This is a genomic window from uncultured Kriegella sp., assembly GCF_963975415.1.
In the GTDB taxonomy this organism is placed as follows: Bacteria; Bacteroidota; Bacteroidia; order Flavobacteriales; family Flavobacteriaceae; genus Kriegella.
Genome location: NZ_CAXBGN010000002.1, coordinates 634,387 through 731,166, shown reverse-complemented (window position 1 = coordinate 731,166; position 96,780 = coordinate 634,387). Strand labels below are relative to the sequence as shown.

76 protein-coding genes (1 of these 76 only partly in view) are annotated in these 96,780 nt (G+C 41.2%); 42 read left to right on the top strand and 34 right to left on the bottom strand.

What is annotated here, in order from left to right; translation table 11 throughout:
- Nucleotides 1-251 precede the first annotated feature (251 nt).
- Entirely contained in the window at nt 252-1,631 is a 1,380-nt protein-coding gene (locus AACZ88_RS06945; RefSeq protein WP_339708183.1) for a glycoside hydrolase family 140 protein, read from the top strand.
- A 315-nt stretch (nt 1,632-1,946) separates the two neighbouring features.
- Here the strand turns inward: AACZ88_RS06945 and AACZ88_RS06940 are convergent, their stop codons facing one another.
- The 5 genes from AACZ88_RS06940 to AACZ88_RS06920 all read right to left on the bottom strand — a co-directional run bounded on the left by AACZ88_RS06940 (nt 1,947) and on the right by AACZ88_RS06920 (nt 9,132).
- Complete coding sequence (locus tag AACZ88_RS06940) at nt 1,947-2,831, bottom strand: phytanoyl-CoA dioxygenase family protein (RefSeq protein ID WP_339708180.1); 885 nt, start codon at nt 2,829-2,831, stop codon at nt 1,947-1,949.
- A gap of 484 nt (nt 2,832-3,315) precedes the next feature.
- Nucleotides 3,316-4,188 (bottom strand): sugar phosphate isomerase/epimerase family protein, encoded by an 873-nt coding sequence (locus AACZ88_RS06935; RefSeq protein ID WP_339708177.1) that lies wholly within the window; start codon nt 4,186-4,188, stop codon nt 3,316-3,318.
- Nucleotides 4,189-4,221: 33 nt separating this feature from the next.
- Nucleotides 4,222-7,152 (bottom strand): PVC-type heme-binding CxxCH protein, encoded by a 2,931-nt coding sequence (locus AACZ88_RS06930; RefSeq protein ID WP_339708174.1) that lies wholly within the window; start codon nt 7,150-7,152, stop codon nt 4,222-4,224.
- A 109-nt stretch (nt 7,153-7,261) separates the two neighbouring features.
- A complete protein-coding gene (locus AACZ88_RS06925) occupies nt 7,262-8,107 on the bottom strand; it encodes an MBL fold metallo-hydrolase (protein ID WP_339708171.1) in 846 nt (281 codons plus the stop codon).
- On the bottom strand, nt 8,104-9,132 hold the full coding sequence (locus AACZ88_RS06920; RefSeq protein WP_339708168.1) for a cobalamin-independent methionine synthase II family protein: 1,029 nt from the start codon (nt 9,130-9,132) through the stop codon (nt 8,104-8,106). Before AACZ88_RS06920 ends, AACZ88_RS06925 begins: the two co-directional genes overlap by 4 nt.
- 143 nt (nt 9,133-9,275) lie before the next feature.
- Between AACZ88_RS06920 and AACZ88_RS06915 the strand changes: the two genes are divergently transcribed.
- Complete coding sequence (locus tag AACZ88_RS06915; protein WP_339708166.1) at nt 9,276-10,016, top strand: GntR family transcriptional regulator; 741 nt, start codon at nt 9,276-9,278, stop codon at nt 10,014-10,016.
- Here AACZ88_RS06915 and AACZ88_RS06910 read toward each other — a convergent pair.
- The 10 genes from AACZ88_RS06910 to AACZ88_RS06865 all read right to left on the bottom strand — a co-directional run bounded on the left by AACZ88_RS06910 (nt 10,004) and on the right by AACZ88_RS06865 (nt 21,518).
- Nucleotides 10,004-10,981: a hypothetical protein gene (locus tag AACZ88_RS06910; RefSeq protein ID WP_339708164.1), complete on the bottom strand. Its 978-nt coding sequence runs from the start codon at nt 10,979-10,981 to the stop codon at nt 10,004-10,006. The two genes, AACZ88_RS06915 and AACZ88_RS06910, sit on opposite strands and share 13 nt — an antisense overlap.
- Nucleotides 10,982-10,986: 5 nt before the next feature.
- Nucleotides 10,987-12,345 carry an FAD-dependent oxidoreductase gene (locus tag AACZ88_RS06905; RefSeq protein WP_339708162.1) on the bottom strand — a complete coding sequence of 453 codons (1,359 nt, stop codon included), beginning with the start codon at nt 12,343-12,345 and terminating at the stop codon, nt 10,987-10,989.
- Complete coding sequence (locus AACZ88_RS06900; RefSeq protein ID WP_339708160.1) at nt 12,335-13,135, bottom strand: SIS domain-containing protein; 801 nt, start codon at nt 13,133-13,135, stop codon at nt 12,335-12,337. Before AACZ88_RS06900 ends, AACZ88_RS06905 begins: the two co-directional genes overlap by 11 nt.
- A gap of 1 nt (nt 13,136) precedes the next feature.
- Nucleotides 13,137-14,048, bottom strand: coding sequence for an ROK family protein (locus AACZ88_RS06895; protein WP_339708158.1), 912 nt, complete (start codon nt 14,046-14,048; stop codon nt 13,137-13,139).
- Nucleotides 14,049-14,055: 7 nt separating this feature from the next.
- Nucleotides 14,056-14,841 (bottom strand): SDR family oxidoreductase, encoded by a 786-nt coding sequence (locus AACZ88_RS06890; RefSeq protein WP_339708156.1) that lies wholly within the window; start codon nt 14,839-14,841, stop codon nt 14,056-14,058.
- A gap of 83 nt (nt 14,842-14,924) precedes the next feature.
- Nucleotides 14,925-16,124 (bottom strand): Gfo/Idh/MocA family oxidoreductase, encoded by a 1,200-nt coding sequence (locus AACZ88_RS06885; protein ID WP_339708153.1) that lies wholly within the window; start codon nt 16,122-16,124, stop codon nt 14,925-14,927.
- 138 nt (nt 16,125-16,262) lie between these two features.
- Nucleotides 16,263-17,366 (bottom strand): serine hydrolase domain-containing protein, encoded by a 1,104-nt coding sequence (locus AACZ88_RS06880; RefSeq protein ID WP_339708150.1) that lies wholly within the window; start codon nt 17,364-17,366, stop codon nt 16,263-16,265.
- 330 nt (nt 17,367-17,696) lie between these two features.
- On the bottom strand, nt 17,697-18,968 hold the full coding sequence (locus tag AACZ88_RS06875; protein ID WP_339708147.1) for a kelch repeat-containing protein: 1,272 nt from the start codon (nt 18,966-18,968) through the stop codon (nt 17,697-17,699).
- A gap of 338 nt (nt 18,969-19,306) precedes the next feature.
- Nucleotides 19,307-20,695 carry an AGE family epimerase/isomerase gene (locus AACZ88_RS06870; RefSeq protein ID WP_339708144.1) on the bottom strand — a complete coding sequence of 463 codons (1,389 nt, stop codon included), beginning with the start codon at nt 20,693-20,695 and terminating at the stop codon, nt 19,307-19,309.
- A gap of 67 nt (nt 20,696-20,762) precedes the next feature.
- Nucleotides 20,763-21,518, bottom strand: coding sequence for a sulfite exporter TauE/SafE family protein (locus tag AACZ88_RS06865; RefSeq protein WP_339708141.1), 756 nt, complete (start codon nt 21,516-21,518; stop codon nt 20,763-20,765).
- Nucleotides 21,519-21,593: 75 nt separating this feature from the next.
- Between AACZ88_RS06865 and AACZ88_RS06860 the strand changes: the two genes are divergently transcribed.
- The 3 genes from AACZ88_RS06860 (at nt 21,594) to AACZ88_RS06850 (ending at nt 24,941) form a co-directional block, all read left to right on the top strand.
- A complete protein-coding gene (locus AACZ88_RS06860) occupies nt 21,594-23,405 on the top strand; it encodes a sodium:solute symporter family protein (RefSeq protein WP_339708138.1) in 1,812 nt (603 codons plus the stop codon).
- A gap of 14 nt (nt 23,406-23,419) precedes the next feature.
- Entirely contained in the window at nt 23,420-24,508 is a 1,089-nt protein-coding gene (locus AACZ88_RS06855) for a heparan-alpha-glucosaminide N-acetyltransferase (RefSeq protein WP_339708135.1), read from the top strand.
- A 67-nt stretch (nt 24,509-24,575) separates the two neighbouring features.
- Nucleotides 24,576-24,941, top strand: coding sequence for a DUF2237 domain-containing protein (locus AACZ88_RS06850; protein WP_339708132.1), 366 nt, complete (start codon nt 24,576-24,578; stop codon nt 24,939-24,941).
- Between the two features lie 267 nt (nt 24,942-25,208).
- Here AACZ88_RS06850 and AACZ88_RS06845 read toward each other — a convergent pair whose 3' ends face one another.
- A complete protein-coding gene (locus AACZ88_RS06845; protein WP_339708129.1) occupies nt 25,209-25,802 on the bottom strand; it encodes a riboflavin synthase in 594 nt (197 codons plus the stop codon).
- 58 nt (nt 25,803-25,860) lie between these two features.
- Here AACZ88_RS06845 and pdxA point away from each other — a divergent pair, with 58 nt between their 5' ends.
- The 7 genes from pdxA (at nt 25,861) to AACZ88_RS06810 (ending at nt 32,423) form a co-directional block, all read left to right on the top strand.
- On the top strand, nt 25,861-26,907 hold the full coding sequence (gene pdxA / locus AACZ88_RS06840) for a 4-hydroxythreonine-4-phosphate dehydrogenase PdxA (RefSeq protein ID WP_339708223.1): 1,047 nt from the start codon (nt 25,861-25,863) through the stop codon (nt 26,905-26,907).
- Nucleotides 26,908-27,047: 140 nt separating this feature from the next.
- Entirely contained in the window at nt 27,048-27,581 is a 534-nt protein-coding gene (locus AACZ88_RS06835; RefSeq protein WP_339708126.1) for a DUF177 domain-containing protein, read from the top strand.
- A 6-nt stretch (nt 27,582-27,587) separates the two neighbouring features.
- The gene (gene rpmF, locus AACZ88_RS06830) at nt 27,588-27,785 is read left to right on the top strand and encodes a 50S ribosomal protein L32 (RefSeq protein ID WP_339708123.1); all 198 of its coding nucleotides are present in this window, start codon (nt 27,588-27,590) and stop codon (nt 27,783-27,785) included.
- Between the two features lie 243 nt (nt 27,786-28,028).
- Complete coding sequence (locus AACZ88_RS06825; protein WP_339708121.1) at nt 28,029-29,024, top strand: beta-ketoacyl-ACP synthase III; 996 nt, start codon at nt 28,029-28,031, stop codon at nt 29,022-29,024.
- A 47-nt stretch (nt 29,025-29,071) separates the two neighbouring features.
- The gene (accB, locus tag AACZ88_RS06820; RefSeq protein WP_339708118.1) at nt 29,072-29,563 is read left to right on the top strand and encodes an acetyl-CoA carboxylase biotin carboxyl carrier protein; all 492 of its coding nucleotides are present in this window, start codon (nt 29,072-29,074) and stop codon (nt 29,561-29,563) included.
- A gap of 96 nt (nt 29,564-29,659) precedes the next feature.
- On the top strand, nt 29,660-31,012 hold the full coding sequence (accC, locus tag AACZ88_RS06815; protein ID WP_339708115.1) for an acetyl-CoA carboxylase biotin carboxylase subunit: 1,353 nt from the start codon (nt 29,660-29,662) through the stop codon (nt 31,010-31,012).
- A gap of 295 nt (nt 31,013-31,307) precedes the next feature.
- Nucleotides 31,308-32,423: an FAD-dependent oxidoreductase gene (locus tag AACZ88_RS06810; protein WP_339708112.1), complete on the top strand. Its 1,116-nt coding sequence runs from the start codon at nt 31,308-31,310 to the stop codon at nt 32,421-32,423.
- Between the two features lie 53 nt (nt 32,424-32,476).
- Here AACZ88_RS06810 and AACZ88_RS06805 read toward each other — a convergent pair whose 3' ends face one another.
- From AACZ88_RS06805 to AACZ88_RS06795, 3 genes are all read right to left on the bottom strand, one after another.
- Nucleotides 32,477-32,899: a hypothetical protein gene (locus AACZ88_RS06805; RefSeq protein ID WP_339708109.1), complete on the bottom strand. Its 423-nt coding sequence runs from the start codon at nt 32,897-32,899 to the stop codon at nt 32,477-32,479.
- A 29-nt stretch (nt 32,900-32,928) separates the two neighbouring features.
- Nucleotides 32,929-33,939, bottom strand: coding sequence for a hypothetical protein (locus tag AACZ88_RS06800; RefSeq protein ID WP_339708106.1), 1,011 nt, complete (start codon nt 33,937-33,939; stop codon nt 32,929-32,931).
- 151 nt (nt 33,940-34,090) lie between these two features.
- Nucleotides 34,091-35,251: a toll/interleukin-1 receptor domain-containing protein gene (locus AACZ88_RS06795; protein WP_339708103.1), complete on the bottom strand. Its 1,161-nt coding sequence runs from the start codon at nt 35,249-35,251 to the stop codon at nt 34,091-34,093.
- A 208-nt stretch (nt 35,252-35,459) separates the two neighbouring features.
- Between AACZ88_RS06795 and AACZ88_RS06790 the strand changes: the two genes are divergently transcribed.
- Nucleotides 35,460-37,184 (top strand): IlvD/Edd family dehydratase, encoded by a 1,725-nt coding sequence (locus tag AACZ88_RS06790; protein ID WP_339708100.1) that lies wholly within the window; start codon nt 35,460-35,462, stop codon nt 37,182-37,184.
- Nucleotides 37,185-37,634 (top strand): 3-oxoacyl-ACP synthase, encoded by a 450-nt coding sequence (locus AACZ88_RS06785; RefSeq protein ID WP_339708096.1) that lies wholly within the window; start codon nt 37,185-37,187, stop codon nt 37,632-37,634.
- Between the two features lie 63 nt (nt 37,635-37,697).
- Here the strand turns inward: AACZ88_RS06785 and AACZ88_RS06780 are convergent, their stop codons facing one another.
- Nucleotides 37,698-38,174, bottom strand: coding sequence for an Lrp/AsnC family transcriptional regulator (locus AACZ88_RS06780; protein ID WP_339708093.1), 477 nt, complete (start codon nt 38,172-38,174; stop codon nt 37,698-37,700).
- Nucleotides 38,175-38,380: 206 nt separating this feature from the next.
- Between AACZ88_RS06780 and eat the strand changes: the two genes are divergently transcribed.
- From eat to AACZ88_RS06735, 9 genes are all read left to right on the top strand, one after another.
- Nucleotides 38,381-39,694: an ethanolamine permease gene (eat, locus tag AACZ88_RS06775; protein WP_339708090.1), complete on the top strand. Its 1,314-nt coding sequence runs from the start codon at nt 38,381-38,383 to the stop codon at nt 39,692-39,694.
- A gap of 8 nt (nt 39,695-39,702) precedes the next feature.
- Complete coding sequence (locus tag AACZ88_RS06770; protein WP_339708086.1) at nt 39,703-41,058, top strand: glutamine synthetase family protein; 1,356 nt, start codon at nt 39,703-39,705, stop codon at nt 41,056-41,058.
- Nucleotides 41,059-41,106: 48 nt separating this feature from the next.
- Nucleotides 41,107-42,249: an iron-containing alcohol dehydrogenase gene (locus AACZ88_RS06765; protein ID WP_339708083.1), complete on the top strand. Its 1,143-nt coding sequence runs from the start codon at nt 41,107-41,109 to the stop codon at nt 42,247-42,249.
- Between the two features lie 9 nt (nt 42,250-42,258).
- Nucleotides 42,259-42,999 (top strand): gamma-glutamyl-gamma-aminobutyrate hydrolase family protein, encoded by a 741-nt coding sequence (locus tag AACZ88_RS06760; protein ID WP_339708080.1) that lies wholly within the window; start codon nt 42,259-42,261, stop codon nt 42,997-42,999.
- 27 nt (nt 43,000-43,026) lie between these two features.
- Entirely contained in the window at nt 43,027-44,394 is a 1,368-nt protein-coding gene (locus AACZ88_RS06755; RefSeq protein WP_339708077.1) for an aldehyde dehydrogenase family protein, read from the top strand.
- Between the two features lie 405 nt (nt 44,395-44,799).
- Nucleotides 44,800-47,994: a SusC/RagA family TonB-linked outer membrane protein gene (locus AACZ88_RS06750; RefSeq protein ID WP_339708074.1), complete on the top strand. Its 3,195-nt coding sequence runs from the start codon at nt 44,800-44,802 to the stop codon at nt 47,992-47,994.
- 10 nt (nt 47,995-48,004) lie between these two features.
- On the top strand, nt 48,005-49,513 hold the full coding sequence (locus AACZ88_RS06745) for a SusD/RagB family nutrient-binding outer membrane lipoprotein (RefSeq protein ID WP_339708071.1): 1,509 nt from the start codon (nt 48,005-48,007) through the stop codon (nt 49,511-49,513).
- 171 nt (nt 49,514-49,684) lie between these two features.
- Nucleotides 49,685-51,268, top strand: a complete 1,584-nt coding sequence (locus AACZ88_RS06740; protein ID WP_339708068.1) for a fibronectin type III domain-containing protein — start codon at nt 49,685-49,687, stop codon at nt 51,266-51,268.
- Nucleotides 51,265-52,356, top strand: a complete 1,092-nt coding sequence (locus AACZ88_RS06735; protein ID WP_339708065.1) for an alkaline phosphatase family protein — start codon at nt 51,265-51,267, stop codon at nt 52,354-52,356. Before AACZ88_RS06740 ends, AACZ88_RS06735 begins: the two co-directional genes overlap by 4 nt.
- A 20-nt stretch (nt 52,357-52,376) precedes the next feature.
- On the opposite strand, the gene AACZ88_RS06730 is transcribed toward AACZ88_RS06735, so the two are convergent.
- The 6 genes from AACZ88_RS06730 to AACZ88_RS06705 all read right to left on the bottom strand — a co-directional run bounded on the left by AACZ88_RS06730 (nt 52,377) and on the right by AACZ88_RS06705 (nt 58,643).
- A complete protein-coding gene (locus AACZ88_RS06730) occupies nt 52,377-53,303 on the bottom strand; it encodes a DUF5996 family protein (RefSeq protein ID WP_339708062.1) in 927 nt (308 codons plus the stop codon).
- A gap of 149 nt (nt 53,304-53,452) precedes the next feature.
- On the bottom strand, nt 53,453-54,169 hold the full coding sequence (locus AACZ88_RS06725; RefSeq protein ID WP_339708059.1) for a pirin family protein: 717 nt from the start codon (nt 54,167-54,169) through the stop codon (nt 53,453-53,455).
- 108 nt (nt 54,170-54,277) lie between these two features.
- Nucleotides 54,278-55,156: a pirin family protein gene (locus AACZ88_RS06720; protein WP_339708056.1), complete on the bottom strand. Its 879-nt coding sequence runs from the start codon at nt 55,154-55,156 to the stop codon at nt 54,278-54,280.
- An 81-nt stretch (nt 55,157-55,237) separates the two neighbouring features.
- Complete coding sequence (locus AACZ88_RS06715) at nt 55,238-55,831, bottom strand: Crp/Fnr family transcriptional regulator (protein WP_339708053.1); 594 nt, start codon at nt 55,829-55,831, stop codon at nt 55,238-55,240.
- A gap of 33 nt (nt 55,832-55,864) precedes the next feature.
- On the bottom strand, nt 55,865-57,217 hold the full coding sequence (locus AACZ88_RS06710; protein ID WP_339708050.1) for an ATP-binding protein: 1,353 nt from the start codon (nt 57,215-57,217) through the stop codon (nt 55,865-55,867).
- 64 nt (nt 57,218-57,281) lie between these two features.
- Nucleotides 57,282-58,643 (bottom strand): sigma-54 dependent transcriptional regulator, encoded by a 1,362-nt coding sequence (locus AACZ88_RS06705; RefSeq protein WP_339708047.1) that lies wholly within the window; start codon nt 58,641-58,643, stop codon nt 57,282-57,284.
- Nucleotides 58,644-58,936: 293 nt separating this feature from the next.
- Between AACZ88_RS06705 and AACZ88_RS06700 the strand changes: the two genes are divergently transcribed.
- The 11 genes from AACZ88_RS06700 to AACZ88_RS06650 all read left to right on the top strand — a co-directional run bounded on the left by AACZ88_RS06700 (nt 58,937) and on the right by AACZ88_RS06650 (nt 81,369).
- Entirely contained in the window at nt 58,937-60,280 is a 1,344-nt protein-coding gene (locus tag AACZ88_RS06700) for a TolC family protein (RefSeq protein ID WP_339708045.1), read from the top strand.
- 146 nt (nt 60,281-60,426) lie between these two features.
- On the top strand, nt 60,427-61,677 hold the full coding sequence (locus AACZ88_RS06695; protein ID WP_339708042.1) for an efflux RND transporter periplasmic adaptor subunit: 1,251 nt from the start codon (nt 60,427-60,429) through the stop codon (nt 61,675-61,677).
- A 152-nt stretch (nt 61,678-61,829) separates the two neighbouring features.
- Nucleotides 61,830-62,525, top strand: coding sequence for an ABC transporter ATP-binding protein (locus AACZ88_RS06690; protein WP_339708039.1), 696 nt, complete (start codon nt 61,830-61,832; stop codon nt 62,523-62,525).
- Nucleotides 62,526-62,555: 30 nt separating this feature from the next.
- Nucleotides 62,556-64,988, top strand: coding sequence for an ABC transporter permease (locus tag AACZ88_RS06685; protein ID WP_339708036.1), 2,433 nt, complete (start codon nt 62,556-62,558; stop codon nt 64,986-64,988).
- Between the two features lie 174 nt (nt 64,989-65,162).
- On the top strand, nt 65,163-67,595 hold the full coding sequence (locus AACZ88_RS06680) for an ABC transporter permease (protein WP_339708033.1): 2,433 nt from the start codon (nt 65,163-65,165) through the stop codon (nt 67,593-67,595).
- A gap of 173 nt (nt 67,596-67,768) precedes the next feature.
- Nucleotides 67,769-70,168, top strand: coding sequence for an ABC transporter permease (locus AACZ88_RS06675; RefSeq protein WP_339708030.1), 2,400 nt, complete (start codon nt 67,769-67,771; stop codon nt 70,166-70,168).
- 124 nt (nt 70,169-70,292) lie between these two features.
- A complete protein-coding gene (locus AACZ88_RS06670) occupies nt 70,293-72,776 on the top strand; it encodes an ABC transporter permease (protein WP_339708027.1) in 2,484 nt (827 codons plus the stop codon).
- Nucleotides 72,777-72,831: 55 nt separating this feature from the next.
- Nucleotides 72,832-75,249: an ABC transporter permease gene (locus tag AACZ88_RS06665; RefSeq protein WP_339708024.1), complete on the top strand. Its 2,418-nt coding sequence runs from the start codon at nt 72,832-72,834 to the stop codon at nt 75,247-75,249.
- Nucleotides 75,250-75,481: 232 nt separating this feature from the next.
- Nucleotides 75,482-77,899: an ABC transporter permease gene (locus AACZ88_RS06660; RefSeq protein ID WP_339708021.1), complete on the top strand. Its 2,418-nt coding sequence runs from the start codon at nt 75,482-75,484 to the stop codon at nt 77,897-77,899.
- Nucleotides 77,900-77,973: 74 nt separating this feature from the next.
- Entirely contained in the window at nt 77,974-80,340 is a 2,367-nt protein-coding gene (locus AACZ88_RS06655) for an ABC transporter permease (RefSeq protein WP_339708018.1), read from the top strand.
- 357 nt (nt 80,341-80,697) lie between these two features.
- Nucleotides 80,698-81,369, top strand: a complete 672-nt coding sequence (locus tag AACZ88_RS06650) for an ABC transporter ATP-binding protein (protein WP_339708015.1) — start codon at nt 80,698-80,700, stop codon at nt 81,367-81,369.
- 36 nt (nt 81,370-81,405) lie between these two features.
- On the opposite strand, the gene arfB is transcribed toward AACZ88_RS06650, so the two are convergent.
- Both arfB and AACZ88_RS06640 read right to left on the bottom strand, forming a co-directional pair.
- Nucleotides 81,406-81,810, bottom strand: coding sequence for an alternative ribosome rescue aminoacyl-tRNA hydrolase ArfB (arfB, locus tag AACZ88_RS06645; RefSeq protein ID WP_339708012.1), 405 nt, complete (start codon nt 81,808-81,810; stop codon nt 81,406-81,408).
- On the bottom strand, nt 81,807-82,781 hold the full coding sequence (locus AACZ88_RS06640) for an ABC transporter ATP-binding protein (RefSeq protein ID WP_339708009.1): 975 nt from the start codon (nt 82,779-82,781) through the stop codon (nt 81,807-81,809). Before AACZ88_RS06640 ends, arfB begins: the two co-directional genes overlap by 4 nt.
- Nucleotides 82,782-83,337: 556 nt before the next feature.
- On the opposite strand from AACZ88_RS06640, the gene AACZ88_RS06635 reads away from it, so the two are divergent.
- Nucleotides 83,338-83,922, top strand: coding sequence for a hypothetical protein (locus AACZ88_RS06635; protein WP_339708006.1), 585 nt, complete (start codon nt 83,338-83,340; stop codon nt 83,920-83,922).
- 87 nt (nt 83,923-84,009) lie between these two features.
- Here AACZ88_RS06635 and AACZ88_RS06630 read toward each other — a convergent pair whose 3' ends face one another.
- From AACZ88_RS06630 to AACZ88_RS06610, 5 genes are all read right to left on the bottom strand, one after another.
- Nucleotides 84,010-86,166, bottom strand: coding sequence for a prolyl oligopeptidase family serine peptidase (locus AACZ88_RS06630; protein WP_339708003.1), 2,157 nt, complete (start codon nt 86,164-86,166; stop codon nt 84,010-84,012).
- Between the two features lie 93 nt (nt 86,167-86,259).
- Nucleotides 86,260-87,249, bottom strand: a complete 990-nt coding sequence (locus tag AACZ88_RS06625) for an aspartate-semialdehyde dehydrogenase (protein ID WP_339708001.1) — start codon at nt 87,247-87,249, stop codon at nt 86,260-86,262.
- Between the two features lie 212 nt (nt 87,250-87,461).
- Nucleotides 87,462-87,872 (bottom strand): large conductance mechanosensitive channel protein MscL, encoded by a 411-nt coding sequence (mscL, locus tag AACZ88_RS06620; protein ID WP_339707999.1) that lies wholly within the window; start codon nt 87,870-87,872, stop codon nt 87,462-87,464.
- Between the two features lie 90 nt (nt 87,873-87,962).
- Nucleotides 87,963-89,072 (bottom strand): alanine racemase, encoded by a 1,110-nt coding sequence (gene alr / locus AACZ88_RS06615; RefSeq protein ID WP_339707996.1) that lies wholly within the window; start codon nt 89,070-89,072, stop codon nt 87,963-87,965.
- Nucleotides 89,059-89,709 carry a thymidine kinase gene (locus AACZ88_RS06610; protein ID WP_339707993.1) on the bottom strand — a complete coding sequence of 217 codons (651 nt, stop codon included), beginning with the start codon at nt 89,707-89,709 and terminating at the stop codon, nt 89,059-89,061. The genes alr and AACZ88_RS06610 overlap by 14 nt, the downstream gene beginning before the upstream one ends.
- A 102-nt stretch (nt 89,710-89,811) precedes the next feature.
- Here AACZ88_RS06610 and AACZ88_RS06605 point away from each other — a divergent pair, with 102 nt between their 5' ends.
- The 4 genes from AACZ88_RS06605 (at nt 89,812) to AACZ88_RS06590 (ending at nt 92,183) form a co-directional block, all read left to right on the top strand.
- On the top strand, nt 89,812-90,501 hold the full coding sequence (locus AACZ88_RS06605; protein ID WP_339707990.1) for a hypothetical protein: 690 nt from the start codon (nt 89,812-89,814) through the stop codon (nt 90,499-90,501).
- Nucleotides 90,502-90,577: 76 nt separating this feature from the next.
- On the top strand, nt 90,578-91,249 hold the full coding sequence (rsmI, locus tag AACZ88_RS06600) for a 16S rRNA (cytidine(1402)-2'-O)-methyltransferase (RefSeq protein WP_339707987.1): 672 nt from the start codon (nt 90,578-90,580) through the stop codon (nt 91,247-91,249).
- A gap of 5 nt (nt 91,250-91,254) precedes the next feature.
- Entirely contained in the window at nt 91,255-91,599 is a 345-nt protein-coding gene (locus AACZ88_RS06595) for a HopJ type III effector protein (RefSeq protein ID WP_339707985.1), read from the top strand.
- 8 nt (nt 91,600-91,607) lie between these two features.
- Nucleotides 91,608-92,183 carry a uracil-DNA glycosylase family protein gene (locus AACZ88_RS06590; RefSeq protein WP_339707982.1) on the top strand — a complete coding sequence of 192 codons (576 nt, stop codon included), beginning with the start codon at nt 91,608-91,610 and terminating at the stop codon, nt 92,181-92,183.
- Nucleotides 92,184-92,230: 47 nt separating this feature from the next.
- Here the strand turns inward: AACZ88_RS06590 and AACZ88_RS06585 are convergent, their stop codons facing one another.
- Complete coding sequence (locus tag AACZ88_RS06585; RefSeq protein WP_339707979.1) at nt 92,231-92,821, bottom strand: carboxymuconolactone decarboxylase family protein; 591 nt, start codon at nt 92,819-92,821, stop codon at nt 92,231-92,233.
- 154 nt (nt 92,822-92,975) lie between these two features.
- Between AACZ88_RS06585 and AACZ88_RS06580 the strand changes: the two genes are divergently transcribed.
- The 3 genes in view from AACZ88_RS06580 to recJ are tightly spaced (at most 12 nt apart) and all read left to right on the top strand, a layout consistent with a single transcriptional unit that may run on beyond the window.
- Nucleotides 92,976-93,404, top strand: coding sequence for an OsmC family protein (locus AACZ88_RS06580; protein ID WP_339707976.1), 429 nt, complete (start codon nt 92,976-92,978; stop codon nt 93,402-93,404).
- A gap of 12 nt (nt 93,405-93,416) precedes the next feature.
- Nucleotides 93,417-95,315, top strand: coding sequence for a peptide-N-glycosidase F-related protein (locus tag AACZ88_RS06575; protein ID WP_339707973.1), 1,899 nt, complete (start codon nt 93,417-93,419; stop codon nt 95,313-95,315).
- Nucleotides 95,316-95,320: 5 nt separating this feature from the next.
- Nucleotides 95,321-96,780, top strand: partial view of a single-stranded-DNA-specific exonuclease RecJ gene (gene recJ, locus AACZ88_RS06570; RefSeq protein WP_339707970.1) — the 5' portion only. It continues 235 nt past the right edge of the window; only the first 1,460 of its 1,695 coding nucleotides appear in the window; the start codon lies at nt 95,321-95,323; the stop codon falls past the right edge of the window.

The window sequence follows — 96,780 nt, the reverse complement described above, 5'->3', positions numbered from 1 at the left end:
CCCAGGACAACCGGGGCGGGGTGGCGTTGCAACAGGGCGACTATAGGGTCATCGCCCAAATGGGCATGGGCATGATGGCCCAACTGTACGCGGAAATAACATAGACAAAACAAATTCCTGGATTGAAATTCGTCTGGTTTATTATAGAGATAGCACCTCTTTGATGATATTTTAAACACTGACCAGTTCTATTTAGAGAAAGCCTAAATATGGTTATTACTAGGTATTTTTAAACAGATAAACACCATTCTATGAAAAAACTACTATTTTGTTTTAGTTTGTTATTTGTGCTATTACATTTCCCATCGATTTTAGCACAGTCTCTTCGAATAAGTGAAAATGGAAGATACATTGAAAAGGAAAATGGCACTCCCTTTTTCTACCTTGGGGATACCGCTTGGGAGATGTTCCATAGACTGGATAGTAAAGAGGCCGATCATTATCTTAAAAACCGGGCCGATAAGGGTTTTACTGTTGTTCAGTCAGTTATATTATCGGAATTGGAAGGTCTAAATGTCCCCAACGCCAATGGGGATTTGCCGCTATTCAATAAAGACCCTAAAAAACCGAACGAGGCCTATTTTAAACATGTAGACGTTATAGTGGATAAGGCCAGTTCTTTGGGGCTTACAATGGGCATACTTCCAACATGGGGTAATTATTGGAGCTCCTTACACGAAAAGGAGATTATTTTTACGCCCGAAAATGCAGAGGAATTTGGGCGGTTTTTGGGAAAAAGGTACAAGGATAAGCCTATTATATGGATTTTAGGTGGGGATCGCAATATTCGAACGAACAACGATCGGAAAATTGTGGAAGCCATGGCAAAGGGGATAAAACAGGGATGTAATGGCCAACAACTTATTACTTTTCATCCAAGGGGCCCTGGTATGTCATCTGATTATTTTCATGATGCCGAATGGTTGGACTTTAACATGTTTCAATCCTCGCATGGCCAACATGGGCACGACAATGGGCTTTATTCCGAGCACGACTATCATCTGGAACCCACAAAGCCGACCTTGGACGGAGAACCTAGATACGAAGGTATACAAGTAGGGTTTTATTTTAAAGGAACTGACCCTAGAGATCGCTTTGACGATTATGACGTGAGGCAGGCCGCTTATTGGTCTTTATTCGGTGGAGCCTGCGGACATACTTATGGCAACAATAATATTTGGCAGATGTACGCTCCGGATCGAAGTCCTATCATTAAAGCAAATATACCGTGGTATGATGCCCTGGACCATCCAGGGGCCTTTCAAATGAAACATCTGCGAACCCTTTTTGAGGCACGTTCCTTTTCTAAATTGAAACCTAATCCGGAAATTATCAAAAATAGTATGGAAGAATCGGGAGTTCCCATTAGGGCCGTAATGGCATCAGATGCGTCTTTTGCCATGATTTATTCCCCTAGTGGGATGCCGTTTACCTTAGATAAAGCCATGATTTCAGGTGCCAATAAAAAAGCCATTTGGTTCGATCCCAGATATGGTGTTTCCCATCACCTAAGCACCTCGGACACCGATGGGATTCAGACCTATAAGCCACCTACCTCGGGAAGAGGTCAGGATTGGATTTTAATTTTGGAAAATGCCGATCTTAATTTGCCCATGCCAGGCTTCCATTGAGAAGATGTAATGTATAATTAATGCGTGATTTTTGCGCAAGGCTACAAAAAGGGAAAGGCCACAGCGTTCAATTTCCTTTTTCTCTTCACGTTTTTCAAGGTTAATTTAAACTAACACGCCCTAAACTTGATATCTTGTTAAATAGAGTAAGTCAAGAATAGAAAAAGACTATTTATTCTTGCACGATTTAAGAGTACAACAGACAATTGCTTGAGACGACTGACAACACTGTAGACCTACCCCTTTTTTACTAGCAGGCGAGAAACACAAACATATTAGGACTGGATCTCATCATATATATTGAAACTCAATGAACTAAATTTCAGCATCAAAGAGTAGTGGAAAAAATTTACCCTCCATTTTGTTTCCTTTTGGAATCGGGGGGACACCGGCCAACAGCTCATCATCTGTGTTGCTAATAGTACCGTCTGCAAAAACATTGAGCACAAAGGCTCTTCTACTTCTATTGGATTCGTTTTTATAGGACCCATGCACCATTAATGGATGGTGAAAAGTGGCATACCCCTTTTTCAATTCAATGGGTACAGGCTTAAACGCTGCCTTTTGCTCCTCGGTTAAATAGGCCATTATTCCATTCATGTCCCCCGCAAGTTCCGGGGCATCGAGCAATCCCCATTTATGGCTTTTGGGAATGTAGTGAAGACATCCGTTTTCGACCGTTGCATCGTCAAGGCCTGTCCAACAGGTCAGGTGCTGCATGGCAATGGTTCGTGTCCAATACGAGTAATCTTGGTGCCAGGCCACCACTCCTCCGTGTTTGGCAGGTTTGCAGAATAACTGATCATGCCAAAAGCGAACCGGTTTGCTGTCCAATAATTGATGCGCGGCCATAACGAAAGCAGGGTTCCATAGTACGTCATGAAAGCCTTCGGTAATGCGCCAATGCCCGAGTGAATGGAACAGCACCGAATCCAGATCCGTCGATTCGTTACTGTGGAATTCATAAAATAGCTCGTGTGCCTGATGTTTTGGATCCAAAATCTCCTCAAGATCGTTCCGCAATACCGTTATTTGAGCCTCGTTCAACATTTTTATACCTGAAACGTAGCCCTCTTCATGAAAATGAGCGACTTGTTCATCGGTCAATCGATAAGGCTCCCATGCTTCTTTCGACTTAGGAAGCTTAAACATATCGGAAACCATCCTATGTTTTTCCGCTAAATCTTTTATTTCTGTCATTGTGAGATAGTTTATGCCGATTATTTCAACATCAATTCTATGAAATAGGGTCAAAATCATTATAAATATAAGGAAATGACTATAACATTGTGGAGATGAAACATCGGAGTACATTTTTTAATTTTTTTCTTGTACTTAGTTTTTTGCTCTTGTCTAAACAGGGGACAATTCCTCTAGTAGTGTGTAACATTTTTTCAATTAAATGGCAATTTTGGTATTGGTCAAGAATTTCAATTTGTTGTCATTAGTAATGGCAATAGACCAATTGAAACTCTCATTAACGGAATAGATGAGCTTTGAAACTTGTAATCTAAAAGGCCAAGGTGGGTTTAAGTGTTAACTTTAGAACCAATACTGTCTTTTGAATAACTACTGCATTATTGAAAATGAATTCATTCCAGACCGGAAAAAGGGACTGGGCTTTTCTAAAGATCAATGACTTGGTTAGGTTTCAAAATACCCCTCAAAGCCCACTATTTATGTCCTAATCTTTTAAAACAGATCGGAGATACACGTTGTTTAAGAGATAGCTCTCGAACATATCGGTGTTTTCGGGGACGGCACCCTCAATTTGTACCCAACCGTCGTATCCGATATCATCGATTGCTTTACGAACTTCTTGAAAATCGATTAAACCTTTACCCAGAAGGTATCCGTTCTCTTTTGCATGGAATTCGCAAATGTTTTCTCTGCCCAGCCAACGGATTTCATCATAAATATTATATCCCATTTTATTGGAATTGGCAACGTCATAATAGACCTTGACGTTTGGGGAATTAACAGCATCTAGAATTTCCATATGCTCTTCGGCACTTAACCAAGATTCAATACCCAACGTAATACCACGGTCCTCCGCTTTTGGGGCTACTTTTTCGAGTCTGCGAATAGTTTCTTTTGTGCCGCCCGGGTCATTTTTTAAATCACCATTGGAAAAGAATGCGAGCAAAACTACTTTTACTCCCATGATTTCGGCAACATCGATGCTATCGAAAACCCATTGCTCGGCCCTTGGATCCGACTTATAGGGAATATTGTTCATTTCTCCAATGGCAATACCACCGATAGACATGCCAAATTTTTCACAGGCGTCTTTGTATTGTTGCTGTATTTTCTTTTGCCTTAAGTGCATGTTATTGTTCAGGGTTCCCAAACTGATCTGTACCCCATCAAGACCTATTTTTTGCCCCACTTCGATGGCGTCGACCTTGGCGAGTTGTTTTATTGACCAGTCACATGCTCCGACCTTAAATCGGTTTAAAGAACTAGATGCAAAGACCTCATAAGCCCCCAAACAGCTCAGTCCTACTAATCCGATTGATGATTTCAAGACCTCCCTTCTGGTTAATTTTTCGTTCATTATTTCCCCATTTTCAATGAATTGCCTATAATATTATAGACTGCTGTTTTTTAATGTCAAGAGAAAGCTGGATAAGTTTGCCAAATCTTGTTCTTTTAAACCTAAGGCCGCTGCATTGGGCATGATTCCTGTTTTCATTACCTCTTTATGCTCAATATCGTCGGGGGCAATTACGATTTGTTTTCCCGTCATGTCCTTTAGTACCGTGGTTTCTCCTTCTGAAAGCAGAAAGCCATAAAATGCCTGTCCGCTTTTTGTTTTAATCATCATGGGTTCATAGCCAAACACAATGGATGCATTCGGATTGATGATCGCATCCAGTAGCGCCGCTTTATCGAACTTTTCACCAATGGAAGATAAATCAGGCCCAATATCGTTGCCGTTGGTTCCATTTTTATGGCATGCTGTACATTTGGAAGTAAAGACATTCTCACCTATGCTGCTATCTCCGTTCATAGCTAGGATCCTTGGAATGGAAAGCGGCTTTTTACTGGGTTTTGTGAAATATTCGCTCGCCAAAGTACGTATTTCCAATTCCGGATTTTTGAAAATTGCTTCGGAAATACCTTTTAATAGTGCTTCTGACAGTTTGTTATCGGCGGCCAGGTTTATTAAGAGACGTCCTCCAATCAATGAGCCTGCCATTTGGTTGCCTGCTTTAATCCTTTCGTTAAGGGGTTTAGAACCATCAACGAGAATTTTTTGCTGAACGGCTATTTTTTCCGGAATTTCGAAAGTTTCTCCCTCCTGTGAATTCCAATCCCAAAGGGCATACCAATCGTTGGTCATTCGAAAGTCGACCCACCAATCAGCTAATTCTTTTATGGCGGTTTGATTACTTTCCTTGCTTATCGCTATCATGGCAGCCACTGCATCCCTTTCATTGATAAAGGCTAAGGCATCAACTGCTTTTCTTCTTTGGTGTTCGTTTAAAGTTTTGGACATTGCTCTTTCCTGCAGAGCAACAATTGCTGATTTAGGGTGCAACCTCCAAATCAATGAAGTAAATGCTTCGGGCCAATCCACAGGGTTTTCAGGTTGTTCGGAAAGCAATTCGGCATAGGCCATTTCTTCTTTTCCTTCCATAGCCATTCCCAAAGCCTCAAGATACCAGGGGTCTTTTCCGTCATAGCCCTGAAATAATTTTTTAATCAGCTTTCCACTTTTATCCCATTCAACATCCCTGAGCGATAGTGCAACTTCTCTTCGAACTTCTGCAGCGGAATCGTCCGCTCCTATAGCAGCATATTTTAAAATGGCATCGTTAGTCTTGAGTGCCCTGTAAGCAACGACTCTCAACCTTGGGTCGGCTTCTCTCTTTAAAATGTTTTCAACGACTTCTAATCCTTGAGGTCCCAGTTGTGATAAAAGCCAAATTGCCCGGGCCTTATGTAAAGGATTTTCTGATTCTAGAATTTGGGCTACTTGGGGAACGACCTTTTCCCCTTGACTTCTCAACTTTTCAAAACCTAAATTCCGCACATTGATTGCTGGATTTAATAAAGCCGCAATTTGCCCTTCAGTTGAGGAAAGGGCTATTTTCGGGTTTTTCAGTTCCGATCCTTTGGGGGTAAGGCGGTAAATACGGCCATAGCCAACAGAATCCTTCATTTGATGCCCGCCTACGACGGGATCATACCAATCTGAAATATAAATGGCGCCATCTGTGCCCACTGCTACATCGCTAGGGCGAAACCATTTTCGTTTATCACCGTCAATTTCGTTCCAAATATAACCTTCGGTCGACTCCTGCATCGAAGTAATCAAGTCTCTTCTTTTAAGTTCGAAGCCCGCACCATTCTTTGAAGGTTGATAGGCAAAAATGACATTTCGGCCGGCATCGGCGCTTAAGACCATACCGCGATATTCCGGACCAAAAGCATCCCCTTCATATACAACGACCCCAGTTGGGGATCCGGCACCCGTATTATCCCCGGCCGGTATTACTCCGGGATCATCTTGATGCCAATGAGCCGTAAAAATATCTTGACCAGGTTTTTTATCTGCTTGCCATGTACGCTTACCATCAACGTTAAAATAGCCTGCATTGCCTCCTTCCATAAGCCATGTTACACGACAGGTTTCCACTTGGTCGTCGTTGTCGTTTTGCCACATATTGCCATACGAATCCAAAGCCACTTCATAGGAGTTTCTAAAATTATGACCCACAACGGTGAGGCCCGTGCCATCTTTTTCGACCCGTAGGGCTAGGCCTCCGACCCATATGCGCCCATCGTCACTGAGTTGTGCCGGCTCGTTCTTATCGTTGTAGGGTGTTCCGCCTGTATAGACGCTACCGGAGCGAAGTTTCCAACCGGCCTTGTCGGTTACTTCATGTGGGCCTGCGTTACCCGTATTAAAGTAATATCGGCCATCGGGTCCGGCAATGAGGGAATGAAGACTATGATCATGATCAAAACCTCCAAAACCCTTTAAAAAAACTTCTTTCTTATCCGGTACATCATCACCATTTTCATCGGTATAGACTATGAGCGAAGGGGCACAGGAAACAAAGACCTTATTGCCGAGAACGGCTATGCCCATGGGTGCCACCAAGTCTTTGTCTTGTACAAATACTTTTGATGAATCACTAATTCCATCCCCGTCGGAATCTTCCAAAATCATCACACGATCTCCTTTTTCGAAATGTAGGCGCTTTTCGGGATCATTATTAAAATCACGATAATTGACCGCTTCAGTGACCCAAATTCTTCCTTTGGCATCGACATCCATATTGGTCGGATTGTAAAGCGCTGGCGATTCTGCCCAAAGGGTAACTTCCCACCCCTTGGGAACAATAAATCCATTGTTTTCCGTAGTTTTAAAATCGAGTTGGGGAACACTGTAGTCCGACAATCTTTTGTCAACACAGGAAACAACGCTGATTAAAAGGACGGCGGTTAAAGCGACCAAAGTTATATACTGTTTAAGGCTTTTTAATTTCTGGCGCTCTTGAACTTTCATGATCGGTCAATTTGTAGTTTTGGTTGTGCCTGTCCGGGATAGTTTTGGTTGTTGCGTTTGCTTGATTGTAAAATCATTGGGTTTTACTGAAAGTTGTTTGCAAAAAAATCTAAGCAGAAAAACACTCGCCTCCCTTTAATACTTTATAGGCCTGAGCTTTTTCTTCGGTTTCCAAAATAAAATCATTAACATCTGCTGTATTAAAACTGAACATATCGTAGTGGCAAGGGATGATGTATTTTGCGCCGATAGACTTGCCCAATGCAACAGCTTCGTTACAATTTAAATTTCCTGCAACTTTACGTTCCGGTTTGTTGCCGTTAATGGGCAGTATCGCCACGTCGATATTAAAAGGGTTCAATATCCCGATCATTTCTTCGAACCACAAGGTGTCTCCACTGTGATATATGGCATATTTACCAAATTGAATGACAAAACCCATAAACTTGCAATTGCCATTTTCATCTCTGGCCACTTCATTATGTTTTGCGGGAATACCATTAAAAGTAAAGCCGTCAATGGAAATCGATTTACCATCGTTCATACCTATCGGGAATGCGCTGTCGCATTTTACCCTGTCGGCAACGAAACTGCGATTTGCCTCTGGAATGATAAATTTGATGTCGGGGTTATTCTTTAGAATCGGAACCAAGGTTTCAGCATCTAAATGATCGGTATGGTTGTGGCTTGAGGTGACTACGGAAATATTCCGCAACAGTTCAGGTCGTACCACCAATTCACTCATGCGAATATGTGGTTTTTCAGTTTCCGCATATTTTTTGGTCAGTGAATCAGAGAGGTAGGGGTCGATTAGCACCCGTTTACCCTTCCATTGCAGAAGGTAACCGCTTTGGCCCAGCCACCAAAGTCGAAAGCCTTCTTTTTGATGAAGAAACGAATCCATTTCTTCAATAAGGGCTTCATCCTTTTTCATTGCGGGAATCAAATTTTTCATAACGACTCCCTTACTTTTTTGGCCCCTGCGACCATATTAATAAGTTTTTGTCGTGAAGCCCAACGGGCCGTTTGACTAAGCCCGCAGTCGGGGGCTACGGAAAGCTTTTCCGCTGGCACATATTTCAGACAGCGGTTAATACGTTCGACCACATCGGCTACCGTTTCGATATAATAGTTTTTAACATCAATGATTCCGACGGCAACGTTCATTTTTTCGGCAAAAGGGGCCAAGAGTTCGATTTCCGCAAATTCGCGATTTGCCATTTCAACATGAATCTCATCTACATCCATATCTAAAAAATCGGGAAGCATTGGCTTTATACTGCGATATCCCACCGGTCTTCCCTTAAAGTTTCCGAAGCAAAGGTGCGTGCTGAGGTTGCATTTTCCCTTAATGGATTTTACGGTACGATTAAAAATATCGACAAAGCGTTTGGTGTCGGCCTTATAGGCATAACAGCTCATTGAAGGTTCATCAACGGTAATTTCGGTACAACCAGCTGCCACCAAGGCCTCAAGTTCATGGCTAATGATGGGCAGTAAAGCTTCGGTAATCTCATAACGATCTTTGTAGTTGTCGTTGGGCAATAACCTGCCTGATAATGTATACGGTCCGGGAATGCTAGCCTTGAGTACAGGACCGACCGGAGCCAACTTTTTAAGACGTTCGAATTCCTTTACGGCACCAAGGCCATTGGGAGCGGTCAAATCACCGACAATATTGTTTTTCCCCCGCTGATCGTGTGCGGCAGGGCCAAACTTTCTGGTATCTGAAGCATTATTTTCAATGCCGTTGATAAACCCGTAAAAGGATAAATTAAAATCTAGGCGTGTCTGTTCGCCATCAGTGATAACATCAAGGCCCGCGGTCGTTTGATCGTGTATAGCGGCAATAACGGCATCTTCGATGGCTTCCTCAATATCGGCGGCCCCGAATTTATCGAGATTTTGTGATGCGAATTCAAGCCATCCTGGAAAAGGATAGCTCCCTATGACGGTTGTTCTGATCGGAATTTTGCTCATAAATTAGTTTTAAGTGCATTCCACCCATGCGAGAATTTAGGTTATCCAAAATTTTCTGGATATTACCTATAGGCTAATGTAACCAAAACAACTTGTATGTACAAGTTATAATTCATACATTTCAATTCCTAATTTGGGTACCAATGTCTAACTTAGTGGCCGTGAAATCAGGAAAAATTAAAAACAGAAAATACCATACGATTCAAGACTATATCAGAAAACGTATACAAACGGGAAAGTATCCTGTCGGTAGCTACCTGCCTTCGGAAAATGAAATTTGCGGTCAATTTAGTACTACCAGGACCACGGTTAGAAAAGCTTTGGACGAATTGTTGAAGGAAGGGTTTATTGAGAAGGAACAGGGCAAGGGAAGCAAAGTTTTGGAACGACGAAAATCTTTGGGGCTTCTGACGGTCAAAGGTTTTTCGGGAGCTACTGACCATGAGGTAAAGACTGTTGTTACTGATGGACCAAAAGTCACCGATTGGGATCCAATTATCGCATTTGCACTAACGGAAGAAGAAAAAAAATCAAACTGTGTCTATTTTCAAAGAGTTCGGTATATCAATGATCGACCGGTAGTTTTGGAAAATAATTGGTATGCTAACAATGAATTGCCGCTAATCGATTCGGATGCTTTTATAGCGGGTTCCTTTTTCAAAACACTCAGCCAAAAGCATTTGATAGAGGTTATGGGTGCGGAGCAAGAATTGAAATCGATTCCGGCAAGTAAAGAGGTAGCCAAAAACCTCGAAATACAGGAGGGAAGTCCAATTTTGCATATATCGGTACGTTTTCGAACGAGCAAACCGGGTCTAAATCTTTACGGAGACCTGTATTGCAATACCACGGACTATCCTATTCGGAACAGCTATTTCCTATGACCCCCTGATGGCTTAAAAAAAGAATACAGCTTCTTCGGATTCTCATAAAACAACTTTTGATAGTATTCTTCCAATTCTTTTGATTTTAGAAAATCGGGAATCGTTTTAATCAAATAATTCAATCCCGGGTTGCCTCCATAGCTTTTCCAGTAGGCGTTTTTGGCCATGTCCATACCCAAAACGATTTGGTCCGGGTAATCGGGCAGCAGTTGCTCCAACAATTGCAACGAATAATTAGGCCCGTCTTTTTTCCAACGAAATATACTGTCATATTCTATACGAACACCTTCGTCCAATACATCGCGATTGTAATCAACATCTTTTGCCCTATCAACATGGGATAGCACTACATGTTCGAGTTTTGCGCCCAGCTTTTTAAAAAGGCGGGCTTGTTCGAGTGCCTGTTTGCCAAAATTCGTGTGGGTCAAAATGGGGGCACCTGTTTCTAGATGCGCATTGACCACAGCCCTGAAGATCAATTCTTGATGTTGGGTAAAAGGACCATCCCCCGTGGCCAATTTAATAAGTCCTGCTTTATGTCGGGTTCTTTTTACAAAGGTGCCCGAATAATCAAATTCATCTATTCCTTCTTCGATATCGGCAATAAACAAACGTGTCAATTCGTCTTCGGAGCTACTATATCGCCAATGGTTTTCCGGATAATAAATCTCCAAATGAATACCTGTTGGCACGATAATGTTCACACCACTACGTTGGCTTACCTCTGTGGATTTCAAAACGTTTCTGCCGCTATTGGCAGGCATGGTATCGACAACTGTTCTACCTCCGGCATTATAGAAATTCGTGAGTTCTTCGGAAATCTTATTTACATCGTTCAATAAAAACTCGGGGTGTTTGGCCGTTACATAGCTTTCATCAATGATGATATGCTCGTGTGAATAGGTAAGGCCCATTTCGGAGGTTGGTTTGTCGCCTAAAACGGTTCTAAAAAATTCTTGGGACATAGTTTTTAATTGTTTGTCCATCCGTTGCGGGAAATATCCGCAAGCTTATTGGGCAATTCTAAAATGACACCCAGACGAATAAGGGAATCCTGTAATTTTTTAATGTTGATATTTTTTGCGTCCATATCCGTATCCAACGATAGTACCGCAGCCACCCCGGCCGCTTGGCCCATGCTCATCGTCTGTGCCATGGAGCGGCAAGAGGCATGGGCATCATGGGTAGCCGAAAAACAACGCCCCACGACCCAGGTGTTCGTACTTTCTTTGGGAATAATGGTACCATAAGGAACCCCATAGACACCTCCATTCGGAACATATTCCCAAAAAGTTTCTGAATCGCCAGTGGCCCCTTTTCTATGGTCTTCTATGGGTGCTCCACAGAGAAATATTTGATTGTCAAAAGTCTTGGCAGACATACAATCTTCTCTGCTCAATCGATATTCCCCGAATACTCTACGGGTTTCGCGAACCCCAATTTGATGTGAGAGCCCAATGATTTTTGCATTTTGGTAGCCTGGTACTTCCGCTCGAAAGAAATTTTCAAATATAAAGGCTTGTCGGCGCCCTTCGATTTCTGCCTTTGTAATATCCTCAACATCCAAGGGGTCGAGATCTACGACTTTTACAGCGACCGTAGAGATGCATTTTGGTTGGCACATTTCGTGGGCCGAACCTTCTTTTCTTGGCAATGGATGCGAACCTTTTTCGTAGGCTTGGGTCATTTTTTCTTTTAACATTTTTTTTCCTCCGGCCGCATCGTATTCCTTATGTTCAACGTTCGACATTCGAAAGGTTGTAGTCATACTCTGGACTGCATCTTTTTCACCGGCCTTTTCATAGGGGATATCCGCCCAATGGCAATAATCGGCATCACCGGATGCATCGATGATGCGTTTTGCCACAATCGAGAAAAACCCCACGCCTTTATTGAAAAATATACAATTGGAAGTTTCGCCGACACTTTCCACACCGACCAACGTTGAATGATAAAACAGCTCGACGCCACTTTGAAGCAATAATTTGTCCCAGACCTGTTTCAACTTTTCAGGGTTGTAATTCACCCCGGTTCCTGCCCCATAAGTGTTCGGCCGAAGAAAAATATCCCCAGATTTATTGAGCTCATTGACTATTCGATCCGGAATTCCCCCGACTATTTTCTTAGGGCTTTCTGAAGGCGTAAAAAACCCATAAAAAGTGTCCAACATCTGCGTTGAGGTGCCGCCGGGAAATCCGTAGCGTTCTACAAGCGTTACTTTGTGTTTTCCTTGGGATGCGGCAATCGCTGCCGTGGAACCCGCACTGCCACTACCTATGATCAGGATATCGGTCTGGTACGTTTTTGCTATGGCAGAACTAAAGGTCATCAATGTTTATTTTCGGACCAACATTTTCATAGAGCTTTGCCATTAAATGTGCATGTTCGTCGTAGGCCGATTCAAACAAATCAACGGCACGTTGTTCCCCAACAATTTTGCCGCTGCTCAAGACTTTCGGTGATTTTCCATTCTTATGGAGAATATTGGCCACTTCCGCTTTTATGGAATTAATAATTAAAACCCCGCCCAAGGTCGAACCCGGGGCCACAGGAGAATCGAGTCCGTCGATATAAAGCATGGCATCGCCCAAGGGGGCTCCGGTATCCAAAACATAGTCGGCAAAATCAATGAGCTTTTTACCGTCGGCTTTTTTAGAGGTGCTTCCTTCCAGGTGTAAACTACTGACAAGTGCCACTACTTTCACATTACGTTTTTGAAATTCCTCGGCCATTTCGATAGGCACTACGTTACAGCCACTAGAGGAGATAATAAGCGCCGTGTCTTGCGGACTCGTATCAAAATTTCTAAGGATACGATTGGCAAGTCCGGGTACGTTTTCCAAGAACATTGCCTGCCGTTGTCCGTTGGCGCCAACCACCAAATTATGAAAAGAAAGCGATAGTTCTACAATCGGGTTAAAACCGGGAAACGATCCGTAACGTGGCCACATTTCTTCGACCATCATACGGCTGTGACCCGACCCGAAAAGGTGTACCATACGACCGCTTAGGATTGATTTGGCGAATAGTTTCGCAACTTCCTGAATAGTTGCCTCCTGTTTTTCTATGGTAGAAATAATATCCTTTCCCTTTGATAAATACTGCTGCGTTAAGCTCATTTTAGTGTGACTTGTTTTTGGCGAAGAATGCCGCGCCGATGGCCCCGGCGTATCCTCCTAGTTTTGCTTTTTTAATTTTTATTTGATAACCTCCTGGGCACCATTCGTAATCGGACATGAATTCTTTCAAGGGATCCATAAGAGAATTGCCTGCCCCGGCTGTAATACCTCCTCCCAAAATAATCAGTTCGGGAGAAAGAATATTTGTCAGTGAAGCCAAGGCCACCGCTAATTTTTGAACAGATTCCAGCCACCAAGTTTTGGCTTCTGGATTTTGGTTTTCGTAGGCATCGACCAATTCGCGAACGCTTTTGAACCGTCCGCCCGTTCGCTCGGAAACCGAAAAATTTCCTATGGCATGTTCCAAACTGCCCGGCATATTGGTCATGGTCTGGGAGCCTCGAAAATCAACGGTCATATGGCCAACATGCCCTGCTCGTTGCAGGGTACCCTGATATAATTTTCCGTCGATAATAATTCCACCGCCCACGCCCGTACCTAGGGTGAGCATCAACAGGTTTTGAACACCCTCGGCACTATAAAAGGACTCATATTCCGCCAAACAGGCCGAATGCCCGTCATTAATAACTCGAATATCTCTTTGGAGCGCCTCCGACCAATTAAAGTTTTCGATGCCCTGTAGCCTTTTGGGCATATGCAAGGTCATTTTGTTTTCTGCATCTACAAGACCGGGTGCCGAAATACCGCATTTTAAAGCTTCAGGGTTTGATTTGGCGTATTGTTCCGACTTCGCTTCAATTAGCGCAATCATTTTTTTCTTCCAAAGCTCTTTTCCCTTGGAAGTGTCTTCCGTTAACACTTCATTGCGTTCCAAGACCGTTCCCTTATCATCTAGAATGACCGTCTTTATTTTTGTGCCCCCGATGTCAATCCCCAAATAATGCTTTTTCATTTTGCGATTATTGATATTGCCCTTCGCTCAACGTCCATCCGCCGTCCACTGCTAAAACTTGGCCTGTGATGAATTTGGAATCGGGGTGCAAAAACATGAGCACGGCACTATTGATATCTTCCGATGCCCCGGGGCGACCCCCATCCAAAGGTTGTTTGGTCTTTAAAAAGGAAAGGATTTCTTCATCTTCGGCGGCCCGCTTGGCCATCGGCGTAATAAACAAACTTGGCGCGATTACATTTATACGGATGTTGTGCTCAGCATAATAGGAGGCAATGGATTTTGAAAAACCGATTATGGCAGATTTGGCCGCCGCATAGGCATGGGTCACAAAATATTTTGGTGAAGGGGAATAGCCCAATACGGATCCCATATTTAAAATGACCCCTTCTTTATTTTGTTTCAAAAAATAATTGATGATCGCTTGGTTCGAAAGCATCATGGAAGTAAGGTTGAGTTCCATGGTCTTGTTCCAGCCATCCAATGTCATTTTATCCAATGCGCCGTCGCCCCATTTTCGACCGCTTCCTCCCGCTACGTGAAACAATCCTGTGATAGTGCCAAATTTATTATGCGCCATTTGAATGGCCTTCTTGGCAGTTTCCGGGTCGGTGGCGTCTCCACTCAGGGAAATACTATTAGAACCCAGAATTTCCTCGGATTTTTTACAGCTTTCGAGATTTCTTCCCACCACGAGTACATTGGCACCTTGTTTTTTAAGAGCGATGGCTGCAGCGAGCCCCATTCCGGTGGTTCCGCCCATGATGATATACGAAGTGTTTTTAAAATCCATAGTCTTTAAGTTCGCAAGGAAGGTCTCCTTGGACGTACGAAGTGCAGAAATTGCATTTTCCGCAAATGTCCATTGTAATTCTTTTATTCTGCCTTTGTTATCTTTTGGGAAACTTCCCCAGATTTTTTATGCTTTAGGATGAGCGTACTATCCCCGTTGGGTAAAATTTCCTTTTTGATTAAATAATGATCCTCATCATAGGAATCCCATTGTTTTTGGTTGTCTTGGGGGTCATCACCCCGCCAATCTTCTAAAATAACGGGCTCCCAGGTTTTGGTTTCTGCAGATTTAAAAGCTGCATCCAAGATGGCATTGACCACATATCCATCATAAAAAGTTTCCAAGGGGTCTCGATTTTCCTCAATGGCGCTGAACATATCGGTAAACATATGAGGGTAGCCAAGTTCATGGGCTTCATCGCCAACAGGAAACAACCAGCCTGTGCTCGATTCCGCCTTTTCGGCTACATAGCCATCACTGCCTTTTCCCGTAGTGAACATTTCAAAACCGGTACGCAAAAAACTATTGACCCAGATGGTGCCTTCGGTACCCATAACCTCGTCGCGGAGGTCCATTCCCCCTCTGAATGTCCAGCTTACCTCGAACTGGCCAATGGCTCCATTGGCGTACTTTACAAGGCCAATGGCATGGTCTTCGGCATCAATTGGGTGTACTTGCGTATCTGCCCAACACATTACTTCGATGGGTTTTATATGCTTCCCGATAAAATTGCGACTGATTTCCACGCAGTGACAGCCCAAATCGATAATCGCTCCACCACCTGATTTTTCTTTGTCCCAAAACCAATCGCTATGCGGGCCAGGGTGCGTTTCGCGCGACTTTGCCCAGAGTACGCGACCGATATCGCCGCGTTTTACATTCTCCATCGATTTTAAAAATTTGGGCGTATAGCAGAGGTCTTCCAAATACCCTCCAAAGATTCCGGCCTGCTCTACCGCATCAAGCATGCGCTTTGCCTCGTCCGCTGTTCTTCCTAGGGGTTTTGTGCATATTACATGTTTTTTAGCCTTTGCACAGGCAAGTACAGCTGCTTCATGCAAATGATTGGGAAGTGAAATCAGGACTACTTCTACATCGGGGTGAGCAATGGCTTCTTCCATGGATGTGCTGTAATGGGGCAATCCGTAATCTGAGGCAAAGCGTTTGGCATTTTCCTTATTTCTTGAATAGACCATGACAACATGGTCTTTACGTCTTTGGGCGTGCAGCGATTCGGCGTAAAAGCGAGCGATAAAACCCGAGCCTAGCATGGCAATCTTCATACTCTATTATTTAATCTGTTTAAGAAAAAACTTGTTCTAGAGAAACTTTAATGTGATAAAGGTAGGAAATTCAACTTGTACGTACAAGTTGAATATGAAATCGCTTTTGATGTTAAAATCACTTCGTTCTAAGTCACTTCACCTTAGAGTCTTCATTAGTTCTGGGCACAAGCTCATCACCTCACTGGCCATTGCTCCTAAAGCCGTAATATTCGATAGAACAATAACACTATTTTTTTCTTCGGTATCCATTATCATTGAAGAGGTATACCCGCCAGTTCCGCCATTATGCCAATACCATTTGGCGCCCGATTCGGTCTTTATTACGCCCCAAGCTAAGCCGGTTGCAAAGTCATCGGTTGCCCTATGATGTGGAGTTCTAGTCAGTGCAAGGTCTTTATTGTTATCCTCAAAATGGGCAAGGGCAAACTTGGATAAATCCTCGGAGGTCGATAAAATTCCGCCAGCGCCCATTAACACCCCCATATCCCAGTTCGGTACCTCTTTACCATTTTCATTAAGTCCCATAACCAATTTATCCCTTATTTTGGATCGAATTGTAGTGGAACTAAGCATGCTATATTTTTCGAAAATTTTAGTCTGAATCAAGTCTTCATAGCTAGAATTATCGATTTTACCGAGAACAAAACCAAGCAATCCTGCTCCCAAATTTGAGTATTCGGATTTCTCTCCAGGATTTTGCAACATGACCAGCTTTTCGGTGAGATATCGTTTTAACTCTTGCTCTCCGAAATTTTTATAAGGGTTCTCTAAACTTAGGGAAGGAGAACTTAAACTTTCAGGTACCCGTGGAAGCCCTGAAGTATGCGTTGCAAGCTGTTTCAATGAGATTTTGATGTTATCCTTAATTTTAAAACCAATAAAATCGTTGATATTATCGTCAAGGCCAATTTTCCCGTTCACTACAAAGTTAGCCAAAAGGGTCGCGGTAAATACTTTTGTTATCGAGCCAATTTCGAATACTTTTTTATGATTTTCGATGGTCAGAATAGAATCGTTTTCCCGCTTTACCCCAAAATATTTGGCTTCCCCATCACTAACAATTGCTATTGCTATTTGCGTTTGATTCGGAAACATTTTAACCTTTTCGAATATCAGGTCCGATTGTTCCTTGGTCAAACCTTTCTTTTGTTCATCTTGGGCATTGATGGCTTCCCTTGTTTGACCTTTTCCTTTACAGGCTATTAAAAGAAGGGCAAGTATAAAAAGGTAGTTTTTCATTAGAAATTTTGATGTTCTTAGAAAGAATAAAACTGGAACAGCGCTACTCTAGGCAAATTTGGTAACCCCTTAATTTCGTGTTACTGTATACGTGATTATCACCTAAAAATACGGATAAAAAAGAATGAAAAAGAAATAGCCTTATTTTCTTTGTTAAAAGGTTGGCCCATTGGTTCCATCTTTGCATCATAGTATGAAATTTGCTAAAACATTGGATACGTCTTTTTGCTGATAATCAGTATTAAAAAAACCAAAGAGTATTTTTAATATACCCTTTGGTTTTTAAATAGAGGTCATGCCATGCCTTTCTTTGGCAATGCGTATACGATATTATTCTATAGTCCAAACATCATTTACCCTGTCCAATATGGCATTGCTTTGCTGTCCCCCAATGATCCATATTTTTGAATTAAAAACGACAGAAGTATGACTTTGTCTGGTTGAGAAAGGAGCAGAAGAAGTTGCTCTAGACCAAATATTGCCATCAGGACTTGACCAGATATCATTTTCGGTGGCTGTTGCCGACTTCCCACCGATTACCCAAATTTTATTATCATACACTACAGTGGTATGCTCTTGTCGTTTAGAAAAAGCGGCTGATGGCGAAGCCGTTGACCAGTAGACTCCATCTGAAGAGAACCACACATCGTTCATCAAACCATTACTTCCCGTCCCTGATTTTCTGCCTCCAATGACCCAAAGTTTATCATCATGTACGACTGTTGTGTGACCTGCTCTGGGCTCAAACGATGCACCTGCTGTAGCTTCGACCCAAGAAATTCCGTCTGTAGTATACCATACATCGTTGAGTTCTCCCCCAACAGCCGAATTTCCATGACCACCAATAACCCATATCTTATTATCATATACTGCCGCGGTATGATTGACACGTTTTGAAAACGGAGGGTCTGTTGCTCGGATCCAATTTATCCCATCATCACTATACCAAATATCGTTACTGTTTTCACCGCCAATGTACCCGCCAATAACCCACATTTTATTATCAAATACTACCGTGGCATGCCCTGACCGCCCGTAAAAAGGCGTCGATGTTGTAGCGGCCGACCAGCTAGCACCATTACTGCTATACCATACATCAGTTTCGTAATAGTGGCCTTCATACCCCGAAACTACCCAGAGCTTATTATCGAAAGCAATGGAGGTATGATTGGCTCTTTTTGAAAAAGCAGCATCGGAAGTTACCGAATTATAATGCAACGATCTAGTCGTGAAAGACCCAAGTTCGCTAATTTTTATGTTTCCTTGGCTATCCCTTGCCAACACCCACCAATTGTATTCGAGATTTGGCGATAATGCGGTTTGGATTCTATATTGGTTTTTGATTACTTCGCTTGCCACGGGAACTCTTGGATGTTTCTCTGTACCCAGATAAATTTCATAGGTTATTTCGCAAAAACCACAATCAAAGGCTTTTTCCCATTGTAAGGTTGGCGAAAGTGAAACTTCCAAAGAACCTTTGGAGACATCAACAAGTTTAAAGGGTGTCGATTCACTATCTTTTATAAAGGGATAATCACTGTATTTGTCGCAAGAAACTAGTATAAAAGCCAGTGTAATTAGAGTAAATTTTAATTTTTTCATGATATAGATTTTAGAGTTCATATCTCCTTTATACGATCTAATTTCAAAGGTTAACGCCATTACAGAAAGAATCTATAACATTTTAGTCAGAGGCTTTCGTCGTCCGTTCAATTATTAAAGATTAGGAAATAGGTGAAGAAACCCTAAGTAGCTTCACATGTAAACAGGAGAGCGGGTTGCTTATGAAGACAATGGTGATGGTTTATACTTAAACCTCAAACTTGGGCTTTCACCAACAAATGGAAGTCTGCCGTTTTCGGATTTTCCCGAAGTGAAATAAACAAATAGTAGTGCCATATTTAAACTTTTTAAAATAGTGGAATCTACAATAGCTTTAATCAGTGAAGGTTCTTGGTGAGCACAAAATCTCCACGAAGCATTTCTATTACATTGATTAGAGAGCGTATATTGTGATAATTAACTTTCCAGATTTGTGCTTTCACATCGTATTTCGCTTCAGGGTTCGAATCTAAACCCTCTCCGTACCAACCTTTATATTGATGATCAATCATATAGGTATTTATATAGTCCCATTGTTTTTTAAAAAGTTCAGCGTAATGTTTTTCTTTAGGGAATAGCTTTGACATTAGTAGGAGAGAATTCAAGCCCTCAGCCTCTGTCCACCATATTTTTGCCTTGTTTTCTATCGTACAAACATCAGGTTCATGATAGTATCCGCCATCGTAAAAACCTCCTTTTTCAGTATCCCAACCATTGGTCAAAGCGTGATCGACCATTTTTTTCGCTTTGCTAAGGGTTACGCTGTCATTTTTAAGTCCCAGCGCATGGGACGCTTCCAGCATAAGAAAAGCGGTTTCCACGTCATGACCAAATGAGACGTGGTCTAGCCCGAAATTTTGTTTTCTATAGGTTTCAGATGAATCTTTTAGCGAAACAGGACTCCAATCTCGTTCAAGATGAAGCGTGAGATATCCTTTTTCCGTGGTGATGGTATCACGTATTAATAGTAATAATTCCTCCAGACGTTCTTTGACCAGCTTGTCAGGCCAAACTTGATAGAGGGCTGTTAAACACTCTAAAAGATGAATTGATGAGTTTTGGTCTTTCCAGTCTTTTCGAATAAAATTAGCGTAATCGTTATCATTTTCAGAAACATCCAGTAATAATGATCCATCTTGATTCAAAACATCAAAATATCCTTTATGAGTCTTGTCATGGGCATGTTCTTCCAACCAATAGAAGGTTTTTTTTGCAAGATCAAGGGCCGATTGGTCTTTAGAAATGGAATAATAAGTAGCAAGGCCGTAGATGGCGAAGGCGTTGCCATAGGTACTTTTGCCAGTTGAAAGAACCTTTAGCGTACCGGTGTCGATACCCAAAAGAGTATTAAAGCCACCATTGATGGTATCCCACATATGGTTTTTTAAAAATTCGTATCCGTGCGCTGCAATTTTTTGATAGTGTGCATCCTTATAATAGTTGGTCAATATAGAAGTCGTCCAGATATGGCGCGCTTGGCTAACGAGCATTTTGTTCTGTTTTCCTTCTTTTTCCCATTTATAATTGAAATCAGACCAAAATCCACCGTTAATACTATCAATGGTTTTTGGATACCAGACCTTTACCAGGGCATTGAGCTCTTCTTCAAGTTGAGGTAAAACCTTAGTAGCAATTTCATCCTGCTTATTTTGTTTCGATTGGCAGGAAGGCAAAACGATTAAGAAAAGCAGGAACAAAAGCCAAGGGCTTTTTAAATATATTTTCATATGATTGTTCGTTAGACGGGGGAGACAATCATAAAGCTAAGAATAAATGGGATATATTTTTCGTCTTCTATCGGAATAGTATTAAGACGGCTCCCACTGCGGTCAAGACCAAAATCATTTTTCTGTAAAAGTCTTCTTTGATGATTTTTACCAAGCGAACCCCTAGAAAAACCCCAATTAGAATACCCGGAAGCAGTTTTAGGTCAATCAATAGTGTTTCTGGCGTAATGGTTTTCCATACCCATATGTGAAAAGGTAGCTTAAAGATATTAATGATCAAAAAGAGCCAAGCGGCAGTGCCGATAAACTCGTTTTTCGGTACGCGCATTGCCAAAAAATAAATATTGCTAAAAGCTCCGGCCAAATTTCCGATCATCGTCGTAATTCCTGCAATTATGCCAACAACTCCGGCAAAGGCCCAATGGGTGGGCACTGATTTTGATTTTCGCCTGTCCCACCAGTACATCATCACAACACTGATGACTATGATGACGGCCATACTTATTTTAAAGGTACTTTCATCGAGATCGTTTCCAATGAGTACACCTATAACGATACCTGCGAGAATCCAAGGTAAAAAGCGAATAATATAATGCCACTGGGCATGCCTATTATAATAAATAACGGCAAAAATGTCTGCAGCTACCAGTAGGGGTACTACAAGCCCTGTAGATTCTTTCGCACCAAAGGCCAACGCCATCAAGGTAACGTTGATAATAGCTATCCCTTTAATGCCTGCTTTTGAAAGTCCGATAACCATTGCTGCGGCTATCGCCATGCCCCATGACATGATCGAGATGTTAGATAAAGTTGATAATATCAAAATTGATGTTTAGTAATCAAAGGGCAAATGTATCTTAAAATATTTTATCTTTATCGATCAACCAAAAAGCATTTTATGGAGTTAAGTACGCTTGATTATAGTTTTATTATCGTTTTCTTTTCACTTGTTCTAGGAATAGGTGTTTATGTTTCCAAAAAATCGGGAAAAAACTCTTCCGAATTTTTTCTATCCGGTAGAACAATGCCTTGGTGGCTTTTAGGGCTTTCTATGGTGGCGACCACCTTTTCTACCGACACCCCAAATTTAGTTACTGATATCGTGCGTACAAATGGTGTTTCTGGCAACTGGGTGTGGTGGGCCTTTTTGATTACAGGATTATTAACGGTTTTTGTATATGCCAAGTTATGGCGTAAATCGAATGTAAATACAGATTTGGAGTTTTATGAAATGCGATATGGCGGGAAGCCTGCGGAGTTTTTAAGAAAATTCAGAGCGGTATATTTAGGGGTTATCTTCAACGTTATTACCATGTCGGCGGTTACTTTGGCCGCGATAAAAATAGGAGGTATTATGCTGGGGCTTGAACCTTGGCAAACGGTGATCAGCGCTGGGTTGATTACAGTTACATTTAGCGCTTTGGGTGGATTTAAAGGAGTGGTTTATACCGATTTCCTGTTGTTCTTTGTTGCCATGGGCGGTGCTATCGGGGCTGCCTATTATTTGGTCAACATTCCAGAAGTTGGAGGTATACAGGCGTTGATGGAGAATGAGAATGTAACTAGTAAACTTGATATTCTTCCTGATTTCAGTAATAAAAAAGCTTTGATAACCTTGTTCATTATTCCCTTAGCCGTTCAATGGTGGAGTTCTTGGTACCCAGGTGCTGAGCCAGGCGGTGGCGGTTATATTGCCCAAAGGATGCTTGCTGCGAAGGATGAAAACCACGCCATTGGTGCCACCTTCTTTTTCAATATTATGCATTATGCTTTGCGACCTTGGCCATGGATTTTGGTAGCGTTGGCCTCTTTGGTAGTGTATCCCGATATCGCAAGTATACACGAGGCATTTCCCAATGTGGCGGAAAGTAAATTGGGACATGATTTGGCTTATTCGGCGATGTTGACCAAGCTGCCCAGCGGACTTCTAGGATTGGTGTTGGCCTCTTTGATTGCGGCCTACATGAGTACTATTTCTACCCAATTGAACTGGGGGTCTTCCTATATCGTATTTGATTTTTACAAACAGCAGGTTAAACCGACTGCCACCGAGAAAGAATTGGTTGCTGTGGGTAGAATTTCCACCGTTGTATTGATGGTTTTAAGTGCTGGTTTGGCGTTGGCTTTACAGAATGCGCTGCAATTATTCGATGTTTTATTGGCTTTTGGTGCAGGTACCGGATTGATTTTTATTCTTCGATGGTTTTGGTGGCGCATCAACGCCTGGAGTGAAATCACGGCTATGTTTGCATCTGGTATTATATCTATTATTTTTAAGTTAACTCCCCTCGGGCCATATTTATTTGCTGCTGAAACAGGTGTATTCCCCGATTGGGCAGAATATCTCTTTATTGTATTGATTACTACGGCCATTTGGATGGCTGCTACGTTTATGACCCAACCCGAATCGAAAGGTGTACTTCGAGGTTTCTACAAAAAAATACAACCAGGCGGTCCGGGTTGGTCTAAGGTGGTCAAGGAAGCGGCAGCGGATAATGTCGAAATCATTAATACTAAGGAAAAATGGAGCGTGCCCTCCGGTATTACGGCGATGCTCCTTGGTTGTGTGCTTATTTATTCCATCATGTTTGCCACTGGATATTGGATCTATGGCCGTACGACTCAAGCCATGGTCTTGACGGTAGTCGCCGTTATTTCAGGCGTTCTCTTGATAAAGGCATGGAACCGAATGAAAGATCATATTCTGTAGTCAGGTTCAGTCATATGAAGGATCGCATATTAGCTGTAGACATTTTTAGGGGCATGACCATTGTTTTGATGATTCTGGTGAATACACCAGGTACTTGGTCAAGTGTTTATGCCCCATTCTTGCACGCCCCTTGGCACGGATACACGCCTACCGATCTTGTATTTCCTTTCTTTTTGTTTATCGTAGGTACTTCGATAGCCTTTGCGTACAGAAACAAGGCTGTTAATGCCGGCACCTATAAGAAAATTGTCATTCGTAGCTTGAAATTGATCGGTCTAGGGCTTTTTCTAGGGGCATTTACTATTTATTTTCCCTTTGTAAAAGATTTTTCTGATATTCGTTTTCCTGGGGTATTACAGCGTATCGGGGTGGTTTTTTTCTTTGCCGCTGTTCTTTTTCTCAATTTTAACTGGAAAGCTTTAATAGGTATTTCAGTTTTTCTTTTGATAGGATATTGGTTGTTAATGGGGTATATACCCGTAAATGGCATGGAGTCGACTTTTGAACGGGCACCAAACAACTTGGCAAATTATTTGGACGTACAGGTATTCGGTACGCATAGTTATAAAGACGATTATGACCCAGAAGGTTTGTTAAGTACAGTTCCCGCAATTGTGAGTTCGTTATTAGGTATTTTTACGGGATTGATATTGATGTCAAAACAACCTAAAAAAGCCACCATTTTAATGGGTATTGGAGGCTCGATGTTGATTGTTGGACATTTATGGGACTTAATCTTTCCTATAAATAAAGCACTCTGGACAAGCAGTTTTGTTCTTGTGACAGCCGGATGGGCCAATTTGGGTTTGGCGCTCATTTATTACCTTACGGATGTTAGGGGTATGAGTTTTGGAAGTATTTTTCGTTATGCAGGGGCCAACGCTATTATACTTTACTTTTTGTCAAGCTTTATAGGAAAAGTTTTGGGTCAAATAAAAGTGAATGATGGCATATCGATGCACGGTTGGCTTTTCCAGACCATTTATGTACACGACCAGGTGTCAATGCAACTTTCTTCACTGTTATACGCCTTAACAGTGGTTGCCTTTTATTTGATACTGGCATATATACTTTACAAAAAGAAGATTTTCATCAAGGTTTGATATTAGACGATGTTCGATATATGCATACGCCTTTGATTTTTTAGTATTGGTAAAATTAAATCCAACTATGGAAGAAATACCAAAAAACGTTTTAGGTACCGAATTACAGTCTTGCTGTTTTGCCCCCCTCACTGGTTTTTATCGTGACGGGTTCTGCCAAATAAGCGATGAGGATGTAGGCACCCATATCGTTTGTGCTGTCATGACCGATGAATTTTTGAAATTCTCCAAGTCAAAAGGCAATGATCTTTCTACCCCGATACCCGAATGGCATTTTCCAGGACTAAAAGCAGGAGATAGATGGTGTTTGTGCGTTTTGCGCTGGCTAGAGGCCGAAGAAGCGGGCATGGCTCCAAATATTGTATTGGAAGCAACCCATGAAAAAGTCTTGGAATATACAGATTTCGAAGTGTTGCTAGAGTTTAAATTTTAATTTTCCTACTTCCCAGCAAGCACCACTGAGCTAGGCTGTCTTATGGCTTTTGCATTACAACAGACCGCCTGGGTAAAACTCAAAAATAAATTCATGGCATACCCTGATATATGAACTAGCAGAACAGGAGTTTAAAAGTAAAGATAGCGTAAATTCAAGAAGTAAGGAGAACATGAAAAAGGCCTTTAAATAGATTTAACGGGATACGCATATTCTATATCGGGCAAGAATAGGCGTACTCAAGAAAGCACCTTACTCAAGAAAACGCTATAAATTTCTCTTTTCCATCATTTTGGCGACATACTTACCGATAACATCAAATTCTAAATTCACTTCTGTACCTATGTTATACGAGTTAAACCTTGTGTGTTCGTAAGTATAGGGAATAATGGCCACGCTAAAGCTATTGTGTTTAGAATTAACCACTGTTAAGCTTACCCCATCTATGGTAATTGAGCCCTTTTCAATGGTTATGTTGTTTTGCGCGGCATTATATTCAAAGGTAAAGATATGACTGCCATCTTTTTTCTCACTAGCCGTACAGATGCCGGTTTGGTCCACATGACCCTGCACAATATGTCCGTCCAGACGTGAGCCCAGAACCATGGCCAGCTCCAGATTGACCTTGTCACCAACTTGAAGCTTGTGCAAATTGGTTTTTAGCAAAGTTTCCTCAATGGCGGTGACGGTGTAGGTATCTTTGCCGAGTGAAACTACAGTTAGACAAACTCCATTGTGGGCGACGCTCTGGTCGATTTGTAACTCATTGACCAGTTCTGATTTTATGGTGATGTGAAGGTTGCTCCCATCCTTTTCGAGTTTGTTGACAAGGCCCAAAGTTTCAATTATTCCCGTAAACATTTTCCGTTTAAATTAAGTAATTTTGTGCATTCGATTAAGACACAAAGGTACGGCTATTATGGAGGAAAATCAGAAAATAAAACTAGGGATATCTATCGGGGACCTTAACGGTATCGGGTGCGAAGTGGCATTAAAAACTTTCGAAGATACCCGGATGCTCGATTTTTGTACCCCTGTCTTTTTTGCATCCAACAAAACCATTTCTTTTCAAAAGAACGAATTGAAATTAGATATTAAATACAATGGGGTACATGAGGCGTCTAAAGCGTTAGAGGGCAAAATAAATGTGGTCAATGTTTGGAAAGAAGTGCCTAAAGTACGATTTGGCGAGGCAACAAAAGAAAGTGGTGACTACGCAATAAAATCACTAAGAGCCGCTGTTGAAGCCTTGAAAAAAGGAGATATCGACGTGCTCGTCACCGCACCAATAAATAAGAATAATATTCAAGCAGAAGACTTTAAATTTCCAGGGCATACCGATTATCTTGCTCAAGAACTTGGAGGGGAGAGTTTGATGTTCATGGTGACCGACGATCTTAAAGTGGGGTTGTTAACGGATCATGTTGCCGTAAAAGATGCGCCATCTGCCATAAATGCTATTTTGATCCGTACTAAAGTGCGAACAATCGAGAAATCTTTACAGGTAGATTTTGGCATTCGACGACCGAAGGTGGCTCTGTTGGGTATAAATCCACATAGCGGGGATAATGGAATTATCGGAAAAGAAGATGAAGAAGTCTTGAAACCTGTGATAAGAGAGATGTATGATTCTGGCCACTTGGTTTTTGGTCCGTATGCCGCTGACAGTTTCTTTGGCTCCGATGCCTACAAAAACTTTGACGCCGTACTTGCCGCATATCACGACCAAGGGCTCATACCTTTCAAAACCTTGTCTTTTGGAAAGGGAGTCAATTTTACTGCCGGACTTCCAAAGGTACGCACATCTCCAGACCATGGTACGGCCTATGAGATTGCTGGAAAAGGACAAGCCGACCATAGCTCTTTCAAGGAGGCCGTTTTTATGGCAATCCAAATTTTTAGAAATAGACAGGAATACATGGAATTGACTGAAAACACGCTGCAAAAACAGAAAATAAGACGATAATCGCAGAAGAAGTCGATTCGTAATGCACATTCTTATAACTAGTAGTTATATATTTTGTTTTTCAAATTGGGTTTTACCAAAAAAATATTATCTTTGCCCCCGCCTTTGAAAGGGCGTACTTAACAATATAGCAGTGTTACATGATGAAGCAAAAGGAGTTTAGTATTCCTTTCTCTGGATTGAAGCAAGGAAAACACGAGTTTAAGTATAGTATTGACAAAAAGTTCTTTGAATCTTTTGAGTATGATGAGTTTAATGGTGCCGATATTGACTTAGCGGTCATTTTGAATAAAACGGGTACTATGTTAGAACTCGATATGAGGGCTTCGGGATTGGTAAATGTCGATTGTGACCTTACCAGAGAACCCTTCGACCAAGAAATAGAGGCTAAGCTCGAACTTGTGGTTAAATTTGGTGACGAATTCAATGACGAGGACGATGAGCTTTTGATTATTCCGCATGGGGAACATCAAGTGAACATAGCTCAGTATGTCTATGAGATGTTGGTGTTGGCCGTTCCCCAAAAAAGAATACATCCAGGGGTAGTAGACGGCACGCTTAAATCGGAAGCACTTGAGAAATTGGCGGCCCTGCAACCAAAAGAGACCAAGGAAAATAAAGATGAGAATGATCCCAGATGGGATACACTGAAAAAATTATTAACGGATAAATAAGTTAAAATGGCGCATCCTAAAAGAAAAATTTCAAAAACCAGAAGGGATAAAAGAAGAACGCATTATAAAGCCGTAGCTTCTACTTTGGCAACGGATCCTACTACTGGTGAAATACATTTATTCCACCGTGCACATTGGCATGAAGGTAAATTGTACTATAAGGGCCAGGTTTTGATTGACAAAACTGAAGAAGCAGAAGCCTAGAAACAAGGGCATTGAAATAAGAACTCTCACTCTTTCAAGATTGGGAGTTTTTTTGTTGACCAAAAGTAAGATTATTTTTTTCGAGTCCCCGCATTGCCATGTAGTTCGATTATATGGTAATTCTTGGATATTCATAGGAATTCTAAAAAATCCGGATTTTAATCAGAAAGTCGTAAAAAATCACTAATTTTCACAACTTTTGATATGTTTTTGAAGGTTTTCTGATACAAAAACAACTTTAGCATGAACAAATTTTCAGCAGCTATAACGGCTGTGGGGGCATATGTGCCTAACTTTGTATTGACCAATAAGATGTTGGAAGATATGGTAGAGACCAACGATGAGTGGATCACTACCCGAACGGGGATTAAGGAAAGAAGAATTTTAAAGCCCGAAGAAGGCGAAGGAACTTCCTATTTGGCCATAAAGGCTACGGAAGACCTCCTTCAAAAAAAAGCGATTGACCCCAAGGAAATCGATTTGATATTGGTGGCTACGGCTACCCCAGATATGTTTGTGGCTTCAACAGCGGCTTTATTGGCCTCTAGTATTGGGGCAACAAACGCTTTTTCATATGATTTGCATGCGGCATGCTCCAGTTTTTTGTATGGCATGTCAACGGCTGCAGCTTATATAGAATCTGGCCGATATAAAAAAGTATTATTGGTAGGAGCAGATAAAATGTCATCGATTGTAGATTATACGGATCGAACTACTTGCATTATTTTTGGCGATGGCGCAGGAGCCGTTCTCTTTGAACCCAATACAGAAGGTTTGGGGCTTCAAGACGAGTATTTGCGGTCAGATGGTGTGGGAAGAAACTTTTTGAAAATGGATGCTGGAGGTTCGTTGTTGCCCGCCTCGGAGGAAACGGTCAAGAATAGACAACATTTTATCTATCAAGATGGCAAAACCGTATTCAAGTTTGCAGTAACCAATATGGCCGATGCAGCGGCAAAAATAATGGAGCGCAACGACTTGGAAGGGGATGATGTAGCGTGGTTGGTACCTCATCAAGCTAATAAAAGAATTATTGATGCAACTTCTAATCGAATGGGTCTTGATAGTTCAAAGGTGATGATGAATATTCAACGCTATGGTAATACCACATCGGCCACTTTGCCACTGCTCTTAAATGATTATGAAGGCCAATTAAAGAAAGGAGACAAGCTCGTTTTTGCCGCGTTTGGCGGAGGGTTTACCTGGGGTTCCATTTATTTGAAATGGGCCTATAATTAGCGCTATTAAGTTCTTCAAAACCAAATTATAAAATAAAACCAAATTTCATGGATATAAAAGAGATTCAGAGCCTGATTAAGTTTGTAGCGAAATCAGGTGCGACCGAAGTAAAGCTAGAAACAGACGATATTAAGATTACCATTCGTACAGGTGATGGCAATTTTAAAGGTGCGACTACTATGGTACAACAGATTCCGGTAGGGCAACCTATTGCGCCTATGTCTCATGCCCAGCCCGAGGCGCCTGCAGCACAGCCTGTGGAAAGTACATCGAAAGATACCGTAAAAGACGATTCCAAATACATTACAATTAAGTCACCCATAATAGGTACTTTTTATAGAAAACCGTCTCCCGACAAACCTGTGTTTGTCGAAGTTGGTAGCGAAATAGCCAAGGGTGATGTACTTTGTGTGATTGAGGCCATGAAGTTGTTCAACGATATCGAGTCTGAAGTGTCGGGCAAGATAGTCAAGGTACTGGTAGAAGATTCCTCTCCAGTTGAGTTTGATCAACCCTTGTTCTTGGTAGATCCGTCGTAAAAATAAATCCCAATCCGATAGCAATCGGAACAATATTCAAACTCCGGTTCAAATGTTTAGAATTTGGAGGCTGTAATTTGAAATTTCAAAACGGTTATGTTTAAAAAAATATTGATTGCAAACAGGGGTGAGATTGCACTGCGAATTATTCGAACCTGTAAAGAAATGGGCATAAAGACCGTTGCCGTATATTCAAAGGCCGATGAAGAAAGTTTGCATGTAAGATTTGCAGATGAAGCGGTGTGTATAGGTCCGGCTCCGAGTAGTGAATCTTATCTGAAAATACCTAACATCATAGCAGCCGCAGAGATAACCAATGCCGATGCGATACATCCCGGTTATGGATTTCTATCCGAGAATTCAAAATTCTCGAAAATTTGTGCAGAGCATGAGATAAAGTTTATTGGTGCTTCAGGTGAGCATATTGACCGTATGGGCGATAAGGCTTCTGCCAAAGAGACCATGAAAAAGGCGGGAGTACCAACGATTCCTGGTTCGGAAGGACTTTTAAAAGATGTGGAGGATGCCAAAAAGATAGCCAAGAAAATGGGGTATCCGGTGATGATAAAAGCGACCGCCGGTGGTGGTGGTAAAGGAATGCGGGCCGTTTGGGCCGAAGAGGAAATGCAAGATCTTTTTGAGAGCGCGGTTCAAGAGGCCACAGCTGCTTTTGGAAATGGAGGCATGTACATGGAAAAGTTGATTGAAGATCCGCGCCATATTGAAATTCAGATAGTAGGAGACCAATATGGGAAGGCCTGTCACCTTTCAGAGCGGGATTGTTCTATTCAACGGCGCCATCAAAAATTGACCGAAGAGACTCCTTCCCCTTTTATGACTGATAAATTGAGGGATGCGATGGGTAAGGCAGCTGTAAAAGCATCTGAATTTATAAAATATGAAGGAGCGGGTACGATAGAGTTTTTGGTAGATAAGCACCGGAAATTTTATTTTATGGAGATGAATACGCGTATTCAAGTAGAGCACCCTATAACGGAGCAGGTAATTGATTATGACTTGATCAGGGAACAGATATTAGTGGCCGGTGGTGTCCCTATTTCCGGAAAGAACTATATTCCGAAATTACACTCCATAGAGTGCAGGATCAATGCTGAAGACCCTTACAATGGGTTTAGACCATCTCCTGGTAAGATTACCACTTTACACATTCCTGGGGGGCATGGCGTACGTATGGATACCCATGTGTATAGCGGCTATATGATTCCACCTAATTACGATTCGATGATTGCCAAACTTATTACTACGGCGCAGACCCGTGAAGAGGCAATCAACAAAATGAAACGGGCGCTTGATGAATTCGTAATTGAAGGAGTGAAGACAACGATACCTTTTCATAGGCAGTTGATGGATCACCCCGATTATTTGGCGGGGAATTATACCACTTCGTTTATGGAAAGCTTTAAAATGGACCCCAAGCCGGAAGAGTAGATAAAACTCTAGTAGAAAGAGCCGATTTAAAGCTTGTTCCTGGTCAAAATGCTCGGTGTTTCACTTGGGCGTACAAACCCAATGGTCGGTTTTTACTGATTGTCTGACTTTGATGCGCTTTGATTTGTTCTGTTTACCGATGAAATGTGTTTGAAAACGATAAATGAATACGAGACTTGCTTGTTTCTTTGAAATAAAACAGACCCTACGGTTTAAAAGGCTAGGAAAGCTTACCAGTGCCGAAAACTAGTGTACTAGCCGAAGACATAGGTCTTTCAGTAGTTATTTTATTGGTATGCGTTTGAGCTATTGGGAATACAAGACATGGCTGTCAGATATTGATTATACAATTGTCGGTAGCGGTATTGTAGGGCTTAATTGCGCGCTGCAATTGAGGAAACGTTTTTCGAAAGCCAAAATTCTAATACTGGAAAGAGGAACCCTTCCCCAAGGGGCAAGTACTAAAAATGCCGGATTTGCATGTTTTGGGAGCATTTCCGAGATTTTGGCAGACTTTCGAGAACATTCTAGGGAAGAGGTCTATGCATTGGTTGAGAAGCGATGGAAGGGCCTCGAACTACTCCGTAAAAATTTGCCCGACAAGACCATGGCCTTTCAACGGTATGGTGGCCACGAGCTTTTTTTAAAAACCCAACATGAACTGTTTGTCCAATGTTCGGAAAGAATTTTGGAAGTAAATGAAATACTACATCCCATTTTTAATGAGGATGTTTTTAAGCTGCAGGGAAACTCTTTCGGGTTCAAGAAGATCAAGCAAAACTATATTACCAATAATTTTGAAGCGCAGCTCGATACGGGTAAGATGATGGACTCTCTGCTGCAATTGGTGCAAAGCCAAGGAATTTATATTTTGAATTCAGTGGCAGTTTTGGAATTTTCTGAGCATGGCGTCGCGGTGTCGGTCAAAACCGATCAATTTGAATTTAAAACAAAAAAGTTGTTGATTGCTACAAATGGTTTTGCATCCCATTTATTAAAGAGGGAAAATGTAAAACCTGCGCGCGCACAGGTGTTGATTACCAAACCAATCGCAAATTTACATATCAAGGGAACTTTTCATTTAGATGAAGGGTATTACTATTTTAGGAATATAGATGGACGGATTTTGTTGGGAGGGGGTAGAAATCTAGACTTTAAAGGCGAGGAAACGGATGTTTTAGGAGAAACGGATCAAATACAATCTCAATTGGAAAAACTATTGGCAGAAGTGATTTTGCCAGAGACTCCCTTTAAAATTGAGCGAAGGTGGAGCGGCATAATGGGAGTGGGTAATGAAAAGATGCCTATAGTACAATCCATATCGCACAACGTATTTTGTGGTGTTCGTTTGGGGGGTATGGGTGTTGCAATAGGAAGCCTGGTTGGGAAGGAATTGGCCGATTTGGTATGATTCTTTTTCTTTCCCAATGGGCGTAGGTGCTGAAATACGATTTAACAATTGTATTAGCGTGACAAGACAACGTTTCCTTCAGAGGAATGTAATTCTATTTTGACAATGAAATGATTCGTTTCACTTATAGGAGTCATTTTGCCATTGTATGTTATCTTGTCACCATTTTCGCGCTCAATTGTAAATTCAATATCAAGACCGTTAAAATTACCTTTGAGGATATTGAAATGTCGGGGGTCATCATCATCCTCATGCTGCTCTTCACCTAAAATCGCACCTGATTGTACTGGACCATCGTCATATTTTGGGTCGTCAGGATACTGCAAATTCATAAAATAACCTTCTTCGCCATCGACCGGCCAAGTAGCTGTGAAGTCAGGAATAAATATTGTACCAGGCGGGTCAGAACCGCCACAACTTGTTATGACCGCCAATAGGCCAATCGCCATAATTTTAAATAAGCTAGATTTTTTCATAATTTAATATTTAGGTTCTACATATCAAATCAACCACTGATTTCAACTTGTAAATGGGAAAGAAATGGGTTTATCTTTCCATGCATGATATCGATTTGTCTTCCGAGGTCATCAGTCATTTCCTTGGTTTTTTTAAGTATGTCGCTTCGCATCTTTTTCTTTTCTTTTTTGCTTGCGGTACTTTTTCCATATTCTGCTATAGCCAAACGAATTTGCCGCAACCTAAGAATATAGGTAATATGGATATTGTCAAGAATGCCGCTCAAAATTGTCTCAAGTTCCCGACCTCTGGGCTCTTCCCAATGTTTTATAAAATCCAAGTGATACTTTGCTCTGTTGGCAGTAAGCTTTTCAAAAATATCGTTGTAAGCAAATATGGTAATACCCAGTTCTTCGAGATAATTTTGATCGTCAAAGGCGAAGCGTGCACTATCCTCAAACCGAGTTTGAACATCCCGCGCACGAACCATATAAGTCTTTAACACTTCCGAAATCAGTTCATATTGTTCTTTCTTTAAGGCTATATGTTCTTTTTCATGTACCCGGTTCACCAAATCTTTCATAAAGTTTTTTCGTGTTTGATTATCGGCAATCAGTCCCCGACCAATCAGTATGCTCCCTTTTCGCAGAATTATTTCATCTAGTCTTTGAAAGGTCACGGTAACTTCGTACACCCCGCTATTGATATCATCTTTAACCTCACCAAAAATAACTACCCCGGCTTTGTTCGCCTTAAGACTATCCTTTGATGCGGAGGGCAACGTTTGAATATTGGCTATTCTATTTTCCAGATTTCGATGTGATAGCACTCGATTATAATGCCTGCGCTCAAGCACAGTATAGAGACTGGAATTGATCAACTCGGTTTCAAAATCATCGGTAAGCATACTCCCAATTTCTTTGATCGAGGCATCACTCACCCTAAAGTCCCAAACGTATACAATCGAATCATTATTATTTGATTGATTCAAGGCGTTCACGTTCTTTGGTATAAGACATAAGAAGCAGATTATTAGCAGTGTGCGCGTAACAATTTTCATAAAATTGTCATATTGAGGGTTCATTATCAAGGTATTATAATTTTTGGTCGTATGCCATTGTCATTGTATGATTAGGCTTATTTTCTGTATAATTTGTTTTATTTCGAAGAAACAGACTGTTTCTAGAGTTGACAAAGAACTAGCTAGAATACTAGTCACACAATATGAGTTCTTCATTGTCTTTTGAAATCAACTTATCGGAAGAACAGCTAGTGGCTCCATCTTTAATTTCAAAATGGTAACTATCTTTCTTCTGTTCAACCCGAATCTTTATAAAGAGCAAATTTCTTTCTAGAACATTTGCTGGTTTACCATCTACAAAGACCGACCCATTTACCATAGTTGATGGCACAACAAGATCTACCGTATACATTGCTGCCGGTTCCGCGCTTGCTGTCTCTTCTTTTTGAATATTGGTGTTGAGAGTTGAATCTTTTTCGACAAGAACTACGGAATCATGGGGCGTGGAAGTGCCTGAGTCGACCTCTTCCGGAGCTGCATTTTCCGAGTTGATGCTAAATTGAGGAAGCACTAAAAATAAGGCTAAAACCCCAATAACGGCAGTTATTCCGAATTTGATGGCTCCGTTTTGATTTTTTCTAAAGAATTCTAGAAATGTAGTTGTTCCAAATATTTTTGTGCTGATTCGTACTAGAATGTTGGGGTTGCCACCAATGGGGTCTTCAATCGCTTTAGCGGTGTCGTCATTAAGCTTGACATCTTTGCTGCTGCTTATATCTTCATCGATTTTTTGACGAACAAGGCTATAGAGCTGCTCATAATCCGAGTTAATATGCCGATTGGTATTTAAAGTGTTGATGTCTTTGAGAATATTGGTCAACCGCGCAATATTATGGCGTATTTCGGTGTATAGGTTAAGGTCGTCGGTCACCCCTTGAATATTGGAAAGGTCTTTTAGCTCCCTGATTTTGATGTCTAGGTTTTCAGTTTCATCCTCCCAGTATTTTACAAGATCAATACGATCTGTCGCCTTGGCGATTTTAACATCATCCAACACCAATGGAAAAATTCGCTCGTAGAAGTTTTGGTTCTTAAAGATCTGCAGGAGTTCGAACATACAATTCTCAGACCGAAGGTATTTATTGCTAACAACCAGAATCACGCAATTGCCTTGACCTAGGCGCTCCATAAAATCTTTAATTCTTCCCTTATACTGCAAATCGTTTTTATCCCTAATAATGTGCACGTTCCGTTTTCCAAATGCTTTTTCAATAGCATCGACTATGGCATCGCTTTCAGGATTCCATGCATATGAAACATAAATAGAAGGTATTTCAAGACCTTTCTGCATAAACAGAAGTTTAAAATTTTAGGTATCAATGGGGGGGAACGATTCTAATATCAAATTACAAAAATTATTCGATTTCCCGTTCGGGGGTATTGAAATACCGAAGGGGTACGTTCTCGACATAAAATTGGTCCTTCCGAAATGTTTTAAATAAATCAGACTATAACTTATTATATTTGGAAGATAGCAACGGATTAAACAGCTTAGCAACATGGCAGAAAAGAAACATCTTCGCAGTAGTGAATGGTTCAAAAGTGATGACAAAAAAATGAACTTTACACACCGTTCATGGCTTAGAAATCAGGGCTATCCCGATGATTATTTTGAAGGAAAACCGGTCATCGGTATTTGCAATACATGGTCAGAACTTACGCCTTGTAATGGCCATCTTCGCGATGTTGCCGAGATTGTTAAACGCGGTATTTTAGAAGCAGGCGGAGTTCCATTGGAGTTTCCGGTAATGTCACTGGGTGAAACTCTTATTCGGCCGACAAGCATGCTTTTTCGAAATCTTGCCAGTATGGATACCGAAGAGTCGATTCGAGGCAATCCGTTAGATGGCATTGTACTGCTAACGGGTTGTGATAAAACCACGCCGTCGACGGTAATGGGGGCCTGTAGTGTGGATCTTCCGACCATTGTGGTTCCAGGCGGTCCCATGTTGAGTGGCCGTTTTCGAGGTGAAAAAATTGGTTCGGGGTCGATGAATTGGATGGTCAAGGAAAGACAGAAATTGGAGGGTTATACAGATGCTGATTTTATTGAAGCGGAGGTCTGCGTGGCTCGTAGCATTGGCCATTGTAACACTATGGGTACAGCGAGTACAATGGCTACAATGGTCGAAGCCTTAGGATTGACCTTACCCGGGTTTTCATCAATTCCTGCCGTTGATTCCCGTAAAAAACTTTTTGCCCAACTTTCCGGAAGACGTATCGTTGAAATGGTTAAGGAAGATTTAAAACTTTCCAAAATATTGACACGAAAAGCGTTTGAGAATGCCATTATAACAAATGCCGCCGTTGGGGGATCTACAAATTTGATTATTCATTTGACAGCTATTGCAGGCCGTATTGGGGTCGATTTAAAGTTGGAAGATTTTGATCGAATTGGTAGTAAAGTGCCGCTTTTGGTCAATCTTAAACCATCGGGCAAGCATTTGATGGAAGATTTTTTCTATGCAGGCGGACTTCCGGTGGTGCTAAAAGAATTAAAGGAACTGCTGCATTCAGACAGCGTTACCGTTAATGGCAAGGGCTTTTCGGAGAATTATGAGGATGCAGTTTGCTACGACACCGATGTGATATCTACTTTGAAAAAGCCTTTACAAACAGAGGCGGGTATTGCAGTGTTAAAAGGGAATCTTTGTGAGAATGGCGCGGTAATCAAACCATCCGCAGCATCGAAAGAATTGATGCAACACAAAGGCAAGGCAGTGGTTTTTGAGAGTATTGAAGATTATCACAACCGTATTGACGACCCACATCTTGATATTGATAAAGACAGTGTTATAGTACTAAAAGGAGTAGGCCCCAAAGGCTACCCGGGAATGGCAGAGGTTGGAAATGTAGATTTGCCCGAAAAATTGATACTTCAAGGTGTTAAAGATATCGTACGTATTTCCGATGGACGCATGAGTGGTACGGCAGCCGGAACGGTTATTCTCCATGTTTCACCAGAATCGACGGTTGGTGGTACCTTGGCCTTGGTGCAAAATGGTGACCTTATCGAACTTGATGTTCCCAATCGCAAACTACATCTAGATGTCTCCGATGCTGAACTGGCAAAGCGAAAGACGGCATGGAAAGCCCCTGAACCTTTGGCAAATAGAGGGTACGTGAAAATATATATCGACCATGTGGAACAAGCCGATAAGGGTGCCGATCTTGATTTTCTGGTCGGGGGCTCAGGTTCAAAAGTGGAAAGAGACTTGCATTAAATGACAACAAAACAAGAGCTCTATGATTTTTGTCGTGCGTTTGTTGACGATAGGATTATGCGAATTCAAAACAACATCAAAGGAATTCAGGAGTCTTTGACCTCGGAGACGAAAAGTAGTGCAGGCGATAAACATGAAACCGGTCGGGCGATGTTGCAACTGGAGCGTGAAAAGTTGGGGCATCAATTGGCCGAAGCCGAGAAGATGAAACAAACCCTGGTAAAGGTCGTGGTAAAGAATCATTTTGAGAAGGCGCAACTTGGGAGTTGGGTAAAAACCTCAAAAGCAGATTATTTTTTGGCAATTTCTGCTGGTGAGTATAAAACGAAGAGTCAAGCTGTATACTGCATATCTATTAAGACACCGATTGCACAACTCTTAATTGGTAAATCAAAGCATGATCGTGTGATGTTTAATGGTACCCAGATTGAGATTATCGATATCCTATAGGGCTTTCAGGGCCTGGTACGATGCCTAATTGCGTTTTTAATTTGGTAGGATCATAGTTGGTGTTTAGTGATTTTGATTGATAAACAAAGGCAGTCTGGTAGTGTTGATCACCTCTTTCATAACAAAATAACTTTCCATTTGACTGATGTTTTTTATAGTAGCCAGTTTTTTAAAATTAAATTCGTGGTAATGGTCGATGTCTTTAGTACACACCTTTAATTGAAAATCAAAAGCTCCGGTAACGTGAAGGCACTCCACCACTTCCGGAAATTTCTTTATTTCGTTCATGAAGGAAAGTGCCCCCTCTTCCGAATGTTTTTCAATTTTTACAGAAACCAGCACCATAACATTTAATCCCAGCTTTTTTCGGTTCAGTAAATACACCTTCTTCTTTAGTAATGAGAATGCAGTTAGTTTCTTGATGCGCTCGTAAACCGGTGTCAAAGTAAGGTTCGTCGCCAAGGCAATTTGTTTGTTGCTAATATTGGCATTCTCTTGCAGTAGGTCCAATATTTTGAGGTCTTTTCGATCGAGTTTCATTCTACAGTAGTTTTAGCCTAAAAAATGTTAGGAGGCACAGTATATTCCGAAGTATTTTACTGTATTTAAGATTAATTTATGCATAATTAACTAAAAATTAGTATAAATAGGTTTTTTGTTCTAAAAAAAATTAATTTCAGGTATTATTATACTGATTGATTATTGTGCTTTTCGCGTAATGTATATCAGTAATTAAATATCAAGGAATGAGCCAACCCAAACTAAAAAAAGTACTAAGTCCACTAATGTTATGGGGGCTAGGAGTGGGCTATGTTATTTCCGGAATGTATTTTGGTTGGAATTTAGGTTTGGCCGAAGGTGGTACCTATGGCTTGGCGATTGCGACATTCTTTATTATAATAATGTATGTTACCTTTACTTTTAGCTATACTGAAATGGCCTGTGCCATACCAAAGGCAGGAGGTGCTTTTGAATATGCCAATAGGGGTTTGGGAAAGCATTTGGGCTTTCTTGCCGGTATTACCCAGAATATTGAATTTGTTTTTGCTCCACCGGCTATTGCTGCCGCTATCGGAGCGTATTTGAATCTCATTTATCCCTCCATAGACCTGATGACATTTGCCATCGGTGCTTATATCATTTTTACCGGTATTAACATACTTGGGGTTAAAATTGCCGCCACTTTCGAATTGGTGATTACAGTTCTGGCCATAATCGAACTTCTGATTTTCTCGGGTGTAACCTTGCCTGAATTTGAATGGGCCAATATTCAATCAAACCCAATGCCCAATGGTTTTTCCGGTATATTCGCCGCTATACCTTTTGCCATTTGGTTTTTCTTGGCCATAGAGGGCGTGGCCAACGTTGCCGAAGAAGCAATTAACCCGCAACGTAGTATTTTAATTGGTTTTGGTTCGGCAATTCTAACTTTGGTTATCTTATGTGTGCTCACATTTGCTTCAGCGGTAGGGGTTGCCGGCTGGGAGGCTGTCGTATACCCAGAGGGAAGTACGGTCGCTTCCGATTCACCGCTACCGTTAGCCATATCCTATGTCGTTTCAAACAACCATTTTCTTTACAAACTTTTAGTAGGCATAGGCCTTTTGGGTCTTGTTGCTTCTTTTCACGGCATTATCCTTGCCGGGGGCAGGTCGACCTTTGAATTTGGTAGGGTGGGCTATGCCCCCAAGATTTTAGGGGCGATACATAGCAAGTATAGAACCCCGGCTAATTCGCTAATTGTAAATATGTTGGTGGGTATCGTTGCATTGTTCACGGGTAAAACGGGTGAAATAATTACAATAGCTTGTTTTGGGGCGCTTGGTCTGTACATTGTCTCAATGTTTTCCTTTTTTGCACTACGCAAGAAAGAGCCGTCACTAGAACGCCCTTTTAGAGTGCCCATGTTTCCATTATTTCCAATTACGGCCCTTGTTATAGCTATTGTTGCCTTTGTTTCAATGGCCTATTACAATTTTAATATAGCATTGGTTTTTATGGGAATAGTTGGTTTATCTTATATATATTTCTTACTGTTTTTAAATCATAAAATGGAATAAAAGTTATTATGGACAAAAAAGAGATAATATCAAGATTGAAAGAGAGTGGTCATGATAAGGTCAAATTGGCCATTGCCGATATCGATGGTGTGCTACGTGGAAAATTTATGCATATTGATAAGTTTATCGGCGCCTTAAAGGATGGGTTCGGTTTTTGTTCTGTTGTATTCGGATGGGATATGGACGACATGGCGTACGAAAAAGGAAAAGTTACGGGCTGGCATACAGGCTATGGTGACGAGAATGCTTATATCGATTTGGATACTTTTAGAACGATACCTTGGGAACGAGGTACTCCCTTTTTTCTCGCCGATTTTTCACAGGGTTCGAAGAGTTTTCCCGTTTGCCCGAGAAGCGTATTGAAAAAGGTGATTTCTGAAGGTGAAAGCATGGGTTTTTCGGCTATGTATTCCCAAGAGTTCGAATGGTTCAATTATAGGGAATCTTCAAGTTCGGTACACGAAAAGAATTTTTCGGGCCTGCAATCACTTACCTCGGGAATGTTCGGTTATTCAATGCTGAAGCTATCGGAAAATAGCGACTTTTTTCAAGATCTGTTCGATTTGTTGGCCGATTTTGGAGTGCCGCTAGAAGGGCTCCATACCGAAACAGGTCCGGGTGTAACCGAAGCCGCCATTCAATATAGCGGCATATTAGAGGCTGCAGATCGGGCAGTATTGTTCAAGACCGCCGTAAAGGAAATTGGCCATAAACATGGTATCGTACCAAGTTTTATGGCAAAACCTAGCAGTGAGCTTCCAGGGTGTAGCGGTCATGTACATCAGAGCCTTTGGAATTTAGAGCAAGACAAAAATCTTTTTTATGACGAGGGTCGGAAAGATAATATGAGTGCTGTTATGCGCAGTTTTCTAGCAGGCCAATTACTTTGTTTGCCTGAAATACTGCCAATGTTAGCCCCGACAATTAACAGCTATAAGCGTTTGGTAGAAGGCGCTTGGGCCCCGACCACCACAACATGGGGGCATGACAATAGAACTACCGCCTTACGTCCCTTGGTGGGCTCTGAGAAATCTACAAGGATCGAACATCGAGTAGTGGGTTCTGACACCAACCCGTACTTGGCCATGGCTGCATGTCTGGGAAGTGGGTTGTACGGAATAAAACATAAACTAGAACTGAATATTGAACCTACAGTAGGAAATGGTTACGAGGATTCTAAAAATGGGAAATTGCCATCCAATTTGTTGGAAGCTTCCAATAAAATGAGGGAATCTTCTTTAGCCAAGGAAATTTTCGGTGAAGAATTTGTGGATCATTTCACCTATACCCGTGAATGGGAATGGAAACAGTTTTCAGCGGCAGTTACCGATTGGGAAACCAAAAGATATTTCGAGATTATTTAGAAACAATCGCATATTTTTTTAAGCCTCTTAACCTAATTTGAAATAAAATTGAATCAGACCTATACTTTTAATTTTCCGACGCCCATACGTTTTGGGAGCGGTGTAATCGATGAGCTGGCCGATTATTTAAAGAGCCACAATTTAAAAAAACCTTTGTTCGTCACTGATCAAAATGTAGCCGAATTATCCTTTTTCAAGAAAATAAAAACTGATGTCGAGCGACAGGGGTTACAGGTGGAAGTGTTTACCGAGATGCACAAAAATCCCGTCAAATCTGATGTAATCAAGGGTGGGGAAGCATATCATAATTCGAAATGTGATTGTATTGTTGGAATCGGTGGAGGTGTCGCTTTAGATGTGGCTCGGGCTATTCTGTTGCGCGTAAACCACAAGCGAGACCTTTTTGATTATGATGATCTCATAGGCGGTGACAAATATGTAACTGAAGATGTGCCCCATTTTATAACCGTACCTACGACCTCGGGCACAGGCAGTGAGGTTGGGCGTAGTGCTATTATCTCAGAAGACGATACAAAAAAGAAAAGAATACTTTTCAGCCCTAAATTGTTGGCAAGAGTGGTATTTGCCGATCCACTTTTGACCATGGACCTTCCTCCATTTATCACGGCGGCAACGGGTATGGATGCCCTGACACACAATATGGAGGCCTATGTAGCGAAAGGGTTTCACCCCATGTGTGATGGTATTGCCCTTGAAGGCATGGCACTGATTGCCCAATCTTTGGAAAAGGCGACCAAAAACCCCGATGTTGAAGCACGATCAAAAATGTTGTTGGCTTCCTTGATGGGGGCGGTAGCTTTTCAAAAAGGGCTTGGGGTGGTACACAGTTTGGCGCATCCTTTATCGAGTATGTTCGATACCCACCACGGTCTGGCAAATGCTGTGAATCTACCTTATGGAATGGATTTCAATTACGAAGGATTTGAAGATCGATTCGATAAAATGGCTTTTGCCCTTGGGCTTGGGTCAAAAGAAGGAAATAAGGTAGTATCCCATCTTTTTGCGCTGAACGATAGCCTAGGGCTTCCCACAAAATTATCGGATTTGGGCGTTAAGGAAGAACACATCGACCAACTTTCGGTTTTGGCGGAAGCAGATTTTTGTCATCCCAATAACCCCAAGCCTGTTTCAATAGAAGATTTTAAAAAGTTGTATAAAAAAGCACTTTAATTACAACCCATGGTAAAAGTTGGAATCACTTCCTGTTTTATGTATCCCGATAAGGAACGTACGGTATTCGGGCCAAAGTCATTGAGTTATATAGAAAATGATATGGCACGGTATGTCGCCCAGGAAGGCGTTCTTCCCATATTGATTCCAGATGTCGAGACTATTTATTTGGAGGATATTCTGGCGGAAGTTGATGGTATCGTTCTTCAAGGAGGTAGTGATCTGGCGCCGGAAACCTATGGCGAAACCCCTATTGGTCGATGGAAAGGTGATGGGCATAGAGATCAATATGAATTAAGGATATTGGATTTTGCCATTAAAAATTCACTCCCCATCTTAGGCATTTGTCGGGGATTTCAATTGATGAATGCTTATTTCGGGGGGACGCTTTACCAAGATATCGGCACACAGCTCCCACAAGCTGATAGCCATAGGTCGGCAGAATTATACGATACTATAAAACACCCCATACAGTTTGTTCAAGACGCCTTTTTACATTCGCTGTATGGTGATATTAAAAATCCGCAGGTGAATACGGTACATCATCAGGCGGTAAAAGAATTGGGCCATGACCTAGAAGTCTATGCGAATTCCAATGACGGCTTGATAGAAGCGTTCGGATACACGAAAGAACCGCCAGGTAAGGTGATGGGGGTACAGTGGCATCCTGAATTTTCCAATACCCTGAAAGATGAACTGATTGATCCAAATATATTGTACGACGCCTTTTTGCAGCATGTAAATAGATGACAGCAGAAAATTAACTCAAATTCACAAATGAAAATAAAAAATCCGGCAACCAATACAGTAATAGCTGAACTAGCGGCTGATGATTCTTCGGAAATAAAATCTAAACTGAATATGCTCCGTACCGGACAAAAAGAATGGTCCCGCTTGTCGGTACATGACCGTTTAGATTGTATCATAAAGTTCGGTAAATTAATGCAGGCCAATAAAGAAGAGCTAGCCGCAACACTGACCAGTGAGACGGGGAAGCCCTTGCAACAGGCCTTGAACGAGATTGTCGGGGCTCAAAATCGAATCGACCATCTAAAAAATAATGCAGAAAAATGGTTGGCCGATGAGACCTTGGTAGATTCAGGTGCCACACACGAAAAAATCGTGTACGAACCTTTGGGAGTCATTGCTAATATCTCAGCATGGAATTTTCCTTATAACGTGGGATACAACGTTTTCCTTTATGCTTTGGTAGCCGGCAATTCTGTAATGTATAAACCTTCGGAATATGCGAGTCTCACAGGCAAACAATTTGAGAAGTATTTACATGAAGCCGGTGTTCCAAAAGACGTCTTCATGTGTGTTCTGGGCGATGGAAAACTAGGTCAAGCTATTCTTGAGCAGTCATTCGATGGTTATTTTTTCACCGGTTCTCACGCCACGGGACAAAAAATTGCCGGTACCGTAGCCTCTAAATTGGTTCCTGTACAATTAGAATTGGGCGGCAAAGACCCCTTGTTTGTTGCCGATGATGTACCCGATGTATCGGTAGCGGCAGTCAATGCGGCAGAAGGGGCATTTTATAATAATGGACAAAGTTGTTGTGCCGTAGAGCGGATTTATGTTTCAGAGGGAATTTATGAAGCCTTTGTCGATGCTTTTGTTAACGAGGTGGAATCGTATGTTCTAGGAGATCCCACCGACCTAGCCACTTTTATAGGTCCTCTGACACGAGAGCAGCAAATATCCATTCTTGAAAGTCAAGTGAGTGATGCAATCGCCAAAGGGGCGATATTGAAATCAGGAGGGCAGGCAATAGAAGGCGAAGGCTATTATTTTCAACCTACAGTGTTGATCGATTGTACCCATGATATGAAAGTGATGCAAGAAGAATCATTTGGCCCTATAATCGGGATTCAGAAAGTCAAAGATGATGAAGAAGCCGTAGCGCTGATGCAAGATACCGAATACGGACTAACGGCCGCCATTTTTTCATCAAACGAGGATAGAGCGATGAATGTACTTCGTGAGATGAATACGGGCACGGTCTATTGGAACTGCTGCGATCGTGTGAGTCCTAATATTCCATGGTCGGGAAGAAAGAATTCGGGTCTCGGGGCAACACTATCGGTGCAGGGCATTCGTGCGTTCGTCCAACCTAAATCTTACCATCTAAGACCAAAGTAAACCATACCGCCAAACCTTTTTTCAATGAAGAATTTTAGCTTAGACCACCTATTTTACTTAACTGTCTTAAAAATTAAACACTGCTATTTACCAGGCAGCACATAGTAGTTAGGAATAGGTACCGAATTAAATTCATAATGCACTCAGACAAACTTGTCGACCCCCTATTCATACATAGGGTGTAATTAAAGTTCCCCCCCTAGAAACATACACAGTTCACTGTTCTTGATATTCATACAATAAGTGTTTGGAGTGACCTAAATACTTGTTTAGAATTAATGTAATCATAAAATATGACGGAGTTACTTTAATGGTTTATTGGTTTTTTGTTAACCTAAAACAAACCTTTAAAGAAGTTTTTCAAGACAATTTTGCACCACGAATAATTAACCAAAATCAGTATCAATGAAAATGAAAAAAACGCTGTTAACACTGGTTCTTATCTTGTTCATAGGAACCTTAACGCACGCCCAGAAAATATTCTCGGGAAAAGTTTTAGATGAGAACAACACTCCTTTGCCAGGAGCTTCTGTTGTAATCAAGGGGAGCTCAACAGGGGTTGCCGCCAATTTTGATGGTAATTTTACAATTGAGGTATCAAACAACGATGAAGTGCTTCAAGTATCTTATATCGGATATGTTTCACAAGCGGTGAATATAGCTGGAAAATCATCGGCTACGATTGTATTGCAACCTGATTCACAGCAATTGGAGGAAGTTGTGGTAACTGCCTTGGGTATTACCCGAGCTGAAAAGAAATTGGGTTATGCTACCCAACAAATGGATGTAGCGACCATTGAAGAAGTAAAGGCCCCAAACGTAGGTAGTTTGTTTACGGGGCAAGTAGCTGGGCTTTCGGTTACGAACCCTACGGGACTTTTTCAATCACCTTCCTTTTCATTACGGGGTAAGAGTCCGTTGATTGTTATCGATGGTATTCCTGTAGAAACGAACTTTTTTGATTTATCCTCCAATGACATCGGTAATGTAAACGTATTGAAAGGTACTACGGCTTCGGCTTTGTACGGGTCAAGAGGTAGAAATGGGGCGATCTTGATTACCACTAAGAACGCTAAGACCGAGGGGCTCGAAGTTTCCATATCACATAACATGATGGTGACAGCGGGTTTTACGGTATTTCCTGAAACCCAAACGGAATACGGAAACGGCTCGAATGGCAAATATGAGTTTTGGGATGGAAAAGATGGTGGTGTATCCGATGGCGATATGATATGGGGCCCAAAGTTTGGTACCGGCCAGATGATAGCACAATGGAACAGTCCTATTCTTGATAATGTAAGCGGCGAGACCATTCCTTGGTGGGGTGATGTTGCAGGAACACTTTATGATGACAAATCACGATATTCACGGGTTCCAATTGCTTGGGAATACCATGATAACTTAAAAGACTTCCTTCAGACCGGATACATTTCAAACACCAATTTTGCTATTTCCCACAGAGGAGAAAAGGGATCTTTTCGGCTTTCAGGAACTTATGCCTACCAGAAAGACCGTGTGCCGAACTCAAGTTTGAATACTGGTGGATTGAATTTCAAGTCAACAAGCATACTATCCGATAAATTAACGTTGGACAGTAAACTATCCTATAATAAAGTCTACTCCCCTAACTACCCACGCCATGGGTATGGACCTAAAAACCATATGTATACGATTCTTATATGGATGGGAGACGATGTAAACGGAAAAGAACTTCGTGAGCACTTATATGTTCCCGGTCAAGAAGGCTATCGTCAGGCCAACTGGAACTATGCCTGGTACAACAACCCATATTTTGCTGCTCACGAGCTTAATCAGGTTTACGATGCCAACGTTATCAATAGCCAGTTAAAACTGAATTATAAAGTGACCGATGATTTTAATTTACAGGCAAGGGGATCTGCTGTTTTAAAGGATATATTCGAAGATCGTCAAAGTCCGAAAACATATTTGAACTATGGTGACCCTAGAGACGGCGATTATAAAACATGGAATCAAGACGTGCTTTTGGTCGATTATGACATTTTAGGAACGTACCAAAAAGAATTTAGCGAAAATTTTGGTTTTGATATTAATGCGGGGGCGTCTTCGCACTATAGAAAATATCAACAAGAATATAACGCCACCGATGGCCTTGTAGCACCCTTTGTTTATAGTTTGAATAACACTAGGGGTAATATTAAAGGCACCACGTATTATCAACAAAAGAGCATCAACAGTATCTATGCTACAATGGGAGTTGATATCTACAATGCATTGTTCTTAAACTTTTCGGCACGTAATGACTGGTCTTCTACTCTTCCGGAAGAGAACCGTTCGTATTTTTATCCGTCGGTATCGGCGAGTCTCGTTGTATCGAATCTTGTTACAATGCCAGAAGGAATTGATTACTTGAAAGTCTTTGGCTCTTGGGCAGAAGTTTCCAGTGACCTTTCGCCTTATCAGTTGTCTTCATTTTATAGCAATAGTGGGTTTTTTGGATCTAATCCGAGGTTGTCTTATCCTGGCGGCCTAGTCAATCCGCTAATAGAACCTCAAAAATCGGCATCCTTTGAAATGGGTACCAGCGCATCTTTCTTAAAAGGGAAATTTAAGTTGGACTTTACCTACTACAACACTGTCGACACCAACCAAATTATCAACCTACCCGTATCAGAGGCATCTGGTTTTACCGAAAGAAAGGTAAATGGCAACGAGTATACCACCAACGGGTTTGAGGTGGCATTAAACCTTACTCCGATTAGGAGTGACGACTTTAATTGGAACGTGAATCTTAACTGGACCAAATGGGTTAAGAAACTCACAGGCATTTATGACAATCAAGACCGTTATGGCAATTTAAGACTTGATGACCGCGCCGATAGTTATTATGGCACAGTATGGCAAAAGGCACCTGATGGCCAATTGATATTGAATAGCGACGGGCTTCCAGTACGAGATAATTTCAGTCAGTATCTGGGACATTTTGAACCAGATTGGCAACTGGGCTTCTTAAACAATTTTAAGTACAAGAACTGGGCTTTAGATGTGGGCATCGATGGTGTTTGGGGCGGTGTCTTCAATTCAACTACAGTTGAAAAAATGTGGTGGGGCGGTAAGCATCCTAACTCCACCGAATTCAGGGATGAAGAGTATGCTGCCGGTCAACCTGTTTATACACCGGTAGGGGTTAATGTCGTTAGTGGTGAATTGACTCAAGATACTGATGGAAACATTATTTCCGATAGTCGTGTTTTTCAACCCAATACCACAAAAGTTAACTGGCAGACATGGAGTCAGAACTATCCCTATAGAGCACGTGTTACCGAAGACGAAAATGAAAAATTCGCCAATGTTTTCGAACGTACTTTCTTTAAACTAAGAAGCGTTTCCTTAAAGTATGATTTTACCGATTTATTACGAATAAAAGGCCTAACGCATATCGACATGGCCTTGAGCGGATACAATCTTTTTATATGGAAAAAAGCACCTATTGTAGACCCCGACTTTGGTACGGGAAGGTCTGAGGGGGATCCAGAGCCGAGCACACATTTCGGAAATGAAAATAACTTGCAAGATCCATCATCCAGGTTTATTGGCTTGGGTATCAATATGAAATTTTAATCCCAAAGAAATGAAAACAGTAAAAATAACATCCGTTTTTGTATCGCTGATATTACTGACAATAACCTCTTGCAGTAAAGATTTGAGCGAAATCAACGAGAATCCAAATAACGTAAGTGAAACCCACCCACAATTGTTGCTTACCCAGGTTGCCTATAGCGCCTTCGGAGTGGAAGGCACGGGGCCTATGTATGCCGGCAGAATGTTAGTGCAGACCGATGGGGAAAACAACAGCCAGTATTATAACTGGGACCGGGCAGGTTTTGGTGATTATGGCAACCTTAGAAATGTGACCAAATTGTTGGAAGAGGCAGAGCGTATCGAAAGTGACACGTACATTGCCGTTGCCAAGTTTTTCAGAGCATATTATTTCTACAAGCTCACGCTAACTTTTGGAGACATACCTTATAGTGAGGCATTACAAGGTGAAGAATCAAATATTTATTTGCCAAGCTATGATACACAGAAGGAGGTTTTTCAAGGAATCTTGAAAGAATTGGATGAAGCGAACACCCTTTTGTCCAGTGGGGCCGAATTAATTGCTGGGGACATTATTTTTAACGGCGATCCCACCAAATGGAGAAAATTAATTAATTCGTACCGCCTAAAGGTTTTAATGACATTGTCAAAGCAAGAAAGTGATGGCGAGTTGAACATTGCCTCAGCGTTTGCTTCGATTTATAGTGGTCAGCCCATTATGACTTCCTTAGATGACAATGCCCAGTTAGAGTTCATCGACCAAGACGGAAGTCGCTACAGCCAGTTTAATAGTAGTAGTTACGGTTCTGGAATGTATATGGATTCTACGTTCATTAAAAAATTGCAAGACCATATGGATCCTCGTTTGTTTCTTTTTTGTAGTACAACAAAAAATGCAAAAGAAGCTGGCTTGCTTGACGATGACTTCAGTGCTTACGAAGGAGGTAACCCTATTGCCCCTTATGGGGAGGTAAACGACAAGGCAGCGGCGGGCGATGCTTCAAAAGTCAACGCCAGATATACCGACGATCCTGTAGCTGAGCCTCACAATGTTCTTGGTTATTGGGAAGTAGAGTTTATCTTGGCAGAAGCAGCAAGTAGGGGATGGATATCAGAAGATGCAAAAGAACATTACGAAAACGGTATTCGGGCATCTTTTGCATTCTATCAGGCCAATGCAAGAGATGCAACCGGTGTCAACGACTATGCATCTTTTGTTGACGAGAGCAAGGCAGACGCTTACCTTCTCGAAGACTTGGTTAATTGGGATAATGCTACGACACTCGAAGAACAATTGGAGCGTATTATCACTCAAAAATATTTCACCTCGTTTCATCAAACGGGTTGGCGTATGTATTTTGAACATTTGCGAACGGGGTATCCTGACTTTTTAATTCCTGATAGCGGTACTCCGCCAACACGATGGATTTATCCCCAGAGCGAATACAATCAGAATACCGAGAACGTATCCAAGGCTATAGAAAGCCAATTCGGATCGAATAACGATGGCATTCGTCAAGTGCCATGGTGGTTACAATAGAATCACAATCTGAATTTTAGGTTCGAACAAAAAAAGTAAAAGGCGTGCTTGGCCCCTATATTTCAAAATAGGGGCTAGCTGCTTTCACAAAAGCATGAAGCTTCAAGTAAAAAGATGATTTTTTTAATGGCTTTTGCTTTCTTGAATTTAATTAAACATAAACACATTAAAATGAAATTTAGCACAGTTTTTTTCTCATTATTTACCGGCATTTGCTTTCAAGCCGCTGCACAAGAATTGGAAATCAAACCCTATATACAAGATGTAGAACCCAATTCGGCGATTGTGATGTGGCAGACCTCGTCGGGAGAGGAAAGCATTGTGGAATGGGGTACTAGTCCGAAATTAGGGAAAAAGGCATCCGGCACCGCCGAAGCGATCAATTTTGATGCAGTTCAGGTGCATACCGTAAAAATTGAAGGATTGGAACGTTTTACCGAATACTATTATCGGGTGCGTACCGGAAAGATTCGTTCAGATATCTTTCAATTCAAGACGCCGCCCTTCTCTGATGATGGCGAAGATTTTAAGTTGGTCGCCATGAGTGATATGCAGTATGACAGTAATGAGCCTGATAAATTTAATGAAGTAGTAAATGCTGGGGTTATCGGCTACCTTGAAAAGGAGTTTGGTGGGTCGTTGCCAGATAATCTTGCAATGGTACTTATTCCTGGTGATTTGGTACAGAGCGGATCCAAATTTTATCAATGGAAAGACCATTTTTTTAACCCAGCGGAAAAATTGTTCGCTGAGGTACCCGTATATCCTGTTCCCGGTAATCATGAGCGCAATTCGGTCTATTACTTTAAATATTTTAGTCTGCCTGAAAATGGTACTCCCGCCTACGCCGAACATTGGTGGTATAAAGATTACGGTAATACGCGGGTCATTGGCTTAGACTCAAATGATGGCTACCGAAATCTTGGGGAGCAGTACGAGTGGTTAAAGCAGTTGCTTGTGGAAACCGAGAATGACGATAACATCGATTTTGTTTTTGCCCAATTGCATCATCCTTATAAATCAGAGCTTTGGATTCCAGGGGAAGAAGACTTTACCGGAAAAATAGTTAAAGAATTAGAGCAGTTCTCTACGAAAACGGGAAAACCTAGCATCCACTTTTTCGGACATACCCATGGGTATTCCCGAGGGCAATCAAAAGACCACAAACACCTTTGGATCAATGTAGCTTCCGCCGGGGGTGCGATAGATAACTGGGGCGAATTTGAAGGAAGGGATTATGACGAGTTTACCGTTACCCAAGATGAGTATGGTTTTGTTATGGTCTCTATTGACGGTAATCGCACTGATCCAAAATTTACCATAAAACGAATTAGCCGGGGCAATACAATTGATTATCGAGAAAATGAATTGAGAGACAGTATTACCGTATATCGAAAAGAACGCAAACCCATGACGCCCGAAGCCATTTCCCCTACAGGATTTGACGTTTCTATAACAGGAGCCGTTTTAAAAGCTGGTGCGTTTAAGAGTGCCCACTCGGGAACGTTTCATGCCGCTTCACATTGGCAGGTGTCAGAAACAGATAGTTTTGAAAAACCGGTATTTGATAGCTGGAAACAGTGTGAAAACTGGTACTATAAAGAAAATCGCCAAAAAGACGATGATTTGACCGATGAAAAAATGAAAAGATTAAAGCCCAATACTTCCTATAATTGGCGGGTGCGTTATCGCGATCAAAACCTAAATTGGAGCGATTGGTCAACGGTTAAAACTTTTAAAACCGGGGAAAAATGAAAATAAAAACAATACTAACTGTAATCATTGTCGTGCTTACCGTTACCCTTTCCGCACAACAGTCTAAGAACACCAAAGTGGTTTTGATTACTTTGGACGGATTGCGCTGGCAAGAACTTTTTACGGGAGCCGACCCACTTTTGGTGGCCAACGAGAAGTATGTAAAGGATTCTACGGAATTAAAAGAATTGTTTTGGAGAAAAACGGCAGAAGAAAGGCGGGAGGCACTACTCCCCTTTTTATGGTCAAAAGTGTCTGAAATGGGGCAGTTACACGGTAATCGCAGTTTGGGAAGCAAGGTCGACCTGACCAACAAAATGTGGTTCTCCTACCCGGGCTACAATGAAATACTGAGTGGCCGAGCTGATGATGATCGTATCGATAGTAATGATAAAATTGACAACCCCAATACTACGGTACTTGAAATCGCCAACAAAACCGACGAATATAAGGGTAAGGTTGCCGCATTCGGCAGTTGGGACGTTTTCCCTTATATCGTTAACGAAGAACGCTCGGGTGTTCCGGTAAATGCTGGTTTTGAACTCGCAAAGGGGAACAACCTGACAGACCGTGAAAAATTTCTGAATGAACTACAGCCCAAAGTGCCAAGCCCTTGGGGTACCGTTCGCTTGGACGCCTTTACACATTACTACGCTTTGGAGACCATGAAAAAAGACCGTCCTGAGCTGGTTTATATCGCCTATGGTGAAACCGACGATTTTGCACATGATGGTGACTATGAGGCTTATTTGAAATCAGCGAATGCCACAGATACCATGATTAAGGAGCTTTGGGAGTTTACACAACAAGATGGGTTCTATAAAGATAATACCACTTTTATCATTACCACCGACCACGGTCGGGGTACTGAGCCTTTGGATACCTGGCGAAGCCATGGCGGGGATATTAAAGGCGCCAATGGAGTTTGGATCGTAATGTTTGGCAAAGGCGTAACGCCCAAAGGTGAATTAAAAGCGGATGAGCAATTGTATACCAATCAGATTGCTCCGACCATCTTAAAATTTATGGACATAGATCAAGATTTCAATAAAATGCCCGCAAAACCATTGAAAATAGGTGGAAACTGATTGAAAGTTTAAATTTCACTTCATAGTTTATGTAAGGCCGGCACGTCTAATTTTTCAGTATCCCAATCGGCAAGTTCGGCACCGGCCCGATAGGCACTTTCCAAGAAATTCAGAACTTCTTGTCGGGGATCGGTTGCGTTCAGCAAATCATTATATCTCAAAATCGCCATGGGGCTACCATTACTGTCGATCCATTCAGCAGTCGAGGGTTGTAGCTCTTTTTCATTTATTCCTTCCGGGGCAGGGTAGGTATAGGAATAAAAAGCAGGTTCTTTCATGTTTTCATCGCCGGCCCAAAAACCAAAACTTATACATTCATGGGAATAGGCATCCTTATCGGAAAGTCGTGCTTCCTTTCCCATTGGTGGGGCGGAATTTCCGGAAAACCGGGTTACTGCAAGATCCATTGAATGCCAATACAAATGTACGGGGCATGTTTTGCCATAAAAGCGCCCTCCAAATTCTTTGAAAACCCCATCTACCCATAATAGAACTTGCCATAAATTTTTGGTGTAGGTTTCACTATAGTGATGATATTCGGTCAGTGCTCCAAAATGTTTGTCGATGTTCAAATCAAAAGGTTTAGTCACGATAGTGACGTGGATATCGAATTTTTTAAGAACTTCCATTAGCTGGTCGTAAAACCCGGCTACCGTAATATCGATCAGGGAAAAACTTGAAACTTCGTTTTTGCTGGTGATTACTTCCAGCCGATGCGTATGCACATTTATGGTAATGGTAAAAGTATCCAATCCCGAATGATAAGGTATAGGGCCAGTGGAGATGCCCTGTGTGCTTATGTATTCTGTAATGTACCACCAATGATTTTTACGTGGGGTCATCTTCAGTCGTATTTTTCCAACAATCTGCAATAACAGGTGTAATGTCAATTTATGGTTTACGTTTTCGGCATAAGGGAGTAATGGTAATTGAAGTATATTTTTCATTGGTCTAATATTTAATCACATTAATTTTTTAAGGCTTACGACGGGTATTGCCACGGTATTATCCTATTAACATTTTAGTGCTAAGGCCTGTCTTTACAATATGGGCAGGTTCTCAAAATGGGATTCCTATGCTGAATTTACGATTTACTTTAACCGATTTCCATAGGTACTTCCATAAGTAAAACCCGACTATCCTTAGTAGCTCTTAGGTCTATTTTGGAGGTTTCCCAAATTCCTAAACCGTCTCGTTTCCCCAATGTCTGACCTGCAATTTCGACCTCACCTTCAAGAACAAAAACATACGCGCCGTTTCCTTTTTTATTAAAGTTTTGGGAGGTCGATTTACCAGCTTCAAAATCTCCCATGTAAAACCATGCGTCTTGATGCAACCAAACCCCTTGATCCAATGCGTCTGGAGATAGGATTTGATATAGCTCGTTCTCTTTTTTTAAGTCCCCGGTCGCAATTTGATCATATCTAGGGGTTACATTTTGTTTATTCGGAAATACCCAAATTTGTAGGAATTTGACACCCTTATCGGCATTCTTGTTGTATTCACTATGGTAGATTCCGGTACCGGCGCTCATTACCTGAACATCGCCTTCCTTAATAACTGTAGTATTACCCATACTGTCTTTATGCTCTAAATCACCCTCTAATGGAATCGATATGATTTCCATATTCTTATGAGGGTGGGTGTCGAAACCTTTTCCCTCGGTAACGGTATCATCATTTAAGACCCGAAGAACGCCGAAATGCATTCTTTCAGGATTGTGGTAATTGGCAAAACTGAACGAATGGTATGAATTTAACCACCCGTGGTCGGCGTGACCTCTAGAGTCCGCACTATGATATACTGTTTTCATCTTTGTTTTATAAAATTAAAGTGAATACTTTTTTGCGGTGTTGAGTTTATGTAAACTGTTCACTGTTCACTGTTCACTGTCCACTGTTCACTGTCAACGGATTATTGTCTATTCCTCCAAATAGCCGAATTTGCCCATGCCATAGTCTTTCATGGCCTGCCGCAATTCTTCCTTTGTGTTCATTACAAACGGACCTTGGGCGGCGATCGGTTCATTGATCGGTTCTCCACTTAGAACTAAGACGACGGCATCTTCCGAAGCCTCGATTACAAAATCCTCACCGTTGTTTTCAAAAAGTAAAAAGTGATCTGTAGGCACCTTTTCGGAACCGTTCACATTTACTTGACCCTCAATTACCAATAAAGCTGTATTGTAATGCTCCGGAAAACTGAAATCGGCCTTGGCCCCAGCCTTAATTTTTGCGTTCAGCAGGTTGAGTGGCGTAAACGTAGCGGCTGAACCGTGAACATCTTTATAATGGCCTGCGATGACCTCGATGGTTCCTCGATCGTCTTCGAGCTCATATTTATTGATGTTTTCATTGGAAAACCCTTGATATTTTGGCTTCGACATTTTGTCTTTGGCCGGCAGGTTTACCCATAACTGAACCATTTGAAAATCACCACCTTTTTTGCTGAATTCTTCCTCATGGTATTCTTTGTGCAACACGCCCGATGCGGCTGTCATCCATTGAACACCGCCCTCTTCTATAATACCGCCGCCCCCGCTACTATCATGATGTTGTACCTTGCCCTTGTACGCAATGGTAACCGTTTCAAAACCACGGTGCGGATGTACGCCAACACCTTTGGGTTTTTCCGATGGGGGAAAATGGAATTTGGAGTTGTAATCCAATAGGATAAAAGGGCTCATCCGTTCCATGTCCAAACGAAATCCGCTAGGGATAAAATTATGTACCCGAAATCCGTCACCCACAAAGTGAGGTGCTTTTGGGGCTGCTACTAATTCTATTGTTTTTGTGCTCATTGTTTTAAATTTTATCCAAATGTAGTGAGCAAAACTTGTCCCGGCATTGATGTATGGTAAGAAGTGCTTTTTGAGGATGCGCTATTTTTTTCCAAAATTTTGGGTAGCCAAATCTCGTCGAACCCTACTTAAACTTTCGGGTGTTATTCCAAGATAGGAAGCCACCATCCACTGTGGTACCCTAAGCAAGACTTCGGGATGCAGTTTTATGAAATCAAGGTATCTGGTTTTGGCCGAAGCTCCCAAAAGTAGACTGACTCTTTTATTCAAATGACGAATATGGTTGTGCAATAACCGTTCGTTGTATTTTCTGAATAACGGACTTACTTCTGAAATACGATCGATAAAATCGGAATCGATAAGTACCACCGTCGAATTTTCAACGGCATCTATAAAATAATGTGAAGGCTCATTAAAATAGACACTACCGCGGTCGCTTACAAGCCAATTCTCAGGTGCAAATTGGAGTATATCAGACTTTCCGTTTTCATTTAAGGCATAAAACCGAAGCAGACCCTGTTCGACAAAAAAAGTCATTTTACAGACTTCGCCCTGACGCAGCAAAAATTCGTCTTTTTGAACACTTTGGGTTTTGATGCATTCGGTCAACTGTTCAACTTCTGTAGAAGTCAGTCCCCAATTGTTTTTTAGATATGCTTTGAAATTGTCGGGCATCGTATTGGCAATGGCTATGGTAAATATACATGATTAAAAGGCCAGTACAAAGGAAGTTTCCACAGCCGGAATCGAATGAACTTTTAGGGTACCGCCATGCAAATGCATAATTTGTTTTGAAAGGCTCAGACCGATACCTGTTCCTGTGTTTTTGGTAGTGAAAAAAGGAACAAAAATTTCGTCTAACAGTTCTTGGGGAATACCTGGGCCGTTGTCCCACACTTCAATATATTTATCGCCCTCTTTATTTTGACCTGCGGCTATTTTAATAACTCCGTTTTCTTGTTCGTGTAATGATTGAAGCGCATTTTTGCTGAGGTTGACCAATATTTGCGAGATTTGCTTTTCATCAACGAATAGTTCGAGTTCAGGTGGATAGACCGTGGTTTCAATCGCAATGACATTCTTTTTACTTCCTTGAAACTGCAATGCCTTTTTGACTCGATCCAGTACCATTTTTGCAGGAACCAAAGTCTTGTCCGGAGGAGGTATATTAAGAAGACTTCGGTATGATTGCACAAAAACCATCAAATCGCTGCCCTGTTCTTTTATTACCTCGAGACCTTTTACAGTATTTTGAATCTGATTTTTGTTAAGTTGCGCCAATGGAATCAGCTCGTCATGGGTTTTGTAATACTTTAAAACAGATTCAGAAATAGAGGTAATAGGTGTAATGGTGTTCATAATTTCATGGGTGAGCACACGGATCAGCCGCACCCATGAATCGGTTTCCTTTTCATCCAGCTCTTTGTGAATGTCTTGCACGACCACAAGCAAGAGGTCCTGTTTATCCAATGAAATTGAGGTAGATTTTAAGGCGAGTTGTTTTTTTTCACGTTCATTGGTAAGTTGAACCAATTTTCGCTCGAACGGCTGTAGTTTAGAAAAAAGATCATACAGGTTTTTATCTACCTGGGTTAATTGTTTGATATGGTTGAGCGGATGGTAATTGACCAATTGCTCTACCTTGGGGTTGGCATATAAGATATGACCTTTCTCGTTTATTGTCATAATACCAATGTCTGCCTGCTTTAATATTTCCTGATAGTACTGTTCTTGTATTTGTTTTTTAATATGGATGTCTTGAATCATGGTATTGAGCATATTCAAGCTGTGATTTAGCTCTTCCAACGATTTTACACTTAACTTTTCTGGGAAACGTAACGTAAAATCTTCATTCTTTATAGCGTCAAAAAAATAGGCGATTTTGCGATTCGTTTGGTTTACATAATGGATTAAAAAAGAAGTTTGAGCAATGAGCAACACGAATGAAACTGAGGCGAGTATATACTGGTCTTTGAAAAAGAAAAATGCGGAAACCAGGGCTGCGGCCGTAATGCCGATAATACGGAATATCATTTGCAGGTAAATATGTCTGCTGACCATTTCTTTATACGTTTAAATTTTCAGTATCAAGTTCAATAAAAAGATATAGGTACTTTTTCACTATTTAATGCCTTTTCTTCATTTTGTTGTACAAGGTCTGTCTTGAAATTCCTAATTGCTCCGCTGCGGCACTATAGTTTCCGTCGTGTTGGTTGAGGGCATTGGTGATCATAATGTGTTCCATTTCCTCTAAGGTAATTGATTCCGTATTCATGGGTATAGCTTCACTGGCATGTAGGAGAAAGTCATTGGGTTTTAAAACGTTTCCCTCGCAAAGTATTATGGCCCGTTCCATAGTATGCTGAAGTTCACGTACATTTCCAGGCCAAGTATGAGCCATCAGTTTTTCTTGTGCCAAGTTGTTGATGCGCAGTCCCGGTTTGTCATATTTAGATGCAAATTTTTTAAGGTAAAAATCTGCCAATATTAAAATATCGCCATCTCTATCACGCAATGGAGGAACTTCGATATGTATGGTATTGATGCGGTATAAAAGGTCTTCACGAAAAAGTCCGTCGGTGACCATTTTATCCAAATTACAATTGGTAGCGCAAACCAATCGAATATTCACTGCAATGGGTTTATTAGAACCTACGCGTACTACCACTTTGTTTTGAATGGCCGATAGCAGTTTCGCTTGTGTTTGAAGCGAAAGATTTCCGATTTCATCAAGGAATAGGGTTCCTCCATTGGCTGCTTCGAATTTGCCCGCCCTGTCTTCTTTAGAATCGGTGAAAGCACCTTTAACATGACCGAACAATTCGCTTTCGAAAAGTGTTTCGGAGATAGAACCCATGTCAACGTTGATAAAGACTTCATTGTTACGGGTCGACATGCGATGCAGTTCGCGGGCTATCAATTCTTTGCCCGTTCCGTTTTCTCCCGTAATCAATATGTTTACATCGGTTTTGGCCACTTTACGACTTAAATTCAACACTGCGGTCAACGCTTTTGAATTGCCTATGATGTAATTTTTATCTTGGTTGATAACCTGTTTGAGATTACTTTCGGTCAGTTTTAATTCATCAATCTTTTTTAAAGATTTTCGAAGTTCATAGGCAGATTTTACGGTTGCTACTAGTTTTTCGTTGTTCCAAGGCTTTAATATGAAATCGGTGGCACCTTCTTTCAGGGCCTTCACAGCTAAATCAATGGCACCGTAGGCCGTCATCATTATTACAGATATATGAGGGACTTTTTTTCGTATTTCACGAAGCCAGTATAAACCCTCATTGCCTGTATTTACACCAGCAGAAAAGTTCATGTCAAGCAATACAATATCAAATTCTTGTAAGTTAGGGAATGACGGAATTTGATTGGGATTACGAATCGTTTTTACAGTCTTAAAATCGAATTGCAATAGTATCTCAAGCGCACTCAATACGCTTTTGCTATCATCGATTACCAATATTTTTGCGTCCAACATATTGAAAAATATATTTATTCATACCATTACGAAGAGGGTCAAGCAATCTATTTGATCTAGTAGCCATTTTAAATTTATTGTTTCACTACCAAATCGTCCTTCAAAAGAAGATTCCTAAGCTACGATTTAGAAAGAATACTTTTGGCAAAGTGTCAAATAATTTTACACTTGGTGTATAACAATTTTACAATGAATGGTTGGTTTTTTCTTTTATTCGATTGTAATATACTGTTTAATAGATATTTATGTTCTTGGCACAACAATAGTTAACCTTATGGCATACCATTTTGAATATGATTTCTAGAGCTTTGATATTTGTGTTTCTATTTTTCTTTGTTACTGCACCATTGTTTTCCCAAGAAATATGGTCTTTGGATGACTGTATTGCGTACGCTGTCGAACACAATCTTACGGTAAACAATTTCAGGTATAATGAAGATTCTTCCAAAGAAAACCATCGGCAGAGCATTAGGAATCTATTGCCCGGTGTAAGTGGCTACTCCGATTATAATATTCGATATGGGCGGTCGACCGACCCGAATACAAACGATATTATCAATACTGATTTCTTTTCGAATAATTATTCTTTGGGCTCGTCAATAGACTTGTTCCAAGGATTTCAAAAAATAAATGCCATTAAGGCGACCAAGTTCTTGTACAAGGCGACCAAAGAAGAAGCTTTACAACAAAAATATTTGCTTGCCTTTAGGGTGATGTCAGCTTTTTACGATATCCGTTTTTATGAAGAACTATTGGTTGTCTCCAGGGAACAGGAGGCCGTTTCGCAGACCAATTATGATTTGGTGGCCAAACAGATTGAATTGGGCATGAAAGCAGGGTCTGACCTTTATGAGGCCGAATCCCTTTTGCTAACCGACAAATTGAGTGTTACACAAACGGAAAATCTTTTGGCTGCGGCAAAACTTGTCTTAATTCAAGAAATGAATCTCGAAGAAACGAATAACATTAATATAACCGACGATTTTGTAACAAAGACGGAAAAAAATGGTCACTTAGAAGTGAACTCCGACTCGATTTTCGAGGTGGCCAAAGATTTTGTTCCAGTTATAAAGGCGCAAGAACTGCGAACAAAAGCTGCTAGAAAAGAGGTTGCAGTGGCACGGGGAAACCTGTACCCTTCAATATCGTTCGCAGCCGGATATGGAACCGGATATTTTGAAACGAATGTCAACGACGATGGTATTATCCCGTTTTCTACCCAAATTAAAGACAACATGTCACGTTATGTGGGTTTTTCGATGAATATCCCTATTAGTGATCGGTGGTCGCGCAGATCAAGGGTGAAACAGCAAAAGATAGAATATTTAAGGGCGCAGAATGATTTAGATATCCAAGAACAGGAGCTCTACCAGCTGATTCAACAACTGGTACAAGCACATCAAGCACTGCAAGTAGAGAGTGAACAGAGTGGTAAAAAAGTGGAAGCCCAAGAATTGGCTTTTAACATTGCACAAAAGAAATATGAAAAGGGCCTGATAAATGCCTTGGATCTTTTTCAGGCAAAAACCTTGTTCGCCGCAGCGCAGAATGAAAATTTACAGGTGCGGTTCCGTGGTATGGTAAATGAAAGCACCTTAGATTTTTATAGAGGATTGCCAGTGTTCGAAATAGAATAAAAAATAAAATGATGACAACTTCTTTGCGAACAGAGTGAAGCAAACTTTTGAACGTATACATTAGGTTGAATAGATGGTCTCGTGTCACTTTAACAGGCTTCAGTGACCCCTAGCTATGAAGAGGTTGATAATAATAAAACATAAATATGGACATACAACTTGAAAAGAAAAAAGGATTGCGACCGAAACATTATGGGTACATCGCACTCGCACTATTATTATTGTTCGCGGGATACCAGTTGGTCTTTGGTAGTTCGGTTTCTACTTTTAGAACCGAAAAGGAAAAATTATCGATAGCCGAGGTCACGCAGGGAAAATTCGATGATTATATCACGATCAACGGTTATGTAGCTCCTATAACTACGATATACATGGATGCCTATGAAGGCGGCCGCGTCATGGAGAAACTAATTGAGGAGGGCGCTATGGTAAAAGAGGGCGATATCATCTTGAAATTGGAAAACACTAATCTATATGAGCAAATTTTGGCTAGCGAAAGCAACTTGGCCTTAAAACAAAATGATTTACGATCCACAAAATTAACCTTCGATTCTCGACAGGTCGAAGGTAAAAAGGCGCTTGCCACTTCCAAATATGATTTGCAACGTCTAAAACGAAATTATGAGCAGAACGAGGCATTGTATAAAGACGAATTGATTTCCAAGGAAGAATATCTATTGTCAAAAGAGAATTATGAACTTTCCCAGCAACAATACGAAATCGTAAAATTACAGACTGAGCAAGACGATGAATTGCGTAAGACTTCTTTAACAGGATTGGATACGGATTTGAACCGGATGGAAAAAACATTATCCATGGTCTACCAACGTTTAGACCATCTGAACGTTCGAGCTCCGGCAGACGGACAATTGGGGTTTTTAGATGCGGAAATCGGTCAAAATATATCCCAAGGTCAGCGTATAGGCGAAATTAACGTGCTCACCGATTATAAAATCGAGGCAGATATTGATGAGCACTATTTGGATCGCGTGAAAAGAGATCTTATTGCGGTGTTGGAACGCAACGGAAAAGAATTCCCGCTACGGTTGCGAAAGGTATATCCAACAGTTCGGAGCGGAAAATTCAAGGTAGAATTGGTCTTTACCGATGCAAAACCCGAAACTATACGTACGGGTCAGAGCTACAATATTAAACTGCAATTGGGCGAATCAAGTGATGCCTTACTGTTGCCTAAGGGAAGCTTCTTTCAAAGCACGGGAGGGCAGTGGATTTTTGCGGTGAACCCTGATGGGGGCGAGGCGTTACGGAGGAACATTCGAATCGGCAAACAGAATTCACGATATTATGAAGTATTGGAAGGCCTACAGGCTGGTGAAAAAGTGATAACGAGTAATTATGATTCGTTTGGTGAAGCGGAGAAAATAGTCTTAAAGTAGCTTCGACTACGCTCAGCTACCAATGTTATAAAAAAGAAACTTGGGCGAAGCAGGTAGCTTAGAATAAAGTAAAGCATAAAAATAAGAATAGAGCGGTCACGTCGATCGCAGTCGAAATGTTCTTAATATAAATTTATAAATCCAATCAAAAAATGATACAAATACAGAACTTAAAAAAGAGTTTTCGAACTGAGGAAGTAGAAACCTTGGCTTTGAACAACGTAAATATGAATATTGCAGAAGGAGAGTTCGCCGCTATCATGGGTCCCTCAGGATGTGGAAAATCGACCTTGTTGAACATCATCGGCATGTTAGATAACCCCACGGAAGGCAGCTACCAATTTGCAGGTCACGAAGTAGGCGGTTTAAAAGAACGTCAGCGCACACAGTTACGAAAGGGCAATCTAGGTTTTGTTTTTCAAAGCTTTAACCTGATTGATGAACTTACCGTTTATGAGAACGTAGAACTGCCTTTGATTTATCTGAAAATGAACAAGACGGAACGCAGGGAAAAAGTTAAATCCGTACTTGAGCGTATGAAGATTGCACATCGCGAGAAACATTTTCCGCAGCAATTATCAGGAGGACAGCAACAACGCGTTGCCATTTCACGGGCCGTGGTTACGAACCCCAAGTTGATATTGGCCGATGAGCCCACTGGAAATTTAGATTCTAAGAATGGAATCGAGGTTATGAACCTGTTGACAGAACTTAATCAAGAAGGTACAACGATAGTAATGGTGACCCACTCGGATCGTGATTCCCATTACGCACATCGGGTCATTAACTTATTCGATGGTCAAATAGTAACCGAAAGTCAAAATAGGGCCATGGGAGCAATGCTATAACAAAAGGAGTTTATTCATCAATCATCAATCATGTTCAAAAATCACCTAAAAATAGCCTGGAGAAGCCTAAAAAGGCAACCCTTTTTTACCTTCTTGAATACTTTCGGATTAGCTGTTGGTATGGCCGGGGGGCTTCTCATATCATTATACATCTATGATGAGTTCAGTTACGACAAAATGTTTGCCGACGCAGATCGCATTTACAGAATAAATGCGGACATAAAGTTCGGTGGATCCATAATGAAAGGCTCCGAAGTGGGTGCTCCGATGGCTGCTGCCATAAAGCGTGATTTTCCTCAAATTGAGTCCGTCACAAGAATCAGGGACCGAGGTGGTCTGCTCATAAGAAAACCGGAAGCTGAAGCCAATACCAAAGAATCGAATGTGGCTTTTGCCGATTCTACATTCTTCAAAATGTTCGGTATAGACTTGCTCGTAGGAGATGTAACTTCGGCATTGACCGAACCCAATACCTTGGTGCTTACCAAAACGGCGGCTGAAAAGCACTTTGGTATACAAAATGCCTTGGGTCAACAGCTGCTGTTGAACAATACCGATACGTATACCGTGGCAGGTGTAATTCCAGATTTTCCAAAAAACTCATTTCTTCGAGATCACGACGTGTTAATGGCCATGGCCGGGTTCAATGATGCGCAGCAAATGTTATGGACCAGCCATAACTACTTCACCTTTGTAAAATTGTTGCCAGAGGCGGATATCGCCGACTTTCAAGCTCCTTTACAATCGATGTTGGAAGCCTATATTTTACCGTATGTGCAGCAATTCTATCCGGGTATGACCGCGGAATCTTTTGCGGCATCCGGCAATTATTTAAAGTATAGTACCATTGCATTGACCGACATCCATTTGCATTCCAACAGGAGTAGCGAGCTAAGTGCCAATAGTAGTATTCAAAACGTCTATATTCTTTCCTTTATAGGCTTGTTTCTAATCCTCTTGGCCAGTATTAATTTTATGAATTTGTCAACGGCCCATTCCCTAAAAAGAGCCAAGGAAGTGGGCATTCGAAAAACTTTGGGTTCCAACAAGTCTGAACTGATACGGCAATTTTTGATCGAATCAGGCCTAATTTCCTTTATTTCATTACTGTTGGCCCTGACCATAGCTTTGATTGCCCTTCCTTTTTTCAATGACCTTTCAGGTAAATCCATTGCTATACCGTTCACCAATTTCTTTTTCTGGATGATTTTGTTGGTCGCCGTAGCTTTTCTAGGTCTTTTTTCCGGAAGTTACCCGGCATTTTTTATGTCTAGGTTCGTTGCTGCCACCGTGTTAAAAGGTGGGGGACAAAGTAGTGTAGGGGGTGGAAAGATTAGAAATTCCCTTGTCGTGTTTCAATTTGCCATCTCGGTATTTCTGATTATTGGCACCTTAGTGGTCTTTCAACAATTGAAATACATTCAAAGTAAAGATCTGGGCTTTGCCAAAGATCAGGTCTTGCTTATCGATGACACTTTTGCTGTAGGAAACAAACTGCTATCCATTAAGGAAGAGATACAACAATTAGGGCAAGTCTCAAGTGTGACCTTAACAGGTTATATGCCCACGCCCTCTTACCGTAATGATAATTCCTTTTTTAAGGAAGGTGCGACTGAGCAGGAAAACGCGCTGCAAATGCAGAATTGGGTGGTAGACCATGATTATCTGTCGACCTTGAATATGCAGCTTATTGCCGGTAGGAATTTTGATAAGCGGTATCCCACCGATTCTACGGCGACCATTCTTAACGAGTCGGCGGTCGCTCGATTGGGTATGGCGCCTGAAGATGTTTTGGGCATACGGATATCGGGAGATCTTGGTCAAGAAAGCCCAGTATTCTATACCGTCATAGGCGTGGTCAAGAACTTTCATTTCGCCTCGCTCCGAGAAGATATTGGTGCTTTAGGCCTTTTCTTGGGAAGTTCTAATGGGGCTTTGGCCATTAAATTGAAAGCCGGTAATTTTTCAAATGCGATTGGAAATATCGAGAATATCTGGAACAGAATGGCTCCAGGTCAATTATTCAACTATCGGTTTATGGAAGATTCCTTTAATACTACCTATCAGGCAGAGCAGAAATTAGGGCGCATTTTTGTGGTATTTACGGTGCTATCTATTTTGATTGCCTGTCTCGGCCTTTTTGGTTTAGCCGCCTTTAATGCTGAAAAACGCACTAAGGAAATCGGTATTCGGAAAGTGCTCGGCGCTAGTGTGGGCCAAATAACCTACCGTTTGACCACTGATTTCCTAAGGTTAGTAGGTATTGCGGTACTTATTTCTTTACCCCTAGGCTGGTATGCCATGAGCAAATGGCTCGAAGATTTTTCCTATAAAATAGAAATCGGTTGGTGGGTGTTGGCACTAGCCGCGTTTTTGGCCGGGGCCATAGCTATACTTACCGTAGGTTATCAGAGCATCAAAGCAGCCAGCATTAACCCGGTAAAGAGTTTACGTACAGAGTAATAGGTTAAGCTCCTCCCTTTAACCAAAGGGAGGTGGTCCTGACGTTTCAGTCAGGGTCGGAGGGTTTGAGAGCAACACAAACTGAGGTGGCCCCGACGGTATCGTCGGTACGGAGGGTTTGAAAATTAAGATTAAAAAGAGGAGAGCGAAAAACATAGACAAAAATCAAGCATCATGTTCAAGAACTATATAAAAACTGCCTGGAGAAGTCTTAAAAAGCAGCCGTTCTTCACTTCACTAAATATCTTTGGCCTAGCCATTGGTATGGCCGGGGGGCTTCTCATTGCTTTATATATCTATGATGAGTTTAGCTATGATAGCATGTTTGTAGATGCCGATCGCATCTATCGAATTAATGGAGATCTGAAATTCGGAGGAAATATTCGCAATTTTGCCGTGGTTACTGCCCCGATGGCCGATGCCGTTAAAAGTGATATTCCAGAAGTAGAGTTAACAACAAGGTTTCGCACTGTCGGAAGCATGCTTGTCAAAAAAACAGGATCCGTTGTCAATATAAAAGAATCCCAAGCAACTTATGTAGATTCCACTTTCTTTAACATGTTCGGAGTTGATTTGTTGGTGGGAGACCTAAAATCGGCTTTAAAACATCCGAATACCTTGGTATTGACAAAAACTGCGGCAAAAAAGCATTTCGATATCAATAATGCCTTGGGCCAGACTCTTGTTTTAAATAATGGCGACACCTATACAGTTACCGGAGTAATTGATGATTTCCCCAAAAATTCATTTTTAAGGGATTATGGAGTGTTCATGTCTATGGCAGGTTACCCTGATGCTTGGTCTGCAAATTGGAGTGGCAATAATTTTCAGACGTATATCAAATTAATCCCAGGTATAGAAGCTGATGACATACAAGAACGTTTACAGGCCATCGTTAGTAGGTATGTGGTACCGGGTATTCAAGAAATTTTTCCTGGAATTACTGAAGCGCAATTGATAGCATCAGGGAGTTATTTGAAGTTCAGTACTATAAGCCTTAGAGATATTCGACTCTACTCCGATAGATCTGCAGAAATTAGCTCAAATAATAACATTCAAAATATATACATACTATCTTTTATAGCTTTGTTTCTTATCGTTTTGGCGAGTGTCAATTTTATGAATTTGTCTACGGCAGGCTCCCTAAAAAGGGCAAAGGAAGTAGGTATTCGAAAAACCCTCGGGTCTAATAAGACCGGACTTTGGGTTCAATTTTTAACTGAATCAGGCTTAGTTGCATTAGGATCTATGATCATGGCCATCGTTATGACGTCGGTTGCCATGCCCATCTTCAATCAGTTGTCGGGTAAATCACTTACCATACCTTTTGCCGAACCTATGTTTTGGGTGGTTCTGCTTATGTCAACAGTTTTATTAGGTGTGCTTTCTGGGTGCTATCCGGCCTTTTTTATGTCCAAATTTATGCCGGTTATGGTGTTAAAGGGTCGCGGAGGAGGTAATGTAGGTGGAACTGGGGTGCGAAACTCTTTAGTAGTTTTTCAATTTGCCATCTCCGTTTTTCTAATCATAAGCACCTTGGTCGTGTACCAGCAATTACGATTTATTCAGAACAAAGACCTAGGTTTTTCAAAAGATCAAGTGCTACTCATCAATGATGCTTATGCTGCAGGTGAACAGGTACAGTCTTTTAAGCAGCAAGTAAAACAATTAGGGGCGGTACAAAATGCCAGTTTAAGCAGTTACTACCCAACACCTTCCAATAGAAGTGATAAAGCTTTTAACAGAGAAGGAGCGTTAGGAGGAGAACAGTCTATAAGTATGCAAGATTGGAGCGTAGATTACGATTATATTTCGGTCATGGGGCTAGAAATCATTGCAGGACGGGATTTTGATCCTGCCTTTGGCACCGATTCGACGGCCATTATCATCAATGAAACAGCACTTAAATTGTTTAGTGTGGAGCCAGAGGAGGCTTTAGGGATGAGAATTACTTCCTATGTGGGCGAAAAAAACATTTCATTTTCTACGGTTATAGGAGTTGTGAAAAACTTTCATTTTCGATCCCTCCGTGACAATATAGGAGCACTAGGCATGTCTTTGGGGGGGTATGCAAACGGAATGGCCGTTAAGCTGAGCGCGGGCGATTTTACGTCGTCGATTTCACAAATTGAGGATATCTGGAAACAAGTGGCTCCAGGACAACCATTCAGCTACAATTTTATGGATGATGCGTTTAATGAAACCTATCAATCTGAGCTTCGTTTGGGTAAGATTTTTGTTGTTTTTACCATTCTGTCACTACTTATTGCCTGTCTTGGCCTTTTTGGCCTAGCCATATTTAATGCCGAAAAGCGAACCAAAGAAATAGGAGTACGCAAAGTGTTGGGTGCCAGCGTGGGCCAGATTTCATATCGACTTACCATAGATTTTTTAAAACTGGTGGGTATCGCCATTGTTGTTTCGTTGCCCATAGGCTGGTATGCCATGAACAAATGGTTGGAAGATTTTACATACCGAATAGAAATTGGCTGGTGGGTCTATGGCCTTGCAGCTTTAATGGCGCTTACCGTTGCAATACTTACTGTAAGTTACCAAAGTATTAAGGCAGCGATTGCCAACCCGGTAAAGAGCTTACGAACCGAATAACTGTTGAGGCTCCTCCCTTTAGCTAAAGGGAGGTGGCCCTGACGTTTCAGTCAGGGTCGGATGGTTTGAAAACAACTCAAAAGGAGGTGGATTTCCGTCCTGTTTTGAGGGAAGACAGGGGGTTTGAAAATTAAAAAGAGGAGAGCTAAAAACATAGACAAAAATCGAGAACCATGTTTAAGAACTATTTAAAAATCGCGTGGCGAAACCTTTGGAAAAACAAAGGCTATACCGCTATTAATATCGGTGGACTTGCGCTGGGCATGGCCGTTACGTTGATTATCGGGCTGTGGATCCAAGATGAGCTTACCCATAACGCGTATTTTAAAAACAAAGGGAGTATAGCCCAAGTATTCCAGTCACAAACGTTCAACAGTGAAACAGGAACAGGTCCTGCTATACCCAGACCTTTGGAAAAAGCGTTTCGCGATGGTTATGCCGATAACTTTAAGCACCTGGTCATGTCTTCGTGGAATGTTTCGAGATACCTGAAGTACAAAGATAAGAGCCTGTCCAAAACCGGAAATTTTATGCAACGGGAAGCTCCTGAAATGTTGGACTTAAAAATTCTGAAGGGAGAGCAAGACGGCCTGCGCGAACTGAACTCTGTTATGTTATCGGAATCTGTAGCCATCGCACTCTTTGGTGACGAAGAACCTATTGGAAAGACCGTTGAGGTTAATAATCAATACGATGTAATGGTTTCAGCGGTTTATGAAGACATTCCCCTCAATAATTCATTTAATGATGCTGAGTTTCTTATGCCATGGGAGAAACTGGTCGCCACCCAGGAATGGATGAAAAATGCCATAGATCAATGGGGAAACAATTCATTTCAGATGTTCGTGCAAATTGCCGATAACACGACTATGGAAAAGGTCACGACAACCATAAAGGACGTTAAAAAGACCTTGAATGAAGATACCGCCGAGTTTAACCCGCAACTTTTCTTGTTTCCCATGAAAGATTGGTATTTACGAAACAATTTCGAAAACGGAAAGCAGGTAGGAGGGCGCATAAAGTATGTTTGGTTATTCGGCATTATCGGGGCGTTTGTGTTGCTTTTGGCGTGTATTAATTTTATGAACTTAAGTACCGCAAGATCTGAAAAACGGGCCAAGGAGGTAGGCATTCGTAAATCTATCGGTTCACAGAGAAATCAATTGATCAACCAATTTTTGAGCGAATCGTTCTTGGTGGTATTATTCGCCTTTTCGATTGCCGTTTTGATTGTTTTGTTGTCTATGAACGGATTTAACGATTTGTCTAAAAAAGAGATTTCATTCCCTTGGAATAGTAGTGTTTTTTGGTTGATATCGGTAGTATTTATTTTGTTTACGGCTCTATTATCAGGTAGTTATCCAGCGCTTTACCTGTCTTCTTTCAGACCGGTTGACGTATTAAAAGGAACCTTTAAATCTGGCAAACATGCCGGATTGCCCAGGAAGATTTTGGTTGTACTTCAGTTTACGGTTTCCGTTGCTTTTATCATCGGAACCGTAATTGTAATGCAACAGATCAATCATGCGAAAAACCGTCCCGTGGGTTACGATAAAGAGGGTTTGGTACAAATACCCACATTTAGCGAAGACTTCGCCGGTAAATATGATTTAATGCGCAGCGAATTTTTGGGTTCAGGTGCGATTGTCGAAATGTCGGCCTCTAGTAGTCCCACTACCCAAATATGGTCCAATCGCAGTGGTTTTGAATGGGAAGGTAAGCCAGATGGGTTTCAAGAAGATCTGGCTTGGACGGAGGTCACTCCCGAATATGCCAAATCACTCAACCTTAAAATCGTAGAGGGCAGGGACTTTTCACGTGAATTTGCTTCTGACTCCAATGCGGTGCTCATTAACCAAACGGCCTTAAAGTATATGGGGATTATAGATCCCATTGGTAAGTTTTTAAAAGACGATGATGAGGAAGACCCTGGTCCTCCTTTAAAAATTATCGGGGTCGTCGAGGATATGATTACGCAATCACCATACGAACCTGTAAAACAAGGCGTCTATGTTTTTGACAAACATGGCAATTCCAGTTTTTACAACATGCGTTTAAACCCAAATCAAAGTGCAAGTCATAATCTGGCTATTATAGAAGGGGTGTTCAAAGAACATTTTCCAAGCCTCCCCTTTCAGTATGATTTTGTAGATGATGAATATGGCGAAAAATTTGCCGCTGAAGAACGCATCGGTACCTTATCGGGAGTTTTCACGGCCTTGGCCATTTTGATAAGTTGTCTTGGACTATTCGGACTCACTTCTTTTGTTGCGGAACAGCGCACCAAAGAAATAGGAGTCCGCAAAGTGCTGGGAGCTACCGTATTCAATGTTTGGAATATGCTTTCCAAAGATTTTTTAAAATTGGTCGTCATTTCCTGTTTTATTGCCATTCCCATATCATATTATGTAATGAACGGGTGGCTTCAAGATTATCCATACCATGTAATATTAGAGTGGTGGATTTTTGCCTTGGCGGTTATCGGGGCCTTGGCGATTACAATATTGACGGTAAGCTTTCAGGCTTTAAAGGCTGCCAATGCGAACCCCGTAAAAAGTTTGCGAACGGAATAGACAGTGAACAGTGAGCAATAAACAATGAACAATTCTAAGAAATTATGGCTATTGGCAGCAAAATTTGCCTTTTGCTAATTGATCCGTTCAACAACCATTAACGAACAATGATAAACAAAGAGCCATGCTAAAAAATCATCTAAAAATTGCCTTACGATTCTTTTTAAGGAACAAACTTTTTACAGGCATCAATGTTTTAGGGCTTTCAATTGGGATAACGGCATTTATTCTATTGATAAGTTACATTGCATTTGAAAAAAGCTATGATAGTTTTATTCCCGAAGTCGATAACCTCTACAGGGTAACATTGACCACAAATCTTGGGGGTAATGGTTTTGCTACTTCTGCAACGAACCACCCAATGGCTGGCCCCGCAATGCTATCGGATTTTCCAGAAGTTGAGAGTTATACACGGATTGCCGATAAGCCAATGGGATTCTCTGGCACCATGAATATTTCATACACCAATTCTAACGGTGACGAAATAAAATCAGATGCAAATGATGACCATATTTATTTCGCTGATAACGCAATTATCGACCTGTTCGATATTCAATTCATTCAAGGTGATCCGGCAACGGCTCTTGAAGAACCTATTACTGTTATTCTGGCTGAAAAAATAGCTCATCGCTTTTTCGGAAATGAAGATCCTATTGACAAAATGATTGAAATCAATGACAATTTCAAACTCAAAGTAACCGGTGTTTTTAAGGATCGGCCAGAGAACACACATTTACCCATGGGTATGATTGTTTCGTATAATATTTTCGGACAAGATGGTGATCATGCGAACAGTTGGGTATGGCCAGAGTTTTACAATTACGTTAAACTTAAACCAGGTACAGATCCGAAGGTGGTCGAGGCTAAGTTTCCGGCATTCGTAAAAAAATATTTGGGGAATATTATGAACGAGCATGGTTTTGAAGCAAAACTTGCATTACAGCCCGTTAAAGACATTCATTTGAAATCTCATCTATTAAAGGAAATCTCTCCGAATAATAGTGAGGGTACGTTGTACTTTTTACTCATTGTAGCAGGCTTTATTATTGCTATCGCCATGATTAATTTTGTTAACCTTTCTACCGCGAAATCAATGGAGCGTGCCAAGGAAGTAGGGCTTAAAAAAGTAGTTGGAGCCCCTCGGTCAGTACTGATTCATCAATTTTTGTTTGAATCGTTGATCATTAATTTCTTTGCAGTTATCATATCATTTGTATTAATTAATTTATTGATTCCTTCTTTTAATTCGTTGGTCGGAATAGAAGTTTTAAACTTTGGTATGTGGGGTCAATGGCAAGTATGGTTGGCCATGATAGGCATATTTCTATTAGGCGGAATTTTAGCAGGACTCTACCCTGCCTTTGTATTGTCCGGTTTTGTACCGATTGAAGTGCTGCGGGGTAAGTTTCATAAAACATCAAAAGGTAATACCCTTCAAAAGACGTTGGTAGTTGCACAATTTGCTATTTCAATTGCCCTAATAGCGGGAACCTATATTGTTTATAATCAATTCTCATACATGCAGAACCAAGACCTTGGCTTTGATGCCGAGCAAAATCTTGTTTTTTCTGCACCAATGTATGCCGATTCTACCACACAGCTGAAAGTAGAATCTTTTAAGCGCGAACTGATCCAAAACCCAAAGATCAATAGTGTGGCCCTGTCCGATGAAATACCCGGAAAACCTATCATACAGGGGAATACCATTCGACAAGTACATGTACGAAGGGAGCTAGGTGTCAATGCCAATTTCGTTATTGTCGACCAAGATTTTATAAAAACCTATGACATCGAACTCTTGGCAGGAAGAGATTTTGTTAAAGAGGATGCCACCACATTGTATACAAGAGAGGGAGCAGTTCCTTCAGGGCACCGTGTGATAATCAATCGTTCGGCCGCAAAAAATTTAGGATTTTCAGACCCTGAGGCGGCTATAGACCAAAAAATGATATTCAAATATGGGCCAATCGATCGAACAACTGAAATAATAGGAGTAGTAGAAGACCACCACCAACAATCGCTGCAAAAGGGATACGACCCCATTGTTTTCATGCACTTTGCCGACTATACGGCCTCGTTTGTAACAGTAAATATTGCAGGTAACAATATTCATGAAACAACGGCTCAAATAGAGACCAAGTTCAAAGAGTTTTTCCCGAACGATCTCTACAACTTCTTTTTTATCGATGACTACTTTAATCGACAATACAAAGCGGAATCGAAATTCGGAATCATCTGTCTGGTATTTTCTGTTTTGGCAATTTTTATAGCGGCCCTGGGGCTTTTCGGTCTGGGATCGCATATGGCCATGCAAAAGACCAAAGAGATAAGTGTGCGCAAAGTTATGGGCGCCACTGTCGTACAGGCCTTGGCAATAATTCCAAGAAAATTGCTAGGCTTGGTTTTGCTATCGGGGGCGATAGCCCTACCGATTATCTATTTTGTCACCAAAAATTGGTTAGAAAAATATGCGTTCAAAATCGACCTCAGTATTACGATGTTTTTAGCGCCCTTGTTGGTGGTTTTAGTGGTCGCGGCGCTGTCTATTCTTTCTCAATCTTTTAAAACGGCTATGGTCAACCCAGCAGAATCGTTGCGTAACGAATAAATCATCATCAAACCTTTGCCGTACATAGGCGGGGAAGCATCAAAAAACGAGAATCATGTTTAAAAACTATCTAAAAATCGCTTGGCGAAGCATCAAAAGTGAAAAATTGTTAACCTTTATAAAGGTTGGGGGGTTTGCCGTGGGCATCGCAGCTTGTTTGTTAATTGCATTATTCATAAAGGATGAATTGAACTATGATCGGCATTATGCCAATTCGGATCGAATTTATAGGGTAGTACTGCAGGCAGAAATAGGTGGGGAAATGAAAAAAAGCACCCATTTCCCTCTGCCAATGGCACAGACAATCGAAGCCGATTTTCCCGAAATTAAAAAAGCTGGTAAAATATTCGGTTCTGCACTTTCTTCCGGTGGAAAAAGAGCATTCCGTTCAGGCGCAGCGACGCAGAACATCTTTGAGGGGGGATTCCTGTATGGCGACCAGAATATATTTGAGATACTTGAAATACCGCTACTACAGGGCAACGCTACGGAAGCTTTGACTGGACCGGGAAACATTGTTATCTCAGAATCGAAAGCGGCTAAATATTTTCCCCAAGGTAACGTCCTTGGGCAAACGTTGATTTTAGACGATAATGCTTCAAAGCCGTATACCATATCTGGTGTGATGCCTGATTTTCCCAGTAATTCACATCTCGATTTTGATTTTCTGTTACCCATTGATGATACCAATCTAAGTTGGACATCACAAAACTACTTTACCTATGTCCTTTTGGATGAAAAAAGTAACGTGGAGGAATTGGAGAACAAAATGCGTGCTATAATAGAGAACTATGTAATTCCTGCTCAGATCGAAAGAGGCAGGGATGCATCATTTATAGAAATTCTAAAAAGTATAGAATACAAATTACAACCGATAAGCGACATTCATTTAAAATCTGATATAGAAATGGCCGATGGGTTACAACACGGAGACGTTCGTTTTGTATGGTTGTTTGCGGCTATTGCTGGGTTTATTTTAGTTTTAGCCTGTATCAATTTTATCAACTTGTCAACGGCAAAATCTGCGAACAGGGCAAAAGAAGTTGGCTTGCGAAAAACAGTCGGTGCTTTCAAGAGTAACCTTGTGAACCAATTTCTTACAGAGGCCGTATTATTTAGCATCATATCTTTTATAGTTGGGGTGGCAACGGCATGGCTGTTACTTCCAATATTCAATTCCATAGCTGAAAAGACGATTGCAATGCCTTGGGCGTCATGGTGGTTTATACCTGTTCTACTCCTTTCGGCTTTAATCATTGGAATTCTTGCCGGGCTATATCCAGCGTTTTACCTCTCCGCCTTCCGACCTATCAATGTCTTAAAAGGGAGTTTGAGTAGAGGGGGTAAAAGTGGTAAACTGCGAAGTGGGTTGGTCGTTTTTCAATTTGCAACATCGGTTATTTTGATTATCGGAACGCTGATTATTTACAAGCAGATGGACTTTATCCTTAAAAAAGATTTAGGTTACAATAAAGAACAGGTCGTGATTCTAGAAGGCGCAAATGTCTTGGGAAATAAGTCGGGAAATTTTAAACAACAACTCTTGCAATTGCCACAAGTTCGACAGGTTTCCACTAGCGATTATTTGCCGGTTGACGGTTCCAAACGCAATCAGACTACATTTAATCTTATAGGCGATGGAAACGAAAATGGCGGCGTCTTGAGCCAAACCTGGCAAATAGACTATGATTATATAAAGACTTTGGGCATAAAAATAATGCAAGGCCGGGATTTTTCAAGGGATTTTGCTTCCGATTCGGTCAATTCAATTATCATCAATCAAAAAATGGCTTTCGATCTAGGCCTTAAAAACCCAATAGGTAAGCAAATTGATAATAACCGCCAGCAATGGACTGTTATTGGCGTTGTTGAAGATTTTCATTTTAAATCTTTGAAAGAAAACATCTCACCTGTGGCCTTACGATTGGGTAACGATTTTGGAACGATTGCGGTAAAAATCGGTGCTGGGAACATCAAGGAATCTCTAGCCGAAATCACAACAATTTGGAATAGCAATGTGCCGAACCAATCTTTAAGTTATGGTTTTCTGGATCAGAAATTTGCTCAAATGCATGAGGATGTCCAGCGTATGGGCAAAATCTTTAACAGTTTTGCCTTGTTCGCTATTTTGGTAGCCTGTTTGGGTTTATTTGCGCTTTCAGCATTTATGGTAGAACAACGCCAAAAGGAAATCAGTATTCGCCTAGTGCTTGGTGCACCTTTCCAAAGTATCTATAGCTTATTGACACTTGATTTTTTGAAATTGGTCTTGGTTGCTATTGTCATAGCCATCCCCATTGGCTGGTATATGATGCAGCGATGGCTCGAAGATTTTGCGTATCATATCAACATTGGATGGGAGATATTCGCAATAGCCGGAATAGTCGCTTTGGCCATTGCTGTTTCGACAATTAGTTACCAATCTGTTGGCGCGGCTTTGATCAAACCGTTAAAAAGTTTACGCACGGAGTAATAGAAATAGTTAAGGTTCCTCCCTTTTTTTCAAAGGTAGGTGGTTCGATCGAAGATCGAATCGGAGGGTTTTAGGTGATTAGTGCATCAAGGTTCATGACTTTAAAATCCCCTTTCTTCCTCTTGTGCCGCACAAGCTTGGCACAAAACGGAATTCATTCCCCTCTTTTGAAAAAAGAAGGGAGCTAAAGAATAACAAATGCCGAATTGATTTTGGCACAAGAAATAAAATCATGCTAAAGAATTATTTTAAAATTGCGTTTCGGAATATTTTAAGAAATAAAGGACTTTTCTCCCTAAATATAGTAGGACTGTCGCTAGGTATCGCCTCGTGTTTGGTTATTATGCTTTTCGTGATCGACGAATTAAGCTATGATAGGTTCAACGAAAAAGCCGATGAAATCGTTCGTGTGGTTTTCAAGGCGAAAATTGAGGGTGAAGACGTACGGGAAGCTGTGGTAATGCCACCGGTCGCAGAAACCCTAAAACGTGAATTTCCTGAAGTAAACGACGCTACGCGCCTAAGAAGAATGGGCGAGCCCAATGTGGCGTACAACAACACAACTTTTAAAAATGGCAAATACGCTTGGGTGGATCCCAATTTTTTTGAGGTGTTTACCCTTCCGGTTATCGAAGGAGAAGTGGTCGCACCCCTAGAAGAGCCCTTTAGTATCGTACTCACCAAAAAGGAAGCACAGCGCTATTTTGGTGATACAAAAAATGCCATCGGCAAAAATCTGGAATTGGAGGGGTATGATCAGCCCTACAAGGTCACGGCCATTATCGATGAGGTGCCCAAAAATTCACACTTTCATTTTGATGCTTTTGTTTCTATGAAAGGACACGAACTTGCCCAAAGTGGTACTTGGATGAATTCCGATTTTTTTACCTATTTGGTATTGCGCAAAGGGTATCCTTATGAACAATTACAGGCAAAACTCCCGCAGGTGCTAAAACAGCACATGGGACCACAACTACAGGAAGAGTTGGGGGTTAGCTATGACGAATTCAACCAAGAAAATTCGTTGGGGCTTTACCTGCAGCCCTTGACCGACATCCACCTGAATCCCGAGTTTTCAAAGGCCTCTACTTTAGAGCAAGGGGGTGATATCAAATACATTTATATTTTCAGTGCTGTTGCACTCTTTATGCTGCTTATCGCCTGCATCAACTTTATGAACTTGGCTACGGCTGCAGCGGCCAAAAGGGCAAAAGAGGTTGGTATACGTAAAGTTTTGGGCTCAAATAAAAAACAACTGATCAAACAATTTTTAATGGAATCAGTGATAGCTACGGTCATGGCCATTATTGTGGCAGTTGTAATAGTAAGTCTTTCTTTGCCTTTTTTCAACATGATTTCGGGTAAAGAACTACAGTCGCAACAACTTTTAAAGCCTTCTTTTTTGGCGATATTTCTTATAGGCGGTATGATAATTAGCCTTCTAGCGGGGGGCTATCCGGCATTTTTTCTTTCATCCTTTAAACCAGTTTCAGCCTTAAAAGGTAAGTTTTTAGGTTTTGGTAAAAGCAAAGGTATTCGAAGTGGATTGGTCGTATTTCAGTTTGTAATATCGGCCGCGTTAATATTGGCCGTTTTGGCGGTGAATCAACAAATGACATACATCCAAAATAAAAACTTAGGCTATGATAAAGATCAGATTCTTGTATTACGAGATTCTTATCTATTGGGAAACGACAATGAAGTTCTAAAAAATGAATTGTTGAAAGACCCAAAAGTAGCAGGTATTACTCAATCTCCGTTTGTACCCGCCGGACCTTCAGACCGTAGTGTTTTTGGTATTTATAAGGAGGGGAAGTTCAAACGGAGAAGTTCGCTCTACAATGTTGATGAGAACTATCTTTCGGTTATGGGAATAGAACTGCTGGAGGGCCGAAATTTTTCGGAAGAATTTGGCTCGGAAGAAGGAAATACCATTATCAATCAAAGTGCCGCCAAAGCCTTTGCACTCGGTGATAATCCTATTGGAAAGACTTTTGAACGTGCAGCTTCCAATTCTGAAAATGTAAAGCTTACCGTAATCGGGGTGGTCAAAGATTTTCACCATGAATCGTTACATCGGGCCATAGAACCTTTGATCATGGTCTATGGCTCCTATGGCGGATTAATTGTACGTGCGAAAACCGGCGACATGGCGGGTCTGATTGGCAGTGCCGAATCCCTTTGGAATAGCTTTAACACCAACGAAACGTTTAATTACAGTTTGCTTGATGAATCGTATAGACAAACATATCTGTCGGAACAAAAAATGGGAACCGTGCTTTACGTTTTTGCTATGTTGACCATTTTCGTGGCCTGTTTGGGGCTCTTCGGACTGGTAACTTTCACGACGCAACAGCGATTTAAGGAAATAGGTATCCGTAAGGTGCTTGGCTCCTCGGTACCTGAGATTGTGGCCATGCTTTCCGCCGATTTCTTGAAACTTGTGGGTATCTCTTTTATAGTGGCCTTCCCCATAGGATATTATCTCATGGAGAAATGGCTACAAAGTTTTGCTTATCGCATAGAGTTGCAGTGGTGGCTTTTTGCCTTGGCAGCATTGATTACCATACTTATTGCCTTTGCAACCATTAGTTGGAAAAGTTTCAGGGCGGCAACGATGAATCCGGTGAATGCCTTAAAAGATGATTAGACGCTATGATAAAAGGAGCATAAAGACCTTTCAATGCGGAGCGGCTCAATTATGAATGACTAAAAAAGGAACCTATGTTAAAACACAACATTTTACTTTTTCTTAGAAACATTAAAAAGAACAAAAGTACTTTTCTGATCAATACGCTAGGACTTGGTGTAGGTATCGCTTCCTTTCTAGTACTGCTACTGTATGTTTACAACGATTTGACCTATAATCATTTTCATGAAAATTTGTCCAATATTTATAGGGTGCGGGAAGGGGAAAGTACAATGACTAAAGGCCCTTTGCTGCCCCAAATGATAAAAGAAATCCCGGAAGTAGAAAATGGCACACGCATTTTCGATTGGGAGGGCTTTCGTTTGAGCTATAAAGACGTGGCCTTTCCCGAAAACATCTACTACGTAGACAATGGGTTTTTCTCCGTATTTACTTTTCCTTTTACTGAGGGCTCGCCAAAAAACGCAATAGAAGACAAATACGGTGTCGTAATAAGTACGGCATTTGCAAAGAAATATTTTGGAACCGATTCGCCCATTGGCAAACAACTTCGAATTAAATTCGAAGATATATTTCTAACCGTTAAGGGGGTGGTAGCTATTCCCGATAACTCATCGGTCAAGTTCGATATCGTGGCATCTTATGAAACCGGTGAAGAAATATCTCCTTGGATTAAAGATATCCATGATTGGTACAATACCTTTTCTGTAACCTATGTGCAGTTGAAAGACGGTACGAATGCCGCTGACGTCAAAGATAAATTACAGCGTATTGTAACTGAAAATTTTCTTCCGGTGGGGGAGAATGAAACCGATTTAAACCTACTACCCTTTAGTGAATACCATGCCGAGGAAGAGTCGAACCGGACCCTAATTGTTATTTTGACCATCATCGCCTTAGGTATCATCGGCATTGCTATTGTCAATTTTATAAATCTCACCATAACCAATTCCTTGGTGCGAATTAAGGAAATTGGGATAAAGAGAGTTCATGGTGCCACCCGACAAACCCTATTCTACCAAATAATGACGGAATCCCTGATGGTAAGCCTGATTGCCTTGATTGTAGGAATTGCCCTAGTTGTTTTGCTTCTGCCAACATTTAACCGCTTGTTCGAAGCCGATCTGCAATTCAAGCCTTTTAAAAATATGCTGTTATTGGGTGTTTTGATGTTGATTTGGGCCGTTGTCGGGGTGTTTTCGGGGATAATTCCCGCTTTATTCTGGTCTCGCAGTAAAATGATACAAAGTCTTCGGGGCAATCTATTTCCGGTCAATAAAAAATCGGTCTCTCGGCATTCTCTGATTGTCATACAGTTTGTGATAGCGATTGTACTTATTTCCGGAACTTTTTTGATTCGGAAACAGATAGATTATATGCTTCAAAAGGACCCCAAATTTGATAGTGAAAATGTGATTGTCGCACAAACCGATAGCTGGCAGTACGAAAACCTTGAAGAAGCATCTCAAAATTTAAAAAGAATTTCAGAAGAACTGGAGGCGAGTCCGCTTGTAGAATCAGTGAGCTTTTCAGGAAGTATTCCTGGAGACTACGATGAGAATTATAATGGCTTTTTCCCCGAAGGTTCCGGTACTGTCGAGCGTATGTTCCTCAGAAAGGCGTATGTGGGCCGGCATTATTTTAAAACCATGGGGATAGAGTTTTTAAATGGCTCCGGTTTCGATCAACCAGCTTCCGCTAGTAAAAACAGCGTGGTATTGAATAAAAGGGCCATGGAAGAATTGGGTTTTACCGAAGCTACGGGACAAATTCTGCATGAAGGCTCTGAAACTGGAAGTGCGTACCGCGTTGTTGGCGCGATAGATAATTTTAGCTATCAAGGCGTACAAAGGGAGATACAGCCTTTAGCTCACTTTTTTCATGAAACGGAAAACTTTGCCGATTGGGATTATTTATTGGTAAAAGCTAAAGCAGGTGCTAGCTTTCAGGTAATTGATCTGCTAAACGAAAAATGGCAAGAGGGTCTGCCGGCGTCTGCCCTTACTCATTTTTTTGCAGATGAAAAACTTAACGAACAGTACAAAGAATATATAAAAGTAAATACACTTATCGCATGGTTTTCGATCTTGGCCATACTGCTTTCTTGTGTTGGCCTTTTTGCCTTATCAAAGTTTACTATGGCACGAAGGGTCAAAGAAATTGGTATTCGAAAAGTGAATGGGGCCAAGGTTTCCGAAATATTGACCCTGCTGAACAAAGATTTTTTAAAATGGGTTGTCTTAGCATTTGTAATTGCCGTTCCATTGGCTTATTACGGATTTACGAAGTGGCTGGAAGGCTTTGCTTATAAAACCTCGATTAGCTGGTGGATTTTCGGCTTGGCAGGAATTACTGCCTTGGTCATAGCCTTGCTTACGGTAAGTTGGCAGAGTTTTAGGGCGGCAATCGCCAACCCAGTGGATGCTTTGCGTGACGAGTAAGATTGGAAAATGGGATTTCTTTGCCTATTATGATTTACGGTTTCAAAGAAGGTTTGTTTGTAAAAAAGGTATGGTCTATTGTGATCTTCACGGTTTTATAGACACCGATTTGAATCCAAATCAAGTTTTCGGTAATACTGTACATGTTTTTGACACTATTTGTAAAATATTTTGACAAAATCCCTTGACAGATAACCAGTTTTCCATGTAAATTATTGATTATAAAAAGATTATATTTTTGGCATGAAAGTAGAACACTATTCGTGAATTGTAACATTTTTCGAAGGGCCACATCTCTTATTTGGTATGTTTTCTCGGAAACAATAATATAAGGTGTCATCAATAAAAAACTAAAATATGCTATTACAATTAGGAAACATTTTTAAATGGGTCAATTCAGGAGGTCAACGAATATTTCTCTTAAAAGATATCAACCTGGGCGTTGAGGAGGGAGAGTTCATCTCAATTATGGGGCCTTCGGGTTCTGGTAAATCTACCTTACTGAATGTTATTGGTATGCTTGATGGGTTCGATGAGGGAGAATACCAATTTTTACACGAATCGGTACACCAACTCAAAGAAAAACATCGGGCTAAACTCTATAAAGAATATATAGGTTTTGTATTTCAATCGTATCATTTGCTTGATGAACTTACGGTCTATGAAAATTTAGAGATGCCCTTGCTTTACAAAAAAATAAAAGGGTCGGAGCGTAAGGCCATGGTTGCCGACATGCTGGATCGTTTTAATATTGTGGGTAAGAAAGACTTGTTCCCAACTCAACTTAGTGGCGGGCAACAACAATTGGTGGGCGTAGCCCGCGCTTTAATCGCCAACCCCAAGTTGATATTGGCCGATGAACCGACCGGTAACTTAAACTCACAACAAAGTGAAGAAATTATGCAGCTTTTTAAAAAGTTGAATGAAGAAGGAGTCACGATTATTCAAGTAACACATTCTGAAAAAAATGCCTCGTATGGGTCAAGGGTCATTCATTTGCTCGACGGCCGAAAAATAGGAAGTGAATGAGGCAACCGAGCACCGATTCTGGCGCCGTTCAATCTTTTAGTCCATATTCGGTTTGCCCCTATTTCGTTTTTTTAATGCAGCCATTTTTTTATGTCTCAATCGTTTTTCGATAGACGATTTTGATGGTTTCGTTTTACGTCTTTTTTTAGGCCTTCTTAAAACATCTTCGATAGTTTCTAAAAAGCGTTGTATGGCAAGTGCTTTGTTTTTATGTTGACTTCGGGTTTCGGCACATTGTAGCAATAATAACTGTTCTTTGCTAATTCTGTTTTTTAATTTTATAAGGATCCGACTTTTTTCATGTTCGGTTAAGGCCCGGGAATTGGCGACATCAAAAGAAAGTTCAATTTTTGTCGCGACTTTATTCACATGCTGTCCTCCTGCACCGCCACTTCGTACTGCTTTAAATTGAAGCTCTTCTATGATTAGTTGTTTGTTCAAATGTTTAGCCGTTGGTTTATGGTTTCGATAGAAACATTTAAAAAAACCTTCTTACCCATTTCTAATGCCTTATGATGATGGAAATTGATGTTTTCGCCTTCATATGTGCCAATAATCATATAGTAACCCCCCATATAAAAGGATCTGTTTACGGTGACTTCTAAACCCGATTTCTCTGAAACCCCAAATTCATGGGCATAAACGATGATACGTCTTTTTGTGTCGGCATACGATTTTACCACGTTGATTGGAATTTTATTTGCCTCACCGAACAAAGAGGCTATGTAAAGATCTCTCGGGTGTTCATATAAATTTTTAGGGGTTTCTTTTGCAATGATTTTTTGGTCTTTCAAAACAAATACTCGGTCTGCAAAGGGTAATATATCGTTGTGGTCGTGGGTTACGGTGAGTACAGTTATCCCTTCTTTTTTAAGAAAGGTAAAAAGGTTTCGTCGTAAGGTGTTTTTCTTAAAATTGTCGATATTGCTGAAAGGTTCATCTAGCAATAATATTTTCGGCTGTTGTGCCAGAACCCTAGCCAGAGCGACACGTTGTTGTTGACCACCACTGAGATATCTGACCTTGGCCCGTGCCTTTTCGGTCATCCCGATCATTTCCAAAAGCTCATGTGTACGTCGGTTCAATTCCTCAGGCTCAAAAACTGATAAATATTGGCTCACGTTTTCAAACACGGTAGTATATGGCATCAAGTCAAAATCTTGTGAAAGGTATTTGATGTACGATTCTCCTGGTACCAAATTATAAAGCGGACCGAGAATTTGGTTGTCTTCCCAGTAGACTTCACCAACCTTAATATCCAATAGTCCGTAGATGATTTTCAGCAAGGTGCTTTTACCACAGCCGCTTTCACCTATTATCGATACGTGTTCTCCCTTTTTTACCCTAAAATTGATATTCTCCAGCACAGGAGTATCATCATAGGAAAAGGAAACGTGGTCTACCTGTAGCATATATAATGTTCTTTTAAGATATTAGGCGAAAGCCCACTTGTTAAAGGTTATTTGTATTACACTCTTGCCCATGTCTTTTTTGCATACAAGGCCTTTAATTCAGACAACTGTCAGATGGCGGCAATAGCTTTAATATGGGTTCAAATTTCGTCTTTTTTTAGATTAAAATCAGCCGATGAAAAATTGAATAATTTATTAAAAAGGGCCCCTTACTAAAAACGGGTTTTCTACTGAAATATTGAACTCTTTCGGAATTCTCTTTGCTTTTTTTCAACAATTCGACAGCAGATGCTGCTGTGAAAATACCAAATACTGAAGCTATTTGCTGAAAAGGAAAGCAATCTCTAAATAGCCCGTTTGCGTTAACCTTTAATGTGATTTCGGCATCTTGGCCAGGGAGATTTGGTTATTTTTTGTCTTAATGAATGTATTATCACCCCAATTTGTAAAGAATTTCTTTTCCAATAGCTATACCAATTCGGCACTATGGGCCTTCTTGACTATAGATTTTTTGTTCATATGCATACACTTTAGTGTGGGGGTGTATATATTTTTTATGGACTTAAATACGTGGGGTGATTTAACGAACCTTTTGGTGACGACGGAAGGTGGCTATTCAGAATATTTTCAATATTTCAAGTATCTTATGATTATCGGCTGTATCGCATATCTTATCATGTATAAAAAAAGATACGGGCACTTTTTATGGCTTGTATTGTTCACCGTATTTTTCTTTGACGATGCTTTCGAATTTCATGAAAGAATAGGGGTGTTTATTGCCCAAACTTTCGATATTCAACCCATTATAGGGCTTCGCGGACGCGATTTCGGGGAACTTGTCTATGTTACCGCTGTGGGTACTTTGTTCTTGATTGTTGGCATTTTAAGTTGGAAGAAGTCGAGCACAAGGTTCAAATACATCAGTCTCGATATTACATTACTTGTGGGGTTCTTCCTTTTCTTTGGCATCGGTTTAGACTTGGCGCATGCTTTTTCGGGAGAAAACAGATACCTTGGCTTTTTACTCGGATTGTTGGAAGACGGTGGGGAAATGTTGGCATTGAGCTTATTGGGCTGGTATTTTCTTCTCTTGACTCAACGCACCAAAACAAACGAAGCCTATCTTTTTGATATGCTTTAAATAAGGAATCAAAAATCGATCTGTTCCCACAAAGAAACCTCCCCAAAATTCGACAAACGCGATTTAGTTAATCATGCGAGTAGCGTGTTATTCCTTGAACGTTCTTAAAACCACTTTATTTGGTAGCTCTTCGAAGCCCATATTGTAAAAAGTAAACCCAAAGATATCGGCATATTGCGCTATAGTTTTACTTACCGGTGTGCCCGCTCCGTGGCCGGCGTCGGTCTCGATACTGATAAGCGTAGGGTTCGGTCCCGTTTGTTTCTCCTGTAATTCGGCGGCAAACTTAAAACTATGTGCGGGTACTACACGATCATCATGGTCGCCTGTGGTTACCAATGTTGCGGGGTAAGCGATACCTTTTTTAACGTTATGAACCGGTGAATACCCTTTTAAATAGTTGAACATAGCTTCACTCTCTTCCGCCGTACCATAGTCATAGGCCCATCCGGCACCAGCGGTAAATGTATGATAGCGAAGCATGTCTAAAACACCTACGGCAGGCAAAGCTACTTTCATCAATTCAGGTCGCTGTGTCATGGTCGCTCCGACCAGCAAACCTCCATTAGAACCTCCGCGAATAGCTAAATAATCAGACGATGTATACTTGTTTTCTATAAGATATTCCGCTGCCGCGATAAAATCGTCGAATACATTCTGCTTTTTAAATTTTGTCCCCTCATCGTGCCAAGCTTTCCCGTATTCCCCGCCTCCGCGAAGATTAGGAACGGCATAAACACCTCCTTGTTCGAGCCAAACTGCATTGACGATATTAAAAGCGGGGGTAAGGCTTATATTGAACCCACCATAACCGTAAAGTAACGTCGGATTTTTACCATTGAGATCCAATCCTTTTTTATGGGTTATAATCATGGGTACTTTTGTTCCATCCTTTGAAGAATAGAATATTTGATTGGATTCGTAATCTTCGGGATTAAAATCGATTTCGGGTTTCCAGTAGGTTTCGTATTCGCCGGTTTCTACATTGTATTTATACGAAGAGCCTGGGACGATATAGTTGGTAAATGAAAAATAGAATTCGATATCTTCTTTTTTTCCGCCAAATCCGGAAGCACTTCCTACCCCAGGAAGTTTTACTTCCCGAATCAATTTTCCATCATAATCGTATTGTAAAACTTTGGAAATTGCATCGACCATATACTCCGCAAAAAAGTATCCACCACCTTTATTCGGGCTAAGTACGTTTTCGGTTTCGGGAATAAAATCAACCCAATTTTCCGGGCTCGGATTAGCGGCATCTACTGTCACTATTTTTTTGTTCGGTGCATTTCTATTGGTCACGATAAATAACCTTGAACCTACGTTTTCGATGAGGTAGTTGTCAGATTCTGTATCATTGATTATCGTGATCAAAGGGGCATTGGGGCTGTTGAGGTCCTGAATAAAAAGCTTGTTTCCAGATGTTGAAGTAGCTGCCGAAATCGTTAAATAATTTTGATCTTCGGTCACGTTAGCACCGATGTAGCGATGTTTTTCTGATGGTTTTCCACCAAAAATGAGTACATCGTCTTTTTGTGGAGTTCCCAGTTTATGAAAGTAGACCTTATGTTGGTCTGTCTTGGCCGAAAGTTCACTTCCATTGGGCTTGTCATAGCTTGAGTAATAAAACCCTTTATTACCAAGCCACGATAATCCACTAAATTTGATATCGACCAATGTGTCTTCAACGATTTGCAGGGTTTTGGTATCGATTACAATGCCCTTACGCCAGTCACTACCACCTTCTGAAATCAAATAGGCCGCCAAAGAACCATCTTTTGTAAAGCTCAGGCCTGCTAGAGAAGTGGTTCCCTCTTCAGAAAAGGTATTGGGATCCAAAAAAACGGAAGGGTCTTGCCCATCCTTTTTACGATAGACAACATATTGGTTTTGTAGACCATCGTTCTTATAAAAGTACGTGTAGTCACCTTCTTTAAAAGGAGCTCCCAATTTTTCGTAGTTCCAGAGTTTCTCTAGTCTGTTTTTCAAATCATCCCGAAATGGTATTTCATTCAGGTATCCCGAGGAAACTATATTCTGGGCTTTGACCCAGGCTTCGGTTTCGGAACTTCGGTCATCCTCTAGCCAGCGGTAGGGGTCTTTGACATCCGTGCCAAAATAGTTGTCAACAGTATCAACTTTTTTTGTAATAGGATAGTTCACAGTTATGGGTTCTTTCGTAGTGTTTGTTTCACAGGCCATAAATAAGAGGGAAATAAGGAGAAATATGCTGAAATACTTCATTTTTTTGATGTTAATTGCCCGAAAATAGCACAAAAAAACCTTTGGAACATCTACGTTACAAAGGTTTTAACTTTCTTAAACCAATAGTTGGATTTAGACAAGGTCATTTGCCACCAAATACTCGGCAATCTGAACGGCGTTGGTGGCCGCACCTTTTCTTAGATTATCGGAGACTATCCACATATTCAAAGTGTTTCGTTGGGTCTCGTCACGACGAATGCGGCCCACGAAAACCTCGTCTTTATCATGCGCATAGATTGGCATGGGGTAGGTATTGGTGTCGGGGTTGTCTTGAACGGTCACTCCAGCACTTTCGTTGAGCAAACGTCTTACCTCGTTCAAATCAAAGTCGTTTTCAAACTCTACGTTAACCGATTCTGAATGCCCCCCAGCTGTAGGAATTCGAACAGCGGTAGCGGTCACAGAAAAGGTTTTATCATTGAATATCTTTTGTGGCTCCCGGGCCAATTTCATTTCTTCTTTGGTGTACCCGTTCTCCATGAAAACATCACAGTGGGGCAATGCATTTCTTGAAATGGGGTAAGGGTATGCCATTTCTCCTTGAATACCGGCAATTTCGTTTTCCAATTGACGAACCGCCTTAACCCCTGTTCCAGATACCGATTGGTACGTAGAGACGACGACACGTTTCATTTTGAATTTTTTATGCAACGGCGCCAATGCTAATACCATCTGAATGGTAGAGCAATTTGGGTTGGCAATGATTTTGTCGGCTTTGGTCAATTCGTCTGCATTAATTTCTGGAACCACCAACTTTTTTGTAGGATCCATACGCCAAGCTGATGAATTGTCTACCACGGTAGTACCTACTTCGGCAAATTTGGGTGCCCATTCTAACGAAGTATCGCCTCCTGCAGAGAAAATGGCGATATCCGGTTTAGCGGCAACGGCATCTTCCAAGCCTATGATGGCGTATTCTTTTCCTTTAAAAGGCAATTTTTTTCCTACAGACCTTTCTGAAGCGACCAATAATAATTCCGTTATCGGAAAATTGCGTTCGGCCAGTACTTTCAACATTACTTCACCTACCATTCCGGTGGCGCCTACAACTGCTACTTTCATATCACTTTATTTATGAGCGACAAATGTACTGCAACGGGTATTGTCTCGCAAGTACTACGAATAACATTTATTAAAATATAACAAAATGTTATATAAATAACAATATTGCAAAAAATAACCGCAGACCTGTTAGCGAAACCTGGTCTGCGGTTTTTGAAATTAATGCTGTAGTGCAGCGGATGTATTCGATCAAACAGTCATCGAGTGACTATTTATTTTTTCTTCAACAAATCACGTATTTCTATTAACAATTCTTCCTGTGTTGGTCCGGCAGGAGCTTCTTCCACGACCTCTGGCGGTTTTTTTAGCTTATTGTAGGCTTTGATTATAACAAACATCACAAAACCAACAATAATCAAGTTGACAATGGTATTGACCCAAGCGCCCCATCTGATGGCGTTTTCGGCAACGTAGCCCGCTTCTCCTTCTGTACCTGATGCAGGTGTCAATACTATTTTTAAATTGGCAAAATCGACACCTCCGGCAAAATGCCCGACAATTGGCATGATGATGTCGGCAACAAATCCGTTCACGACCAAGCCTACAGCGCTAGCCATGATAACTGCAACGGCAAATTCGATGACGTTGCCTGTCATAATAAAATCTTTGAACTCTTTTAACATGTCTAAATCTTTAAATGGTTAATTATTTAATAATGTTTATAGACTGCAATGTAGTTAAAAAGGCCTTTGTTTCAAAGGGGTGCATTTAATTTAATCGTCGATACACAATCTCTTAACGCGCTGTGAAATACCGGTCAAGAGTTCATATGAGATAGTTTTTACACCTGTGGCCATTTCGTGTGCGGTTGGGTCTTCCCCAAAAATTACCACTTCATCACCTTCTTGGCAATTCAATCCAGTGATGTCGATCATAATCATATCCATGCATACGTTGCCAATAATAGGGGCTTTCTTCCCATTAACCGTAACATATGCTTTTCCATTACCATATTGCTTGCCAATGCCGTCAGCATGACCTAAGGGGAGGGTTGCCGTAACTCTTTCTTTAGAAGAGATATAACCACGATTATAGCCTACACTTTCTTCCGGTGAAATGCTATGAATTTGGGAAATGGCAGTCTTTAAGGTGGCTACGGGCTTTAATTGCCTATCGACTTCGGGATCATTGCCAAATCCGTATAGACCGATTCCGCTCCTGACCATATCGAATTGGGCTTCCGGATAGTTAATAATACCAGATGTATTCAATGTATGTTTACAGACAACTCGGCTTAATTTATCTTCTATTGTCTTCGCAATTCTCTTAAAAGTTTCAATTTGACCCAAGGTAAACGCTTTTTCATTCAAATCTTCCGAAGCGGCCAAATGAGAGAAAATAGAGGCCATTTTTACTTCAGGACTTCGGTCTAGTATTTCTAAAACGGCATCTACCTCGTTCTCCCTAAAACCTAATCGATTAAGGCCGGTGTTGAATTTGATGTGTACCGGGTAGTCTTTTTGACCTTTTTTTTGCGCAAGCGCGATAAATTCGCTCAAAATCTTGGTAGAATACAAACTTGGTTCAAGACGGTGTCTTAACAATTCATCGAAATTATCGGCTAGTGGGTGCAGTACCAATATGGGTAATTTAATTCCTGCTTCCCTAAGAACAACACCTTCGCTGGTATAGGCAACTGCAAAATAGTCTACCCCTACACTTTCTAATTTCAGTGCAATTTTTACGGCGTCGCTGCCATAGGCAAAAGCTTTTACGACTGCCAGAAACTTCGTGGTCGGTTTCAATTTCAATCGTAAATAGTTGTAATTATGTGCTAGAGCGTTTAGGTTAAGCTCTAATATTGTCTGTTTAGCTTTGGGCATCGGTATTCTTTTTGTTCCCTAAAACCTCTTCATCGGCAACGTTCATATGTTTTACTTTTTCTTTTAACATGGCTTTGTAGTATGCCGACCTGCTCAAAGGCTCGTATTCTCCTGTCTCACCCAGCAATACCAGATTGTCATTGCTCGATTTTCGGTAACTATAATTGGCCAGATTTCCGGTTCGGGTGCATATGGCATGTACTTTGGTAACATATTCGGCTGTGGCCATCAAGGCAGGCATAGGACCAAAAGGGTTTCCTTTGAAATCCATATCGAGTCCAGCAACAATAACACGAATACCTTTGTTGGCCAAATCGTTGCAGACGGTAACAATTTCGTCATCAAAAAATTGCGCTTCGTCAATTCCGATCACATCACAAGTATCTGCTAAAATTCGGATATTGGCCGCTGCAGGGACTGGAGTCGATCTGATTTCATTGGCATCATGTGATACCACCATATCTTCATGATATCTGGTGTCGACGATAGGCTTAAAAATTTCGACCTTTTGTTTGGCGAACTGTGCACGCTTTAATCTACGTATAAGTTCTTCGGTCTTACCGGAGAACATAGACCCGCAGATAACCTCTATCCAGCCGAATTGTTCCTGATTATTAACGGTGTTTTCAAGAAACATTTTGTAATTTTAGACGAAAATAAGGTGTTTTTTCGTTCTTATTATAGCGAACATGAAATTAACTAAAAAGTAAGCCGTTTTAGAAGCATAAAAATTAAAGCGATGAAAAGAAAGTTGAAAGAAGAGTTGATAAAAATGTCTACAGATATTATCACCTCCCGAGATATGAACAATGTTGCCGAGCTCTATGAGGCGTCTAAAAACCTCTATGAGAAATTGGCCGTACTAAAGTTTATCGATGAAGAACTGAATGAGATGGAGGTCGATGTATCTAAAAATGTAATCGCCTCTAAATTTGAGCTTATGGCAAACGCAGTGCTCAATGCGAATTCGTCCGTTCCCGAAACTAATCCGCATGAAGAAGACATTATGACGCCTGGGATGGATACCATCAAGCATATTGTTTCTGAAATGCCCAGCGATACACCGGTCGATGAGGTGCTGGCAGAATTCTTGGCCAAGCCGCAGTTCATGAAAAATGATAAGGAGCTTTTTATGCCGCCGAATGAGAATGGTATACAGAAAGAAACAATTCAAAAATCTATAAATGATGCCTTGACCAATAAAGACATCAAAGTCGACCTTAACAATAGACTGGCGTTTGTAAAACACCTGTTCGATGGTAGTATGGAAGACTATAACCGGGTACTATCTCAATTGAATACTATTGAATCGGAAGAACGGTCCGTGGCCTTTATAAATAATCTGGTGCGTCCCGAATATAATAACTGGGAAGGCAAAGAAGAATATGTAAATCGATTTATGGCGTTGATTGAACGTAGGTTTGCTTAATCAAATAGTAATAAATACACTTAAATTATACGAGTCGAAAGTTGGTAAATCAGCTTTCGACTTCTTATTTTAGAAAATGGGAAAACTATTTATAGTACCTACCCCAATAGGTAATTTAGAAGATATTACCCTTCGGGCGATAAAAGTTTTGAAGGCCGTTGATGTGATTTTGGCAGAAGATACCCGCACAAGTGGCAAACTGTTACAACATTATGACATTGCCACGCCCATGCAATCACATCATATGCACAATGAGCATAAAACGGTTGAAGGCTTGGTTCGGCGACTTGAGGCCAGCGAAGATATGGCGCTTATTTCCGATGCGGGCACCCCTGCTATATCAGATCCAGGGTTTTTATTGACACGCCTGTGTGTGGAAAAAGGCGTTGCCGTTGAGTGTCTTCCAGGGGCTACTGCTTTTGTTCCGGCGTTGGTGAATAGCGGGCTGCCTAACGACAGATTTGTTTTTGAGGGTTTTCTTCCCCCGAAGAAGGGACGTCAAACCCGATTATTGGTACTGGCAGAAGAAACTCGAACAATGGTATTTTACGAATCGCCTCACAAATTACTGAAAACCTTGACGAATTTTATAGAATATTTGGGGGAAGACAGATTGGTCACGGTCTCTAGGGAGTTGACCAAATTATATGAGGAAACTATTCGCGGCACGGCAAAGGAAGTTTTGAAGCACTATACCGAAAAGCCGCCTAAAGGAGAAATTGTAATAGTAGTAGCTGGAAAAAGATAAATACAATGAAACTGGAAACATTCAAGAAAAAAATAAAAGAAACGCCCACCTTGGTCGAGTTTTCGGAGACCATGGCAGTTATCGATGAAAATTATACGTTTGAACCAACTGCCTTTACGAATGGGAGTTTACGAAACGAAAGTGGACAAAATACGGGTTCTTGCAAATTGTTTGCGTTTGCAAAAAAACAAGCCTTGACAAAAGAAGAAACATTGGCGTGCTTTGGCAGTTATTATTTTGACGACGTACTTAAAAACCCTGATGGTACCGGTCATCAGAACATTCGAAATTTTATGAAAGCAGGTTTTGAAGAGCTCACATTTGAAAAGAACCCTTTAGAGGAAAAGTAGCTTATGACATGCAAGAACTACTATCTGAAATACGAGGTTGTGAAGTTTGTAAGCCCCATTTGCCTTTAGGGCCAAGACCAATTGTTGCGGCTCATGCAACTGCTAAGATTGTAATTATCGGTCAGGCGCCTGGTACTAAAGTTCACCAAACGGGTATTCCGTGGGACGACCCCAGTGGGCGGCAGCTTAGAAAATGGCTAGGTGTTACCGATGAGGTGTTTTATGACGAATCAAAAATTGCGCTGATTCCCATGGGGTTTTGTTATCCCGGAAAAGGTAAAAGCGGCGATTTGCCCCCTCGCCCCGAATGTGCGCCACTTTGGCACGAGAGATTGTTTAATAGCATGCAAGACTTAGAATTGATCGTAGTAATCGGCATATACGCGCAAAGCTATTATTTAAAGGAAAAGCGGGAGAGAAATTTGACCGAAACCGTTAGAATGTATAAAAACTATTGGCCACGTTATTTTCCGTTACCGCATCCTTCCCCAAGAAATCGCTTTTGGTTGAGTAAAAATTCGTGGTTTGAGAAAGCGGTTGTGCCTGAATTGCAGCAACGGGTTTTGAGTATTCTAAATGAATGACAAGTTGACCTTTTCAGATTACGCATAAAAATTGCGTTCGAATTAACTTATGTGTGTTTCCCTTTTTCCCATCCATATTTTTTTAAGTACTGGTTTCCACTTTCAATAGCTCCATCTTCGAGGGCAGTTCCCATAGAATCGTTCCAACGGTTCAGAAACCCGAATAACGAAATAACACCGAGCATCTCTACAATTTCCCCTTCGTTCCAGTATTTGCATAGGTTGTTTTTGATTTTGGCATTCACGGTATTGGGCACCTGAGAAGCAGCGAGTGAAAATTCAAGTGCGGCACGCTCTGCATCGGAAAAAGCAGGATGGGTGCGATATTCCCAAATATTGTCGAGTTGTTCTTGCTTCGCCCCATAACGCTCCGCAGCTCGAATAGCATGGGCTTGGCAATATCGGCAGCCAGTGGCGTTGCTGCTAACCCACGCAATCATTCGTTTTAAGGCGGAAGATACACCCCCTTCATTGGCCATAACGGCTTTGTTGAGGTTGATAAAAGCTTTTGAAATGGCTGGGCGGTGTTGCATGGTCAAGACAGAATTCGGACAAAAGCCTAAGGTTTCGTCAAAGAACTCTGCCAGTTCCTTGGTTTCGGAATCGTGATTCGAATCAAGTGGATTTACTAGGGGCATATCGATTCCATTACGTTCTTAAACTAAACAATCGGTCGGGAACCGATTCAAAATATATTTAAAGATAATTAATTCGGGCAACATTCCGAATTAATCGAACCAGAGAATGCGATGCTGTTTCTTTTGTCTATTTTTGAAATTAAAAAACATATTTATGGGTACCACAAATCATATAACGACCAAATGGCTTGGTGAAAAGGCATTTGAGAGCAACAATCCTTCGGGCTTAAACTTCAAAATCGATGCAAGTCCCGATGATGGGGGCGAAGGTCAGGGCTTTAGACCAAAGGCACTGATGCTATCGAGTTTGGCGGGTTGTTCGGGACTAGATATCGCCGGGCTAATTAAGAAAATGAAATTGGAGGTAGATGATTTTCATATTGAGACCATTGCTAATCTAACCGACGAACACCCCAAGTATTACGATTCCGTGGTTGTAGAATACCATTTTCACGGCGGCAATCTCAATGAGAAAAAACTGCAACGGGCGGTAGACCTTTCGGTTGAAAAGTATTGTGGGGTGATGGAGATGTTCCGTCGGTTCGCCAAAATGGAAATTAAGACATTCTTTCACAAAAATTAAATAATGTAATCTGTGAGAAAAAGTATTATAATAGCATGTCTTCTTAGTTTTTCCGTTCTGTTTTCACAATCCAAGGAGCATATAGTTTCACATGATGGAGCGGTAATTGTGACAGATCCTTCGAAGGGGAACAAATCACATAAGCAAATAGCTAAGTTTCCACAAGAGGGAAAATCGATACGGCGCATGATGCTTCTGTTGACCTTAGAATGCCCCGATAGCATGCGATGTGCCGATTGGGATTATTCAGACCATATTATGGCTACGCCCAAAACCGATACCGTTTCATATGAAATTGCAAGGTTCATCACTCCTTATGGGGGGCGTTTTCAAAAAGATTGGAAATTTCAATGGGAGGTCGATGTAACTGATTTTAGTGAAATTTTACGAAATGATGTGGAAATCGATTATGTACATTCGGGTTATGAAGACAATAAGGATCGAGGCTGGAAGCTCACACTTGATTTTGAGGTGCTCTACGGGCCTCCAGTGGCAAAACCTTTGGCTGTCCATACAATTTACAACGGTTCTTATCGCTATGGTGATGAGCAAGATCCCATAGAAAACCACCTGATTGCTAAAACCATTGAGGCGGTACCGGAAAATGCTTTTTCAAAATTAAGAGTACATCAAACCGGTCATGGTATGGACGCCGATGGATGCGGTGAATTCTGTAATAAATATCGTGAAGTGGTTTTTAATGGAGAAATAATTGACCATAAGGCGTTATGGATGGAGTGTGGAGACAATCCGTTATACCCGCAGGCCGGTACGTGGATTTTTGATCGGGCCAATTGGTGCCCGGGGCAATTGATACAGCCCGATGAGGTAATGCTTTCTACAACGGGCGGGGAGGCTTTTACCCTTGATATCAATATGGAACCCTATGTGGCAAAAAAGCCTAGTGCCAATGAAGATATTTGGGCCTACGTCGTAGAATATGGAGCTATTAGCTCAGAAAATGATGTGACTTTGCTGGATATTATTTCACCTTCGGAAAAAGACATACATCGTCGTAAAAATCCTAGCGGAGGATGCCCCGTAATCCGCATAAAAAATAATGGGAAAAATGACTTAAAGAAACTTCGTATCGTATATCACTTAGCCGATGGGAAACCAAAAAATTTCGATTGGTCAGGCACTATCCCCTTTGGTGAAACCGCACTTTTAAGCTTGCCGGAAGCGATTTATGCGGTTAATGACTCCATTCCTTTTACGGTAAGCCTAAAAAAACCGAACGGTAAAAAGGATGGCTTTCCGGCAGATAATGAAATGGTCAGCATCTATCGGAAGCCTGATATTCTGCCCCAGGATATTGTTGTGCAGTTTAAAACAAACAAAGTTCGCCAAAATGCATACAAAATCAGTAAGGCAGACGGAAGTGTTGTTTTCGAACGTGATAGCCTTCAGTTAAACCCTAGCACAACGTATCGCGATAGCCTGCAATTATCGCCTGGATCCTATAGTTTTGAGGTTTTTGATGCAGGGGGCGACGGATTGGAATTTTGGTTCAAGGCGAAAGAGGGTCAGGGTTCGGTGCGTATTCTCGATACGCTCGATAGGGCCATAAAACATTTCGGGTCTGATTTTGGAAGTGGAATTCTATATAATTTTGTGGTACGGCCCCAAGCGGAATATCAACTGGATGACAAACCCTTTATATCGGTTTTTCCTGCACGAACAGATGGGCCTATCGCTCTTGAATATTTTAATAATGAGCCTAAAGATGTCAAGGTCATTATAGTGGATCAGAATGACGAGAGTAAGGTTGTGGAAGAACATACCTATCACCATCTTAGCAGCGGAAATTTGACTTATAATTTGTCGTACCTTCCTAAAATGCGCTATTATATTAAAGTAGTAGTCGATGGGAAGGAAATTTTTAAAAATCGTATACGTTTGAAAGAATAGAAGCCATGCGCTGGACGTTAAAACCAAAACCGGAACAACATGAAATCGATGCCTTGGCCAAGGCATTGAAAGTAGACTCTTTGGTGGCGCATCTATTGATTCAAAGGGGTATTACCAATTATGACGAGGCAAAGAAGTTTTTTAGACCGGAACTGACGCAATTGCATGATCCTTTTCAAATGAAGGATATGAATATCGCAGTAGAACGTATTGAACAGGCTTTGCTCAATAATGAGAACATTCTAATCTTCGGTGATTACGATGTCGATGGAACTACAGCTGTGGCATTGGTTTCTTCTTATTTACTAAGCTATTACCCCAACGTTGCAACCTATATTCCCGATAGATATACCGAAGGGTATGGAGTTTCCTTTCAAGGTATCGATTTTGCAGATGACAATGGTTTTTCATTGATTATTGCATTAGATTGTGGGGTTAAAGCCATTGATAAAGTAGCATATGCCCAAAAGAAGCATATTGATTTTATAATTTGTGATCACCACAGGCCGGGTAAAGAACTTCCCAGAGCCGTTGCCGTTTTAGACCCCAAGCGCGATGATTGTAACTACCCCTATGATGAGCTTTGTGGTTGTGGGGTAGGTTTTAAATTGATTCAGGCGCTGGCTTCCCGAAGAAACGAGACCATCGATGATTTGCTGCCGTATTTAGATTTGGTAGCTACAGCCATTGGTGCAGATATTGTTCCGATCACGGGTGAAAATAGGGTATTGGCTTATTTTGGCTTACAGGTAATAAATGCAAGTCCGCGTATTGGTTTTAAGGCGATTATCAATCAGATTAAAAAAACCGAACTGACCATTACTGATGTAGTTTTTATCATTGCGCCACGTATTAATGCGGCCGGGCGAATGGAGCATGGCCAACATGCCGTAGATTTACTTACTGAAACCGATTTAAAACAAGCCGAGAAGTTTGCGGCGGGTATCGAAAAATACAATTTCGATAGGCGTGAACTTGATCAAGAAATCACAAAGGAAGCGCTTTCCCAGATAGCTGAAAATCAAGAGGAAGAACGCTACACTTCAGTGGTATATAAAGATACATGGCATAAAGGGGTTATCGGTATAGTGGCTTCGCGATTGACTGAAACCTATTATAGGCCTACATTGGTTTTTACGAAAAGCGGTGATAAGTTGGCGGCATCTGCCCGTTCGGTCAAAGGGTTTGATGTCTACAATGCTTTGGAAGGATGTTCCGATTGCATTGAACAGTTCGGGGGTCATAAATATGCAGCGGGACTCACTATGTTGGAAGATCAGTATGAAGCGTTTAAGAAACAGTTCGAGAAAGTAGTGGGCGAAACGATCGACCCGAAGCTCCTGATTCCTGAAATACAGATCGACGCCCCAATTAAACTACATCAAATCACCCCCAAGTTATTGCGCATTATCAAGCAATTTGCACCTTTTGGTCCGGGTAATATGACACCCGTTTTTATGTCGGA

Coding starts and splice junctions, on each gene's coding strand:
- AACZ88_RS06660 (WP_339708021.1), top strand. CDS start 75,482: ATGCTAAAGAATTATTTTAAAATTGCGTTTCGGAATATTTTAAGAAAT.
- AACZ88_RS06845 (WP_339708129.1), bottom strand. CDS start 25,802: ATGTTTACGGGAATAATTGAAACTTTGGGCCTTGTCAACAAACTCGAA.
- AACZ88_RS06895 (WP_339708158.1), bottom strand. CDS start 14,048: ATGAAAAAGCATTATTTGGGGATTGACATCGGGGGCACAAAAATAAAG.
- AACZ88_RS06625 (WP_339708001.1), bottom strand. CDS start 87,249: ATGAAAGTAGCAGTTGTAGGCGCCACCGGAATGGTAGGTGAAGTAATG.
- AACZ88_RS06675 (WP_339708030.1), top strand. CDS start 67,769: ATGTTTAAGAACTATTTAAAAATCGCGTGGCGAAACCTTTGGAAAAAC.
- AACZ88_RS06640 (WP_339708009.1), bottom strand. CDS start 82,781: ATGCTACAGGTAGACCACGTTTCCTTTTCCTATGATGATACTCCTGTG.
- AACZ88_RS06595 (WP_339707985.1), top strand. CDS start 91,255: ATGAAACTGGAAACATTCAAGAAAAAAATAAAAGAAACGCCCACCTTG.
- AACZ88_RS06790 (WP_339708100.1), top strand. CDS start 35,460: ATGGCAGAAAAGAAACATCTTCGCAGTAGTGAATGGTTCAAAAGTGAT.
- AACZ88_RS06750 (WP_339708074.1), top strand. CDS start 44,800: ATGAAAATGAAAAAAACGCTGTTAACACTGGTTCTTATCTTGTTCATA.
- AACZ88_RS06590 (WP_339707982.1), top strand. CDS start 91,608: ATGCAAGAACTACTATCTGAAATACGAGGTTGTGAAGTTTGTAAGCCC.
- AACZ88_RS06760 (WP_339708080.1), top strand. CDS start 42,259: ATGGTAAAAGTTGGAATCACTTCCTGTTTTATGTATCCCGATAAGGAA.
- AACZ88_RS06735 (WP_339708065.1), top strand. CDS start 51,265: ATGAAAATAAAAACAATACTAACTGTAATCATTGTCGTGCTTACCGTT.
- AACZ88_RS06580 (WP_339707976.1), top strand. CDS start 92,976: ATGGGTACCACAAATCATATAACGACCAAATGGCTTGGTGAAAAGGCA.
- rsmI (WP_339707987.1), top strand. CDS start 90,578: ATGGGAAAACTATTTATAGTACCTACCCCAATAGGTAATTTAGAAGAT.
- alr (WP_339707996.1), bottom strand. CDS start 89,072: ATGCCCAAAGCTAAACAGACAATATTAGAGCTTAACCTAAACGCTCTA.
- AACZ88_RS06740 (WP_339708068.1), top strand. CDS start 49,685: ATGAAATTTAGCACAGTTTTTTTCTCATTATTTACCGGCATTTGCTTT.
- AACZ88_RS06930 (WP_339708174.1), bottom strand. CDS start 7,152: ATGAAAGTTCAAGAGCGCCAGAAATTAAAAAGCCTTAAACAGTATATA.
- AACZ88_RS06695 (WP_339708042.1), top strand. CDS start 60,427: ATGGACATACAACTTGAAAAGAAAAAAGGATTGCGACCGAAACATTAT.
- AACZ88_RS06905 (WP_339708162.1), bottom strand. CDS start 12,345: ATGACCTTTAGTTCTGCCATAGCAAAAACGTACCAGACCGATATCCTG.
- AACZ88_RS06935 (WP_339708177.1), bottom strand. CDS start 4,188: ATGAACGAAAAATTAACCAGAAGGGAGGTCTTGAAATCATCAATCGGA.
- AACZ88_RS06805 (WP_339708109.1), bottom strand. CDS start 32,899: ATGAAAAAATCTAGCTTATTTAAAATTATGGCGATTGGCCTATTGGCG.
- AACZ88_RS06710 (WP_339708050.1), bottom strand. CDS start 57,217: ATGGTCAGCAGACATATTTACCTGCAAATGATATTCCGTATTATCGGC.
- AACZ88_RS06900 (WP_339708160.1), bottom strand. CDS start 13,135: ATGAGCTTAACGCAGCAGTATTTATCAAAGGGAAAGGATATTATTTCT.
- AACZ88_RS06745 (WP_339708071.1), top strand. CDS start 48,005: ATGAAAACAGTAAAAATAACATCCGTTTTTGTATCGCTGATATTACTG.
- AACZ88_RS06715 (WP_339708053.1), bottom strand. CDS start 55,831: ATGCCCGACAATTTCAAAGCATATCTAAAAAACAATTGGGGACTGACT.
- AACZ88_RS06940 (WP_339708180.1), bottom strand. CDS start 2,831: ATGACAGAAATAAAAGATTTAGCGGAAAAACATAGGATGGTTTCCGAT.
- AACZ88_RS06810 (WP_339708112.1), top strand. CDS start 31,308: ATGCGTTTGAGCTATTGGGAATACAAGACATGGCTGTCAGATATTGAT.
- pdxA (WP_339708223.1), top strand. CDS start 25,861: ATGGAGGAAAATCAGAAAATAAAACTAGGGATATCTATCGGGGACCTT.
- AACZ88_RS06635 (WP_339708006.1), top strand. CDS start 83,338: ATGGACTTAAATACGTGGGGTGATTTAACGAACCTTTTGGTGACGACG.
- AACZ88_RS06680 (WP_339708033.1), top strand. CDS start 65,163: ATGTTCAAGAACTATATAAAAACTGCCTGGAGAAGTCTTAAAAAGCAG.
- AACZ88_RS06755 (WP_339708077.1), top strand. CDS start 43,027: ATGAAAATAAAAAATCCGGCAACCAATACAGTAATAGCTGAACTAGCG.
- AACZ88_RS06610 (WP_339707993.1), bottom strand. CDS start 89,709: ATGTTTCTTGAAAACACCGTTAATAATCAGGAACAATTCGGCTGGATA.
- accC (WP_339708115.1), top strand. CDS start 29,660: ATGTTTAAAAAAATATTGATTGCAAACAGGGGTGAGATTGCACTGCGA.
- AACZ88_RS06885 (WP_339708153.1), bottom strand. CDS start 16,124: ATGAAGATTGCCATGCTAGGCTCGGGTTTTATCGCTCGCTTTTACGCC.
- eat (WP_339708090.1), top strand. CDS start 38,381: ATGAGCCAACCCAAACTAAAAAAAGTACTAAGTCCACTAATGTTATGG.
- AACZ88_RS06685 (WP_339708036.1), top strand. CDS start 62,556: ATGTTCAAAAATCACCTAAAAATAGCCTGGAGAAGCCTAAAAAGGCAA.
- AACZ88_RS06585 (WP_339707979.1), bottom strand. CDS start 92,821: ATGCCCCTAGTAAATCCACTTGATTCGAATCACGATTCCGAAACCAAG.
- AACZ88_RS06795 (WP_339708103.1), bottom strand. CDS start 35,251: ATGCAGAAAGGTCTTGAAATACCTTCTATTTATGTTTCATATGCATGG.
- AACZ88_RS06630 (WP_339708003.1), bottom strand. CDS start 86,166: ATGAAGTATTTCAGCATATTTCTCCTTATTTCCCTCTTATTTATGGCC.
- AACZ88_RS06655 (WP_339708018.1), top strand. CDS start 77,974: ATGTTAAAACACAACATTTTACTTTTTCTTAGAAACATTAAAAAGAAC.
- AACZ88_RS06650 (WP_339708015.1), top strand. CDS start 80,698: ATGCTATTACAATTAGGAAACATTTTTAAATGGGTCAATTCAGGAGGT.
- AACZ88_RS06880 (WP_339708150.1), bottom strand. CDS start 17,366: ATGAAAAACTACCTTTTTATACTTGCCCTTCTTTTAATAGCCTGTAAA.
- AACZ88_RS06915 (WP_339708166.1), top strand. CDS start 9,276: ATGTCTAACTTAGTGGCCGTGAAATCAGGAAAAATTAAAAACAGAAAA.
- AACZ88_RS06890 (WP_339708156.1), bottom strand. CDS start 14,841: ATGGATTTTAAAAACACTTCGTATATCATCATGGGCGGAACCACCGGA.
- rpmF (WP_339708123.1), top strand. CDS start 27,588: ATGGCGCATCCTAAAAGAAAAATTTCAAAAACCAGAAGGGATAAAAGA.
- AACZ88_RS06730 (WP_339708062.1), bottom strand. CDS start 53,303: ATGAAAAATATACTTCAATTACCATTACTCCCTTATGCCGAAAACGTA.
- accB (WP_339708118.1), top strand. CDS start 29,072: ATGGATATAAAAGAGATTCAGAGCCTGATTAAGTTTGTAGCGAAATCA.
- AACZ88_RS06700 (WP_339708045.1), top strand. CDS start 58,937: ATGATTTCTAGAGCTTTGATATTTGTGTTTCTATTTTTCTTTGTTACT.
- AACZ88_RS06725 (WP_339708059.1), bottom strand. CDS start 54,169: ATGAAAACAGTATATCATAGTGCGGACTCTAGAGGTCACGCCGACCAC.
- AACZ88_RS06850 (WP_339708132.1), top strand. CDS start 24,576: ATGGAAGAAATACCAAAAAACGTTTTAGGTACCGAATTACAGTCTTGC.
- AACZ88_RS06720 (WP_339708056.1), bottom strand. CDS start 55,156: ATGAGCACAAAAACAATAGAATTAGTAGCAGCCCCAAAAGCACCTCAC.
- AACZ88_RS06920 (WP_339708168.1), bottom strand. CDS start 9,132: ATGAGCAAAATTCCGATCAGAACAACCGTCATAGGGAGCTATCCTTTT.
- AACZ88_RS06945 (WP_339708183.1), top strand. CDS start 252: ATGAAAAAACTACTATTTTGTTTTAGTTTGTTATTTGTGCTATTACAT.
- AACZ88_RS06825 (WP_339708121.1), top strand. CDS start 28,029: ATGAACAAATTTTCAGCAGCTATAACGGCTGTGGGGGCATATGTGCCT.
- AACZ88_RS06665 (WP_339708024.1), top strand. CDS start 72,832: ATGTTTAAAAACTATCTAAAAATCGCTTGGCGAAGCATCAAAAGTGAA.
- AACZ88_RS06785 (WP_339708096.1), top strand. CDS start 37,185: ATGACAACAAAACAAGAGCTCTATGATTTTTGTCGTGCGTTTGTTGAC.
- AACZ88_RS06910 (WP_339708164.1), bottom strand. CDS start 10,981: ATGTCCCAAGAATTTTTTAGAACCGTTTTAGGCGACAAACCAACCTCC.
- AACZ88_RS06800 (WP_339708106.1), bottom strand. CDS start 33,939: ATGAAAATTGTTACGCGCACACTGCTAATAATCTGCTTCTTATGTCTT.
- AACZ88_RS06870 (WP_339708144.1), bottom strand. CDS start 20,695: ATGAAAATATATTTAAAAAGCCCTTGGCTTTTGTTCCTGCTTTTCTTA.
- AACZ88_RS06855 (WP_339708135.1), top strand. CDS start 23,420: ATGAAGGATCGCATATTAGCTGTAGACATTTTTAGGGGCATGACCATT.
- AACZ88_RS06835 (WP_339708126.1), top strand. CDS start 27,048: ATGATGAAGCAAAAGGAGTTTAGTATTCCTTTCTCTGGATTGAAGCAA.
- AACZ88_RS06605 (WP_339707990.1), top strand. CDS start 89,812: ATGAAAAGAAAGTTGAAAGAAGAGTTGATAAAAATGTCTACAGATATT.
- AACZ88_RS06705 (WP_339708047.1), bottom strand. CDS start 58,643: ATGTTGGACGCAAAAATATTGGTAATCGATGATAGCAAAAGCGTATTG.
- AACZ88_RS06780 (WP_339708093.1), bottom strand. CDS start 38,174: ATGAAACTCGATCGAAAAGACCTCAAAATATTGGACCTACTGCAAGAG.
- AACZ88_RS06925 (WP_339708171.1), bottom strand. CDS start 8,107: ATGAAAAATTTGATTCCCGCAATGAAAAAGGATGAAGCCCTTATTGAA.
- AACZ88_RS06770 (WP_339708086.1), top strand. CDS start 39,703: ATGGACAAAAAAGAGATAATATCAAGATTGAAAGAGAGTGGTCATGAT.
- AACZ88_RS06875 (WP_339708147.1), bottom strand. CDS start 18,968: ATGAAAAAATTAAAATTTACTCTAATTACACTGGCTTTTATACTAGTT.
- mscL (WP_339707999.1), bottom strand. CDS start 87,872: ATGTTAAAAGAGTTCAAAGATTTTATTATGACAGGCAACGTCATCGAA.
- AACZ88_RS06690 (WP_339708039.1), top strand. CDS start 61,830: ATGATACAAATACAGAACTTAAAAAAGAGTTTTCGAACTGAGGAAGTA.
- AACZ88_RS06670 (WP_339708027.1), top strand. CDS start 70,293: ATGCTAAAAAATCATCTAAAAATTGCCTTACGATTCTTTTTAAGGAAC.
- AACZ88_RS06860 (WP_339708138.1), top strand. CDS start 21,594: ATGGAGTTAAGTACGCTTGATTATAGTTTTATTATCGTTTTCTTTTCA.